Here is a 115,343-nt window from a genome sequence, read left to right on the forward strand (position 1 = left end):
CGAGAAATAGTACCCAGGCCTTCTATCCGGCGGCGGAAAATTGGATTGTTGGTAATTAAACGTTCGTACTCGTCAATTTTGGGAACGAAATAATCGCAGAAATCGTGGCACTTATCTACCCAACCGTAGGGCAAATCTGCGGCGACTCCGCCTATGCGGAAATAGTTATTATTCACCATGCGATAACCTGTAGCAGCTTCCCACAAGTCAAGAATTGGTTCGCGATCGCGCATAGTATAGAAAAAAGGAGTTTGCGCCCCCACGTCCGCCAAAAACGGCCCCAACCACAACAAATGGTTAGCAATCCGGTTCAACTCCAGCATGATTACCCGAATGTAACTCGCCCGTTTGGGGACAGCAATATTCGCCAACTTTTCCGGCGCATTTACTGTCACCGCTTCGTTAAACATCCCCTCGGCATAGTCCCAGCGGCTCACGTAGGGCACGTACATCACGTTGGTGCGATTTTCGGCGATTTTTTCCATCCCGCGGTGCAGATAGCCCAAAACCGGCTCGCAGTCAACTACGTCTTCCCCGTCTAGGGTGACGATTAGCCGGAGTACCCCGTGCATGGATGGGTGGTGCGGCCCCATGTTGAGCACCATCGGTTCGGTTCTCGTCTCAATTCTTGACATAATTAAATGAATTAATGATTACTAGCTATTGTTGATTTTTGTTTGGCTTTTATGATTATGAAGGATATCGAGCTCTCTGAGAAGGAGACCCTTGGATCAGATGTCAGTATTGACACCTATCACGTTCCTGTCTTGGGTCAAGAATTAATTGCGGGTTTGGCTGTGCGTCCAGGCGGCCACTATTTGGACGCGACGCTTGGGGGCGGCGGACACACGAGTTTGATTTTAGCGGCGGCGGCCGATGTTACAGTGGTGGCGATCGACCGCGATGAACAAGCCATCCGTTTTTGCCAAGCCCGATTTGCCAACTCGCCCGTTGAGTTTTGGCACGGCAACTTTGCTGAATATCAGTCCTCAGAGGCCGAATTTGATGGTATCATAGCAGACTTGGGCGTCAGCTCTGCTCAGTTCGATACACCGGAACGAGGATTTAGTTTTCGCCACCCAGCTCAACTAGATATGCGTATGAACCAGCAGCAATCTTTGACAGCAGAAGAGATTATCAATCACTGGGAAGAAGTTAAACTAGCAGATATTATTTACCAGTACGGCGAGGAGCGACTGTCGCGGCGCATCGCAAGGCGGATTGTGCAAGGGCGTCCTTTTCAAACTACAACAGAACTTGCAGGGGCGATCGCCTCCAGCTTCCCCCCCAAGCAGCGCAACGGCAGAATCCATCCGGCCACCCGCACTTTCCAAGCTTTAAGGATAGCCGTCAACTCGGAACTATCATCTTTAGAAACTTTCCTCAACCAAGCCCCACGGTGGTTAAAACCCGGTGGGAGAATCGGAATCATTACATTTCACAGCCTGGAAGACCGACCGGTCAAGCACCAACTCAGAGGAACACCCAGTTTGCAGGTACTGACAAAAAAGCCGATCGGGCCGCAATCCGAAGAAGTCGCTAGAAATCCCCGCTCTCGTTCTGCTAAGCTCAGACTAGCAGAAAGAATAACTTGATTCGGCAGTAGTAATATGCTTGCTGCAAAAAGTTCAGAGATTAGGGAGACTTGCATGCAGCAATCAAGTACGATTCGGCAAAGATGTAGGGAATAGCGCCAACAACCCACCACTAACCCTTCGGGTACCGTGGGGCTTGAAATACAGCCGGTGTTGACCAGACTTAGGTAGCAATACCTGCCTTAGTAGTAAGTGTTAAAATTCACACCGAGGACAGTGCCCAGCTAGTTAAGAACTCTGCAATCAGAGCATTAATTAGCCGTTTTGAATGCTGGTGTGTTTAGAAAAGTACCGACTGCTAACCAGGTCATTGCTCGTATCACAGCGTGAAAGCTGACTCGGGAATTTTCCCTATTGAAGCGGCCTACCGAGGCGGGTTACAGTATCGAAAGCCTCTCATCTGTTGTGCGAACCGATGGTGCGAAAGGAATGCTCACCTTGAGGTAAAACGGGTTTCTTTAACTCAACTTGACGTAACTGATATGTTGCATATATCCAGCCCCCCTTTTCCTCCCGCCACCTTGCTGATTACAGCTATGGTGGGGGTTTTCAAGGGGGAAGAAAGATGAGTCGGGGAGATGGAAGCAAGCTGAAACTGATGGTAGTCGATGACGAACCCGACAACTTGGATTTATTGTACCGGACCTTTCGACGCGACTTTCAGGTTTACAAAGCAGATAGCGCCCTCAGCGCTCTGGAAGTTCTAGACGAACAGGGTGAGATGGCGGTGATTATATCTGACCAGCGGATGCCAGAAATGAATGGCACCGAGTTTTTGGGGAAAACAGTCGAGCGATTTCCCGATACGATTCGGATTCTGCTAACGGGATACACCGATGTTGAAGATTTGGTTGAGGCCATCAACTCAGGTCAAGTTTTCAAATACATCACCAAACCGTGGAATCCAGAAGAACTCAAATTGGTGATCAATCAAGCCTCAGACACTTACAAATACTACAAGCAGCGCAGCGTTGCATTGCGCCGCGCTTTACGCAAGGAATCTCTGTTCAATGAGGTAATGAGCGTGATTCGCGGGTCGCTAGATTACTCTAGTATGGTACAAACTATTGTTCAAACCGTAGGTCAAACTTTTGAGGCCAACTATTGTATGCTGCGGCCGGTAGAGACCGATCGACTATTGCCGAGTACCTTCCCTTACCAATCCCAAACCTCTGAAGCCAGTAGCTTTTCTTTTGATGAAAATTTGCTGGTTCAAGCCGTAGCCACCCGCCAAACTCAAGTGAACCCAAACAGTGGGGGGGATGGTAACTCGGTTGAGATTGCTGTGCCCCTGACTTACCAGCAAGAATTGCTGGCGGTACTGGCTTTGTGCCAGATTGGCGGCGCTAACCCTTGGTCGGCAGAAGATATAGAGTTAATAGAAGGTGTAGCAGCTCAAGCTGCTCTGGCCCTGTCTCAAGCTAAGCTCTACCAGCGCACTCTGGATTTAGCCAAGCAGATGCAAAACGAGTTGGAAGTGGCTCGCCAAATCCAAACAAACTTGTTGCGCCAAAGTTGGCCGGATTTTGAAACTGTCAGGGTGCAAGCTTGCTGCTATCCCGCGCGGGAAGTTGGCGGCGACTTTTTTGAAGTCTACGTCCACTCTCAGGGGGATATTTGGATAGCGGTGGGAGATGTTTCGGGTAAGGGAGTTCCGGCTGCTCTATTTATGGCCAGCGCGATTTCGGTGATGCGGCGGGAACTTTCCCAAGAAGTTTCTCCAGAACCCGATCAAGTTATGCAGAACATGAATAGCACTATGTCTGACGACCTGATCGGCAACAACCATTTTATTACAATGGTTGTAGCTCGTTACACTCCGTCAACGGGACACCTCGCGTTTGCTAATGCCGGTCACATTTACCCCATCGTTTGGTCTCACTCGGAGGTGAAAGCTCAAGCCGCTAGCGGTAAAACGCCAGTCGAGCCGAATTTCCTGAAAGCTCGTGGCATTCCCTTGGGGATACTGCCAGTTTGGAGGGGCAAAGCGGGTGCGATCGAATTAAAGTCAGGAGATGTATTTCTGCTGACGAGTGACGGGATTACTGAAGCTAGCGTGACTACTGAAGCGGTCGCAGGGGGTGTACCAACCCGTTCTATGCTACAACAAGAAGGGCTTTGGCAACTTTTGATTCAGGAACCTGGTTCTTTCAACTTGGACAATTTGTTGGCTCACATCCGAGCTGACAATCCCGTTCAGGAAGACGACCAAACCATACTCTCTCTGGAGGTTCTTTGAATCTGTCAGCGACTCCCGACGCATCGTCGGGGGTGAGAGCCGAAAAAACTTAAGCTCTGCTTGTTGACGGCTCATAGAGTAGTCCTGCAAAGGACGGCGTTATCGTCAACAGTAAAAAACCACAGTAAAAAACCTAGCCGGCGATGGCGCAGCTAGTTTCCTGAATCGCTTTCCTGGGGGATTAAATACCTGTAAAGGGTTAAGGTAGAAGGCATTCGTCAGAAAAAACCAACGCTTAAAAGCAAAGGATTGAAACACAGATTTTTTATACCTCCCTGCTTGCAGTCTCGGTATAATTATCAATAGTTAATGGGCTTTATACCCATAACTAAAGTTTTCAACGATACTCTTAACTTCTGCCTTCTACCGAATGACGAATGCCTGATTTTTAAACAGAAAAGGCTAGTATCCCCCGAGTAGCGACAAGTATTGAGGCCGAATCAATTCGGCGCGTCGTGTTTCATACCTGGTGTGAAGACACAGGGTTTTCAAACTTACGGGATTTTTTTATGAATACTGAGCTTCATGTGCCAAGCGACTTGCGGTTTTTAACAATTGTTGAAAATTGGTTGCTGAGCAGTTTGGAAGTAGAGCTAGGAGAGCACGTCGATTGGCCGCGTCAGTCGAATCGTTTGCGCTTGGTGTTAGCAGAAGCCTATTCTAACGTGATCCGCCATGCTCACAAAGATCAACCCAATTTGCCCGTGTTAATTCGCTTGAATTTAAAAAATAGGGATATTGGTTTAGAAATTTGGGATTACGGTAAAGGTTACGAAATGGATACTTACAATCCCCCGAGGCCGGAAGCTAAACAGGAAAGCGGCTACGGCTGGCTGATTATGAGCAGACTTATGGATCGGGTGGACTACACTTTGCAAATAGACGGTCGCAACTGTCTAAAGTTGGAAGCGAGTTTGCCGGAAAAATCTTAATTAGTCGTTAGTCATTAGTCATAAGTGATTAGTGATTGACAATGCACTTTTTGACTCGTTTTGGCTGTCTGTCGCACGGTGCGGTGACAGCCAGTTTTTCGTGCAGTATCGTCCCTCTCTAAGAGACTGTAAGATTGTAGGGGTACAGTCCCGATCGCACAAATAGCCAAGAAACCGATTTTTTATACCGTTAGCGGCACTTCACCAGAGATTTGGATAAAAAACCCGGTTTCTGCCTCATTCTTGCTATAAAAAGGCACTCAACCTGTCCATTGAATGACTTTAGCCATTACGTGCGATCGACAGGTCAAACCAAAATAGACAATTTAAATGTGAAACACATTATCAAACAGCTTATTTCTTATGTGACCGCAGATTTAGCAATTCTTGGGGAGAAGCTAACAGTTTGACCGTGACAGAAAGGATTTTTTCGTCAGAATTGAGCAAGAACAGCCATCCGACATTAACACCAAATGCGGAAGTTTGCACCCGGCCGCTGACCTGAAGTTCCACATTGCCATCTTCTAAAATTTGGCTGACACCTTTCTGGGGTTCTAGCTGCATTCCTCGCGCTTCGGTTTTTAGATAAGTAGCGATCGAGATGCTGCCGATAATTGGCTCTTCAAACGGCGCGTGCAGAACCCCGTCATCAGCAAACAAATTAGCCGTCGCGTCAAAATCGCCCGCGTTTAAAGTTTCAAAATATCCCACTACCGTTGGGTTTGTGATGCCTGCAATTTTTATAGAGTTAGTTATAATAGGTGGAGTTGTTGCGGTCATAAAAGAAGTGATTTAAGATGAATGAGTATACTGTAATCATTCTCTTTGTCGCAGCAAATCCCTCAAAAGATATAAGTAGGGGTAGGAAAATAATTCTCCGAAAAAAGGAGGAACCGGAGAGGGTCGATCGCAGCTTTCAGAGCGATCGACCAAAATCAATACTACTTTCAAAAAATACAAGTGTAGCCAAGCTGCAAACCCTGATACCATCAGTCATTTTCCATCCTTAAATTCTTGAATCTAAAATTTAAAATCTAAAATCTAAAATGCTATAAACCCAGACACCTAATGGCATCTGGGTTTCTGGGCAAGCCTGTTTGACTGACCGAACCAGAATATTCTATTTGCGCATCAAATTGAGCAATTCCTTAGGAGATGCCAACAAGTCGATCGCCACAAAGAAAATTTGACCTTGGGGATCGAGCAAAAACCGCCACGCAATGTTCATTCCCACATTCGATCCGAACCAGGGAGTTTCGACTTTGCCCGTGACTTTCACTTGGCGGTAGCCATCTTCGGCAGGTTCAGATACGCCTTGCTGTGGCATCATTTTCAGTCCGATGCACTCTTCCCGCATATAGTTGAGGATAGCTTCGCGACCAACGATCGGCTTTTGGAAAGGCGGTTGCAGGGCACCTTCTTCAGCAAATAAACCGACGGCTGGGGTGAAGTCGAAGGCGTTCATGTAGTCGATGTAGCTGAGCACAGTCTGCTCGGTGATACCTTCAATCTGTGTTTTCACCCGCTCTTCTGGAGCGGTGGGAGTGCTGCGGGGGGCTGAGCGTTTGCCGTACTCTTGGTTAAAAGCAGGGTCGTAGCCCATGTTAACTACGGTATTCCGAAGTACGGTAATTTGCTGACCTGGATCTAGTTTCTTGATGGTTTCAAGGACTTGGGTGGCTTCGGGAGACATTTGATAGCCAGCGGGGATCGGAGCGACAAGGCCCTGTTTCATCAACTGTCCCAACTCGTACCAGAAACCGAGTTTGGTATTGACGCGCAAAGAAGTGTAAATCCGACCTATGGTGGTGTCGGCGTTGCTGGCGAGGTCAAACATGGTTTTGCTTTGAGCAGCCGGCGACATTTGCTTGATTTCGGTCAGTATGCCTTCGACAAGCGCCATGCTGGCTACTCCCGGTGCTGCTGCGGTGATGGAAACGCCCATTTCGGTGTAGGCATACCAGAGCAGTGCGAGTTGGTCTTCAACGCTGAGTTTGTAGAACGCTTCCGTGGTAGCCGGAACAACGCTAGCAATCTCGGTGTTCGAGAAAATAGATTGAGCTGATTGAATACTAACTGCCATGTGTATGCTGTGGGATTTGTGGTTTTAGTGAGGTACTTGAGTTAGGAAACGTCAAGCTCCCTTGATTAAAATTATGTAACGTTTTGTTAATTTTTGCAAATATAAATTACATATGACTGAGTTACAAAACTATAATCAATGGTTTGGTAAATTGCGATCGCCGTCACTAGACTGTGCCCCGAATTAGTTTATCTAGGAAACCGATCATTAAAATCGCTTTGCATATCATATAAAATCAAAATAGTCAATACAAAAGGTAAATATTTGCCTGGTGTCAAATGAAAGCGCCAATTAACAGCATTTTGGTTAAGCAAAAAGCCCTTGAGTTGGGATTTCACAAAGTCGGGATAGCCTCAAAAGACGCGGATTTCGATCTAGAAAAACAACGATTGCAGGCTTGGCTGGATAAGGGTTATCAGGCGGATATGGCCTGGATGGCAAACCCGAAACGGCAGGATATTCAATTGGTGATGCCAGAGGTGCAGTCATTAATATGTGTCGCCATCAACTACTACACGCCCCACCAACGCCCCGAAAATCCCCTGTGGGAGGGGGGGGACGATGCAGCGGTCGAATATGCTAAAATCTCTCGCTACGGTTGGGGGCGGGATTACCACAAAATTTTGCACAAAAAACTGAAAATTTTGGCAAATTGGCTGCGATCGCAAGGCGAGGGAATTGAAGCGCGGTATTATGCTGATACCGGGCCAGTTCAGGATAAAATGTGGGCGCAGCGTGCCGGGATTGGTTGGATTGCTAAAAATGGTAATGTAATTTCGCGCGAATACGGTTCTTGGGTGTTTTTGGGCGAAATCTTGACTAATTTGGAGTTAGCGTCGGATGAGTCTCATACGGAACATTGCGGTACTTGTACTCGCTGCATTAAGGCGTGTCCGACGGGAGCAATTACTGAGCCTTTTGTGGTGAATGCCGATCGATGTATAGCTTATCACACGATCGAGAATCGAGCCGAAAAATTGCCCGACGAAATTGCATCTAATTTACAAGGTTGGGTAGCAGGTTGCGACATTTGTCAGGATGTTTGTCCTTGGAATCAGCGATTTGCGAAACCAACTGATGTGGCAGAGTTTGAGCCTTATCCTGAAAATATAGCACCGACACTTGCAGAATTAGCCGACATTTCCGACGAGGAATGGAACCGCAGATTTACCGCTTCGGCGCTGCGGCGTATTAAACCCGAAATGCTGCGGCGAAATGCTAAAGCCAATCAAATTAACGATTAAAAGTTGAGATGTTCGCGCTCAGGGTGCTGAGGTGGCACCTTACCCTATAGATAATAACCCTAGGGTATGTACGGAGCGCCAAGAGCCAATACATTATGTAGTAAGTCCATCGATTGCGCGATTTTAGATTAAAGAATTGAAGCATTGACCCCACGGATAAATTCGGGGGGCAGGTTTCATAGGATACAGGTTTTTTATTTCTGGACGGATGAATCCGGGGGCTTGTATCCTGGATGCTTTCGGTCATTCCCCATCTAAAATCTAAAATCTAAAATCTAAAATTGTATGATCCCCCGTTCCTTATTTGCTATTGTCCAATGACCAAAGTAATTATTTTTGATTTTGACGGTACTTTAGCAGATACAATCGATATTCTTCTGAGCATCACCAACCGTTTGTCAGTAGAATTAGGCTTTAAGTCTGCGACCAAAGAGCAAATCGCTCAACTGAGCAATTTAACTTCTTGGCAACTCCTTCAGTATTCTGGCATTTCTATCTTCAAATTCCCGCTGTTGATTAGAAGGTTGAAAGCAGAGTTACGCAGCGAAATTCCCAATATTCAATTATTTCCGGGAATTAAAGAAGTTTTACTCGATTTAAAAAAAGTGGGATTTCAACTCGGCATTATCACCTCTAATTCCAGAGAAAACGTCTTGGCATCGCTGGCAAAAAACGGTTTGCAAGACACTTTCACGTTTATTTACTCTGGTTCAACTTTTGGCAAACATAAAGTTATTAATAGATGGCTAAAAAGAGAGAATATAAATGCTAAAGAAGTCGTTTATGTGGGAGATGAGATTCGAGATATAGACGCTGCTAGAAAAACGGGAATTAAGATAATGGCTGTAGGTTGGGGTTTTAATTCTCAGGAGGCTTTGGCTGCACACAATCCCGATTTTTTGATTAAACGCCCCCAGGAATTGATAGAGATTATGAGTAATTTGCGGGAACTGTAAACTGACCTTGCAAAAAGTAAGACTCGTCGGTTGAAATCTATTCTAAACAAACTCTCGTTCCACCAGAGAGGGACTAAAGAATAAAAGGGGTATTAAAGCCTGATTTGTGATCGACCATATTCCCTAGTATCATCTCTGCGAGTAAATTATGTTAATCTCCTTCGCCCCGTTTCAGTGCTGCTAAAACTGCTTGCTGGCTAACTGCTTGGTAGATTTTGCTAAAATGCTGCTTGAGAACGTCTGATGCGGGGGAGGATTTGCTAGCGGTTCCTTTTCCGTCGGTTGCGAGGGGAATTGGCCCTAAGATATCTAATACTGTTTCGCTGCTGGGCGGCGGTACAATCACGACTAAAGATGATTCTAGCTGGTGATTGTATTCCCAAAAGCGATCGACCGTTGGCAATTTAGCATTCGCAGTGGGGGCATTTTCGCCGGAGTTGAGTTGGGAATTTTCCTCTCCTTGCGTACCTCGTCTTTGACGGAGTGCTGTCAAGATTTGCTCTTTGGTTCTCCCCCGCAATTGAAAGAGTACAAAGGGGTCTTCGCTGAAGCGATCGCCCAATAAGTAGTATACTGCACTGATGTGTTTGCAAGGGTTTTGCGGGTCAGGACAGCTACAGCGCGATCGAATATCAGATAAACTTAACGGAAATAGCGTTTTGCCCGCGGCTGCAAATACATCTTCAATATTGTGCGGCATTTCTCCTGCTAGTAATTTAGCTGAAAAAACAGCTCTTTGCGACATATTTTCAATCACATAATCCCAATCTTCATCAGTCAATGTATCGAGTCCTAAAGAAACTTGATATGGTTTGGGATCGGTTCCTTGAACTATGGCAATTACTTCTTGATTGGGAAATTTAATGCTGAGAACTTTACCTTCCCGCGCGTACTGCCAGCCACGTTCTAAGCGCTTTTTGAAGCGGTAAGTATTGATTAAATCTAACCACTGTTGTGTCCACCATTCTCTATCAATCATAAGCCCAAGGAAGAAGGAAGTTCACCAACGGATTCTGTAACGGATGTAACGGATGTAAGTCCGAAGTCCCAAGGTTTGTAGTGAGGACTTTAGTCCTCTGATTTTTGAGGACTGAAGTCCTTACTACAAGTCGAAGAAAATTAAGCACATTATTCTTCTTCGTTTTCTATGATAGCATTGCGATCGAGGATTAGTAAATTCCGAAGTTGGTCTGTATCTAACTCGGTGAGCCAGTTTTCGCCGGCGCTGACAACTTGTTCGGCTAGAGCTTTCTTACTTTCGATCATATCGTGTATTTTCTCCTCTAACGTGCCCGTGCAGACAAATTTGTGAACTTGCACATTCCGGGTTTGACCGATGCGAAATACGCGGTCAGTTGCTTGATTTTCAACTGCGGGATTCCACCATCTGTCATAGTGAAAAACGTGGGTTGCTCTGGTTAAGTTCAAACCTGTGCCGCCTGCTTTTAAAGATAAAATCATAATCGGCGGGCCTTGGGGGTCGTGCTGGAAGCGATCGATCATTTCTTCCCGCTGCTGCTGCTTAACTCCGCCGTACAAGAACAAAACTTCTCGCCCTAAATGCTGTTCTAGATGCGGTTTCAGGAGTTTTCCCCATTCGGCAAATTGAGTAAAAATTAAAGCCCGATCGCCCTCAGCGACAACCTCTTCTAACATTTCCACCAACCGCTGCAATTTCCCCGATTCCTGACTCTTAATCTCCAATTCTTTCGGCTTAGCTTCTGCTTTCACAAGAGCCGGATGGTTGCAAAGTTGCTTGAGTTTTACCAGCAAAGCCAGAATCATTCCCCGGCGCTGAATACCTTCGGCTGACTCTAATTCCGCTATTGACTCTTCGACTATTTTCTGATATAATACCGCCTGTTGAGTCGCGAGCCCACAAAATATAGTCATCTCCTGTTTTTCGGGCAAATCTTGGATGATTTCTTTATCTGTTTTCAGGCGGCGGAGGATGAAAGGCCGAACGAGCGATCGCAAAGTCTGCAATGATTCCCTGTCTCCGTATTTCTCGATCGGAATTGCAAATCGGCGCTGAAAGAAATTGCGCGGTCCCAAATATCCCGGATTCAGAAATTCTAAAATAGACCACAATTCTTGCAGCCTATTTTCCACGGGAGTGCCCGTCAGCGCAATTTTAAAAGATGCCTCGATTTGTCGCACCGATTGCGACTGCTTCGCCTCGGAATTTTTAATATTTTGGGCTTCATCTAAAACCAATCCTTGCCATTTAGTGCTTTGAATTTCCTTGGCATCGCGGAACACTAGCGAGTAACTGGTAATTATTAAATGCTTTCCCTTAATGGCCGCCGCCAAAGCTTTGCCTTTAGCGCGTTTGTCTCCGTGGTGAACTAACACTTTCAGCGTCGGGCCAAATTTCTTGACTTCGCGCTCCCAATTGCCCAGTACCGATGTCGGACAAACCAGTAATGTTGGTGATTCTAGGGCATCTTGTTCTTGTAAATGCACGAGGAAAGCAATTAGCTCGATGGTCTTCCCCAATCCCATATCGTCCGCGAGACAAGCACCCAAACCCCAGCGTTCTAAGAATGCTAACCAGCCGACTCCTAGCGCTTGATATGGTCGCAATTCTCCTCGGAAACTAGCCGGAGTTGCGATCGCATTTACCGCTTGATTATCGCTCAAAGTATTCAACAATTCCTGAAGTTGACCCGTGGCCTCAAAATTCACCACAGGCAATTTCTCTATCATCTGAGAATCGCCCGAAGCCAAACGCAAAGCATCTTCCAAAGAAAGAGTCATTTGCTCTTTGCGACTAGCAAAAAAAGTTTGAGCCGCTTTCACATCCGGCGCGCGCAACTCCACCCACTCGCCGTTAATTTCCACCAAAGGCGAATTCAACGCAATCAATCTGTCAAACTCTGCTTTAGAAATGCGCTGTCCGCCGATCGTCAATTCCCACTTAAAATTTAGCAGACTTTGCAATCCCACTCCACCCTTAGCAGGATTTAATTTCGGAGTTTCGGCTAAAATACTCAAACCCAAACGACTCGCCCAACCATCAGTCTTTGTCAAACTAGGGGGCAAAACTACGCCCAATCCGCTATCAGTAAACCGCCAAGCCACAGACTTGATAAAATTGTAAGCATCTAACGGTTTTAAAAGACAAGATTGAGGCCGCTGTGCTTGCAAACTCGGTTCAATTAACGGATAAAGTTTCGAGGCTAAACCCAAGCCGCTGAGCAAAGTTTCTTGAGGCAATTCTATTGTCCGCCCCGCATAAGCCAAACGCTCAACTGAGTTGTTCCAAACAGTTGTCGCATCTACCAAAAATTCGTTTTCATCTGCTGCTTGCAAGCAATAATTTAAATTCCAGTTGGCTTTACCAGGAGACGGCGGTATGAGTTGAAAGCAAGTGCGAAATTGACTTTGTTGAGATAATTGGTTTTGCAGCGGTGCAGTCCAAGCACTCAGCTTGGTTGCCAAGTTTTCCAATGCTGTTGTTTCTACTTGAACTATCCCAGATTCCTGCTGCAAAGCTTGCAGCCAGTCGCGCACAGGAGAAACTGCTTTGATGTCTAAAGTAGAGCTACCAGCCGATCGCACTTGACTATCTACAATACTGCTCAAAAAGCCTAACACCAATTCCTGGGCCCCCGTCGGCAAATCCACCGCTAAAGGCAATTGACTGGATTCTTCTTCCTTTTCCCCTCTTCCTTCTTCCTTCTTCCTTCTTCCGACTTCCATCGGACTGACATCCGTTACATCCGTTACATCCGTTACAAAATCCGTTGCCGAACTTCCTTCTTCCGACTTCCATCGGACTTCTTCCTTCGATTGATATGTTCGGCAAGCCGTCGGCATTTGCTTGACGAAAGTAGCGAGACGGAGTTGATCTGTAGAACTATCTAACAACGGTTGCCATTTAGCAATAGCGGAACCGTCCGACTGTTTCTCCAATCCAGGCAAAAATTTGCATCTTGCCAACAAATCCAAACTCCACCTAGCAACATGAGACCAAAAACGCAAATCTGAGCCGATAAAAGAGTCTGGTTCTGTGCTATTAAGCGGCAGTGATTGCAAGAAAACAAAAGCTGCTTGAGGGTTGAGAAAATAACCCTCGACTTGCCAGGGATAAAGGTAAATTTCCTCGGTAGGGACAGATTCGTCAAGTGCTGCGGCTGAATGCTGCGGCATCAGGGTTGCGTTCGATTCTGAGATTTGGGTGGGAAGTGCGATCGCCCGAACTTGCCTTTGAAGTGAAGAGTTTTGGGCGGGAACTTCTGCTGCGTTTTGAGTTTTGGTCGATCGCCTAGTTTTTAGCCTTTTTTCCGGTGGAGTTGCTGCGGTTTCCGGTAATTGCCAATCCAGTTTTCCCGACTGCTGCAAGGAAGTTAGGAACCTCTTCAATTCAGCTTCGGTCATTGCCAATGGATGGCGAACATTTATCGATTCAATGATGTCGATGGTTCCTATTTTTCGCCAAGTTTCTCCCCAAATAAATAAGCCACTTTTTTCGACATCAAGCAGCCAAGTGCCGTGTAAAATTGCCATTTTATTGAACCCTTATAATTTTATAATTTGCCAAATTTACTACAGAAATAGTGTTTTTTTGTAAAAAATATTTTTTTAACTAACCACCGAATTACTCATGAGTCAGTCAACAGTCAACAGTCAACAGACAACAGACAACAGACAAATGAAAATTGATCCTACCATCTATTTCAGGTATTGGGCGATCGATCACCCAATACCAAAAACCATTAAAGAGTATAAATGCTTACAGTCGAGCGGCCAGCAGTCGATCGACACCGAATTATCCCCGTCTTTTGGCGTCGGACTCTCAAACATCCTGTGGTAATGTTACGATCCCGACAGAGAAAGAATGTGGTAGATAAGGAAGCAGTGCTACATGGTAGAGATAGACAAGTCAATATCCTTCGATGGACGGGATATTAGACTGAAGATTGGTTTACTAGCGCCTCAAGCAGGCGGTGCAGTTTTGATTCAGTCGGGTGACACGGCGGTTTTAGTGACAGCGACTCGATCGCAGGGGAGAGAGGGAATTGATTTCCTGCCCCTGTTGGTGGATTACGAAGAGAGACTCTACGCTGGCGGTAAAATTCCCGGTGGATTTTTGCGCCGGGAAGGGCGTCCCCCCGAAAAAGTGACTCTCACGGGTCGTTTGATCGATCGACCGCTGCGTCCCCTATTTCCAAGCTGGCTGCGAGATGACATCCAAGTTGTAGCCACAACGGTTTCGATGGACGAACAAGTGCCACCAGACGTTTTGGCGGTGACGGGGGCTTCGGTGGCGATACTGCTGGCGAAAATGCCGTTTTACGGGCCGATGGCGGCGGTGCGAGTCGGTTTGGTAGGGGACGATTTCATCATCAACCCCACCTACAGCGAAATCAGAGAAGGCGAGTTGGATCTCGTGGTAGCTGGTTCTCCTGACGGAGTAATCATGGTAGAAGCCGGCGCCAACCAGTTGCCCGAACAGGATATCATCGAGGCGATCGACTTCGGCTACGAAGCAGCCTGTGACTTGATTCAAGCCCAGCGCGAAATTATGGCGGAATTGGGCATCGATTTGGTGGTAGAAGAACGGCCATCGCAAGATTCGGCCCTGGAAACCTTCATTCGCGAGCACGCCGAAGCCCCAATCCGCATCATTTTGTCTAAATTTGAACAAGACAAAAACCAGCGGAATGCAGCTTTGGACGAAGTTAAGGCAAATGCAGTCGAATCTGTGATCGCCGAACTCTCGGAAGACGATCCGGTAAAACTAGCCGCCAGCGCCAACAGCAAGACGATCGGCAACGTTTTCAAAGACGTTACCAAAAAAATGATGCGTAAGCAAATCCTCGAAGATGGCGTCCGTGTAGACGGCCGCAAGCTAGACGAGGTGCGACAAGTTTCTTGTCGCGTAGGGGTGCTGCCCTCGCGAGTACACGGCAGTGGGTTGTTTAATCGGGGGTTGACTCAAGTCTTGTCTGCTGCTACCCTGGGAACCCCAGGCGACGCCCAAGACTTAGGAGACGACTTGCACCCGCAGCAAGACAAACGCTACCTCCACCACTACAATTTCCCGCCGTTTTCTGTGGGAGAAACCAAGCCGATGCGATCGCCCGGACGCCGAGAAATCGGTCACGGAGCCCTGGCAGAACGCGCTTTGCTGCCGGTTTTGCCATCCAAAGAAGATTTCCCCTACGTGATTCGCGTAGTTTCAGAAGTCCTTTCTTCCGACGGTTCCACCTCAATGGGTTCAGTTTGCGCCTCAACGCTAGCATTAATGGATGCAGGCGTTCCCCTTTCCCAACCCGTCAGCGGCGCGGCAATGGGCTTAATTAAAGAAGGCGATGAAGTCCGAATTTTGACTGACATTCAGGCAATTGAAGACTTTTTAGGCGACATGGACTTCAAAGTAGCTGGTACCGACACCGGCATTACCGCTTTGCAGATGGACATGAAAATCAAAGGTTTGCCCTTAGATGTGATTGCCAATGCCATCCGCCAAGCCAAACCGGCCAGACTGCAAATTTTAGAAAGAATGCTGGCAACCATCGACACTCCCCGCAAGGAAATGTCGCCGTTTGCACCGCGTTTGCTAACCCTGAAAATCGATCCGGAATTTATCGGTTTGGTAATTGGGCCAGGTGGCAAAACGATCAAAGCCATCACCGAAGAAACCGGTGTCAAAATTGACATCGAAGACGACGGAACCGTGACAATTGCTGGCAACGACAGCGAAAAAGCTCAGCGGGCTTACAACATTGTCCAAGGCATGACGCGCAAGTTGAATGCAGGAGACGTGTATGTCGGCCGCGTAACTCGAATTATTCCGATCGGCGCTTTTGTGGAAATTTTGCCAGGAAAAGAAGGAATGATTCATATTTCCCAGTTAGCGGACTACCGCGTCGGGAAAGTGGAAGATGAGTTAGCTGTCAACGATGAAGTGATTGTCAAAGTGCGAGAGATTGACAATAAAGGTCGAATTAATTTGACCCGCTTGAACATTCATCCCGACGAAGCGGTAGCCGCCCGCGAAGCGTTGAATAAATAGTTGAGAGTTGGTAATTGGTAATTACTTGTAGAGTAATTGCTAATTGCTAATTGGTAATTAGTAATTGCTAATTGCTAATTGAGATTAAATCTGATTGTTTCAGATTGATTTGGGAGTAGAGTGCGCGACAGCGACAGATCGACAAAAGTGCGATCGGCTGTGGAAGTTAATACAGTCGCGCACTTTACCCTCGGCGGTTGAAACCGCAACTACACAATCGATCGCAACTCTGATTCAAGAGTGACAATCTTGGATGTCCCCGTTATAGCCGCAGGATATCTTCTATGACAGGGGCAGTTCTATTTGAAACAGAGAACCTTTCCCAACCTCGCTACTTACCGTTAGGTGTCCGCCGTGAGCTTCCACAATTTGCTGGGCGATCGCCAATCCTAATCCAGAGCCACCTTTCTTCCGTGTTCGTACCTCATCAACTCGGTAAAATCGATCAAAAATGTGTGGCAAATCTGCCTCTGGAATGCCGATTCCCCTATCTTCTATTTGAATTAAAATGCGATGAGATTGAGTCAATAACCGCAGCCACACTTTTCCTTCAGGTAAGGTATATTTGCAGGCATTGGTGAGTAGATTAGTGATAGCTTGTTTTAATAAATCAGAATTCCCTTTGATGATAACTCTCTCTTCTGGCAGTTCTAAATGTAGGCTTAAATGCTGGGCAACACCCTGTATTGATGAAGTGGCGATCGTATCTTTCAACAGGTCATTCAAGTGAATCGATTGAAGCGAGTTTGGGTCTAACTGTCCTGCCTGTCGTGCTAAAAACAAGAGATCAGTCACCAACCGATTCATCGACTTAGCCGTTTCAGCAATCTTTTCCAATCGAGAGTGCTTAGGCTGGCCGGCATCGACTGGGCTGAGTAAGCCAACTTGGGCATTGCTGAGTATAGTAGCAAGCGGTGCCCTTAGTTCGTGGGAAGCATCAGACGTAAATCGTTGCATTTGGGCATAGGCGTTTTGAATGGGTTGCATTGCCAATCCGCCTAAAAACCAACCTACTAGACTAATCGTGCCCAGGGTCAAGGGCACTGTTACCACCATCACAATCAGTAACTCTCTCAGTGTTTTCTGAGCATCCGTCAACGGGATGGCAATCTGGAGGTAGCCAATCGTGCGTCCGTTGTGGTCAACCGGAAGCGTTAATTGTCGCAGCCACTCGGGGGGAGACTCAATGGTTTGAAACGCCGCGATCACCTGAATCTGATCCGAGGGCTGCCTCCCATAAAACTGTTGCAGTTGTCCAGTCGCTGCATACCAGCGAGCGTAAACCACTTCACTGTCAGAGGGGGGAGAATAATTCCCCAGAATCGGAACCTTACTCAGATCGATTTGCTCTTTTCCCTGCCGCCAACCATAGTCAATATTGGCAGCCATGACTCTTGCTTTTTTGTAGAGTATTCGATCGCTCTCTTCTAAGCTGTTAACCGCTCGCTGGTAGTAAATGATGCCTGCAAAAATGATGAGAATAGTCCCCATCGACAGCGTAAACCAGTGGGCAAGATTGCGGCGGCTACGATTAAACATCTGGATTCAAGCGATATCCCATACCATATACGGTTTCTAGCCAACTGACAGCACCTATCATCTGCAATCGCTGCCGCAGACGACGCACTAGGACAGTAATCGCATTACTCTCCGGTTCGCTGCCCCACTGCCACAAGGCTTGTTCAATTTGGCTACGGGAGAGTACCTGACGAGGATGGCGCATCAGATACTCTAGAAATAGAAATTCCCGAGTCGATAAATGCAGACTTTGCTCCCCCCGTTCAATAGTCAGCGTTGATAGATGTAGAGTCAGATCTTCAACCTGTAAAGTATCCCCTTTCCAAAGTGGCGATCGTCGCCCCAATGCCCGCACCCGTGCCAGCAGTTCAAACACATCGGCAGGTTTGATGAGATAATCATCTGCTCCAGCGTCTAAACCGCTAATTTTGTCAACAATCGCATCTTTGGCTGTCAACATCAACACTGGGGCCGTTTTTCCCAGACGGCGGTATTGCTGGCATAAGCTTAAGCCACTGACCTCCGGTAATAACCAATCCAGGATCAACAGATCGTAGTCCCGCTTCGATAAAATCCACTGGGCTGTCGCCCCATCTTCTACACCATCCACAATATGTCCTGCCTCAGAGAGAGCAGCTTGAAGTGGCTCCAGTTGATCTACATCGTCTTCTACCAGGAGAATTCGCATCCGTCTAACCATTGTTCGGCAAATTGTATGTATGGTAGAGGAGAAATTTAGGAAAATCCTCCATCACAGGTAAGATTTATGCCAATCTGTTGCTAACTAAAATGTTGGTAGTTTCTCCAGATTATTTCGAGCAATCTAAATCTAAAATCCAACATTTCAATGGCTTTACCTCGCTTTTTACCACTTCTACACCGCGCTGCCTGGGAATTCTGGGTACCCCTGCCTTTAGTAGCAGCCTTATTCTGGACTACAGGTAACTTCATCGCGACCCAAATTCTCAGCCGTCCTTTTAACTCTGTGCACAAACTCCAGGCAGATAGACAGTTAAATCGGAGATTACCAGTAACAATCTTGAGCATAAATGCAGAAATCGATCGCAGCCTGGGTGTTACCACTATTTTTGTCAACACCAGTGACTCAACTTTAAAGAAGCTGGAATACGAGTTTCCAGTAACCCAAACCAGTCAGGTCGAAGCAGCGATCGCCCAAGAATTAGCAATGCCGATTGAAAATGTCCGCAAATTGATCAGCTACCGGATGAAGCACTAAGCGGATGATCGAAAAATTGCTGCACCATTCGCGAGTGGGAAATAGATCGAGTGCCGCCGATCATAAGCATGGATTTAGTGCCTTTGATGAGAAGGACTAGAAATTGTGTCTTCTCTAAGATCAATAGGCTCAATTCGAGTTTGAAGCCAGGCAAAGAGAACAGCAACTCCCAACAAAATGAGCGTTGTGCCTGCTACCAGTTGCAACATGATACTGTAACGCATAGCCCCCCATTAAGCTAAATCAAAGTGTTCCATGTGAACGTTCGTGACGGGAACATTTAGTTCAAATAACGCCCGCTCAACTGCATCCATCATCACCGGAGCCGCACAGACAAAGTAATGCCGACTGCCCCGATGAAGAGGAATGTATTTTTCTAATAATGCTTGGTCAACATAACCTGTGTCACCTGCCCAATCGTCATGAACTTTTCGCAACACATAGACGATCGATAGATCTAATTTTTCCTTTAAAGCATCTAGCTCTTCTTGATAGGTCAGGTCGTCCCAGGAGGAAGCCGCGTAGATGAGCAAAAAGGGGCGATCGTCCTTTCGTTCCGCCGCTGTCAACAGGATGCTGAAGATGGGTGTAATCCCCACTCCACCCGCAATCAGCACAAAGCCAGCGCTGTCCCAATAGCGCTCGGTCGTAAATACCCCATAGGGCCCATCCAAATACGCTCTCGTTCCCGGTTGAACATCTTTGATGCCTTTGGTGAAATCTCCGATCGCTTTGATACCAAACTCGATGCGATCGGCGCGATCGGCACTAGACGACATCGAAAACGGATGTTCTCGCATACTCAACGGGGTAATATTCAGCGTCAACCAGGCAAATTGACCGGGTTCAAAGGTAAAGCCTTCATGTCCCAGCGGACGCAATGCCAGCGTCCAGACATCACCCCGTTGTGGCAGCACTTCCTCTACCACATAGGGCTTTTTAGTCATCAACCAGGGTTTGACCAACCGCACATAAATGATTAGCCAGAGCGAGACGAGAATAATGCCTCCCCATAGCACAGCTTTCCAGAACAAGCTTAAATAATTGCCAACAGCGAGGGCATGTGCAAAGCCGAACCCCACTGCCACCACTGCCAGAATGGTGTGAGAGGCTCGCCAGGGTTCGTAGGGAATCTTTAGTGGTTTGCGCCAGATAGTTGTCACCACCATTGCCAGAAATGCCAGTGTACCCAAGACAGCCATCCGCGCCCGCCAGGGCGCCTGGGGAAAGTTGAGTAGTTGCAGGGTTTCCGGTTGAGCAATAAATAAGATAACTGGATGTACCAGCACCATGAAAAATGCCACCAGTGAGGTATAGCGATGAAACTGCAGCAGGATATCAATCCCGTAAGAGGTTTCGATCCGATTGACGCGGGCCGTCAGGATAAATTGCAACGCCATCATCGCCAACCCAATAAAGCCCAGTGCTACCGAAAACTCAGTCCAGAATCCACGTCCAGAGGGAGCCGGATGCAGTAACAGCACCAACAGAGGAAATAGAGTTAGTGACAAATACCCTACAATCCAGAGAACAGCAACAGCGCTCGGGCTATGCATCAACAACCTTTTCATAACAAACTCCTAGACTTTTCTGGATAGTTTTTTAGAAGTAACTTGGATTGATCGTAGTCCTGCTTTTAAAAATTCTGGAGACTCAATTCGAGTAGCATCAGAAATAGTGAGAAACGTTTTCAAACCAAAATCAAAACCTGCAATTTTACCTGACTTAGTTTCGATGTAGGTTCTGCCACATCATGCACTACAACAGCTAAAAACACTTCTCCCAGCGGAGTCCGTTTAACGGTAACAGTTTTAACTCTGCTTATAATTTCTTGACTTTTCCAGAACTGATAGATGCGCTTACCGATTTTGATGCGGTTAGCTCCTAATAACTTGTATCCAGCTTGTTTGAGGGTGAAAGATTGGTATTTCTTGACCTTTTTAAAAGATGGGGGTCTAACTCCTTTGCTGTGTATGGAAAGCTGTTAAAAAGGCTGGTTGCCCACGCGAAACCAATGGTAACCGTAGCCTTTGAGATGAATTTTATGAGCTGAATCCACGATCGCCTCATCGGGCCGATCTTCAAACAAATCAATCAAATATTTGTTGGCATCTTCTTTCAGTGTCAATGTTGCTGTACAGGCAGCTTCTGCCAGATTATGTACGGCAATAACCACCCTGCCCTGCCATTCACACCGATGGGCAAATACACTGGGGTGATTTGCCTCCAAGATTTGCCATGCGCCCCAACCAAACTCTGGGCATTCCTTCCGCACGCGGATGGCGCGTTCCATCCAGTTGAGCAACGAGTCAGGGTTTCGACGTTGAACCTTGACATTCAAATGCTCGTAGCTGTATTCGCCTTCGGAAATAACAGGAAGGAGGAGTCGATCGGCCGCGGCCGTCGAAAATCCACCATTGGGCGCACTCGACCATTGCATTGGTGTCCGAGCCGGATCGCGCTCGTTCAATGATAAGTCATCACCCATACCCAATTCTTCGCCATAGTTAATCACTGGCGTGCCTGGTAGGGTTAGCAGCAAACTATAGGTTAGTCGCAGTCGCTGAAGATCGCCGTTGACCATAGGAGCAAATCGACGACGGATACCGCGATCGAAAATCCACATTCGATCGCGATCGGGCGCAAATGCCCCTGCAATTTCGTCTTGCTGAACATTGGAGAGTTGATCGAGCGACAGTTCATCATGATTGCGAATAAAGTTTGCCCATTGCCCAATGGGGGGGACATCTGGCAATTCTTTAAATGCTTCAATTAGTGGAGTTGCTGTTTCCTGTGCCAGGGCAAGCATTAAATGTTGATTTCCCCAAAAGTTAAACAGCATTTGCATCCGGTTGCCATCCCCAAAATACCTGGATAGTGCTTCGGGAGGTTCATTGGCTTCTGCCAGCAAAATCGCATCTCCCCGTCGCCAGGAAAGAAAATTCCGCAGTTCATCAATGTAGATGTAAGGATCATCGACTTGCTCAAACAGGTTATCAGCCTGTCTCAGTTCAATGAGATAGGGAGCAGCATCAATCCGAAACCCAGATACGCCCAACATCAACCAAAAGCCCATGATTTTTTGAATCTCTATCCTGACTTCAGGATTAGTAATATTCAAGTCAGCCTGATGGTCATAGAACCGATGGGCATAATAGGCTTCTGCTTCTGGTTGATATGCCCACGTCGCTTTCTGAAAACCAGGGAAGATAATACCTTCTAGCAAATCCTCCGGTTTCTCTTTCGACCACAAGTAGTAGTTCCAGTATTTGGAAGTTTTATCTCTACAAGCTGCTTGAAACCAGGGGTGCTGATCAGATGTATGGTTGACAACCAAATCAACAATAACCCGAATTCCTCGTTCTTCTGCCCTATGGGTGAATGCAACAAAATCTCCCAATGTTCCTAAACGAGGATCGATGCTGTAGTAATCCATCACATCGTACCCATTATCTTTATTGGGAGATGGATAGAAAGGCATGAGCCAGATGCAGGTAACGCCCAACCCAGACAGATAATCAACGCGCTCAGTCAAGCCTGCAAAGTCACCAATGCCATCACCATTGGCATCCATGAAGGTTTTGACATCGATGCAATAGATGATGGCATTTTTGTACCAGAGATCCAGCATTAGAATTACCCATTCAACTCATAAAAGAACAGGTAAAGCAATCGATCGAGCGATCGTGATTCTCTACCTGTTTTCAATTTGAAGCCCAAAAGTGATCAGAAGGTGACAGGTTCAAAAACAGACTCAGCGAGTAATCCGAAGAATCTTGTCCTGTTCTGGTGGGCAACTGCCGCGACCATCACAATTACTGGTGGTCACATACAATTCCCCATCGGGGCCCATAATCGCTTCTCTGAGCCGTCCCTGCTGCCCCTGCAAATAAACTTCATGCTGCTGCACCTGACCCGATCGAGGATCAATGACGATTCGCTGCAATTGCTCTGCCCGCAGTCCTGCAACTATGAGGTTGCCTTTCCATTCAGGAATCGCATTGCCTGTGTAGATGGTGGCTCCTCCGGGGGGTAATGCCTGCTGCCACACGATCGCAGGAGTTACCAATCCTTGCTGTGATTCACAGCGGTAGATAGTGGGCCAGCCCAAATTATCACCTGCCTTGGCAACACTGACTTTATCGTGTCCCGATCGCCCTAACTCGCCACTGGGGCCATGATCGCTGACCCACAGAGTCGATACATTCACCCAATCAAACCCCTGAGTATTGCGAATCCCCAGGATATAAACTGGATTTCCTGGGAAGGGATTATCAGCGGGCACCTGGCCATCAGGGGTGACGCGCAAAATCTTGCCTGCAAGACTTTTGACATTCTGAGAAAGGTTTGGATCTCTGGCGTCTCCGGTGCCAATATAAAGCATCCCATCGGGACCAAACCGAATCCGTCCGCCGTTGTGGAATTGAGCAACCGGAATATTGTCAACAATGGTGCGATCGCGGGTTGCACTCACCCCATCCTGGGACAACTGCCAGCGTTCCACACGATTCACTGGAGTGCCATTTTGGTTGGCAGTGAAATACACATAAAAGAATCGCTTATTGGCAAAATCGGGATGAGCGGCAATGCCCAGTAATCCACCTTCACCGCGATCGCTAACATTGATGGTGGCGATCGCTTGGGGGCGCAGCTTGCCATTTTGCACTAGCCGCACCCGTCCCGATCGTTCAGAAACAAGCAGATCGCGGTTTGGTAAGAAGGCAATCCCCCAGGGAACATCCAGCCCTGTCACCACTTCCTCCACCCGTACACTCACCTGCCCCTGCGGACCAAACCCGTTTTCTACCAATTTGCAACTGGCTGGCTGGGCAGTTTGATTAGTTTGTGCCTGTTGCGCTTCACTACTGATTTGGACAGAAGCCGGTGTTTCGCGCACCTGCGTCTGGGGAGAACTGCAGCCAACTAGACCCATGATGCTGAACATTAGTCCACTTTTAAGAATGTTTGTTCGTTTCATGCCTTTTTACCTACTAATTACTTTTGAGCTATGCTCCAATTGCCATCAGTTTTTTTTGTGAATCAAAGAAAAGAGCTAACACCGCTTATCCACTTGTTCAAATCACTTTTTCTTGTAGACACGATCGATCGTCGTTTAATCACTTTTAAGCCGAAAATTTGCCGACAATACCAAGCCCCGATCTAGCAATCCAGTGGTTCTAACCATTCACAATAGTCCGGACTGTTTTCATATGGCCCAATGGCTTATTCTGTAGGACTTTGAGCCACTGTGGATAATTAAATCAATGTCAGCTCCACCCCGCTCGTTGCATTTAATTGGACTTTATTTATGATCCTTGCGCTGTAAAGATTGTAGTCTCGTTCCAAAAACTGTCCGGAGTATTGACCATTCAACAACATGATTGCTATTGTGCAAGATCGTGTAGAGCCGATCATCTTACAAAAGGCTGAGTGCAGTTTCTGGATTATCTGTGCGGTTGTCTGATTGGCGATCGAAGCGCTCATCTATTGATTTCAGGAGTGACGCGGATTTGGTAGATACTACCTCAACTGCAAGCAATGGTTCGTTCTGGTTTGATTATCCTGCAAACAATCGAAGCATGGGAGCCTGTTCTGAGTAATTAATTGGAAAAATGTGGGGATTGTCACCTTTGAGTCACATTTGCTGTTGACGCTAAGAGTAGACCTTGATTGTCAACCCTCTCCTAAATAGATTTTTAAGGATGAACAGTTCACGTTTCCAGCAACTCTTTTTAATTTCTGGTATCGTAGGAATTTTAATTCTTCTGAGTGGGCGTTGGATTTTTGGGCAAAACGGAAATTGCTTTACGCCTGGGTGTCGTTAAAAATTCTACTCGTTGAGAAGCTAAAACTGTGGATAGATTAGAGAACACTGCACTGGTAGAACGTAACGAATCCCTAACAGGGACTCCAAAACCCTCTATTACTTTAATTGATGCGATCGCCTTGATTGTCGGGCTAGTAATCGGCGCAGGCATTTTTGAAACCCCTGCTCTGGTCGCTGCTAATACCGGAACGGTTGGTGGTGTCATAGGAGTATGGCTGATAGGCGGTGTGGTGTCATTGCTGGGGGCACTTTGCTACGCGGAATTGGCAACGACATATCCCCATGTCGGCGGCAACTACTACTACCTGAAACGGGCATTTGGGCAACCGATCGCAGTTTTATTTGCCTGGGCACGCATGACCGTGATTCAGACTGGATCGATCGCGCTGCTGGCATTTGTGTTTGGCGACTATGCCTCTCAGCTATTTCGACTAGGTGGCTACTCGCCTGCAATTTACGCAGCACTCGCGATCGCCCTGCTCACAATGCTGAACATCATTGGACTGCGCCAGAGTAAAGGCCTCCAGAACTGGCTAGCGGTGATACTCGTTTTAGGCTTACTGCTGGTCATCGTAGTTGGTCTGGCCTCCTCCCCTCCTGCCGTCGGGCCCCTTTCCTCGAATGCCTCCCCTACCTCTTCCTGGGGCTTAGCGCTGGTCTTCGTGCTGCTGTCCTATGGTGGTTGGAATGAAGCTGCTTACATTTCTGCCGAAATTCACAACCCACAGCGCAATATTGTGCGATCGTTCCTCTGGAGCATTGGCATCATTACAGGACTTTATGTGCTGATTAATCTGGCATATCTGCGGGGATTGGGTATCGCAGGCATGGCAGACTCTCAAGCCGTTGCATCAGATTTACTGCGGCGAGTGCTGGGTGAACCGGGAGCCGCGTTTGTGAGTTTAGTGGTTGTGACCGCCACGCTGGGGTCGATCAACGCCAGCATCTTTACGGGGGCACGCAGCAGCTTTGCTCTGGGGCAGGATAGGTCTGCGTTTCGCTGGTTGGGACGCTGGCACCCGCATCCGAGTTCGCCGACAACCGCTTATTTATTGCAAGGTGCGATCGCGCTGACGCTGATTGGCCTGGGAACCTTCACCCGCAAAGGATTTGAAACAATGGTGGACTACACTGCCCCCATCTTCTGGTTTTTCTTTTTGATCAGCACCCTGTCGTTAATTGTTTTACGCATTCGAGAACCCGATCGACTCCGCCCGTTTAGCGTACCGCTTTACCCGATCATTCCCATAGTGTTCTGCGCCATTTGTGGCTATTTGCTCTATTCCAGCCTGGTTTATACAGGCATCGGCGCGATCGCAGGGGTCATCGTTGTTCTACTGGGTATTCCCTTTGCCCGTCATACTACATAGCAACTTTTTTTGGAGATTTACGATCATGCAACTCAAAACCATTAGGCAATCACTCTTTGTTGGCGTTAGCATTCTCAGTTTTGCTGCGATCGGCTGTACCGAACAACGTAACTTTGAGACAGTGGCTCCAACTCCGGCTGCCACATCCCCAACTAATTCTGTTTCTGATCTGGCTCAAGCGACTCCTAGCCCCACAACAGAAGCTCCCACCCGCCAACCCGATGTCGTTTACGTTCCAACCCCTGTACCGGTTGTGAATGAAATGCTGCGGCTGGCAAACGTGCAAGCCAATGACGTGGTTTACGACCTAGGTAGTGGCGACGGTAGGATTGTGATTGCAGCCGCTCAAAAGGTTGGCGCGCGGGGCATTGGTATTGACATCAACCCAGAACGCATTCGAGAAGCTAACGAGAACGCCAAAAAGGCTGGCGTGACCGATCGTGTCGAGTTTCGTCAGCAAGATTTATTCCAAACAGACTTCAGTGAGGCAACAGTTGTCACGCTTTACTTACTGCCAGAACTCAACGTAAAACTGCGCCCCAAATTACTCAGTGAATTAAAACCAGGTACGCGCATTGTGTCCCATGAATTCGATATGGGCGAGTGGAAACCTGAGCAGGTAGTAAAAGTGGACGGCAGAACAGTCTACTACTGGGTTGTACCTGAAACTCCTCCTGCTAATTTGAAGTAGTGAGACTATTGCAGCTTGATGAGTCATATCAATTCCGGTTGCAGCGTCCGTGATTGTTGACTGTTGACTGTTGACTGTAGAAGGAGGGGTGGAAAAACTGAATGGTTGAGTGTTAACTGTTGACTCGATTTTATTATTTTGATGCAACCGGAAACGATATCATTAATGGTAGACGATCTTGCATCAAACCAAATCTTCATCAGAACCTGCTCTTCACTACCTCAGCAGGCTGAAGCTTGCCCAAAAAACCGCGATCCTGCAAATGTTTGGATGTTTTATGCGGAACTTACCCCGCACGTGGGGTAAGTTCCGCATAAAACATGAAAAATAAACTCTTGCTCTTTTCAGATAAAAGGCGACTTAATCAAAGAGAAATAATTAAGTCAGTCAACGAGCAGTTAAAGAGTGTTTTCTGTGTCAAATGCAATAGACAAGACAATCGGAAAATCGCTATTTTTATGGTGAATCTAGTCTCCCATCTAATTGCGTAAACATACCAGCCTCAAAAGTCATCTCTCTATGATATTTACCCTCCTCTTTCCACTTTTAGTTAGTTGGGATAGAAGATATTGTCCGGTCGATGCTCGCAAATTCAGATATTGCCCAGTTAGTTTTTGGCGCGAGCCCTCGCTTGTTTCGAGCGAAGATATTGGTGAACTGGGCTGACTTGTACACCCAATTCCGACAGTGATATTGCAGTCAGTCGAGGCAATCTTGTCAGACTCTACATACCTTGCACGTCGCTCAATTGTCCGGCCAGGTCAGCACTCTAACTCACGTTAAATAACCGCAATACAGTCAATTTCAACTAACACATCTTTCGGCAAACGCGAAACCTCCACACAAGCGCGCGCAGGTGCAGTTTCGGCATCAAAATATTTCGCATAAACCGCATTCACAGCGGCAAAATCATTCATATCTTTGAGGAAAACCGTAGTTTTTACCACATCCAACCAAGTAGCGCCGGCTTCTGTCAGAATCGCTTCGAGATTTGCCATGACTTGTTCGGTTTGTTTTGCCACATCGTCGGTGTAGACAATATCGTTTAGTCTAATGTCGATCGCAATTTGACCAGCTACAAACAGCATAGTGCCCGTAGCGGCGATCGCTTGATTGTAAGGGCCCACGGGTGCGGGTGCTTTGTCAGTACGAATAATTTTGCGTGTCATAGATGTCACTTTTTGGGATTCTTGTTGACTGGTTTCTTGGCTGGAGATTTCTTGATCGGAGGTTTCTGGCTGGTAAATCTCTCCATCTGGCATTATCGCACCAGTGAAGTCTGCTTTTTTAATATTCCAACCATAGGTTTGAGCATCAGTCAAGTCTGCTTTCTTAAGGTTGGCTCCCTCCAAACTTGCTAGCATCAAAGTTGCTTGTTTAAGACTAGATTTTTCTAGATTTGCCCCTGCCAGACAGGATTTTTTCAAATTTGTCCCTGTGAGGTCTGCTGCACTAATATCCGCCTCAGTCAGATTCACGCCTGATAAGTTAAGTGCAGAGAGATTGACACCTCGAAGTTGGGCTTGCTGGAGATTGGCATCTTCGAGACTAGCATTACCTAAGTTCACTTGACTCAATTGTGCTCCTGTCAAATTTGCCCTCGTGAAATTTGAGCCGCTCAGATTTGCTCTCTTTAAATTTACTTCCTTCAAGGAGGCTGTAGTTAACCATACAGAGATTAATTGGGCATCACTCAGGTTTGCATTGTCCAGCTTAGTATTTCTCAAATTGGCACTGGTGAGGTCTGCCCTACTCAAGTCAGCACTGGTGAGGTCTGCAAAACAGAAGTTGGCACTATTACCTGTCACCCCGATTAAGTTTGTTCCTACCAGGGATGCTCTACTGAAGTTTGCTCCATAGAGGCTTGCTTTGTTCAGAGTTGCCTCATTCAACTCAGCTCCCGTCAAATTTGCACCGCGTAGGTCTATTCCACTCAAGTCTGCACCTTTGAGATCTATCCCGCTTAACTGTGCTTTTGTAAAGTTCCGTTCGCCTTTAGCGTATTTTTCTAAAAGTTCTTCAGCATCCATAAATCACCGATCGCCCTTCCGCTACACCCCACATTCCCAGCCTACCACCAAAACCGAAAGCGCGATATAAAAAATCTGCGTCAATCCATTTTCATCTGCGGTCAATCAACTCCCTTTTTCAACCGCAGATAAACACAAATAAACGCAGATAAATTATACTAAATTCGTCCTTCCTCGGAATCATCGATCTCTCTGTTCTCTTTCTCTGCGTTCTCTGTGTCCTCTGCGGTTTAATAATTCCAATTTCATCTGCGGTTAAGAAATTACCATTTTTCAACCGCAGATAAACGCCGATTTATACATTAAACACCAACCGGAGCACCAACAACCTCACCCTTCAACATCCGAGAAGCAGCATCAAGCAATTGCTCCTCCAAATAAGGCTTAGTGAAATAACCTTTCGCGCCCAAACTGTAAGCCATTTGGCGGTGTCTGTCAGCACCGCGAGAAGTTAGCATCGCGATCGGCAATTCACACAAAACGGCATCCTTCTGCATCCGAGAAAGTAGTTCCAAACCGTCCATTCTCGGCATTTCAATATCGCAGAAAACGATATCGCAAGGCAGACCAGATTTCATCTTTTCCCAAGCTTCCTTACCGTCGCGAGCTTCTTCCACACGATAGCCAGACTTCTCGAAAGTAATCGACAAGAGCGATCGCACCGTAATCGAATCATCCACGATCAGCACAGTCGGCTCAGTCTTCTCGATTTCCGCCTCCTTAGTGGCTCTCTCGATCTCATCCCAAAGCGTACCGCCAGCTTCCTTCCGCAGCCTTCCGGTAGCCAAATCGATCAGCTCCAGAACGTCCGCAATCGCTACGATCCGACCGTCCCCGAGCACCGTGGCCCCAGCAATCCCGATCGGCTTCGGCACCGGCCCCTCCAACGGCTTGATCACAATTTCCTGTTCCGTCGAAACCTGATCCACCTGCACCGCCAAGAAATTGCCCGCAGACCGCAGCACGATCACCGAAATCATGTCATCGTCAGTATTAAACCCGTAAACACTGCCCCGGCCCAAATGGCGGTTGTAAGCCAGCAAATCCCGCAGCGGCCGGAAGGGCAAGCTTTGACCCCGCCACTCAATGCAAGGCAAACCGTCCGCCCCCGTCGTCACCTGATCGCGAGGCACATCGATCATATCCTCGACCCCATCCATCGGGAAAGCAATCCGAGCTCGATCGCTAATGCAAGTCAGAGCCTTAGAAATGCTCAACACCAGAGGTAAACGGATGGTAAACACAGTCCCCTTGCCGATGGTTGAATCGATCGACACAGTACCGCGAATCTCCTGCAAGGAAGTCTGCACCACATTCATACCGACTCCCCGGCCGGCATACTCCGTGGCCTGTTCCTGAGTGCTGAAACCCGGCATAAACAGCAAATCGTAAACTTCCGAGCGAGACATCCTCTGAGCCTGAGCCGCCGTCAGCAAACCCTGCTTAATCGCCTTCGCCTTCACCCTTTGCGGGTCAATTCCCGCCCCGTCGTCAGAAACCGAAACCACCGTTTGATTCCCTTGGTGGAAAGCACGAATCGTAATCCGGCCGACAGCAGGCTTCCCAGCCGCCAGACGCACTTCGGGCGCTTCGATCCCGTGAGTAATCGCATTGTTCACCAAATGAGTCATCGGGTCATACAGTTGATCCACAATCATCTTGTCGATCAAAATATCCTTACCCTCAACCTGCAACTGAGCCTGCTTCCCGCACTTAATTGCAATTTCCCGCACCGCCCGGAACAGCCTGTCCGTCGTCTCCGCAAACGGCTTCATCCGGGCGCGAGTCAAACCTTCTTGCAGTTGAGTCGTAACTTGCCGCAGTTGGCGAGTCACCTGATCGGCCTCATCCACCAAAAATTCAATGTCCGCCGCCGACTCTCGCACCCGCACGATCAGCTCAATAATCTCCTGAGCCAAACTGTGGAAAGGAGTAAACCTGTCCATTTCCTCCGGTCTCCAGGCACTTTCCCGGGTGTGGGCCGAATCCTCAGAGCGCCAGGCCGATCGATGTCCCTGGCGGTTGGCCAGCAAAGCAATCTCCAAAAGACTCCGCTCGTAGAAATCCTGAGTCCGCTGGCTCACATCGCTCAGCAGCGTTACCTGGTGCAGCAAATTGTCCAAAAACTGCCGCATCCGTTCTTGGTCTTGTTCCAAACTGTTGCGGTTTACCACCAGTTCCCCCATCAAATTGCTGAGGTTATCCAGTTGCTTGATCGGCACCCGCATCGTTTGGTCGCCGAACCCGCCCGCGCGCATATTGCGCCTGGGTCTGTTGATCGCCGACGGCCCGATATTGCCTTCCCCTTGGCGGCCGCCTTCCTTTGGATCTTCCAGCAGTTTTTCCAAATCGCCAAATTCGTCGTCGCTCTCCTCGGCAGCAGTGCGCGAAGCTTTACTGGCAGTTGTTGCCGGTAGCCCGTGAATTTCCGGCATAGTTGCGCTCTCGCTGAGGAGCTCTTCGAGATCCGAGAAAACTTCTGTATTTACCGGACTCTGATTTGTGCTCGCAGAAGCTGCTATGACAGCTCCAGCACCCCCTGCAATTAAGAGTGCTTCTAAATCGTCAAAATTGCCTTCGTCGTCCTCAGCGCCTGATTCGCCATCGGCAAAAAAGTCGGCCAGCGACCCCTCTTCCAACTCCGAGGAATCGGCCTGGGCCGACTCGTCCTCAGCGTCCCAAAAGCCCGTCGTCAGTTCCGAAGTCACCAGAACCTCAGCATCGATCGAGTCCCACAAATCATTAAAACCCTCCAACTCTTCGCTGTTGAGAGTAGCCCCGGTTTCCATCACCGAGAGCAAGTCAGCATCGCCCTCAAACATACCACCATCGAGAGATTCTGTCGGCAGCGCGTCTAAATCCGCACTCGAAAAATCTGTTTCCAGGGCATCAAACAAATCATCCTCGCCCTCAGACTCTCCAGCGGCATTTGTTTCGGATCGATCAAACAAATCCGCACCCACCTCGTCGAACAAACCATCGGGAGGCTGGGCCGACAATTCTTCCTCATCATGAGCCACGCCCTCATCTCCCGCCGCTACAGCATCGGGCTGCGGCACCATGCCTTCGGCAAACATATCCTCCAAAAAGTCGAAAACTGCGCCCTCATCAGACTCGACACTTGAAATTTCCGACTCAGGACGATCATCGGACACAGCCCCAAGTTCAACCTCTGCCGAATTTGTCCAGCCTTGGTCGGAAACAGCCGCACCATTGTTCTCGAACAAACTCCCCAAGTCGCCCTCATCAACTCCCACATCGGCACTCAGCAATTCTGAATCCCCATCATTCAGCCAACCCCCACGGGCTTGCCCCGAAGCTTGCCCCTCATACTCAGTACCCGTAGGTACAGAACCGAACAGCTCAGCCAAATCAGCTGCTTCTCGGGAAGTAGCCACTCCTTGGCGATCCCGCACAGTTTGTTCATCCTCAGAAATCGAACCCGAGGTCATATCCCCAAACAGCGCATCTAAATCCGTATCGTCCACTTCCAGGTTGAGCGATTGCACAGACTCGTCTTCCAGGCCGAAAGCATCTTCTAGCCAGTTTTCATCCGCAGAGATATCTAAATCAGAATTTGATGTCATGTTAAGAACGTTGCCCATTTCCTCTTTTTGTGCGATGCCTGCAGCTTGATCTCGATCGCCCCCGTTCTCCCCACCTTCGTCTTCTGAAGAAAGGAAATTAGAAGTAATCCCCAACAGCTCGCTCACATCCGAGTCCTCGCCAAGCTCAGAGAGCAACTCGAAATCATCTATTTCCGGCAGAGCGAGCGCTTCGGCATCCGCTGAATCATTATTGCCCCCACCTGCTGCCGGCTTCTTAGATTCTGCCTCGAAAGCCTCAGGCTTGAGGGAATACTCAGAAGAGACTGCCGGCACATCCGCTGCCTCTGATAAGCCTAAATCGCCGAACAAGTTATCGAAATCAGTATCGTCCGTACCAACAGCAGAAGTTTGGGCAGCCACTTCGTCCAAAAGCGTACCAAGAGCATCTTCGTCAGCTTGTCCCCTAGCTTTGGCCACCGTGCCCTCTCGCCGCTCCAAACCGCCCCTACCGTTACCCGTTTTTTTAAGCTGTTTGCGAGTTAACCGCTGGCTCAAACCCCTATTTTCCTGACTGGCGGCTACTGCCGAACCGTCTGCCTCCTCTCCAAACAGCAAATCCTCCCCAAACAAACTTGTCAGGTCGTCAATCGGAGGCGCCGTGTTCGTTTCCGAACTTTCGGCATCGTATTCGTCAAACAACAAATCAGTAAAATCGCCGGAATTGTCATCATCGTCTGACCCCAGCATTCCCGCCGCCGATATCCCAGAAGACTGTGCATAGTCGAGGTCTTCTTCTTCTTCCCAAGCGCCGTCGAGATCCGGGGACTCGCCGTCAAACAAGTCAGCTAAAGTGTTGAGTTCTGCAGCGCCCACTTCCGGGCCGGTGCGGGTCGAGCCTCTAAAAGCACCCGTCTCCATATCCGATTCTGCGAAGGCGGAATCGTCGAATTGCGCCGAGCGAATGCCACTGTCCTCGTTGCTCTCGCCACTGTCTAGTTGGTCGAACAGCTCGTCTATACTCAGCCCAGAAATAGTCGGCAGCAACTTGTTCAATCCATCCCCGGAATCGCCGGAACCCACGAGATCCCAGGCTGCATCCTCAACAGAAACCACATTTGTCCCGGATGTACTCGGTTGAGCGAAGGCCAGCAAATCTTCAAAATCCGTTTCGGGAACCAGAACAGTCGGCTGCAGCGCCAGAAGTTTTGCGCTTGGTGCGATCGACGATTCTAGACCAGAAATTACCAGTTCTTGCGCTTGTTTGATGTCTCTTATGATTATTGGGGCTAAGGTACGGTAGGTATTTTCTGGGTTGGTGATCGCCTTGGATACAGTTTGGATCAATTCTATCCAGCAGGGCAGTTCAAATTCTTCTCCCGCCCTGAGCAAGTTCCGACAAATATTCTTGAGTTGTCGCCTGCTTTCTGGCCCCTCGGGCTGTTTGAACTCTTGCAAGAGTTCCCGCATCCTCGCCGGCACGTCCGAGTCAAATACTAGCTGCAGCGCGCTGTCTTCTGTTGCTCTGGCATCAGGTGCGTAAACTGACCGCGAATCCGGAAAACTCCTTGATGAGGCAAACGCCCCGACTCCCATCCCCGCCATAACTGGTTCGGGTATTGGCATCGCGTAGCTCTCGTCTGCATGGTGTTCTCCGTGTCCAACGAGTCCCCCCAAGTGCCCGTTAAGTTCTTCAATTACTGGTTCTAATTCTCGAACCATCTGTTCTCCCAATTCCTCTGTCAGTCCAAAAGGCCCCGACAGTTGCTCTAACAGCCCTTGCAATGTGTCAAATATTCGCAGGAAAAGGGACTCTAGCTGTTGGTCTACTTTAACGCTGCACTCTTTTAAAACTTTAAAACTATCTTCTAGTCGGTGAGCTGTTTGCTGAATGCTGGTCAGCCCCAACATTGCTGCTCCTCCTTTGACAGAGTGAGCGGCCCTAAATACTTCGTTTACCAGTTCTGGGTCTTCGATCGTGGTTTGCAGATTCAGCAAGCCTTGTTCGATCGTATTGAGGTGGTCTTTTGCCTCCTCAATAAAGTAGCCCATTATCCTCTGTTGTTGCTCCGGCAGCATAGTTTTATTCCTGATTTTAAGCGTTATTGTATTGGGTCTATGTTAGTAGTTCTAGAGAAGCTCTTTGTAGATCTCGCCCCTTGCCAAGAGAATAATCTGACTGCGAGATATCGCAAATATCCTGGCTATTTTTGTTTTCGATATACCCTCACTTAAAAGATAGCGAATCTCCCGCACTTGTTCGGGTTTGAGTTTGCGGTGGACAGATATCTTGCCGGGAACGAAAGGAAAGCGGTTTTTTTCTATAGCATCGCGGGAGTTATCGCCGGGGGTTCCTTCCCACAAATGGTCGGGATTGATACAACCGCGATCGTCGCAACTGTGACACGCAAAATAACCGGGTTTGACAGGCCGTCCCAGTTTGTGTTCCAGTACAAGTCTGTGAGCGTAGAAACTTTTTGTTTGGCCATTAATTTTAGTACCCTTAATGGCGTAACCATCACTTCTTTTAGCCAACGTACAAATCATGCAGCCGTTCGGCTGTATTTCAGCGCGAATGCCTGGAATTACTTCTATGCCTAGCACTTGTTTTTGAGGTTTCGCCGCAGATGTATTTCCGACATCTTTAATTCGTCCTTTCTTAAACCTATCTTGAGAATTTTCAAGTCTAGAACCTTCCCACAAATGGTTAGGATTAATGCAGTTACGGACATCGCAAGTATGGCAAGCAAAGTATTCCGGTATAATCGGACGACCTAAAATATTTTCTAATACTAAACGGTGGACTGTCAGCGTTTTCCATTCACCGTTAATCCGAAGTCTTTTGTTGGCATAGCCCCTGCTGTTTTTTGAGAGAGTACAGATAATACAGCCCGTCGGCTGAATCTCACCAAATATGCCAGGAATTACTTCTACTATGTTATCGTCCATCTGTGCAACTCCTACTTTGTTTAGGTGTTGAATTGGCAGCCCCGCAGCGGTTTCAAGACTGCGAGGTTGCTTTTTGTATGCCATTATTGCCACACTAACGTGCTTGTAAATCAGCCCGCAAAAAAAGCATTAGACAATTGATTATTGTCTTTCTGCTGTTTCTACTCGGAATCTTTCCACCGATGTCAAAAGGTCACGAGCAACGCCCACCAAGTTTTGCAAAGCACCGGAAACTCGCTGCGCTTCTTGGGATGTTTCCTGAGCAGTTAATTCGACAGCTTGCATCACCGAGGCCACCGCGCGAGCTGTTTCGTTTTGCTCTACAGTGTCGGCAGTAATCGATCGCACCAGCACGTCAATTCGATTAGTAACTTGAATGATATCTTCAAGCGATCGCTTCGCCTGTTCTGCCAATCTTGTCCCCTCAATAACCTGCTGCGTCCCTTCTTCCATCGCCGTCATTACCGCGCCGGTTTCGCTTTGAATTTGCATCACGATCTGTTCGATTTCTTTCAAAGACTTAGCCGATCGGTCTGCCAATTGTCGCACCTCGTCTGCCACGATCGCAAAACCCCTGCCCGCTTCCCCAGCTCTCGCCGCCTCAATACTGGCGTTGAGGGCCAACAAATTCGTCCGGGAGGCGATAGTAGCAATAAGAGCCACAATCTTAGAAATTTCTTGAGAAGCTTCCGCCAACCTCTTGACTTTTCTCGTGGTTTCTGCTACCGTTTCTCGAATTTCCAAAATCCCGGCCACCGTGCGCTCCACAGCCTCGCCCCCTTTCAGAGCCGTTGCCGCGGCGCCCCTTGCCACTTCTTCCGCCTCTCTAGCGCTCTCTGCGACCCGCTGAATCGCATCGGTGAGGACTTGCACCGAATTCAGCGTTGCCGCCAGTTCCTCAGCTTGCCGCAGCGCGTCGGAAGACAAATCGCCTGCAAACTTAGCACTATCCGTAGCGCCTTTGCTGACCTCCCGAGCCGCCTGCTTCACCTGATGGACGATTTCGCGCAGATTTTGAATTGTCAAGTTAAACGAGTCAGCAACAGCACCCAAAACGTCTGCGGTCACTTCCGCAGTCACCGTCAAGTCACCCCGGGCCGCTCCTTCCACGTCGTCTAGCAAGCGAATCACTTGGCGCTGCAAGTCTTCTTTTGCCTGTTCCTGCTCGTCAGACTTGCGCCTGGTATCGCTAATCGTGGTCTGGATAACCTTCGCCATGTGGTTGAATTTAGCAGCCATTTTGCCAAATTCATCTTCCGAGTAAACCGTAGCGCGAGCGTCCAAAGCTCCTTGAGATACGGCATCGAACTGAGCTTGCAAATTGTCCGACGACTTGCGTACCTGCTTGGCGATCAACTGACCGATGCCCCAAGAAGTTAAAAAGCTGGTAAAGCCTGCTGCTGCGGTCATTACCCAGCCTGTTTGGCGCAGGTAAACGATCGCCTCCGGTTTGTCTTGCCGCAGAGCTTGATAGGAGGCAATGTTGGTGACGAAAGCCACAGCTACCAGAGAAACCAGTCCCGCCCCGATTGCCGTGTACAACTGTTTTGTAAACAAAGGGGCATTTTCCAAGAAAGCCAGTCCCCCCTGTTCTACTGTTACCGAAGTATCGAGCGCTTCTGTTTCTGTGGGAGAAAAACTCGGCACTGACGCATCAGCCGGGCCGTTTATGCTAAATATCTCGTCATCCCGAATTGCTGAGCCATCGCTGTTGTCAAAGTCCAGGCTGCTGCCGGTCGTTCCCATCATGCCGCTGGTCGAGTTGCCGAAATTCGTGTTACCTCTAGTCAAGATCGAACTGGTGGCATCTTCTGAGATATCAAAGTCCGGCAAATTGCCCAAATCGTCAAATTCGTCAAATTCATCTAAAAAGTCGCTGTGTTCTTGAGCGTTCCCAGTTTTTGACGACCAGGCACTGCTGTTCTTGTCGGACGACCCGAAAGCTGTCGCTTGTTCGTTTTCGTCGAAAGAGAAAGAATCGCTAAAAGCGTCGTCTTCAAAAGCATCTAACTCGAAGTTGTCTGTAGAGCCAAATGCCGGGGGTTCCGACTCGCTGTAACCGTTGCTGTTAGCCGAAGCGTGATCGACTGAATTAAATTGTCCCCGGCTCGACCTTTGACTTTGAGAGTTGGGGACAGCACCTCCCATCAACAGCGTTTCGTCTTCCGCCAGCGAATAGTTTGACGAGTAGTCCGACCTGTTATTGGGCTGTTTGTTTTGAGGTTGAGAAGACCCGAAACCCGACGAGGGCATCGCCTCGGCAAAAGGGTCTTCCTCTTCGGCCCCAGGTGCGTTATGACCGTAATTTTGGCCACTCTGGGGCGGGGATTGGTAGTCGTAGTCGGAGTTCTCGTCGAATTCGTCTGGCAAATCGAGCGCCGCAAAAGGTTCGCCAAAATTGTCCGAGGGCCCGATGGGGGAGTCTAGTTGGTTCGAGTCGAAGGAATTCCCGATTTCTGGGGAGGCAAAACTTTGACCGTTGAGCATCTGAGTGGGAGCTTCTGAAAACGAATCTCCTGAGTAAGGTGCGCTTTTCCCAGACACTTTGCTACTAGACATGTCAGCAGCATCAAACCCTCCATCATCTAAGGCAAAAGGGTCTCCAAAGTCCGAGTCGGCAAACTCGTCTATGTCTAGCGAGTCGGAGGTCTCAGCATAAGCTGCCATTCCGCCGCTGTCGCCACCAAAGGGGTTAGAATGTGAGGCTAAATCTGGGACTAAGCCTGCGCCCTCATCGTCTTCTGATTCCCACCCCAAGCCACTCATGCCCAAGTCTGCCAAGTCCTCGTTTTCCATTTCGTCTGGGGATTGACTTGTATAGGAAAGGGATGGTGAATTTCCTTGGAAAAGTCCCAAATCCGGGTCTTCTAACCCTTCATCGAGGGATAAGTCTGGATAGAATTCTAATTCAGTTTCAGCAGACAAAGCCTCGAAATTTTCCGTGTGCAGTTCTCCAGATAAAAATTGGTCTGTGTAGGTAATTCCGCTGTGAGCGTGTTCCACCAAACTCTGGTCGTCACTCAGGCCTAGCACAACCGTGTACTGTTCCCGCGCCACCTCATACTGTTGCAGTCCGTAGCAGTAAATGTGTCCGCACAGCAGGCGAGCGCTGGGGTCTTCGGGAAAATCTTCTACTAATTGATAAACTAGGGCTGCGGCTTCCGAATAATTGCCATCCATGTAGGCCGCTTCTGCCCGTTGGTAGTCCTGCTGAAAGTTGGTACTTGTTGTCATTTGCCGCCCTCTTTGGATTTTAGATTTTAGATTTGAGATTTTTGATTTTTATCTTGAATAGAATGTTTAGATGCGCGCCTCAAGTCGTGTGACTGTTGATGGTTAGACCCCAATCGAAAATCGCAAATCGCAAATCTAAAATCGATTTCACGCTGCCCACCGCGCCGAGCGCAGAATTTTCACTTGATCTAGCAGTCGGAGCACTTTCTGAGCTGGTGCACCTAACATCCATTCTCCCCTCAGAAATGGAATCATGCCGTCTGGTGCATTGTTCTGAGAGTGCAGTTGCTCTACGTCGAGCCAGTCCATCCCCACAATTCGATCGACTGCCAGCCCCAAAATCGTGTCCTGGTCTTCCACAGCCACGATCGGGATTTCGGGTCTATCTGTATTCAGAGGTGTTTGGTCTCCCAGAAATTGGCCGAGGTCTGCCACCCAAATCACTCGTCCTCTCATATTTAGCGTACCTAAAAGCAAAGAGGAAACGTTGGGGATCGGTGTCATGCGGTCTGGGGACGGGGATAGTACCTCTCTAATCCCTGTCGCCGGCAGTGCGAACTCGTTCCCCGAAGGAACGTAGAACCGCAGGTGCAGCTCGCCTTCGGGAGTTTCTAGTTCTTGGAATTCCGGAGCCGGATCTACGCCTAGTCCTGGTAATATAAAGTCTGGGCTACCGCTAATCATAATTCTGACACCTGCATTTCTAGCAAATTGTTGAGGTTTCCCGCCAAGAAGAACCCGATCGAAACTTCGATGGTCGAAACTTGACACAGCCAAGCTTGACACAGCCAAGGGGTGAATGGCGCGACTGCCACAGGTCCTTGGCAATAAATTCTCTCCGTCAATAATTGACTGCCATCAATAAATTCGCGCGACCAATGCTGACAAAGTAGCTCAAATCGACTACGAACAATTAATTTGAAACCCCTAAAGCTTCACTTTGTACTGCTTTGTAAAACTTACCTAAAATTATCTAAAGCCATCTTTAGAGCATCCGAGTTTACTTCCTACGCTATTGGGTAGTCGGCTATCCCAAGATCAGTAGGCTATCCCCCTCCAGCCGAGGGTTCCCAGTTCAAAATATTAAGGCTGGCATTCCAATCACGATCGATAGATATGCCACAAGCAGGACAATCATAAGTCCGAAAACCCAATGGCATATCTTTTTTACTGCCACAATTAGAGCAAGTTTTAGAACTAGGAAACCATTGGTCTACCAGCACTAAATTCGCTCCATACATCAGGCATTTGTAATCGAGTTGACGCTTGAACTCGTAAAAGCCCAGGTCGGATATCGCCCCCGCCAGCTTGTGATTTGCCATCATGCCTTTTATATTCAAGTCTTCTATTTTGATGAGCTTGAAAGTCTTGGCTAAGTAAGTTGTTAACTTGTGCAGGAAATCTTTACGAATACAAGCTATTTGCGCGTGAAGTCGCCTGATTTGGTTGTAAGTTTTACGCTGGTTATTGGAACCTTTTACCTGTCTCGAAGCTTGACGTTGTAAAGTGGCAAGTTTGGTTTTCGCTTGCTTCAACGGTTTTGGTGCGTCAAAAACTTGCTGGTTTGACAGCATGGCAAAAGATTTAATACCTACATCGATTCCTACAGAGCTTTTGGGCTGTTGAACTGGTAAACGTTCTGCATCAACACAGAATGAAACAAACCAGAGACTTCCTTCTTTTGAGATAGTAAAAGTTTGAGACACGTAACCGCATTCTAGGGCTTCGTGAAGCCGAAACGTTCCCAAGGAAGGAATCTTAATTGTGTTGCCAGCACTTAGAAGAACTTTCCCATTGGATGAATCTACCCTAAAAGATTGACCATCCCGGCGGCTGGCGAATTTGGGATGACCTGCTTTCCCGGCACGATATCGACTAAACGCATCTTTCAAGTCAATTAATGCGTTTTGGTAGACTCGGCTAGACAACTGGTTCATCCAAGCAAATTCAGGCTGTTTCTTGACGTGGTTAGTGAGAACTTTTTTAACTTCGTTGATCACCTTCGAGTCCGAAAGCTTGCCCTCACTATACATTTGAGTCCGCAAGCTTAACCCGAAATTGAAGACGAGCCGCCTCCATCCTGCGTGTTTTGCCATCAAGGTCGCTTCGTTGTTATTCAATTTTAGCGCTCGTTTGACGGCAAACATAGTTAAGCTTACCTAGAGTTGCGGGTTTGCTCAATTATAGACAAATTTAGAAAACTATTTGGCAATTTAGTCTAACTCTGTGCATCAGTTTTTCGGAGCGCTGCAAGTGGAGAACAAGTATATTATATTTGCACTTTGAGCGTGTTAGACCCACTTGGGTCTAGAAATTGAACAGAGTTTTACCGACGCCCTTATGCCAGCGCGCGGATTAATACATTCTAGTTTATGGTGCGATCGCCAATAGTGTCCGTGAGCTTTCTGTTTGTGGTGGTCGAGACTTGATCTTACCGCAGGTACAAGAAAGCTCCGATCATGCCATCGGTGCGAAATTTATTTTTCTTTTAATTGGTCTTCTAGCGATCAGTCTAATAATCTTTCCGAGAGATTGACCCGAGGGTAGCCCGGGCCCACATATTTTTCTACCAGCATCAATAACTCGCTTTCACCAAAAGGTTTGGTGTAAAAGTCTGTAGCTCCTGCCATGCGGGCTTTAACGCGATCGATAAAGCCGTCGATACCCGTTAGCATAACGATCGGCGTCTGCCGGAAAGCGCTAGAACTACGCAGCATAGCGCAAATTTCGTAGCCGTCGAGTTCCGGCATGGCGATGTCACACAGAATTAAATCGGGTTTGAGTTGAAACACCAAACTCAATGCTTGGAGGGGATTGCCGATCGTAGTAGCTTCGTAACCGTGTTCATTTAAAATTGACTCGACTGTTTTGCGAATAATATTGTCGTCGTCGATACAGACAACTCTCGGAACCTTGGTTTCTGGGGACGACCATTCTTTTTTGTTGTTTGCCGGGGCAACAGAGGGTTCATAAAATACTTGCACCAATCCCTGCTGTACAAAGGGGTAAATCGCCTTAGCGACAGTCAGCACGTCTCGGTTGAGGTACCGCGACATTTGGCGGATCGAAGTGTGCCCGTCAGCCCAGCGTCTGAGAGTATTAAAGGTATTGACAGGCAGCGCTACTCGCAGCTCGGAGGGGTCTGAAATCACCGGGCATTGGTTGGGCGACTGAATGTGAGGGTGAAACTGCTTCCACTGCTGCACCTGTTTGACAATCTTGGCCAGCAGCGAGCTAATTTCTAAGCTGGTCAGTTGAGGAGCCAAAGCTGGGCCCATTTCAAAAGTGAAGGAACCCTGGTGGAGACTAAGTAAGTCAAATAGGGTTTCGTGGATCATGCTCTGGATGATGTTGCGCCCTTGAGCTGGGGTGAGGATGTGGTTTTCTAGCAGGGCCCATAGGTAGCCGTATTCTGGGGCATTGGTAGATGCCATATAGGGAACTTGGATTTTGTCGAGGGCGGTATCTGCTTTGTAGCGGCGCAGGTAGTCCCGCAAGCGAAACAAACTGCCCGCACTCTGGGTAGCGTAAATAATCTGACCGTTGAAGCAGAAGACATACCAGGATTGTCCTGCAAGGGAGCGCGGGGTAGGTTGAGTACCCGTGCTGCTGCCGGTGGAGGTGTAGGCCTCTACGAACAGTTCTCCGGTTCGCTGACCTAACTCAATCAATTGCAGGATGCTGCGGATGTCTATTTCACTCAAATTTCCCTGCATGCAGCTAAAGTGTCCTCCTTAAAACCGTTGGCGTCTGAGCTCGGAAAGACTGTGTGCTGGCGAAAAGATTGACTTCAGTTTCCGTCAATAATCTACGCGCTGATGCCGAGCTCACAATTGGGAATTGACGAAAGGTCGATACTTGCTGCGGCTCCTCGGCCGCGCTACAGTCCACAAGCTGAAACCGCGAAACTCGCGGCATTCTCTAAGTCTAGAGTTTCACCTTGTATTCCCACGGCGTTGCCTAAACTCGTAGAATCCACTTCGCACGATTGCACGGGTTTTTCGAGTGTGCAACGCTGGCATTCCCGACTGGTTGAAGTCTTCGATAGCCAAAGTTTTGAAGTTTTTGGCTGAGTAGGCCGTCAGTTTATCCAACACATCTTGGCGTAGGTCAACTTCAAAATACCGAGGATTCTCTGGTTTTACCGCTGCTACCAGCAGCAAGTGCCGATCAAGCCCCCATGGGAACTTGAGGCTAGTCTGTTGGGTTGGATGAGTTGCGATCGAGGTTTTTTTGGGTTTGCCACAGCCCTAAAATCAGGTGCAGTCAAAATGAACCTTTTTGGGCAATTGTCAGGAAAACCCTCAGTGCCGATCGACCTTTTTGCTCGCCCGCGGCGAGCATCATAGGCTCGCGTCATTACCTTATTCTAAGGCAGCGCGGTTCAAATCCCTAGTCCGCTGGAGCAAGGCGCCGATTTGGGGGCAGCAACGGCTTTTATGACGATCGACCCATAACTAAAGCGTTGTAAAATCAATACAAACTTTTGGATCGAAACGCCACAGGCAAGTCCTGGGCTAACGACATGGGGATTTAGACCTGGGGATCAGTAGGTAGGGACTTTTAAGTCTCGTGAAACGATTGTGTTGCTAAAACCAGAGTGGTATAATTGGCAGAGAGCGATTCGCCAGAGTAAGAATAACTTTCACCCCATTGAAATATCCTAGACGGCGAGCAACCCCGGCAACGCACTAATCCGATTAATTCGGAATAGTTAAAGGGCAAATAATTGCAGCATAGGTCACGTTCAACCTTAAAAATATGAAGGACTCATCAAGTATGCGCTCCCGGATAAGTCAAGTTCTTTGAGTGTGTAGAGGGATATTTGAATGTCCCATTGTCGTCTTGAAGGTGCGCCAGAATCCCCCGGCTTTAGAGGTGGGGAGGTTCAAGGACTAACCTTTTTCAGCTTTGGGCTATAGCAGTCTCCGCAATTTTGCTAGTTTTTAATCAAGCGGCATTGGTACTGCTCTCTCATTCCTCCAGACAACTGGCGGCGGCCGTACTTTCTGGAAGTTCTCCCGTGAGGACGTGCTATGCGTGAGTGCTGAAGAAAAGTTAGAAAAAAATGCTATCCCCCGATTGGGCAAACGATACCAAAAAGTAAGACTTAAGTGGCAAAAAGTTATCCTTACTTGCCTATACTTGTTTACTTTAGGTAAGTTGACTAAAGATCACACGCAGTGTTATGTTTAGTCAAGAACCTTTGGCTTAAGGGGGATAGCCTACTTATCTTGGGATTAGCCGTCTACCCAACAGCGTAGGAAGTAAACACCACTTATCTTTTAGGCCTTTAAGTAACTTAAAGTAAGTTGGGATAGGTTTTACGAAGCAGAGGACTATTAGTGTGCTGTATCTAGCGGAAGTACAAAAACAGAGAAGCGGCTTTGGTCTCGGTGGCGGTAAGGCTGAACTGAAACTGCTAGCTTGTCAGCGGGGCGAACATAACTGGAGCGCCGTACCAGGCGATGACGCGATCCCAGTTGAGGAAGCTAATAAGTTTAACGACGGCACGCTGGTGCTAGTTGAGTTGAGCGCTAGCAAGCAAGTGCAGCGGATTCAGGAGGCGGCCCGCCAGTTGGTGAGCATTCTGCAAAATTTCTCGCGATTGCAGGACAAGTTTAAGGATAAGGAAGAGGAAATTGAACAGTGGAAGGCTTCTCTGACGTTTTCGAGTCAGGAACTCAATCGCCGGGAAATGGAAATGCAAGCCCGCGAAGAGCAGTTGGCTCAAATGGAAGAGGAGTTGGAGCGGCTAGAGGCTCAGCGCTCGGAAATTGAAAATACTCGAGATGAAGCTAACCGACTTCGAGAAGAAGTTGATCGCAGTCGCGTGGAAATTGAGACGGCCTGGGAACAGTTGCGGGGCGAGCAGCAACGGGTGGCCCAGCAGCAGTCTGAGGTTCCGCAGGGAGCGGTAGTTGATGAGCAGCAGACTCAGAGGATTCAGGAGTTGATGCAGAAGCTGGGAGGGGCAATTGCTTCTGCCCAAGGGGTGCGGGAACAACTGAATCAGTCTTTTGGTGCCGTGGGCGCTCAACAGGCAATTCTGGATCAGCACTGGCAGCAGTTGGAGCAAAAACAAAGCATAGCTCAACAGCAACAAGAAGAGGTCGATCGACAAAATCAGAGCCTCCAAAACCGCTGGCAAGAGTGGTACCAATCTCAAGAAGCTTTGGCGCAAGCTCGGGCGGAGCTTAAAGGGCAGCAAAGTAGCCTTAGCGCTAAGCAGGAGCAGGCTCAGTCGGTGTCTTTGCAGGTGCGGGCTGTGGAGGATCTTTACCAGCAACTTTCCAGGCTCGCATCTGCTTCGGGTGCTGCCGGTACGCAGCAGAAAGTAGATGTGTCATCTCTGGAGAAGATGCCCGTTGAGGAATTGCAGGGGCTGGTGCAACACCTGCAACAGGATTTGGAGAAGGTGTTCCGGTTTGTTAACGATCAAGAGGAGGAGTTGACTCTGCAACGGGAGACAATCGAGGAGCTGCAAGGGAAAATTCAAGCTGCTAGCGAGTATGATCGCATGGCTTTGGAAAACGAAATGGCAGATGAACTTGAAAGTTATCAGATGTTAAACGAAACTCTGGTGGGACAGCGCCTCCGGTTGCAGGAACGGGAAGATGTTTTAAAGCAGCATCAGGCGGTGCTGTGGCGGCGGCTGGGTACTGGTAATGCTCCCAAACAAGAGCGAGGAGATATTGATTTGGGGCCGATTGTCGCACAGCTCAATACTCAGCGGCAGCAGCAAAGCCAAGAATTGCAAAGACTGGAAAACGAAATTCCGCAGGTGCGGGAAGCCATATCCCAAATTGAGGCCAATGTCAACCGCCAAAATGGGGAAAGTGAGGCGAAACGCTACGAACTCAAGCAGTTAGAGCAGAATTTGTTCAACCAGAGAGGTGCAGTGGCGCAACTCTGGGGCAGGGTGAATGTTTATCAAGAAATGTTGCAGCCGGTGCAGGACAATTTGAATGCGCTACGCCAAAAGCTCGAAGCGGTGGCGGGGGAACTCGATCGGGTACAGGAGACGGGAGACGAGCAAGATCGGGTAGTTTCTGATCTACGGCAAGTCCTTTCGGGTTTGATAACAGCTTAAAATTTAATATCTAAAATTATCGAAGGGTGTTCGACTCGACCGATCGCTCCTCCAGGAAATGGATCGGTTTGCGATCGGTTGGGCGCTACGATTAAGCTGGTTAGTTTTTCTACGCTTTCAAAACTGGGCGCCGAGGGCAATATTTGTTGCAGTAGTTGCCGCATTGCCCGTCGCTGCAAGGCCAGGGGTGCTTCCCGCAAAATCGGGCGATTTAACTTGACGGGAAGTTGAAAATTCACCTGTGGGCTGTCTGCAATTGGAGACATTGCTCGCTGTAACAAGTCGCTGGCTGCAAGTTCGAGATATTCTACGTCCGCACGGAGGAGTTCGGCTGTTTGAGCTAGCGCTTGTTGGGCTTTTGGGTTGAAATGAGTTTCCAAATAAGGCAATAATTCCGCTCGAATGCGGTTGCGACTATATTGCAAGTCTTGATTTGTGGAATCTTCCCAAATTGGTAGTTTTTCCTCTTGACAAAATTGACCTGTTTGCGATCGAGTTATTTCGAGCAAGGGACGAACTAAATAGATTTTAGATTTTAGATTTTGGATTTTCGATTGGGAATTTTCATCCTGATTTTCCAATCTAAAATCGGCAGATATTTGGGAGTTGGGATTTTCGCCGGAATTCCCCAATCTAAAATCTAAAATCGGCAATCGAAAATCGAGCAGGGGCCGCGTCCAGGTGAGGGCAGAAAGTCCGTCGGCGCCACTGCCGCGAATCAGGTTGTAGAGGAGTGTTTCGGCGCGATCGCTGGCTGTGTGGCCTGTAACAATGTAGGGGTAGTTGTGGGCGATCGCAATTTCGGTTAATGCTTGATAGCGCCACTCTCTGGCGGCTGCTTCTGTTTTGGGGATGTCCGAGGCTGTTTCCAAATAGTAGGATATTCCCCAGTTTCTAGCTAATTGTTCTACATGATTGGCCGAGGCTTCCGAGTCAGAACGCCAACGGTGATCGCAGTGAACAATCGCTAGGTTCCACCCCCATTTTGGCTGCAAATCTAGCAGTAATTTAATTAAACACAGAGAATCTTGTCCACCGGAAACTGCTACTAGCAATCGCTGATTTGATGGCAATATTTGTCGGTACAGCAGCGTCCTGTGCACTTGAGCGTGCAGGTGCGTCCAATTGGAAGATTCAGCCATGAGAGCAGTTTTTCAGTAAGCAAAAATCAGGAAGTTAGAAAACGAGCCGTGTCCGGGATTTAACCGATGGATTTTGAGCAAAGAAGGGGGATCATCCCCCTCTCCCAATCTCTCAGTCTTTGCCTTCCTAGCTCCACATTCCTATACTTTGGGGGTCACGGTCTGGATACCTAGAAATAGGAAAATGATTATTTATTTCTGTTGAGTCACATTGATTTAATGGCTCATCTATATCGGTTTGATTTGAGCTATCTACGGCGTAGTTTTGCACGGTATCTGATCTTTCTGCTGCGGCAGGAAGGGCTTTTTGTTCTTTGATTTCAGGTTCGAGGGGAATAAACTCCAGACGCATTCTAAGTTTTCCTTTAGTCCAGTCTTTGCCAGCACTTAATAACTCGCAATCCAGACCCTCTGAAAATAATTTTTCGTCTACCAATTTTGACTGCATAATTGCCATAAATTCGCTGACTTTGAATGTACATTGATACATCAAAGCACTGGTAGGGGCAGACACAACATCGTCTTCTTGGGGAAATATTGGCGATTCGTCCATATTAATTGTCCTTATTTTAATGAATGAAGGAAGTTCGGCAACGGATTTTGTAACGGATGTAACGGATGTAACGGATGTGAGGAAGGGCGAAGTTATAAGAAGGAAGAAGGCCCTTCGACTTCGCGAGCGGGTAAAAAAAGGGAAGAAGGAAGAGGGAGTTAATTATTAGAAACTCGCTGGTTGAGTAAGGTGGGAATTGCCCACCCTACAACCGGAGATGATATTAATCCCGATTCTTTGACTTATCCTGTTCTTATTTGGCTGATTGGTGTATCGGGAATTAGAAAAACCAACCGTAGGAATGTAAACCTTTGCCTAACAGATTAACGCCTAGATAGCAAATCCAAACTACCACAAAACCTGTGGCTGCTAAAATTGCTGGGCGTCTTCCCTGCCAGCCGCGAGTGATGCGGGCGTGTAGGTAGGCAGCAAATACCAACCAAGTAATTAGCGCCCAAGTTTCTTTCGGGTCCCAACTCCAGTAAGATCCCCAAGCTTCGTTAGCCCAAACCGCACCGGCAATAATACCAACTGTCAGTAAGGGGAATCCTAAACCGATGATGCGATAGCTAATGTTATCAAGAGTTTCTGCTAGATTCAAGCGCTGGGGCGAGAGAAGTTCTGCGGTTTGATTTGGGGCGGTTGATGGGGTTTGAACGGTTGCTAATTCGAGCACTGCGGTGGTGCCCAAACCGTTATTGTTGGAGTTGAAAGAAGGTTCGCTGAAAGCTAATGCGCTGTCGGCGCTGGTTTCTGCAATTTGAGGTTCGGGGTTTTGAGGGCGTTGGAGGCGGTAGTTGCCGTTGCGGTTGCTGTTGGTGCCGAAGGAACTACCGGTGAGTTCGATTTTTTGGCCGCGGGTAACGATTAAAAAGGCGATCGCCAGTAGCGCTCCTACCATTAAAGTTGAGTAACTGAGCATCATGACGCTAACGTGCATCATCAGCCAGTTTGATTTGAGGGCGGGTACTAGGGGCTCTGCTGATTGCATGGTGGCGGGCAGAGTCAGGGCTGCAAAGGCGGATATTGCCATTGCTACGGGGGATGTGGCTACTCCTACTAAGCGGGAACGGCTCATGTTTTCCGCGACTAGGTGGATGGCGGTGATTCCCCAAACTAGAAAAAATAGGGATTCGTAGAGATTGCTTAAGGGGAAGTAGCCGGCTTCTATCCATCGAGAACCGAGTAAAGCGGCGATGGATAGGTTGGCGACGGCCATTCCTGCGGTTCCTAGGGCTGATAGGTAGGGAATGCCGGGGAATGCTGCGCCAACCCAGTAAATGAGCATTGTGGAGAACAAAACGGCAAAGGAGATGTTGTCCAGCCAGTTCTGGAGTACGACCAGATCCATAAAAATTACTCCGGTAGTGTTTTTACTTATTTTTGCTAACTAGATTGATCGTACTGGGGTTGGGCCGTTTTGGGTTTGGGATTTTGAATTTTTGTGGCAATTATGAGTTTTTGGCGGTTGTTGAGGTACGGGCGGGCGATCGCGCGGACGCATCAAACAAGCTACTATTGACCCACCAGACGAGTGTCTCCCCGTCAAGTCACACTTGTTGATTCTGGCTGAGGGCTTGAGGTTGGACGAGTTCCAAGTGAGGAAACACGGAATGCTGATGGGCGAAATTCGATCGCCGATTAACAAAATTAGGACTTACGCAGAGGGGGCCAGAAACCTGGTTTTTTTAGGAAAATCCTTCGTTCGTACTCGAAGATTAAGTAAAAAACCCCGTTTCTTGGTCGGGAGTGCGTCTAGGACTGAAAATATAGGATGTTTTTTGATCTGGGGCTATCTGGAATCCTTTAGAATTGATTGAGCTGATTACCCATTTGCTGTTTTTGCAACCAGCAAAAAAACGGAAGCCCCCGACAATCATTGTGGATACTCCCCAAATTTTAGACTAAAGCTCAACCTCCCAGATTTATCAAGGCGAGTCAAATCTAAAATCTAAAATCTAAAATCTAAAATCTAAAATCGACTGACGCTTCGAGCATTTGCATAGGTTAGAGGAGATGTTGGGTTAATGCGTCGAGATTCAATATTTTACAAGTTATTTCAAGAAGCTCCGACGCTGCTGTTTGAGCTATTGGAAGAGTCACCATCGAATGCGGAACAGTATCGATTTGACTCCGTTGCTGTGAAGGAACCGAAGTTTGAAATTGATGGGGTGTTTTTGCCGCCGGATGCTGAGCCGGGAGTTGTATATTTCTGTGAGGTGCAGTTTCAGCGGGATGAATTGCTTTATGAGCGATTGTTTGGTGAGTCGTTTTTGTATTTTTATCGCAACCGTCAGCGATTTACAGATTGGGAAGCGGTGGTAATTTATCCGAGTCGATCGACTGAACAATCAGAAACGCATCCGTATAGATCGCTCTTGAACTGCAATCAGGTGCATCGCGTATATTTGGATGAGTTGGGGGATATTGAACAGTTGCCGCTGGGGGTGGCGCTGATGGCTTTGACGACGATCGACGAAGCGAGTACGCCGGAAGTGGCGCGATTGTTGCTGGCGCGATCGCAGCGGGAGGAATCTGAGGCAGCGAGTCGCGCCATAATAGAGATGCTGACGACGATACTGGTTTACAAGTTTACAAATTTGAACCGAAGGGAGGCAGAGGCGATGTTAGGGATTACGCTTGAGGAAACTCGGTTTTATCGGGAAGCTAAGGAAGAAGGCATCGAACAAGGCATTGAACAAGGCATTGTGCAAGGGATTGTGCAAGGTCGCGAACAAGAAGGAAGAGCCTTGATTTTACGTCAGTTAAATCGCCGTCTGTTAAATCGGCGAGTTGGAACATTACCGGAATCTATCACCACCAAAATTGCTGATTTGTCGATCGAGCAAATTGAAACTCTAGCAGAGGAATTGTTAGATTTTCAGTCGATCGAGGATTTAGAGGTTTGGCTGGAGAATTTGCCGCAGGGAGATTGATACGAGGTTAGGAATTGCACTTGAGGGGGCGATCGCGCCATTTACGCCCACAAACACGTCAAACGTACCCCCCCTCTACTTCCTGGGTTTTAGGGGTCTTTTGGTGCATCCGCCGCTGCTGAGAGGATGTTAAGCGTGCGATCGGGGATGATTCCGGCGATTTAGAAGCTGATTGAAGATGGGGAAGATGTTTTGGGCGATCGGACTTTTCTAATCTTCGTCAACTACTTTTTTTGAAACGTTCAGAAACAGCAAGTAGTTTTGGTCCTTCAGCTTCTACCGTTGAAGAATTCTCTCTAAAAAAAGCTTTTTTGCCCACAAATGAAATAGCTTTTTGAGAGGGAATATTAATGATGATCACAGAGAATCCCTTGTAGAATATAGTATCAATTTTCATCAGAACCTGAGTCTTTAATGTGTCAGTCAAAGCAGATTTTTTGATTGCATTAATTAATATCCCAACATGATCCTCTAGTGTTTTACCTAAAACCTTAGCTTCTCTATCAATTCCTACAACATATCTATCATTGATTTCAATAGGATTAATTGCATCTAAAATTTTAATTTTTTCGGCATCTTCCTTTTTGTCAGCTACTCCAATGAAAATATATCCATCAGTGTCGGGATCGGAGTTGGCAATTCCGCAAATTGTCTCAACAAGTCTCTGGGGTAAACCATCATTTAGTTTTCTACTTGTTGGTGACAGATCAAGGAAACCTTGCTTGCACTCATACTTGGCAGTTTCTATACGAGAACGAAGTAAGGAATTTTTGAAATTTTGTATCAACTCTGCACCGTATCCCGAAGTTGATGAATCTTGCTTTGCGAAGTAGTCTTGTATCAATCCCTTGGTTTGATTAATATTATTTCTACGATCTTGTATCTTTGCATAGCGATGGCTTAAATCTAACTTATTTTGAAGATTTTTGAGTGCCTCCATAATCCCTTGAGGATTAGCAGGTAGAAGCTCTGATTCAATTACTAATTCAAAAAAAGCCATGAAAATTGTATAAAATGCCTGGGGAATTGGATTACTACTGCCTGAGTTTACGATATTTACCTAGCACTTGTTACCCTGGCTATATGTTTCAATACTTTCTGCCAGAAGAGAGAAAGTTTTTACAATATTTTCTTCTAGTCTATTTGAGCCATAAATGGCAAGAGCATTCTCTATTGACTGGAAGTAACTACTCTCTTCATCATACAGATTATCTAGCCTCTCTCTGCTTCTTGGGAGGGGCTCATTAAGTAATATCGATGCTGAAATATCTGCGATCATATCTTCATCGTTACTGTCACGCAGTTGAGATATTGTAAGAATTCCTTGCTTGCACCACAAAGTGTCTTCTGCTTGAATCCCATACCCTTGATTATTTGGTTTGGAATCAATACTAACCTGCGGCATATCAAATAGGCGAAGCGTTTTGGGACTATCATCCCCGCGCAACTTCATAGCAATTGTACGAACCACTTCTGCAAATGGTGTGGTTACACCTGCTTGTCGTTTCTCTTGATTACTTAAATGTTTGCCACCGGAATTTATTCTACCAAAAACCTCTGTTATGTCGCTTTCATCCATTGCGCTATAGATAGTTACTGCAAGCTGATAATCTAAAATGTCCGCACATTCTGTTCTAGATAAAGTATCAAAATTTTCTACAGTATCAAATACTTGCTCATCAGCTAATTGTTTAGCATAGGAGAACTCGTTAAGATCGAAATACCTCTTGTTAAATGAAAATAAATTTTCAATAAAACCACAAATAGCATTAAGTCGCTGCATACCATCTATGATTTCATACTTGCCACTTCCATGAATTAAAGGACGTTCAGCTAATAGAATTAAAGGAATTGGGTATCCCTTTAAAATGCTTCCCATCAGGTTTTCTTTTTCGTCAATCGACCAAATTAATTTTCTTTGATACTTTCTGTTAACCAATAAGTTACCTGACCGATAAAGCCGGTAAGCCTCAGTGACTGTCATGCCGCGTGGAACAATGCTCATACTCCCGCTCCCGATAAGTCAAGATTTTTATAATAATATAATACTGTCGCTCGAAAATTATGCGACAGTTATAGCGCAAAATTTGCTAACAGTCGATCGCCCGCAAAGTCAAACAATCGATCGACTAAAACAAACCCTATTACCAAGGATTACCAATCATTCTAAAAGCAGACCAATAATAAGGATGAGAGAAATTCTGACTCGTCGTGTTTGCCAATTCCGGGGGTAACGGCAGATTGCCAACAGAAGTATGCAGCATCCCTCCTTCAGTTCGCACTTCTCCCCGCAACATCGCTAATTGCGCTTGCCGCAGTGCTTCTGCTTTAATCGGAGCAGTTTTTAACTGCCCGTAAAACTCCGCCATCAATCCTAAACTGCCCTCGTCGCTGACATACCAAAGAGTCGCCATAGCCGATTTAACCCCGGCTTGCACGGCTAGCCCGCCAAAGCCCAACTCGGCTTCTCGATCGCCCACAGCAGTCCTGCAAGCACTCAAAACTAACATTTCCACTTGCGGACTGTGCCAATTCATTTGCCGCAACTGATCCAAACGCAATTTAGTATCCCACAACTGAATAAAGGATTGGCTGGGGTCTCCCGATCGAAATTCGGCGTGGGTAGCCAAGTGAATCATCCCAAAAGGCTGCTGCTGCCGCTGCGATTTCAAATTAGCCAGGGTGAAAGCTTCGTTCAAGAAAGACTTACCCGGCCACTGCTGCGGGGTGATTGTCGATACTTCTATTTCCACCGCAGGTAAAGGACTCATCTCTGGAAATTGCGACGCCCCCATTGCCAGAACTTGGGTATTTTTGAAATTGGCGGGGCTGGTATCCGTCAAACTCAGACTTGGCATCGATCCAACACTGTAACGCTGTACCAGAAAGCCTTTGCCGTCGTGCAGCGCACCCATCGGTATCGATCGCAACCCCATATCTGAGATAAAAGATAAATTCTCAATGCCTTTGGCTTGCAACTCTGCTTCGAGCGGCGCTACCATCCACTGGTAGAGTTGCTGAGCCAAGGGCAAATAACTTTTAGTATTGCGCTTTACCGGATTAGTCAGTTCATCGCGAAATTTCCGAACAGTTGCCATTACCTCGGCGCGAGAGGTTCCAGGGATGCGCTGGCGAACGGGCACACCTTCGGGGGTGATCACCATCATTTCCAGTTCGTCAGAGGCTTGAATTTGCTGTTCTACGCGCAAGATGGACGAACTGCTGTAAGGCCGATCGACTGTAGAACCCCTGGGTACAAAGTTGATATAAATGAGAGCTGGTTTGATCCCTGTGGCTTGTTGGACACCGCGAAGGGTATTTTGGGCATCTTCTAAGGTGGCGATCGCAGTTGTTGATGGCAAATTTAGGTAATCGACAAACTCACTGGTAAATCTCTCCTCGACGGGAAAAATAACGGCGCTGAGGTTAGCTGGCAACTGGGAAGCCTCAAGATTCGGAGACGCTGGAGGTGAAATGCGCTGTTGCAAGGAATTAGATATCTGGTTTTGCTGTTGCAAGCTGGGGGAAAATAAACGATTTGTGCTCGGCGGCTGGTTGGCTGCGAGATCCGGTGTCGGTATCGGTGCGAGATTTATGGGCGCAGCAGCAGGCGCAACCACTGGATTTTGAGTAAATGTTGGTGCGATCGGTGGCAAATTATTTGATACTGGTGCTGGATTTTGAGTAAATGTCGGTGCGATCGGCGGCAAATTATTTGATACTGGTGCTGGATTTTGAGTAAATGTCGGTGCGATCGGCGGCAAATTATTTGATATCGGCGCTGGTGCGGGCGCTGGTGCGGGCGCTGGCGCTGGCGCTGGTGCGGGTGCTGGTGCTGGTGCTGGTGCTGGTGCGGGCGCTGGTGCGGGTGCGGGCGCTGGTGCGGGTGCTGGGGCTGGTGCTGGTGCTGGTGCGGGCGCGGGTGCGGGTGCGGGTGCGGGTGCGGGTGCGGGCGCGGGTGCGGGTGCGGGCGCTGGTGCGGGTGCGGGCGCGGGTGCGGGTGCAGGTGCGGGTGCAGGTGCCGGCGTTAGTGTTTGTAAAGGTGCGGGTGCGGGTGCGGGTGCGGGCGCTGGTGCCGGTGTCGGCGCTGGTGCCGGTGTCGGCGCTGGTGTCGGCGGGGGTACAGGTGCAAATATAGGTGCTGGTGCTGGTGCTGGTGCTGGTGCGGGTGTGGGTGCTGGTGCTGGTGCGGGTGCTGGTGCGGGCGGTGGTACAGGTGCAAATATAGGTGCGGGCGCTGGTGTCGCTGCTGGTGTCGCTGCTGGTGTCGCTGCTGGTGTCGCTGCTGGTGTCGCTGCTGGTGTTGGTGCTGGTGTTGGTGCTGGTGTCGGCGCTGGTGCTGGCGCTGGCGCTGGTGCTGGTGTTGGTGCTGGTGTTGGTGCTGGTGTTGGTGCTGGTGTTGGTGCTGGTGTTGGTGCTGGTGTTGGTGCTGGTGTTGGCGCTGGTGTTGGTGCTGGTGTTGGCGCTGGTGTCGGTGCTGGTGTTGGTGCTGGTGTTGGTGCTGGCGATACTGAAGAAGCCGTAATGTTAATTTGGGTCGGCTGTACTATCTGAGGGCTGGGGCTGAAATAACCTCCCTGTGTAATAACATTTTCCTTCTTTGGACCCCCAGTGGCAATGCTGCCAGCAGTACCGTTGACTCTGTTATAGTCTGGCCCGACGCTGAAAAGAGTGTTCGAGGCTTCTCCGCCGTGGCGAATGGTGATATCTCCACCATTAGCGCTACCAGTCGTGGATGCGGAAATGCTGCAAGCTTGCGACAAGCAGTGGTTATCGTTTGTGAAAGTGCCTGTAGCTCGGAAATTACCGCCGGCTGTAATGTCAATATCCCCTCCGCCTGTTCGGCCTTCGGTGTTGATACGGGTTACTTCGATGTCGTTGCGGGCGTTGAGGGTGACTTCGCCACCTTGTTTTTCTTCTGAGTTGGCGTCTATGAACCCTGTTTGGATGGTGCTTGAGGGTGCTGCAATACTAACGTCTCCGGCGTTGCTGTTTTTGTCGATCGATCTTGCGTTGATATTGCCTGTTTCTACTTTTCCTGTACGGCTGGTGACGGTGATGTTGCCGCCCGCAGTGGTGTCGGAGTGGGAGTCGATATCGACAGTGCGAATGTCGCCCCTAGCTTCTAGGGCGATCGCACCGCCTTGGGAACTTGTCAGGTTTCCGCTGACTGCAATGCTGTTAGCGGCTTGAATGGCGATCGCCTGAGCGTTTGCATTTTTTACTGCAACGTCCCCCGCAGCTACGGCTCGGTTAGACGCCGTGAGTACCACTTCACCGCTGGCATTGACGCTGATGCCTGTAGCGTTTGTTTCACCAATGCCTGTGAGCAGTTCGGGCAAGGCGATCGGCAATGCCGAAGCTGTTACCGTTGTTCCAATGCTGCTCGTCGCTGAGGGCGGCTCGATTTCCAAACTCAGCAAATTGCCTCGCTGGCTTACGCGCACTAAATTTGTCCCGGAGACTGATGCTACGGTAATTTGACCGCCTGGGGCCGAAACGCTGCCGGTGCTGACAACGGTGCCGCCCACCAAGGTTAAGTTCTGCCCTGACTTAACGGCTAAGTCTGCCGTGCTGATAATTGCCCCTGCTTGATCGGCTCCAAAAGCAAAGGAATTGGGCGCGCCTGTCAGAGATGTGTATGTGCTACTACCGTTGGCGTTAAACGAGTTTGAACCAAATCCAATAGCGGTGGCGGTGGTTGCTGTGAAAGAAGCCGGCACGTTTAAGCTGGCACTGTTGCCAAATATGATGCCGGATGGATTCATCAGAAACAAGTTAGAATTGCCGCCGGTTACTTGAATTAAGCCGTTAATAATCGAGGGGTTGCCGCCGCCTATGCCCGCTAAAATGTTGCGAATGTTGGGGTTTGATATAAAGTTGGCAATCTGATTTTGCGACAAGCCGAATTCTGTAAAACTGTGGAAAAGATTTGCTCCATCGCTCGATAATTGTCCGCCTTGAATATCGAAGCGACTTGGCTGCCCAGGAGTTCCGTTTTGCGCTGCGGGAGTGACGGTAGTGCCCGTTCCGTCCGTCGCTGGAACAATTGTTTGACCTTCGGCTTTTGCTTGCAAAAAGTAAATATTTATTAAGACTATTTGCAGAGCAAGTGTCAGTTTGCTTATTCTGGCTTTTGAGAGGAATTTAGACTTTATTTGAATATTTTTGGCGGTTTTCATGGGTTTTTAATGGGTAAAATATATAAAACAAAAATTAGGTAAAGAAACCGGATTTATAGAAAAAACTTGGTTGACGGCTGTGTCACTAAATATCTGCACATCTGTGCTGTGTCTGGTCAATTTGCGTAGAAGATTGGAAATCTACCCCTCATTTTGCGAGGGGGTATTTGTGAGCTATTCTGTCAGTCTTATTACTAAGTAAGGTTTGCCTGGTAAATGTTCACGTTCCCTGGTTAGGAAAGCGATACGCTTAGCTATAAACCTGTCGACTCGTTCGTTAATCGCCTTCGACAGTGCAGAATGCAGGCGTTTACATCACGGTGTCATGACCAGATGAACGTCGTCAGTTAACACGCTTAAGTGCAGGTTCCGACGTTGTACAGGTGCTGACTAGGGATGCCAAGCTCTCCATAGGTTTTTCGGAACGGTTGAAGACGCTATATTTATGAAGCACCCCGGTTTCTGACTGCAAGTGCATTCAGGAGTCAATGAGTATAATTTGCCTCGGCCTGGGCAATTTTTTTAGCGTATCTTCTCCACAATCTAAATATAACTCTAAATGCCTAGGAACTGTATCTTCCGCATGACATATAAAAAAAAAACTGCCTTCTTAGAGGCACTCCGATGCCGAGCAACCGAGTTTTTTAACTATTATTGAGAGTATGAACTAATTATGGGGGAGGAAAAAGCCGGTTCTGCGTCCAAAACTGACGGGAAAAGAGGCCAAGAGCATTTTTGGTAAACAAAATATTTTAATGGCAGGCAATTAAAATTCTGACAGTAATAAGTAAGTCAAATTGTTAGGGTGTTCAGAAACCCGGCTTTTAAAATAAACCGGGTTTTTGGGTTTCTTTGTGTGAGGTTTTGTGAAGTAAAACTACTTAAATCCGGCTCTATTGCCCTCTTGTATTCCAGTCCACTATTGCTGATTTCGATCGGCTGCTTTTCGGTTTTAATCGATCGCCCTGTTGGTATTTAAGGGGCTGTGCAGGCGGATTTGTGGAAGGATTTAAGAGTTAATTGGGTGAAGTTTGGACAGTGGGCGAGGGACTGGGTGAAGCAGGGCGCGGTGAAGCAGGGCTCGGTGAAGCAAGACTGCGTGAAGGATTTGCAGAAGGAGTGGATTGGGTGGATTTTTTGAGACCGACAAAAGCGTCATAACGGGTGGTACGATCGCCAATGACGGCCGCTGTAACGCCGATCGACCGCGTGGCGTCTATCCACATTTTTTGGTTGGGAGGAAACTCCGGCAAAGCTAGGTTTTTCGGATTAAACGCACTCTCGGTGTCGATGAAGAAATTGCCGTTGTGGGGTTGAAGTTGCGATCGTACAGTTTTTTGGAACAGTTCGCTGCTTAAAAGCGGACTTTTCGGTGCCGGAACGATCGCATCAACCACGGGAGCTCCTACTGTGATAAACGCTACATCGTTCATCCAACCGCGAGTTACCGTAATCCCTCCAAACGGCGATGTCCATTTAATCGCCGGTTTGCCGCCGACTTGAATTTCCTCCACTCTAAACCCTTTAGTTTTCATCGTTTCATCAAGCTGTTTCAGGGATTTGTTGGCGGCGCCCTGGTTGTTTGTTTCCACCATAAATACAAATCCGGCAGCAAATTTGTCTCTGGGATTCTGGGCGGGCGCTGGTATTAATGATAGAGAAAATTCTCCCGCCATCCAGTTCATGAAGTCTTTATCTAAATCCATGCCGGTAGTGGATTTTAAACCTGTGCGTAAAACTTGGGGATTAATCGGGGAAATCGGGTTTGCCTCGGCTCCCAATACGTAGTCTTGCCACAAACGCTGCAAGTTGCCGCCGGATACCATCATTATTGTATTGTTTGGCAGGCGGTTAACCATTTTTAGAGCATTATTTTCTACTGCTATCCTTCTGGTAGAATCTGGTTTTAGCCAAGAGACTGATTTGAAGGCAATTCCTTCTACATCCAGCGTCGCTGTTGTGGCAAATCCTTGATTTTGTTGCAGTTTTTCGAGGCTTTCTGGCGAAATTTCGCGGGTTGAGTTGGCGGCGGCATAGGCGGTGGCAACGGGCATATTGACGTAGATTTGACCGAAGGCGCCCGGACTTTTTATTTTGTCTATGGCGTCTGCATAGCCAGGGGTTTTTGCTAGGGAAGGTTCGCCTTTGTAGGTGTCGATTATTCTGTCTGTAGCGCTAGGATCTGTGGTGACTGCTAGATAGTTGGTGCCCAATACCGCGACGGAGAAATTGCGATCGGGTACGCCTTGAGTTTCTGTGACTTGGACGCCTTTGTAATTACGCTCAACTATTTTTCCTTGGCTGAGAGGTCTGGGTTTTGCTAATAATTCTTTGGCTTTGAGCGGGTTGGCAATTGGCAGGATAATTGCCACTGACTGTTGAATTGGCGGAGATGGGGGGGCATTGGGTGCGGGCGCGGGGGCTGGTATAGCTATTTTGTTGCGGAGAAAAGCCACCATTGCCGTGTTACCCACCCAGGGTTGAATGTCTTGCTGGTAGGCGTAGCCGTTGCTGGTGAGGAGGCGATCGCGCATTTCCGTTAAAAACCTCTCAAACGAAGCTTTTGACTCCGGCGTGCCAAACTCTCGCAGTCTATCCCACTGGGATTCATCGGTGCTGATGGATAGGGCCATCATCGTATCTTGCGGGACAACGGTTGCCCCCGCCGGCAAATCTTTGGCGGGCCCACGGGAGATGACGAGGTAGTAGGTGACAAAGCCTAAACCGATCAGAAGTGTGGCGGCTCCGATGGTAAACAGCAGGGAAGATTTATCTTTCTTAAACATTATTCGTAAGGTTCGGGTGCTCGCAACATGATAGATTATTTTCTTGGCTAATGTAGCAGATACATTAGCAGATACATTTAATCGGGCAAATCTAGGAAAGTTGACTGTTGACTGTTGACTGTTGACTGTTGACTGTGTGCCGAAAAACAAATGATGGTTGACTGTTGACTGTTGACTGTGTGCCGAAAAACAGAAAATTGTGCTTATATTTGCTGGCAGATTGAAGGAGACTTTACCTGAACGATCCTACCGGATTTGATATAAGCCCGTGGAACGAAACCCCACACAAAAAATGTAGCAAGACTTTTGTGAAATCGTATTAACTGAATCAGTTTCTTGCCTTAAAGTCTTTAAAGATAGTTTGAAACGAGTACATCAGCCGATGGACATCGTTTGTGGCTCTAGGAAAAATGTTGAGCTCCCATTTTTTGCGAGCGGTAGTTAGCAGTTTTGCTACGGGTTGGGAGTAACTGTTAGAAATGAAATAGCTGCCACCTTCGTAGCGAATATCTGACGCTAATCCGATAAAAGCACCCGCCATTTCTAGTTTTAGTTCCGAGGTGCTGTGTTCCGACTTTACTGCTAAAATTACCTGCGAATGTCGGGGTTCGCGGTTGAGCAAGCGACAGATAGTCGCTTCTTTTTGGTACAAAATTAAAACGTTGCAGTTGTGCAAAACTCCGGCTCTACCTTGGACTTTTACTCCTAGGTGAACTTCCAGGGCTGGTTTGTCGGGAAATTCCACAACAGCATGAGTGTATGGATGTGCAGTTCCGTGGATTTTTCCCGCCGTTTTTCTAAATGTTAAATATTTCGGTGTTTCGTCGTCTAAAACATTGTTGTAATAAATAGTACCGCCTTCATTAGCCACTGCTTTTAGCAGAATAGTGAATAGGTAAGTGTCAAAAATTCTGGCTTGTTCTGCCGCTGTGTTAAATTCGGGATCGATCGAGCTTTTTAATTTGCTTTTAATGTCGGAATTGATGGCGTAGTTGCTGGGCCCGGAGGGCAGTTTCTCGAGCAAGTGCTTGAGGCCGATCGCCTGTTTGTGGCGGGGGGCTGTGACGCTGGAAGTAAACTCGATTGTTTTGGCAGTTTCGCCACCTGAATTGGCAAAGGTAATTTTTGTGCCGAGGGGAGAGGTTTCTGATTCTACTTTCAAGAAATAAGCAATTTCGTCTTCCATTTCGGAAGTGTTAACCGTCGCTTGTTCGACAGCATCAATTAACAGCAAAAGTTGTTCTTTTGCGGTATAATCTTCTATCTTCAGCAGAGGTGTTTTTCTTTTGAGCGATCGCTCTTCAATTACTTTGCCTATCTCTACAGTATCCGCTACTTGTTGAACTACCCAACCCAAATTAAACTCATCCAGAATTGCCGCCAGTTCTTGATAGAGTTTGGCGTACTCGATCTCGTCCATAATTGTTTCTGCACTGCACACTATTTTGATTATACAAGCAGATTTGATTTTTTGGTCAATGGCTGTTGAGCAACTACGCAGATTGCCTGTAATGGCGGATTGGTGGAGTGTTCGAGTGTCCCCGTGGGGAAAATCTTTGTCTTGGCTGAACATCTATCCGTCACATCCGTTAAATCCCGTACATTGCTCGTTGCCGAACTTGCTGCTGCTTGAGAGAGACAATTGGGAGTAAGCTATTCTACGACATTTGTAGCGATCGAACTATGGCAACTATCAACGACAACTACCTCAAACTCAAAGCCGGCTACCTGTTTCCCGAAATTGGGCGCAGGGTGAAAGCCTATGCAGAAGCCAATCCCGAAGCGCCCATCATTCGCCTGGGGATTGGCGACGTGACTGAACCGCTACCGGCTGCTTGTCGGGAGGCGATGGTGGCGGCGGTGGAAGAAATGGGTTCGCGGGATACCTTTAAAGGATACGGCCCGGAACAAGGTTATGAGTGGCTGCGGGAGAAAATTGCCGAGCACGATTTCAAGTCGCGAGGATGCGATGTTGATGCTTCGGAAATCTTTATTTCTGATGGTTCTAAGTGCGATTGCGGCAATATTCTCGATATCTTTGGCAACAATAACACGATCGCAGTTACAGATCCAGTTTATCCGGTGTATGTAGACACTAACGTGATGGCTGGGCACACGGGAGATGCGAACGAAAATGGCGAATACGGCGGCTTAGTTTACCTGCCAATTACAGCGGAAAACAATTTTACTGCCCAAATTCCCACTGACAAAAAAGTCGATTTAATTTACTTGTGTTTCCCGAATAACCCGACGGGGGCAACTGCAACCAAGGAACACTTGCAAGCTTGGGTAAATTATGCTAAAGCTAACGGTTCGATTATTTTCTTCGATGCGGCCTACGAAGCGTATATTACCGATCCGAGTTTGCCGCATTCTATCTACGAAATTGAAGGGGCGCGTGATTGTGCGATCGAATTTCGTTCTTTTTCCAAAAATGCTGGTTTTACGGGTACTCGCTGTGCGCTAACAGTTGTACCGAAGACTTTGACTGGAAAAGCAGCAGATGGTTCCGATGTCGAAATTTGGAAGTTGTGGAACCGCCGCCAATCTACTAAGTTTAACGGAGTTTCTTACATCGTGCAACGCGGTGCTGAGGCGGTTTATTCTGAGGCTGGCAAAGCACAGATTCAGGCTTTAGTCAATTTTTACATGGAAAATGCTGCGATTATTCGCGAGAAATTGACAGCGGCGGGAATCGAGGTTTTTGGTGGCAAAAATGCGCCTTATGTGTGGGTAAAAACGCCTCACGGTTTGTCGAGTTGGGATTTCTTTCAGAAGTTGCTGGAAACTTGCAATGTGGTGGGAACTCCGGGTTCTGGTTTTGGTGCGGCGGGTGAGGGTTATTTCCGCATTTCGGCGTTTAATAGTCGGGAGAATGTGGAAGAAGCGATGAGACGGATTGTGGAGAAGTTTAAGGTGTAAAAGCGCGAGAGATAAGTCTCTTTGGGGCGGGCAAGATGCCCACCCCACAAGAAATTGATATGTTGTGGAACAGGCATCTTGCCTGTTCAAGTGGGCGGGCAAGATGCCCACCCCACAAGAAATTGATATGTTGTGGAACAGGCATCTTGCCTGTTCATGAAAATAGTAAAAGATGTGAGTTATAATCTAAAATAATTGTGGCTCAGCCTTTCAATAAAAAATGCAAGCTAACACCAGGAGTTTATTATGCACTTGCTACGAGTTCAAGTTCCTGATTTTCGCGGTTTAAAGGACATTGACATCACTTTTGAAAAGGATTTTGTTCCTAATATTTTTCCGCTGGGTAGTCAAAATGGTGGCGGTAAAAGTACGCTGTTGCAGTTGATTTTTGTATTGCTGCACTGTTCTGTGGATGACGATAAAAAACTATTTTTACAAAACTTTATTCAAGGATTTAAAGTGGGTGAGGGAGAAGATAAAAAAAATTTAGCAATTATTGATATTTGGAATGGAGAAAAAATAGTTCAAATTATTTTCTTTGTGTGCAAAGATTCTTTTCTAAAAAAGTCCGACTCTTTAAATGTTAAAATCAAAAATACAGAAGATATCACTTTTTATCCTGTAACACAATTTAAAGTAATGGAAAAGCAAATTTCAGATTTAGAATCAGTAAATAACAGTTTAACACTCAGTAGTGATAGATTAGATCAAATCAAAAACATTGAAGACAATCAACAAAGGTTTGCCACGGCTCAAAGAGAATTTAGGTTTATTCAACAATTGGTATCAAATTCAAGAGTTTCAGCATTAATATCTGTTGTAAACTCAACAAAAAATGTTTCTATTAAAGAAATTCAAACTTTTCAAGACGAAATAAAACACAGACTAGAAGAAGTTGAAAGTAACCTAAAGAATTTGAAAACCACCTATGGAAGCTATGAGGAAGTTTGGGAAAAAATCGTTGAATATTTAACAGAAAAAAATATGACATATATATGTAACTATTCAAGTGAAAAAATCTCAAATGATCAGCAAAATGAAGCTTTACTCTGTCATTTAAATAATATAGATAGGAAAGAAACCAACGATTTTTTAAACATACTTTCAGATAAAATATTTTTAGCAGCTCCCTCCACACAAGTTTTTCTATTTCTCGATAGATATACTAGAGAACTATTATTTAAAAGTCACAGTCAAACAAATGAGCATTATTTCGATAAAATTCACAAAGCAAAATCTCAACTAAAAGGATTTTTTACTTATGACTTTATGGTTGTAGATTTACTCATTGAAGCCTTTAAAGCTGCTCGAGATAAAGATTTTAAAGAAGCTATAGAAACAGGTAAATATGGTAACAGCTATCAAACCTTAGTAAATGAATTAAGATTTTTATTAAGCTGTAAAACAATAAATATTGACAAAGACCTTTCGGCAGTAACTTTAAAATTAGAGAAAAATGGTGAAACTATAGAACTATATCCAGGAGATTTAAGTCACGGCGAGCTCAAAAGACTCAGCATTTATATATGGATCAAGTCTCGCAACATAGAAGATGCTATTGTTTTGATGGATGAAGTTGAAATTGCTTTTCATCCAGATTGGCAATATCAAATTATATCAGACCTCCAAGAGTGGGGGCCCAGCAATCAATATATTTTGGCAACTCACTCCTACGCATTGTGTGAAGCTTTGACACCAGCTCACGTTAAAGAAATCGAGCCAAAACTGCTCAAACAACAATCTAATATTACAAATGAGTCTTAATCCAGAACAGCTAAAACAACATTGTGAGGCAATTCTTCAATCTCCCAGAATTAACAACAGAATTGTGGTGCTATGCGAAGGCCCTATTTCCGATATCGAGGGTAGGCGATCGCCTCAAGCTTATAAAAAAATGGAGGAAATGCCGGATGCCAACTTTTATAAGGCTTGCGTTCCGAGATGGTGGAGAGAAAAGCTGCCACAATTTTTCAACTGTGGCGATCGCGCAAGTGTAATAAATACTTATTTCAAGCTTTTAACATTACACGAACAGGATACCACTAATTCACATTTAGATCCCGCTCGACTTTTTGCAATGATAGATTTGGACTTGCACCTGCAAAAGATTGATGATTACCCTTTTCCCGATACAGAAGCAATTTTTTGCGATCTTTACGAAAAATCGGAGGTGCGATCGCAAAATGCAGCACTACACCGGATATGGATTACAGGTTTGATTCATAAAGAAGCATATTTTATCACACCTGAGCTTCAATCAATATTTGATGATTATCCTAATTATCCCATGTATCAGGATAATCCTGTTCAACTGAATAGTATTTATATGGATATGGCTGATAAAATTAGTAGCGATCCAGACTTGAAGAATAACCTTAACATACAGAGAGCGCTCGATCGCATAAATCATTGTTTAAATTGTACAGATTTAGATAAATTACAAGATTCATGGAAAACTGAGTTTAAAAATACGTCTGATGAAACACGGAAGCATCAGTTAATTAGGGCTTTGCTCACAATTAAAAAAGTTAAGAATGAGAAACAACCTGAGCATGATTATTGGGAAAAAATTAAGCCACCCGTTGACTGGAGTGGGAATGAGAAAGTATTTAGAGAGCAACTCTCGTTAGAAATTGGGAGATTTTACTCAAAGCAAAGTAGCGATGTTAAGTCTCATATTCCTTTTTTTTTCAAAACAGTGTATGATTTCGTTTATTTAAATAAAACGCCTCAATTATAATATTCCGTTTTCTATCCATCAGCATCGCTAGGAAAACCAAATTGGTCTGGTAATTCAGCAGAGGTAATTTGCAGAATCTCTAGCAACTTCTTGTATTGAACAGGCGTTAGCTTCGGTACAGATCGCCCAGCTTCCCAGTTGCTTACCGTCGCTTCCGTAACGCCAAGTGCTTCTGCTAGCTGCTTTTGAGTCATAAACCGCTGAACTCTCAGTCGCATGAGGGGCGATCGATCGGCTCTTTCTGAGGTTTCCATAGGCTATTTGTTAAGTTATATTAATTTATTTTGGGATTTACCTAAAACGATTGACATTTACCCTAAATTAATTTAGGTTTAATCTAATACAGATTAGACAGCACCAGCTAAGCCACTTGTGCTGTAGGGGAATTGCTGTCTTTTTTTCAACTTGTTATTGTACGCGGTTTTACCGTTACAAAGCATCAAACCTATCCAAAATTATTGGTCAAAGCTATGTTGCAAGATTCATCATCGAACCAAACATCGCCGAATGTTTTAACCAACCAAACCTTTGAGGCCGATCGCGAAGCAGTCCGTCACGTCATCATCGGTTCGCCGCTGGGGGTACGCCGAACTATCCACCAACTGCACGCATTGCGCTACGAGGAAGCTGTTCGTTGGACTCATCCGATCGCCATTCCCGACAATCGCATCATTATTACACCCGATCAGGGAGAAATCATGAGTCTTTTAGTCAAATTAATCCGGCTGCAATGAAGTCATAAATGTGCGATCGCTCTTTCTAGAATCGAGTCAAAAGTGCGATCGCGAATCTCTTCTCGTTGCCCGTGCTAAACTCAACAGATATATCCAAAAACTCTTGTGGGGTAGGCATCCTGCCTGCCCTTGGCACAAACTTAACAACTAGCTCGTAATTCAGCTTATGATTGTTATCACTCCCGTCCTCAAACCTGTTAGCCAAATAACGCTTTCTCCCGGTAGTGTCGTAACTATTCCCAATATAAGTTGGCTGGAATTTGAGTCGATTTTGCAGGAATTAGGAGAAAAGCGAAGAACTAGAATTGCCTACAGCAATAGTACCTTAGAAATCATGGTTCCCTTACCCGAACACGAAAGGCCGAAAGATTTAATTTCCGATGTTGTAAAAATTTTACTCAAGTCAGCGGGCAGAAGATATGAACCCTTTGGTTCTACTACTTTCAAACGGGAAGGCGCAGCAGGAGTTGAACCTGATGCTTGCTTTTATATTCTAAATTATCAGCGGATGATTGGCCGCCGCCGACTTTTACCGGACGATCCGCCGCCCGATTTGGCAATTGAGACGGATGTTACTTCTAAAACTAAGATCGATGCCTATAAAATTATTGGGGTTCCAGAAGTATGGGTTTATGACGGCGGCCGACTTCGCATTTATTTGCTGCAAGATGGAGAGTATGTAGAATCGGATATTAGTCCGAATTTTCCAGAAATCGCGATCGCCCAACTGATTCCGGCTACAGTGGAACGTGCTTGGCAGGTTGGAAATTTGCAAGCGCTAGAAGAATTGGAAAGTGCGAGCGGCTAAACTCCTAGGATGCGTTACGCGCTTCGCATCCGACAAGCTTTACCAACTGAGAGGTTTCAATTAGCCATCTCGTACCATCCAAACCAGCATTCCCAAAATTTCGTCCACCGGAGGCAAGGCATAGTCATTAAGATCGATCGATACAATTTTTTCCTCTAGTTTGAGAAATCGCCACTGCGTGCCGTTACTGACACTGCCATAAATAACTGAAATTGGTTTCCCCTTCGCTTCATTAAACTTCTGCATTGCCACCATTTCTGCAACGCACTGTCCAATTCCTGTCTTCAAATCAGCTTTTTCAGCCTCAACAACCGCCACAGCGGGTGCTTCAATCTCCAACATTTCTGGAGAACGACTAATCAAATAATCACAAATCCCGTTTAGTCCAGTTTCATAATCAACCGTAAAGTCTTCCCCCGAAAACAAGCTAATATTCTGCTGCAAAATCTTCCTGAGTTCCAGCAGTACCGGAGTAATAATCATTTCCGAGCGAGCTTTTTCGCTACCTGTCGCCACAGCTACGGGTAAACTATTCGCCAAAAAATCTGTCAGGGTTGCACTTGGAGCGATCGGAGTTATTTGCGGTAGAAATCGCGGGCCTTCTACAGTTGTTAATCCAAAGGCTTGTTTAACTTTGATAATTGAGGTGAACTCGCTGTAAGACATCGCTCAATTTATCCTACTACTTATTACTGCCAAATTGTCAACCCCTAAAGGTCGATAAATTGTATCTCTTTGCTGATAATCCCGCCCCAAAGAACGAATCGCATTTTGCAAATCTTCGACAGATTGACAACTGCCGCCAACCGCACCGGCCATTGTTGTAATGTGCTCTTCCATCAATGTACCGCCGATGTCGTTGCAACCCCATTTCAGCGCTTCTGTAGCTCCATCTAAACCTAATTTTACCCAACTCGGTTGGTGATTGGAAATCAAATTTCCCAAGAAGATTCTCGATACTGCGGTGAGTAACAATGTATCTGCTAAAATTGGTTGGTCGCGGCCGACTCGACTCCGCAAAGGTGCTGGTGCTTCCTTTCCGACAAATGGTAGTAAAATAAATTCTGTAATGCGTGCCCGATAGTTTTGGTCGATCGCAGTTTGTTGGAGCGATCGCACTTTTTCTAAATGCAAAACCTGCTGTTCGGCTGTCTCAATATGCCCGCAAAGCATCGTACTCGTTGTCGGCAAACCCAGACTGTGAGCAGTTCCCACAATTTCCAGCCAAGTTGCCGAATTTAGTTTTTCCGGGCAAATCACCCGTCGCACAGAATCGTCGAGAACTTCCGCCGCGGTTCCCGGCATCGAACCGACTCCGGCATCCCGCAAAGCCGAAATTACATAGCTGAAACTAAGATTATCTTCTCTGGCAATAAATTCTATTTCTTGCGGCGAAAAAGCGTGCAAGTGCAACTGAGGAAACTTATCCTTAATAGTTTTCACCAATTGCAGATAATAAGGTAAAAATGCGCCGTTCAGCTTAGCTTGAAGATTTAAGCCGCCCTGCATACAAATTTCCGTTGCACCCCGCTGCACTGCATCAGTTGCCTTTTCCTGAATTTGAGCTGCATCTAACCAAAAAGCGCCCTCATCTCCTTCGTCGCGACGGAATGCACAAAAACTGCAATGCTGCTCGCAAATGTTAGTAAAGTTAATATTCCGATTGATAACGTAGGTGACAGTATCCCCTGATTGTCGGCGGCGGAGCAAGTCAGCGGTTTTTTGAAGAGAAGCTCGTGCGTCTGGCTCTGTTTGCTGCAAAAGTACCACTGCCTCTGCAGAAGAGATGTTATAACCTTGTAAAGCTCGATCGAGAATTGCATCCACAGTTTTCTTTTTAACTCAGCTACAGAATTACTGACTAGAATTAAGGCGTTTTTATATTTTAACTAATCAATTATGGAGGAACGATATTTTACAATCTCAAGTGCTACCAAACTATTCTTGACTTTCTGAACACTGAAATTATGGGCAGCTACCAACCAAATCAGGTCTTGCCAGTGCCGTCGGGGCCTTTGCAAATTCCTGCTATACAGACTTTCGGTTCAACTTTTTTACACGCAGGCACATCGCCAATTTATTTTTCCCTGGTAATTCCCACCTACAACGAGTGCAGGAATATCCAGAATATTGTGGAAAAATTGAGCCAATTGCTCGATGGTATCCTTGCCGGCAACTACGAATTAATTGTAGTCGATGACGACAGCCCCGATCGCACCTGGGAAGTCGCCCTGTCCCTGACACCGGAATATCCGCAATTGCGGGTGATGCGCCGGCAAGAGGAGCGGGGACTTTCCACAGCGGTAATTCGCGGGTGGCAGGTGGCTCGGGGCGAGGTTTTGGGCGTCATTGATGCCGACTTGCAGCATCCGCCGGAGACGCTATTGCAGCTTTTAGCAGAAATTCAGCGGGGAGCAGATTTGGCCGCTGCGAGCCGCCACGTTGGCGAGGGCGGGGTGAGCGACTGGAGCGTTGTCAGGCGATTTTTATCGCGGGGCGCTCAAACCCTGGGGTTGGTGATCCTGCCGGGAGTGGTGGGCCGAGTTTCCGATCCGATGAGTGGCTATTTTATGGTGCGCCGCAGTTGCATAGCCGGCAAAACCATGAATCCTGCTGGTTACAAAATATTGATTGAAGTGCTCGGCAGGGGGGACATCCGCTGGATTGGAGAAGTTGGTTACGTGTTTCAGGAGCGACAAGAAGGGGAGAGCAAAGTTACCTGGAAACAGTATATTGAGTATTTGCGACATTTGCTTCGGTTGCGGTTTGCCCGCTGGCCGATGGGCCGATTCCTGCGGTTTGGCGTGGTTGGTTTCAGCGGGGTGTTTGTGGATATGGGAGTTTTTTACCTGCTGCGGACTGTCCTCGGTTTGGGGCTGACTCGCAGTGCAATCTTTTCTGCTGAAGTGGCAATTATCAATAATTTTTTGTGGAACGATTTGTGGACTTTTGGTGATATTTCTAAGCGGCAGCCTGGAAAGCGCCAGCGCTTGAAACGGCTGTTGAAATTTAATGTGATTTGTTTGATGGGCTTGATTATGAATGTGCTGCTGGTGAATGTGCTGTTTAATGTTTTTAAGGTAAACGAATATTTGGCTAAGTTGATTGCGATCGCTACTGTGACGCTGTGGAATTTCTGGATCAATATGAAGCTGAGTTGGCGGGTGACGGACGTGAAGTAGGTAATGGGGAATTGTTGACTGTTGACTGTTGACGGCGTTGAGTGATGACAAATGACAAATGACAACTGACTGCTGACTGAATTAATGATTAATAACAAACAACTGTTGTTGCTATTTCTGTGGACGGCGATCGCCTTTATTTTGCGCTTTGCCAATTTGAACTCGAAACCGCTGTGGACAGACGAGTTTTCGACTCTAGTGTTTAGTTTGGGCAACAGTTTTCGCGGTGTGCCGCTCGATCGCGCGATCGAGCTTTCTACATTATTACAACCCCTACAATTGCGCCCCGAGGCTGACACCGCCGACGTGTTCCGCAATTTGCTGCTAGAAAGCAACCATCCACCAATGTATTTTATGCTCGCCCACTGGTGGATGCGACTGTTTGGGGTTTCTGAGGATAGTTTAGTTTGGATAGGGCGAGCTCTTCCTGCATTATTGGGCGTGATTTCAGTTCCAGCTATTTACTTTTTGGGCAAATTTGCTTTTAGTTCGCGTTTAGTCGGTCAATGTGCAGCCGCGATGATGGCAGTTTCTCCCTACGGCATTTATCTCGCTCAAGAAGCTCGCCATTACACTTTAGGAATTTTATTAGTTATTGCCTCTCTTTTTTGCCTCGCCTTAGCTGCAAAAAAGCTGCAACAGGGCGCTCCCCTGCCTATTTGGACGGTACTGCTTTGGGTAGTTTTTAACTGTTTAGGGATTGCGGTTCACTACTTTTTTGCACTGACTTTGTGTGCGGAAGCAATAGCATTAATTGCTGTAATCTGGCAGCAGTTTAATGGGAAGTTGCCAATTTCAAACAGTCAGCAGCCTAATATTTGGCAATTTCAAATCCTGGGGCGACTTTTAGCAGTAGCGCTCGGCACTTTAGCTGGCGGTTTAGTTTGGCTGCCGATATTTTTGTCAAATAAATACGGCAGCGAACTAACTAATTGGATAGTCAGTGGCGATCGCACATTTTTAAATTGGATCAATCCGATTTTTCAAGCTTTAGCTGGATGGATCACTGTCATGTCTCTGTTGCCGGTGGAATCGCCCAATTTGGCAGTAGTAGTTGCATCGGCGATCGTAATGACAATATTTTTTATATTGGTGCTTCCCATCCTGTTTAGCGCTCTTAAAAAGTCCTTAACAACGCCCGATAGTCGTTTAGGTACTGTTATTTTCGGCGGATTTGTACTAGGAGCAATTTTCCTATTTTTCAGCTTTGCATATATTCTAGGGATTGACCTAACTCGCGGCGCACGATACAATTTTGTCTACTTTCCGGGGGTGATATTATTGTTAGGAGCAACCTTGGCGGTTATTTTTAACACACCTACAGCAAAAAGTCAATGGTTTAATTTACCTGCTGTGGAAATTGCTGGCAAAAAAGCAGTTCTGCTAATTTTAGTAATGGGTTTTGCAAGCGGTGTGACCGTAAATTCCAATCTCGGCTATCGCAAATATTACAAACCAGACCTTTTAATTCCGATAATGCGCGAAGTATCGAAAGTTCCCGTTTTAATTGCTACTACTCAAAAGACTCATGTAGAAATAGGAGAGTTGATGGGGATAGGGTGGGAATGGGAAAGAAGTTCGGCAACGGATTTTGTAGCGGATGTAACGGATGTAACGGATGTTAGGAAGAAAGAAGAAGTTAAAGCCTTTGATTCTCCGCTGTTTCTTTTGGCTAATCAGAGAAGGGATGCGCCGGAAATAGCGGCAGGGACACTTGACAAAACACTCAGTCAATTAGAACGTCCGCTTGATCTGTGGTTGGTTAATTTTCGCGCACCTGTCAATCTAGAAGGACAAAAATGTCAGGTTGAATCGCGCGATTTGCCTGCGGTGGATGGGTATGAATATCAAGTTTATCATTGTTCCTGATTTGGCGATCGCCCGCAACTGCGATCCGATCGACTAGGGATATCTATCGATAAATTTATGACTCCGAGGCATGACAATATTCGCACAGACCTTTTGCTCTCTGACGAACTTGATTTTGGATATTTTCAGGGATTTGACGGCGAGGTGACATTTCTACAGAGTAGGCTGAATCTGGCCCAAGAAAAGATTGCGGACAGTCCGATTGACAAAACTGAGGTAATCGTCGATTTCTTCGTAAAGATTGAGTTCTTGTTCTTCGTCAGGGTTTAGGGGCAAAGTTTGTTGTTTGTCCAACAGTTCTTGGATGCGATTTTTGACAGCAGTGGAGGCTTTAAAAATGGGTATGCCTTCCACTAATTCAATGCGGACAGCTCCTTCTATAGGTAGAGTATCGCGCAGGTTTTCCAGTTTGGGCAGGATGAGCATAGTTGTGGATTTTATGGGTTTCCCTCTTGATTATATCTACGTTTTTTTCAATCTTGCCTGACACTATCGGGCACGCCCACCGCCGAAATACCCGATATTGCCTTTAAGTTTTGACACCGAATCAACTCATTAAAATCCAAACTGCGCCCTTCAATTTGCGCCACAGCCTCGATCGCCCCAAGCAAATGTCCGGCCGCTTCCCCTTCGTTGTAACCACGCCTTCCCGCTACTCTAATCGCCCCTTCATCAGCATCTAACTCTACTTGGGAACTGCGGTTATCGCGCCAAATTCGAGTCATGGCGAGTCCCGTCAAACCGCCCGCGATCGCAGTGCCGATCGCATCTCCCTGCAACAATTCTACAACAGTCCCGACAATTCCCGCCAGAGCCGCACCTTGATAAATATCCGGTTTAAACCACTTAACATTGCCCAGAAAACTTACATTCCGCAATAGCAGTAAATCCCGCTGCGGCTTAGATAGCAGCCTCCACAAATCAAAATTAATATAAATCGGGCGGGCGCTATTCCAAGGCAAAGGAAAATCGCAGTCAATTACCGTTGATTGTTGTGGCTTATTAATAATTTTACACATCATGCGGCCGGAAGCTGGCATAACATCTAACAGGCGGCGAATTTCGGGTTCGGGGTTCATAATCTTTTGGGGATTTGGTTATTGATTATTGGTTATTGATTATTGGTAATTAGACCTATTGCATATTTTTTTTGATTAATATGTCAACCGCAGATTTAAGGCAGATAAACGCCGATAATTTCCAGATAGTTTGGGAATGCTTGCAATTTGAGTCTAATCTGTAGGGACACGGCATTGCCGTGTCCTTTTCGCGTAGGTCATTTAAGGGTTTTTCTTGGAGGCGGAAGAAGGAGATTCTTGAGCTCTCGGAGCCGCTTTTTCGGTATTGGGCGAAGGCTTCGGACTGCCAATTGCTGGGGCAACTGACGGCTTTGAATTCGCGGTTGGGGATGCCAGTGGTTTCGCAGAATCAGGGGCTGTTAACGGGACCGCAGGGGCTGTCTTAGCGCCTAAAATGCTGGCGTCTCCGGTGTCAAAGGTGCCGGCGATGCAAGCGATCATCATTGTAGCTAAGGTGCCGACAAATAATGCTTTCCAACCGAGTTCGGAAATGTCTTTGCGGCGGGATGGAATTAGGGCGATCGTACCGCCGACAAATATGCCGACAGATGCGAGGTGGGCGAAGCCGGAAAGCGCGTAACTGACAATTAAAACTGTACGATCGCTCACCAGTTTTTTGGCCGATGCTTCTGCTAAACTTTGATAAGGCGGAATTGCTGTTTCTAATAGTCGGCGACCGATAATTACTGAGGCTTCCCAAGAATCTTCAAAGGGAACTCCTGTTAATAGCGTCAGGGGATAAAATAAGACTCCCATAATGTTGGCTAAGGTGACAACTTTGAAAAAGCCACCAATTGGGCCGGGCAAAATTGCGAGCCAGCCAAAGAATTGATTAATTAAGGAAACTAAGCCCAATATTAAAATCAAAACAGCGGCAATAGCTACCGCCATTTTTACACCATCCAATGCGCCAATTATCGCTGCATCCAAAGGGCTGACTCGTTCGATGGGTTCTCCCCCAACTGTCTCTTGTTTAGGAATCTCGCCGTCCACTTCGTCAATTTCTTCGCCCACAAACTCGCGGCCTTTAGGCTTCCGTTCTTCCTTGGGAATGCCGCCCATTGTCAGGGGCACTCCCGTTTCCGGTACTAAGATTTTGGAGAGGACAAAGCAAGCGGGAATGGCGATAATTGAAGCTGAAACTAAATGCCCTAAAATATTTGGAAAAACAGGCTTGAGAAAACTAACGTAAATTGCTAAAGTTGAAGAAGCGGCCGTCCCAAAACAGCAAGAGAGGATTGCACAAATTTCCGAACGAGTCATTTTCGGCAAATAAGGCTTGACGACAATTGCAGCTTCAATTCCTACGAAAATATTAGCAGCGCCACTAAGTGCTTCCGCGCCACTCAACCGCATTGTCATATAAAAGATTTTGGCAAAAACTTCGGTGATAATTTGAATCACGCCGATGTTGTATAGCAAGGCCATGAGGCCAGAAAAAAAGATGACTGTCGGTAAAGCTCGAAAGGCAAAAATATATCCTAAATTAACTGCCGGCTCTTTACCAGGTATTGGTACAACATTAGTCCCGAAGACAAATCTCGCTCCAGCATCAGCAGCGGTGAATACTCCATCCAGTAAGCCAGTAAACCACTCTAGGGCGATGCGAGTTGGGGGGAACAGGAATACTAAAAATCCCAAGACTAATTGCAGCCCAATACCCCAGATGATGACGCGCCAGGGAATATACTTGGACTGTCGGTTTTCTGAAAAAATCCAGGCGATCGCACATAAGCCAAAAATGCCCAGAAACGAGATAAGATTGTAGATAGACATGAGCCTAGTCCTTGAAATAGTTGAGAATGCCGATCGACGGTTTGCACCACATCAGTTATACTATTCATCTGACGGCAAATACTAAAAAAAATAACGGGCAGATGAATTACGCACTCAACAGCGTACTTATGTCATTGCTTAGGTCATTCCGAACTCTGCGGATCTTTAGCAACCCTTGATTTGCCGTAATTACCAGCAGTTTAGATAGAAACTCTAACACATGGAAGCTTTTGCTCCACATCCTCCTGAATGGACTGCGACGGCGGTTCACGCTAATGAGTTTTGCTGCCCCAAGTGCGGCGCTAGCTGTACGGATGCCGCTGAGGTCTGGATTAATCGCCGATCGCCAGTATACACCGAGTTCAACCGCCGCAAGTGGCAAGAATTTTACCGCTGCCAGTGTAGCGGCGTGTGGTGGGCCTGGAGTAACGATAGGCCTCCTTCTGAACTTGTGCGTCGCGATGAGAACTCGGATGATGACTCGGCTGATGATTTTTAGAAAGGTGACAGAATTTTCGATTTTCGATTTTATTTAAAATTAGGGTAAGTTGTAGATGGCGCACCCTAAACTCAGAGAGGTTATCGCTCGTTCTTAACTAATTGAACACGTCAAGTATTCCCTTGACTACGCCTTCCATTACTTTTTCAATTAAGCTCAATTCATTTTCGCCGATCGACTCATTCAACAGCATTGACTGAATTCTCTGTCTGTCATTGCGAGTCAGTTCGCCTGACGAAAATATCTGCTCAACTATTTGTTCCGTTAGAAATGGGAAAGTTGGAGTTTGCATGATTGGCCTCTAAAAGCATCAATATTTTGTTTTTAACTTCATTAGAGCAGCCAGTTATTTTGGGGGTTTTTGCCGTCCCACCCAATCATTGCTGCAATCATAAGGCTTTGAGGGCATTTTGTCAAGACACCTGCGACAGATAAATATAAAATCTGCATTAAATTTCCAATATTCTGGCAACGGGTGGTTTTGAAGTGCGATCGACCCCCGGCAGTGCCGGTGTTCGATCGACCTTTTTAAGTTTATTGGCACTGGGGCGGAACATTACAGCTCAAAAAAAATCAAAACTACAATAGATTTGAATTGGTAATCGGGAATTGGCTTTTCTGAATTCCCTCATCCTTCCGGCTAATGACTAATGACTAATGACTAATGACTAATGGCTTCCTCCAATGACCTATTTTCGTTCTGCTCTAATTTTGACATTAGGTTTTTGGCTGCTACCGCTAGCAGTGCGATCACAACCTGTAGTTCCTGCTACTGACGGCACGAATACTGTTGTTAAGTCCGAGCAAAACCGCACAGACATTAGTGGCGGACAACTGTCGGGAAATGGCGCCAATCTGTTTCACAGCTTCAGCCAATTTAATCTCAGCGAAGGTCAAATAGCTAATTTTCTAACTAATCCAAATATTCAAAATATTTTAGGGCGGATTTCCGGCGACAATGTTTCTATAATTAACGGTCTGATTTCTGTAACCGGTGGCAACTCGAATTTATTCTTAATGAATCCGGCGGGAATTGTCTTCGGTCAAAATGCTAGATTAAACGTGCCGGGGTCGTTTTTCGCGACAACGGCTACAGGTATTGGTTTCGGCGACCGCTCGTTTAATTCGAGCGGAATTAATGATTACAAAGCTTTACTGGGAAATCCTAATCAATTTAATTTTAATAACTTACAAATTGGTACAATTGTCAATGCGGGAAACTTGGCAGTGGGCAGCGGGCAAAGTTTAACTTTGCTCGGTGGCACAGTTATTAATACAGGACAATTATCCGCTCCCAACGGTCAAATTACTGTAGCTGCTGTTCCGGGACAAAATGCAGTCCGCATCAGTCAAATAGGCAATTTATTGAGTTTAGAAATTACTCCGTCTTTGCAGTCAGAAACATCTGCGATCGCCCCACAAGCTTTGCCTCAGTTGCTGACGGGCCCCGGCGTAGCGTCAGCCACAGGTTTAACGACTAACGAACAAGGTCAATTGGTACTCACTGGCGGCCAAACAGTGCCGACAGTTGCAGGAAGTGCGATCGTCTCCGGTTCGGTAAATGTATTTGGTCCTTCTGGGAATGCTGGCGGCACAGTCAATATTTTAGGGGAAAAAGTTGGACTGTTCGGCGCAAATATCAATGCTTCCGGGACAGATGGCGGAGGTACTGTGCGCGTCGGAGGCGGTTTCCGGGGGATGGAAACGGTGCCAAACGCACTGGTAACTTATGTTAGTCCTGATTCTACGATCGCAGCAAACGCGATCGACCGTGGCAATGGCGGCACTGCGGTAATTTGGTCAGACAATATAACTCGCTTCTTCGGCAATATTAGTGCTCGCGGGGGTACTGCCGCAGGTAACGGCGGAAGAGTAGAAGTTTCGGGCAAAAATGCTTTAACTTTCCAAGGAGAGGTCGATACCCGCGCGACTAACGGTGCGATCGGCAATTTGTTGCTAGATCCGGCAAATATTACGATCGTCAGCGGTAACGGCGACAGCAGCGCACCATCAACTGGCGGGGAACTCCAATCGACACCAGAACCCAATGAAACATCGATCTCAGAAGTGCAGTTGGAACAGATGGCGGCCGGCAGCAACGTGATTCTAGAAACCCCCGGCTACATCACCCTCCAAGACTTGTCCGATAACAAACTTTCCCTGCAAGCGAGAACGGGAGACACCGTAACATTTAGATCCGGCGGAGTGTTTGTTGTCAATGACTCCAAGGACGCAATCGAGACTCAAGGTGGCAACATCAACATTTTCGCCAGCAGCATCTCTCTGGGCGGACTCAATGCTAACGGCGGTAATATCGCTCTCACTGCTAACGGCATTGACTTCAGAGGCGGCAGCAATTCCGTCAGCAGTGCGGGGGGAACAATTCGCTTGCAACCCAACGATAGCCGAGCGATTCGGATCGGTGGCACCGGCGATATTTTGGGCATTTTGGACTTGACGGCAACGGATCTCGGCGCTTTGGCGGGGGGTTTCAGTTCGATCGCGATCGGGCGCGAAAACGGTAGCAGCTCGTCGATCGCGATCGTCGCACCCATTACCTTCAACAGCCCGCTGACACTTCAAGGCAGGTCGATCGTGATCGACAATCCCCTGAATACAAGCGGCAGCGCTGGCTTGACTCTCGACGCGCCCCAAACTGATCTCAAGGCCAACATTGCGACATCCGGCGGCGATCTCACTTTTACAGGAAACGCATCCCTCAATGCTGACGTGGCTTTGAGCACAGAAGCTAGGGGCAACATTCTGTTCTCCGGTAGCCTAGACGGATCTCGTGCCCTGAGACTAGACGCTGGGCGAGTGCTGTTCGGCGCTACAGTCGGTCAAGCTGCACCGCTGGCGAGTTTGACTGTAAACGCCGGCAGTACCCAGGTTTCGGGCAATATTGCGACATCTGGCGACATGACTTTCAACAGTGCCGTCACAGTCGATCGCAGTACCGCCCTAGCCACCACTACCGGCAATATCGCTTTTGCCAATACCCTCGACAGCACGCTGGGCAGAGCAAATAATTTGACGCTGCGCGCTGGCGGCAACATTACTTTTGACGGCCTAGTCGGTCAAACTCAGAGGTTGGGCCGGCTCTCGGCTGACGCTACTAGCGTGACGGCTGCTTCCACAATTACAGCACGCACTTTGAGCGTTAACGCGCGAGATTCTGTTACCTTCGGGGGGGAGAGCACGGCCGCTTTGGGAGCCGATATCAAGGCAGCAAATGTCCTCTTAGAGGGTAATTTAAGGACGGGTGGCGGCAACGTGAACCTGCAAGGAAGCCGCGAGGTTCGGACTGGCAATATTACCTCGAACGGCGGGAGGATTCGGGTTGAGGGAAATACTGTTGCTGCGGGTGTGATCGACTCGTCATCGGCAACGGGAACAGGAGGCGCGATCTCTCTCCAAACCAATGCTGGGCCTTTAACTGCGGGAGCTTTGAACGCTTCGGGGGCGATCGGCGGAAATATTGTTGTCACCTCTTCATCGGGCATTTCGGCTCTAGATATCAACTCCAGCAGCACTTCAAACGGCAACGGCGGAGGCGTTTCCTTGAGCGCGACTGATAACATTCAGTTGGGCTTTATCAATGCTCAAGGTGGCCCTGGTGGCACTGGGGGCAGCGTTGATGTGACAACCCTCGGTTTGTTTCGATCGAACAGTGTTTTCAACGATATATCGGGCAATTCTTCGAGTATTTCTACTGCCGGAGGTGCGGGGGCGGGGGCAGTCGCAATTGGCCACGGAGGCGGTATTGATCGACCGTTTGTAGTTGGCGGCGCGATCGATAATGGAACCCAGGGAAGCATTAATGCTGGCGGGGGAAACGCCATTTTGCCCACTTTTTCTTTTGGACAAACTTACACCCAAGGAAGTTTACCAAATCAGATTTCCCTAGTTACGCCGGGCCCGCCCTCTACTCCTGCACCAATTCCTGCACCAATTCCCGCACCAATTCCCGCACCAATTCCCGCACCAATTCCCACACCAATTCCCGCACCGCCTCTAGTTTCCGTAAATCCTGAGCCTCCCCCGTCACTTCCTGCGTCTTTGCAAGTAGAATTGCGATCGCCAAACCGAGAGAAAATTTCCCCAAATCGCCAGGAGATTTTGGTTCCTTCTCGCAGATTCGATTCGGCCGGATCGGGAGTTTTAGAGTTTGAGCAAACCTTTACTCGCGAGTACGAAAAATATCTAGACTTGCCCGCAAGAACGCCGATTAGTAATATGTCGGTAATTTACGAAACTCTTCGCAAAAACGAAAAAAATACCGGGATAAAATCGGCCATTATTTATATGAATTGGGTCAGCGGCTTGGCTGCCACCACTGCCAAAGAAAATGGTTCAGTGCTGGTGGCAAGTCAGGATTTATCTAATCTATCGCCTGTGAGAAAAAACCGCACCTCCGGGCCTCCTCGCGTCTTAGAAGATAAGTTAGCCCAGAGGTTGCCGCCGGATGGCAAAGAAGTTTCCGATGTTCCTAACGGGGAGCATTTAGAATTAGTGTTAGTAACAGCTAATGCTGAACCGAGGCGCGTTTTAATTCCAGCGACAACCCGCTGGCAGGTGTTGCAATTGGCTGACGCCCTGCAAAGCGAAATCACTAATCCCCGCAAAAGAAGCAGCATTAGTTATTTGGATACGGCGCAAAAACTTTATCGGTGGTTAATTGCGCCAGTTGCTGCCGATTTGACAGCTTTAAATATTGATAATTTAATTGTAATTCCGGCAGCCGGTTTGCGGAGTGTGCCGTTTGCGGCCCTTCACGACGGCAAAGGCTTTTTAGTTGAAAAATATAGCATTAGCGTGATGCCGAGTCTGAGTTTAACGGATATCGGCTACGACAATATTGCGGATGATGAAGTTTTGGCAATGGGGGCGTCGGTATTTGAAGATAAAGCACCATTGCCGGCGGTACCGGTGGAGTTAGAGTCGATCGCGCCGCCCGATCGCGGAAAATCATTTTTAAATCAAGATTTTACTCTCGCCAATTTGCAAGCTCAGCGGGCAAATCGGCCTTTTGGTATCATTCACTTAGCAACTCACAGCGAATTCCAGCCCGGGGAACCGAAAAATTCTTACATTCAGTTGTGGGATACTAAATTGCGTATCGATCAAATGCGGCAGTTGCGGTGGAATGAACCACCGGTGAATCTGTTAGTTTTAAGCGCGTGCAGTACCGCTTTGGGCGATGCAGAGGCGGAGTTAGGGTTTGCGGGTTTGGCGGTAGCTAGCGGTGCTAAATCGGCTTTGGCGAGTTTGTGGGAAGTCAGCGATGAGGGGACTTTGGGGCTGATGACTGAGTTTTATCGCCAGTTGCGGGCCCCCAGACGCGGTGGCAATTTGATGATCAAAGCGGAGGCTTTGCGGCGCGCGCAATTGGAGATGCTGCAGGGGCGTGTGCGGATTCAAGACGGGATGCTGCGAGTCGAAGGGCTTTCTATGAGTCTAATTTTGCCTCCGGAAATTGCGGCGCGGGGCGATCGAGTGCTTTTGCATCCTTATTATTGGGCCGCCTTTACAATGATTGGCAATCCTTGGTAATGGGAATGTTGAATAAAGAAGGAAAAAGAGGCGTTGCTGAATCAAGGTATCAATAGTGCAGGAACTGGAATATCCTGACATTTTAGGTAATGTATAGCAATCCTAAATCATTTGTGAATTTCTTACTCCATCCCCTCTTGATAAGGGGAGGGTTGGGGTGGGGTAAAAAATTTACGACTCCTGCAAGGATTGCTATATGGAGTGATTTGCACTCGCTTTCATTACATGGTAATTCCCCATATTTATACTCGAATTATGCAGCGCCCAAATCTCCTAGGAAGCTCAGGGGCGATCGCACTTCACTCTGTTTTGCTTGCTTTTGCAGGAAACTCTAGAGCGATCGGACTGCTGAGGCGAATGTTTAGCCGTCTTATTTTTAAGAAATGTTAACAAAAAATAACTTTTCCTTTAAACCTTAAGCTTTTCTTAAAATTTCGGGTATAGTTATGTATTAGAAGATACATCTACTTAATACATTGACACTTTCTAAAAAAAAATTGAGTATTAATACTGAGAAGAGGCTGTAAGAATGATTAACTTAGCTGGCTACGAGATTACCAACCAAATTCACGAAAGTAACAATTCTTTAGTTTACCGAGGACTGAGAAAGCAAGACAACCAACCGATAATTCTCAAATTTCTCAAACAAGATTATCCGATGCCAGCTTCGTTAGTCAGATACAAGCAGGAATACGAAATTACACGCAATCTTAACCTAGAAAGTGTACCGCAAACCTACAGCTTAGAAAGATACCAGAACAGTTTGGCTATCATTTTCGAGGATTGTGGTGGAGAATCATTAAAGCTCTTGTTGGCTTCTCACCAACTTAAATTAGAAGAATTTTTCTTAACAGCTATTAAAATAACCAGGGCTTTAGGTGAAATTCATCAACATAAAATTATTCATAAAGATATCAATCCCAGCAATATTATCATTAACTCAACCACAGGGCGAGTTCAAATTATAGATTTTGGCATCTCTACTGTTTTAAAGCGCGAAAATCCTACCCTAAAAAATCCTAATGTTTTAGAAGGCACTCTTAGTTATATATCGCCGGAACAAACAGGCAGAATGAACCGCTCGATCGACTATCGCACTGATTTTTACTCATTAGGAGTCACTTTTTACGAACTCCTAACAGGGCAATTGCCATGGGATTACAGCGATGCAATGGAATTAATCCACTGTCACATTGCTAAACAAGCAGTACCGCCCCATCAAATCAATCGAGAAATTCCTAAAGTTGTTTCTGATATTGTGATGAAGCTATTAGCGAAAACCGCTGAAGCCAGATATCAAAGCCCTTGGGGAATTATCGCTGACTTAGAAGAATGCCTAGAACAATTAAAAACTACGGGAGGAATTGCAGATTTTGCGATCGCCCAAAAAGATATTACAGATAAGTTTCAAATCCCTCAAAAACTCTACGGCAGAGAAACAGAAGTTGAAACCTTATTAGCAGCCTTTGAGCGAGTCAGCAGGGGCAGCACCGAAATGATGCTAGTATCCGGTTACTCTGGCATTGGTAAATCCGCCTTAGTACAAGAAGTTTATAAACCAATTACTAAAGCGAGAGGTTATTTTATTGCCGGAAAATTCGACCAATTTCAAAGAAATATCCCTTATGCGGCTGTTGTCAAAGCCTTTCAATCATTAGTCAAGCAACTCTTAAGTGAAAGCGAAAAGCAACTCAATACCTGGAAAGAAAAACTTTTAGCAGCTATTGGCGCTAATAGTCAAATCATTATAGATGTCATTCCTGAAGTAGAATTAATCATTGGCCAACAGCCTACAGTACAAGAATTAAGCGCTACAGAAGCACAAAACCGATTTAATTTAGTATTTCAAAAATTCATCCGCGTGTTTTGTTCATTTGACTATCCCTTAGTCATCTTTCTCGACGATTTACAATGGGCTGATTCCGCCACATTGAAATTGCTACAAGTAATGATAGCAGATGAGCAAACCAATTATCTATTTCTAATTGGTGCTTATCGAGACAACGAAGTTAACCCATCTCATCCTTTAATAATGACTTTGGATGAGCTGCAAAATCAAGGTGCAAGAATCGAGCGAATTACTTTAACTCCCTTACACCTTCACCAGATAGGCAACTTAATTGCTGATACCGTGCGTAAAGACACAGAATCAGCCCTCCCCCTAGCAGAGTTAGTTATCAATAAAACTCAAGGTAATCCTTTTTTTGTCAATCAGTTTCTCAAAACTCTCTATCAAGAAAACCTGCTAAAATTCAATTTCCTCAAAAGAAACTGGGATTGGAACATTTCAGAAATTGAATCAGTAGGTATTACTGATAACGTCATTGAATTGATGCTTGGCAAATTGAAAAAACTGCCCGTATCAACTCAGCAAGTTTTGCGTTTGGCTGCTTGCGTGGGTAATAGTTTTGACTTACACACTCTCTCAATTATTAATGAGAAATCTTGGGGAGCCACGTTTCAAGAACTATTGCCAGCCATTCAAGAGGGATTGATTCTAACTACTTCTGAGTTAGGTGCTACCGAATCCGAAATAATTAATTCAGACCTGGTAATTACTACTTATAAATTTTTGCATGACCGCGTGCAGCAGTCAGGTTACGCTTTGATTGACTCAAAACTGCAAACCGCAATTCACCTACAAATTGGTCGCCTATTACTAGCGAATATTTCTCCTGAGCGACGAGCCGAAAGAATTTTTGAAATTGCCGATCATTTAAATTCGGGTCGGAATTTAATCATTGATGATAACGAGAAAACTGAACTAGCTATTTTAAATTTAACAGCCGCTCGCAAAGCCAAAGATGCAACGGCTTATGCTGCTGCCAGAGACTACTTAAAAATCGGTCGAGAAATTTTACCGGGCGATATTTGGCAAGAATCCTACGAACTAGCTTTTACCTTTCATAAGGAGCTGGCAGAAGCAGAATATTTAAACGGGAATTTTGAAGCATCAGAAGCTTTAATAGAACTGGCCTTTGCCCGGGCAAAATCTGACATAGAAAAAGCCGAAGTTTACAACATTTTGATCGTGCAGTATACTCTGCTGACTAAATATGAATTAGCAGTTCAATCTGGATTAAAAGCCCTTCAATTGCTGGGAATAGACTTGGCTGAAGATAATTTAAGCGAGGCGGTGAATGGTGAACTGGCGGCAGCTAAAGCCAACTTGGCAAACCAAGAAATTGCTTCATTAATTAATGCAGAAAAGATGAAATATCCGGCTCAACAAATTGCCATGAAATTATTGGGCAACATGGGGCCACTAACGTTCTTTTCATCTCAAGAACTGTGGAAGTTGACTGTGATCAAAGGGATTAACCTTTCTCTTAAGTACGGTTTTGTGGCGGGAGGATCTTACTGCTATTCGTGTTATGGAATTATCCTGAATTCAATTTTAGGGGATTACCAATCGGCTTATGAGTTTGGCAGACTCGCTCTGAATCTCAGCGAAAATTCAAATAACTTGTCTCAAAACTGCCAAGATAGTGTGATTTTTGCCAATTACTTAAACTGCTGGGTGAGACAGCTCAAAACTACTGCTGAAATTAATAATGAAGGGTATAAAGTTGGCTTGCAATCTGGTAACTTGCAATGGACAGGTTATAACCGGATGTTTCAAACTATTACCTATTTCTTCCAAGGCATGAATTTGAATAATCTCTTGGAAGATATTGGCAAGTCGCTCCATTTTTGCGAGCAAACTAAAAATTTGTGGGCAATTGATATAATTCTGGCTAATAAATTAGCAATTTTAAATTTGATGGGCGAAGAGGATGAAATTAGCGAAAGACAGCATTTAGAAAATTTCCACAATCGTAAAAGTATGGCGGCTCTGTGCGAGTTTTATGTTTTAAAAGCGCAGACTTTCTATCTTTACGGACTGTATAGTGAGGCGCTAGAATCATCGGATCGCGCGGCAGAACTGATCGATTATTTGATGGGTCACATTTCTAGTGCTCACCATAATTTTTACCGTTGTCTGATTTTAACGGCTCTGTATTCAGAAGTTTCTGAATCGGAGCAAAAAGATTATTGGCAGCAATTAGAAGCTAATCAGAAACAAATCAAAATTTGGGCGGACAACTGCTCGGAAAGTTTCGCACATAAATTCTGGCTAGTGGCGGCTGAAATGGCGAGAATTTCAGGTCGAGATTTGGAGGCGATGGATTTGTACGATCGCGCGATAGCCGAGGCTAGAGAGCATGATTTTATTCAGAATGAAGCGCTGGCGGCGGAACTGGCTGCTAAGTTCTGGTTGGCGAAAGACAAAGAAGAATTTGCCCAAATCTACTTGACTAAAGCCCACTATGGCTACCAATACTGGGGTGCTAAACGTAAAGTGGAGAGTTTGGAGGAAAAATATCCCCAATTAATAGCGAGAACTTCAGGGAAGACAACCACTCAAACTAAAGTTAATCGAACTACGACGGCGACTACTAGCAACAATTTGGCAGATACGTTAGATTTAACTACTGTGATGAAAGCTTCCCAAGCGATTTCGGGTGAAATAGTTTTGAGTCGGCTGCTGGAAAGATTGATGAAAATTGCGATCGAAAATGCGGGGGCCCAAAAAGGTTTTTTGATTTTAGAAAAAGCGGGAAACTGGGCGATTGAGGCGGAAGGTTCGGTGAAGGAGGATGAAGTTAGTGTGCTGCGATCGCTTCCTCTCAATCCAACAGCAGCTTCTGGCGACACTCCTTTGCTGGCAAGTGCGATCGCCAATTATGTGATTCGCACTCAGGAAAATGTGGTGTTAAATAATGCTGCTCAAGAAGGACAATTTACCCGCGATCCTTATATTGCAGCCACTCAACCGAAATCTATTCTTTGCACTCCTCTGCTGCACCAAGGTAAGTTGACAGGCCTTCTTTATTTGGAAAATAACCTGACTGAAGGGGCTTTTACTACCGATCGGCTTGAGCTGTTAAAACTGTTATCTGCCCAAATTGCTATTTCTATTGAGAATGCTCAACTTTACAAAAATTTACAGGAGTTTAATCAAAACTTAGAGCAATTAGTGAGCGATCGTACTCAACAATTATCCAACACCCTAGAGGCTTTAAAAGCCACCCAAACTCAGCTCGTCGAATCGGAAAAAATGGCATCTCTGGGAGGATTAGTTGCTGGTGTTGCCCATGAAATTAATACTCCGATCGGAGTGGGCGTCACTGTTGCTTCAGCTTTGGCAGAAAATACCACAGAATTTGCATCTATTTATAAAAGTGGCAAAATGAAGCGCTCAGATTTAGAAGAGTTTGTCGATATTGCTAGTCAAAGCAGTAAGGCGCTTCTAATTAACCTAGATCGGGCGGCAGCATTGATTCAAAGCTTTAAGCAAGTAGCAGTCGATCGCTCTAGCGAAGAACGACGTACTTTCCAGATCAGACCTTATCTTGATGAAATTTTATTACAATTAAAACCCAAGTTGAAAAATAGCCAACATTCGCTTAAAATTAAGGGAGATAGCAAGATCGCCATAGATTCTTATCCAGGAGCGTTATCCCAAGTTGTGACGAACTTGCTGATCAATTCTCTGATTCATGCCTACGAACCAGGGATTTCTGGGGAAATAATCTTTGCTTGGGAGCAAGAAGGTAATCGGCTAAGGTTTGAATACGCCGATGAAGGTAAAGGAATTCCTCCAGAAAACTTAAGTAAAATTTTTGAGCCATTCTTTACCACTAAGCGTGGTCAAGGTGGCAGTGGGTTAGGGTTACATATTGTGTACAATTTAGTCACCCAAAAACTCAAAGGTGAAATTGAATGTCTAAGTGAGGTGGGAAGAGGAACAAAGTTTATTATTAAATTACCCATGCAAATTGATTCACAAATGTAGAGTTCCAATTCCGATTTCTGGGCAAATATAACTAAGTAAGTCCACCTCATTAAAAGTAAAATAAGCATGAGTGAAAATGTTGCTGTGTAACTCTTCTTCCTTCTGCCTTTTTCTTAACAGGTTTTCTAACTTCAAACCTAAACATTAGTAAAAAATAAAGGTGTACAGCAATGAAAAGTGATGTTGACGATTTGTTAACTAAACCATCTCCAGAAACAGTATTCTTTGCCGAAGTAATCGACTCGGATGACGAGATATTGTTTGCCGATGAAACCACAGAAGAAAAACTGAGTGAAAGCTGGAAAATTTTAGTTGTAGATGATGAGTCTCAAGTTCACACCGCTACCGAAATTTCACTAAGGAAGTTTGTCTTTGAAAACAAATCTTTAACCTTCATTAAGGCTTACTCGGCTCGTGAAGCTAAACAGCTAATCCAAGAAAATCCTGATGTTGCCATTATCTTACTTGATGTAATTATGGAAACAGATGATGCTGGCTTAAACTTTGTTAAATATGTCCGCGAAGTCTTAGGCAACCAGTTAGTGCGAATTATTTTACGCACGGGTCAACCCGGACAAGTACCTGAAAAAAGCATTATTATCAATTACGATATTAATGACTATAAAACTAAAACTGAATTAACGACATCAAAGCTATACACTACGATGCTAACAGCTTTGAGAAGTTTTTCTCTAAGTCATAAATTACAGTCTGAAATAGAGCGGCGCGAACAAGTAGAGAAAGCACTCCGTATCAGTCAAGAAAAAGAGTACCAAAAATCTCTTGCTTTAGAACATTTTGTCAAAGAACTGCAAGAAACACAACTACAGTTAGTTCAAAGTGAAAAAATGTCTAGTCTCGGTCAATTAGTTGCCGGTGTTGCTCATGAAATCAACAATCCGGTTAACTTTATTTACGGTAATCTCTCCCACGCCAACGACTATATTAAAGAACTCATTAATATGTTGAATCTTTACCAAAGGTATTACCCGCAACCAGAAGCAGAAATTGTCCATGAAATAGAAGATGCAGAGTTACCATTTATCATAGATGATTTACCAAAATTGCTTTCTTCCATGCAGTTAGGGATCGAACGCATTCGCAATATTGTTCACTCTCTACGCAATTTTTCGCGGTTGGATGAAACTGAAATTAAATCAGTAGATATCCACGAAGGCATTAATAGCACTTTGATGATCTTACAGCACCGACTAAAGGCTAAGTCTGATCGACCTGCTATTAATGTGATAAAAGACTATGGTGCATTGCCACTTGTGAACTGTTATGCGGGTCAGCTCAATCAGGTGTTTATGAACCTTTTAGCGAATGCTATAGATGCTTTAGAAGAGCGGCTAAGTAGAGAAGATGGTGCAGGTTGTCACCCCCAGATTTTGATTCGGACTGAAGTTGTACCCGGCAATTCGCATGACAACATTAGCTCGGCTTCCCACATCCTGGTAACAATTGCTGATAATGGTGTGGGCATGACAGAAACAGTTCGTGCTAAACTTTTTACTCCCTTTTTTACTACTAAACCCATAGGAAAAGGTACAGGCATGGGATTGTCCATCAGCCGAAAAATTCTGATAGAAAAACACTGCGGTCAATTGGAGTGTATTTCTACGCCAGAGCAGGGAACGCAGTTTATTATTGATCTGCCGACTATCTGTAGAGCCACTAATATCGCCGTAGCTAATGCCTAGAAAACTTATCTGGCTGAATTGATCATATACCGGGTTTCAGTTGCATGAGAATAGGGTAATTGCTAATTCCTCATTAATCGGAATTCTGACAGAAATTTTTCCCGCATCAAGTCCCCCCTTTTCTGGGGTGGGGACTTGATGCAATACGGTTCAGTTAGTGCTAAAACCTTTGAACCACTTTGGATTATTCTTAATCAAGGGAAGTGCTATTTTATGTGACAGATTGCTGGAAAGTTGACCGAAGTTTTAGTGCTGATATCAATTCCGGTTGCACCGGAATTATTGTTGACTGTTGACTGTTGACTGTTGACCGAAAGCATCCAGGATACAAGCCGCCGGATTCATCCGTCCAGAAATAAAAAACCTGTATCCGATGAAACTTGCCCCCCGAATTTATCCGTGGGGTCAATGCTTCAATTCTTTAATCTAAAATCTAAAATCGCGCAATCGATTGACTGTTGACGGGCGGGTCGAAAAACTGAATGGTTGAGTGTTAACTGTTGACTCGATTTTATTATTCCGATGCAACCGGAAACGATATGATTCAGGTAAAATTATTAGCAAAAACTATAGGAAAAGACTTGACGGAAAAAATACAATATGAAGACATTATTTTCCTCACTTGAATAAAAAAATATTGGCTACTCTAAATCTGAACAAAGGCTCAGACACTCCGTTGGATCGATTATTAATTCACCCTTCCCAAATTTGCCGATATTCCAATTCCATATCAAAATCAAAGAAATTATTTTGGTTTTATGCGATCGCCGGCGTTGCTTAGTGATACCCTAATTCAGCAACGCCTTTTTTTATAGTAATATCATCAAGGCAATCAACGCTTTTCGCTTTGCCGTAAATGCCGCCCGATTTCTTGATGACATATGTGCCAAAAATACAGTGATAAATTCAGAAGAGCTAATAATTTAGTGCCGTCTTCTAACATCGCGTGTACTCCTAGACTTTGAGACTCAAAAATATCCTCAAACCGTGAGATAGCAAACAAGAGGAATGCTACGACTAATGGCAGGTAAGGAGTGGTTTTGATGTATAGCCAAAACTTAACTCCGTAAAGGAAAACCGCCGTACCATAACACAAATAAATAAATTTGAGAGATATGCCCAACCGAGAAAGAATCAAAGTCATCCGAAACCTGTCATCCAGGAAAAAGACTCCCAGTAGTAATGCACTAAAAAATAAGAATATCCCCGATCGACTCCGCGGCTCTTTTTGGCGCAACACTCCGAAAGTAAAGGCACAAATTGCTACTGGGATGCACCAGAGGACTTCGGAAACTCCGGTGAGAATGCCTTCGTAAGGGAACCAGAAATTAAAAGGATCGCTAAACAGGCGTTCAACTCCGTCTCCCTGGTTGTTGAGTTTTGCGTATACGCTCAGCCCGCCCAAAATCAGAACAGTCAGAATGTTAAAAGCAGCTAAAAACCGTACACGAAAAAAGTGTTTTTTGAAAATTTCTAAAGAATGTGAAAACTTGGGAATTTTATCGAATAAATGCAGATGCTTCATAAAAAATGTCTCTAATCAATACGGATCGTTACTTATTCACGGGTAGCCAAACCACAAATGTAGTGCCACGCTCCGCTGGATATAATAAATTAGTTTCTGCAGAGGGCAGCCATTCAGGATTGACTGGGGAAAATACTTCTATTTCTCCTTGCATTTGGCGAACTAAATCGCGGGCGATCGCCAAACCCAATCCTGTGCCGGGAATTGCGGTCTGCGCTTTTTCTCCCCGGTAGTGCCGCTCAAATAAATGCTCTAAATCCTGGGGGGGAACGCCGGAACCTGTGTCGCTGACTGCAACTGCTATGGCAGGCAATTGGCTGTATCCTGCCCGATCGCCATCCGCTGCTTTGTACCTTACTTTAATATAAATTTGGCGACCGACAGGGGTATATTTCAAAGCATTGTCAATTAAATTGCTCAAAACCTCGCGCAAAGCTCGATCGTTCGCTGAGACTGGCGGCAAATCCGCCTCTAGGTCAGCTACCAATTTCAGATGCCTTTCAGAGGCGATCGCCTCGGCGGAAGTTAACAGCGGTTTTAAGACTTCTGCCACAAAACAGGATTCCTGCAAATGGGCCGCAGGTGACAGCGACAGAGGAGAATGCCGGATTGATTCCACATTGGACATTGCTTTTTCTGAAGTGCCCGATGGCAGTTTTAGATGTGCTTCGCCGGTGTCAACAGTTCGATCGAACTGGCCGAGCAACTCTTGCAGCCGATCGCTCTCTCGGACAATACTAAAAGCCACATTGCGGTTTTTGTCTTCCGGTACCAGCCGCCGCGCTAACAACTTGCCAAAAGTTCGCAACGCTGTCAGCGGACTTTTGAACTGGTGGAGCAAATTGTGCATCGTGTCGTAAACCTGAGCCTGGATTTGCCGAGTTGCGCCCAATTCCTGGTGCATCCACTGCGATCGCTGGTCTAAAATGCAGGCTAGGGCTAAGGTGCGAGCAATTTGTTGTATCTGAGCCTCCTCTGGCTCGTTCCAAGGCCTGTCTTGCCGACCGCTGACTAGAAGTCCCATTACAGCTCCCTCGTGTATCAGAGGCGTCACAATTTGCCTCCGCTGCTGCCACACATTCTCCGGGCCTTGGCACTGATGGGAACTGCGCTCATTACCCGGAAGCGGTTCGGGTGCGATCGCCTCTACGGTTGATTCTTCCACAGAAAGAACCCGCGGCGCCAGCAGTCGCGGCACCGGTTTGACTGTCGAGCTTTCGGGAGATTGCAACCTCAACCCCTGATTTTCTTCCGATTCGGCTGAGGTTTCTGGGTAAACCGCGATCGGCACCAACTTTGCTTCGCTGCCTTCTACCAACTCTTGTGTCAGGTATACCGCGCTGAATTTCGCTCCCAAACTGACGGCGATGGCCACCTGCGAGTGGCAAAGCTTGACAAATTCTGAACTGGCTGGCATTAACATGAGCGCCACATTAAGATATCTAACGGAATTCTAAGTAAATTACAAATGATCTGCCACCGATTACTGATGAGAGACTTCTAGATTTTAGGTTTCTTCCCTTTGATAGAAGGCAGCTATGTTGAAGGCATGGGGTTTTCATGAACCCAAATTGCCCCGCATCGCCGTCCGCGCAGCTTCCACCGATCCCCAAGCTTGGCTTTTGGCGGAACTTGCGGCCAACCATACCACAACAGCTACACTTTTGTCGATCGGCACGAATGTGAAGATTATGTCGATATATTAAAAACAGTTGATTTTTTGAGCTAGAACGGATATACTGGCCTCGGATTTGGTAGCTATCATTACAACCTGTCTGCTCATACTGTCTGCTCACAGAGGAGGTAAAGAAATTGGCCAGGAGACGCAAACGCAAGAGTCGCCGCCGACAAGAAGGACGCAGAATTTTAGAGTGTGTGCCTCAATATAGCATCGAGAGCGGCGAAGATAAACCCGTAACAGCGGCTCGCAAGTTCATCCATGCAGAAGGCATTGCTCCCCCAGCATTGCTGTTAGTCAAGCGTAACGAGCATACCACTGACAGATACTTCTGGGCTGAAAAAGGTTTATTTGGAGCCCAATACGTAGAAGAGAACCATTTCTTGTTTCCCAGCTTAAAGGTGATGTTGGAAGCTACCACAGAAAAAATTCCTGTGGTGTCAGCGGCCCGCGCATAGCTCAAAATGTTTAGCTCAAAACATTGACAGCAATGTTTTTCTAAGTCTTTTAACAAAAGCGCGAGAGTTCTCATTGTCTGGAGAGTGCCAACTGAATTTTCTGCGAAAAGTCCTTAGGAATTAGGGTATAAGGAGCCATCGCAACAGGCTTGATCGCAGCCCAAGGGCGATCGCCACAATTGGCACTTTCACGATAATGGTTTTTTTTTGACTGTTTTGTCGATCAATTTGTTGATCGAACAAGTGGATCAAAAAAACAGCCAACGAGAGAGCTGCTCTTTAGTCATCGGTTTGTGTGCTCGAAGTCTAACTACGGCATCTAGCATATCAAAAAACGTTCCGCGTCAAACTTTTAATCGATCGGTTTCAAATCTAAAGCTTTTTGCATGGCTGCTAGTTCATCGCGGTGAGCTCGGACAGTAACAAAGCTCTTGGTTTGGCTTCCCGACTCAGCAACTGATTCGAGTTTGAGCGAGACTTGCTCAGAGCGTCCAGCTTTTTTCCAGTAAAATACCCCCGCCAGCGGGGACAGCAGTACCAAAGCTAGGAAAATTTGACCCTGCTGAGGAACTAGCATTCCCAAAACCAGCCCCAAGCACAGAGCGCCGCCTGCACTTAGCATGGTTAAAAAAATAGCCAAAAACCAACTCGGTCGCACAAAACCCTCAAAGGTGACTTTATAGTTGGGGGCATCGACGGCTGCAACTCGGTAAGCCCTAGAAGCAAAATACTCTTGTAGCTGGGTTAACAGTGACTCTTGGGCGCTCTCGGAAGCAAGCTTGACTTGTTCGATTCGATCTTTGACTGAGGCTTTGATGAAGAAAAACAAGCCAACAGCCAGCAGCAGCGTTAGCACAAATGTTGAAGGAAGAACAGCAGTATTCATCGGTAGAAGTTTGTGTAATTGAAATTATCTACTATTACTTTACAGAACTTTACATACGAAAGCGATCAAGGACTTACGCAGACACTTTTTTACCAAAATTCGCAGAAAGCTTTGTAGCAAGGCGTTTTTCTCCCCATCACCAAATTCTCATATCTCCCCATCGTCGCTAATTCTCAAGTGACCATGCGTAAGTCCTGACGTAGTGTAGATGCTTTAATCGCTATGCGGCGATCGAGCAAAGCGAAGGCAATCGGGCAAATCGCTTTGCAAGTAGCGCCAGCATCTCCAGGGTTTAGGCATCCGATTCCAACTCGGCTAACCTGTGTGACCAGTTTCTAAGGCGCGGGAGCGACGCTCTGAAGCGCCGTTTCCCTGACCAATGTAATCGTGCCAGAGACGAGCGAGGTCTTGAGCTTGGTGCCGCCACTCAGCGAGGATTTGATACATCCGGCGGGGGCGGCCTCGTCCTTCTACTTTTTTCCAGTAACCAGTGATTACGCCTTCATCTTCGAGGAATTTCAGAGCGCTGTAGAGAACGGTATCAGAAAGTCGGTAGATGGGGAATTCCCTCTCTAGTTGGCCAATCAGTTCTGTACCGTAGGAATCTCCCCGCAATAACACGGAGAGAATGTAACACACAGCTAATTCCTTGTTTAGATAAACAGGAGGGGGGTCTTGAAAAAATTGATAGATATGTTCAAACTTCATCTGTCTTGTCCGCTGGAAACTCTCGTGGTACCGTCAGGTTAACGGGAGAGGAAAGCGGGGCGGGGTGTGCCGCTTCCTAATGATTAAGTGGGACACTGGGGAAACAGAGGTGCAGTATTTCCCCAGTGAATGTTGATAGCCCCAAACGCTTGTCCTGCACTTCGGTAATGTTTGCCTGCGCCTTGGTTGAGCAGCGCTGACGTAACGCCGCTTACTAACTTCCTCTTCCAATCTATCGCAGCGACTATTGTCAAGTGTGCGATCGCAGGCATAAAGTTGGCAGTTACTTCCGGAGTTGGTGTTTTAACTAAAAATTAAAAATTCGCAACCTCCCGGAGCCCTTTGTCGGCCTCGTCTCTGCGCTCTAGCTTGTCTGATTTACTGTTGATGTTTGCGTCCTAGCTTGCCTTTAAACCAAACTCAGGCCTAACATGGCGCGCAATGTAAAAGTTAGAAAGACAAAAGTCGCTACAATCGAACTAATCAGGGCGATCGCAGTTGCCGGTCGATCGAGCAGGGGTTTGAGTCGCTCGAACAGGAAAAAGAAAATTCCCAGACATATCGTAATCAAAAAGCGGGGGTAGCGAGAGACGTTATTAATAAAATCTTGCATGAGCTTGGTGGGGTAAAGTGTCACAGTTCGATCTTTGACTGGTAACACTTGTGAGCGAGTTAGACAATTTTGGCACAGCCGGAGCTAAATCTGCCAATCGGGCGATCGGGCATTTTTGCCGGCGAGGCTGACATATATAATTCTAACGAAAACTTTTTGCCGATGGCTTCGGCACTGTCTGTTTAATGCCACGCGACCTCCGGTAAGAACTTCAGAAGTATTTCTATTGAGTTCTAGTTGTGATAAATATTATAGGGCCGTTATTTCTAGATAAATGTCTGCTTCCGCACCTTCTTTCGTCTTGCCACGTCCCTTTCTGAAATGGGCCGGAGGCAAAACTAGGTTGATTGGACAATATCAACCTTATTTTCCTGAAAAGTTCACAACTTACTACGAGCCTTTTTTGGGTGGCGGAGCCGTATTTTTTTACTTGGCACAACAACACCCTGCTTTGCAAGCTGTTTTAACAGATATTAATCCTGAGTTGATTAATGCTTATCGCTGTGTCAGGGATAAAGTTGAGGAGCTAATTCTACTTTTAGAAGAGCATCAGTTAGAACATACCAAGGACAATAAAGATTATTATTACTGGGTGCGATCGCGCTCCTACAAAACAGATATAGAAAAAGCAGCACGCCTGATTTACCTAAATAAAACTTGTTACAACGGCCTCTACAGAGAAAACTCAAAAGGTGAATTTAACGTTCCGATAGGTCGATACAAAAATCCTAACATTTGTCAAGCCGATTTATTGCGATCGGTCTCATCTTTACTCGCGCCAGCTCAAATTGAAGTCAGAAAATTCGATGAAATTTTGGATTTTGCTACCAGCAGCGAAGACTTTGTTTATTTTGACCCGCCTTATTATCCAATCAGTGCCACCAGTAACTTCACGACTTACAGCCGGGATAATTTCAAAGAATCGGAACAGCTTAAATTGAGAGATATTTTTGCAGAACTTGCAGAACGGGGCGTGAAAGTTTTGCTGTCTAATTCTAACTGCGATTTCATCGAAAAAATATACACCGATAATCAAGTTTTTCAAAGAGGTCGTATCCCCCAACTCATTGAAATATCAGCATCTAGGGGAATTAATTCTAATAGTGGCAAGCGCGGAAAAGTCAAGGAATTATTAATATGTTCATTTTAAATGAGACTTATTAAGCAAAATCTATACCTAAGAATATTGTGTAGGGGTAATCCGTGGTTCCCCGGCAGGTGGCAAAGTAAAGTTGCGTAATTCCTGTTAGAGATATTTGTTAGCCCAGGTAATGAAACCTTCGAGCTTGTGAACTGCCAACAGATTTTGATTGTCAGGAATTTGTTTTTTAAACCAGTCGATCGAACCTTGCCTCATACCGTCACCGCCCACTATAACAATAGTTGGAACCCCATAACAATTTTTAATATTTAAATTGAGGTAAGGATACTTCTCGTCTACTGAACCTTTGTCTTCTTGCCACTTGCACTCAACAATTAGACCCAAAGGAAACAAACCGGAATTAACAATGTAAAAATCGACATTTATTTCAGTTTCATAAATGCTAGACCCGATATAAACCTGTTTAGCATATCGCTTGGGATTTTCAGTAGAGATTAAGAGCCAATCTCGCTTGCGCTTTTTCGGCAACTGGGGACATATTTCGAGATATCCGTGACCTCTCAACGTACCTTCTACAGTTGTTTCTAAAACAAAACCAGTTTTATTGGCTCTACAACCCCTATTCATTTTGTTGGCTCCTGAATATAATCTAAATTAAGCCGATCGCACTTGAATCACCCCTCGGTCAAAAACCCGTTTGTCAGTACCGATAGAACTGACAAACATCCGGTCTTCATAGACATCAAACGTCGCAAAACTCAGGCGGCTAGCAGAATACTCCGTCCACTCAGAACGCCCCACCGGACGAGTGCCCCCGCCGGCACCGCAAATTAAATAAGTCGTACCGTTAATCGAGCGAGTGCGTTCGTAACTGTGCTCGTGTCCGTTAATATAAAGCTGCACGCCGTACTTTTGAAACAAAGGCGTCAAAGTCTTAATAAAAGATTGACTCACTCCGTAGACGCCAGAGGAATAAATCGGGTGGTGACCGAACACAACTTTCCAAGGTGCAATGCTCTGACTCAACTCTTTTTCCAGCCAAACAAGCTGATTTTTCCAATCCGCATTGTGATTGGTATCTAAAGCAAAAAACTGTACCGGATCGCGCCGAAAAGTATAGTAGCGACCTTGCATATTAAAACCCGCATATTTAACTTGCGGATCGCCGTTAGCAGTGCGGATGTCGTGATTTCCCAGACAAGCATAAAATTTTACACCTTGCTGTAATAATGGCTGATAAGGCCGCTCGAAAACAGCATTAATTTTTTCAATTTCGCCGTTATTGTAGATATTGTCCCCGGCGAGAACAGCAACATTAAAAGGGTTTTCGCGGTGATATTGCGCCATCGCCTCAGCCACAGCATACTGACCTTCTGCGCCGGTACCGGTGTCGGCTACCGAAATAAAGCGTAAAATAGGCGGTGAGGCCGGCAAAGGGACGATCGCCCTTTCTGCCTCAACGTTAGAAGGCACAGCAGCATTGGTGTCTCTACCGGAGGAAGTCCGAAGCTGAATCATTTTCGAGACTCCGGCAAAACCTAAGCTGCTGAGACTGGCTAAAATTAGAAAGTGACGACGTTTGATGCTCATTTTGATTCGGTTACAACTAATTAAATGATAAATTAAGGTTGAGATGGCTCAATTAAAATTTATCTCGTTTACATATATTTGCAACGCCCCAAGGCAGAGAAAATGTCAGAAGAACAACTAAACCAGTCAACTCCAGAAGCCTCTCAATCTCCGACACCGGAGGTTGATTCGGCTGCAAAGTCTGCCCCCACTGGCAGCAAAACTCAAAATGCCAGCAGCGCGGTTCCCAAAAATCAGAGAATCAAAGCTTTGATTGCATCGATTGGGAATTTGGGAAAAAAAGGCAAAAAATTACCAGCCGAACCGCCGTTGCAGGCCCAAAAGCCGATCGCGCCCACCGCTGCTGACTCAGCAACAGTAACTCCTCCCGCTGTTGCTGCGGAAGTTAACAGCGTACCCCCACCAAAAGTTGCTGTAAAATTTGATAAAAAGCCTGTATCCCAACGCACGGAAGGGAGTTTTTTAGAGAAAGTAGGTGTACTTTGGCAAAGTATTGTGCGGCTAGTGCGATCGTTACTGCCACCATCTACGAACCAGAAGCTGTCCGATCCACTTTTAAACGCCGCCATAGCAGCAATTCTGATCGTTGTAGTCGGTTTAACTTTCAACAGTTTCTCAGCAAAACCGCCGGAGAAAGTAGCAAAAGTGCCTTTGCCAGCAGCGCAGCAGTCGCCGGCAACGTTTGGTGATTTTATGGCGTCGGGAACGCCACAATCGCCAGAGGCGATCGTACCGTCTGAGCCAATCTCTGCTAAATTCAAAAGCAAGTTGCCCGATTTAGTGGCTCCAGAAAAACCGCAACCAGTAGAAATTATCCCACCGCCGCCGCTGACGCCGGAACAGTCTCTGATTGCTGCGATTCAAACTCAAGTTACTGACATTAAGAATCGACTGGGCGGCGGTTTAGTGGAGTCTGTTCAAGCTAATTTTTCCAGCAGCATTTTGACTGTGAAAGTCGCTGAAGATTGGTACAAACTCAGCGAAATCGAGCAAAATCAACTAGCAACTAAAATGTGGAAGGAGGCTAATTTACTCGATTTTAGTAAGTTAGAAATTGCGAATATGGAAGGGAAGTTAATAGCTAGAAGTCCCGTTGTTGGTTCGGAAATGATTATTTTAGATAGAGGGATTAATTAGAATTTAAATAGTCTGTATCTGTCAAACGTCAGACCAGCGTTACAGTCCTGGACGCAGAACATAATTATGTAGGGTGTTCCCTGCGTAACTTATGGCTGTTGATTTTTTTGAGGAAGAGCGAACTTTTCCAAACTCGGACAGAATGCTCCCATTAAATTAATAACTTTGAGGAAAATTGAAAAATGACAATTTTAACTCAAGTCGAACAAGTAGAAATTGAATATCCCAGCAGCGACGGAGAGCCGATGGCTGAAAGCGACATCACGCGGGATTACATGACTTACAGCGTAGAAGCTGTCAAGCTTTACTTTCAAGAACGTTCTGATGTTTATGTGTCAGCCAATTCTTTCATATATTATGAAGAAGGGAACACCCAGGCAGTTGTGGCCCCGGATGTTTATGTGGTGTTTGGAGTTGCCAACCGCAAAAGGGATAATTATAAAGTTTGGGAAGAAGGGGGAATTACTCCCGATTTTGTCCTAGAAATTACTTCGGAAACAACTCAGACGAAAGACCAAGAAACTAAACCAGAAATTTATCGGGATTTGGGAGTTAGGGAATATCTTCAGTACGATCCGTCGGGAGATTACCTAAATCCGATTTTACAGGGAGTACGTCTAATAAACAATCAGTACGAGCCGATTGCAGCCAACAATATCGCTTTCGATACGCTGTGGTTGTTCAGTGAAGTGCTGGGACTGGAATTGCATATAATTTCAGGAGAATTGAGGTTTAGAGTTCCTCAAACGGGTGAGTTTTTGAAGACTCACAAGGAAGAAAACCTGGGACGACTGGCAGCGGAGTCAGCTTTGCGATCGCTCTTAACTCAACTTTTAAATTCTGGGATGAGTCGGGAACAGGTAGCGCAAATGATGAATTTATCGACCGTGGAAGTGAGACGATTGGTAGGGGAAAACTTTTGATCGATCGCACTTTTCCCAGATATCCAGGATAGTGCGATCGAAGTATTGGACAAAATGTCACCAGTCAACAGTCAACAATGAAGTCATGACTAGAGAGGCTTATTAGTAGGTTTAAAACCCTGCTTTTGGAAATAAGTTCGGAATACCTCTTGAGCAATTGGTGCCGCCGATACAGAACCAAATCCGCCGCCTTCAACTATAACTGCGATCGCAACTTCCGGTTTGTCAGCAGGAGCAAAACCCACAAACATAGAATTGTCAGGATGACCGGGCATTTCCACCGTCCCAGTCTTACCAGCACTTAAAGGAATAGTACCATCATTCATGCGTTTGCCAGTACCTTTTTTCACCACGTCAATCAATCCCTGGCGAACAACATTCAAAGTTGCAGGCTTAATACCTGTGGGAACTTTTTTGGTAATAGGAGTGTTGGTTTGAGAAGCCAATAAATGCGGCTGAACTCGATAACCGCCATTAGCAACAGTTGACACCATCACAGCCAATTCTAGGGGAGTACAAAGTACCAAACCTTGACCGATCGCCATTGTTACTGTATCGCCCACATACCAATCTTCCCCATACATTTTCTGTTTCTCTGCTGGTACGGGAACTTGACCGTGATTGGCGGATTCCAACCCCAAAAGATCTAAATTAATAGTACCGCCAATGCCCATCGCTTTAGCCGCTTTAGCCATTTGTTCTGGGCCGGCAGCCATACCTACTTGATAGAAAAACGTATTGCTGCTGTAGGCTAAAGCATCGCGGAAACCGATAACGCCGTAACCGCCGCTGTGTTCGTTAAAAGAAATTCCGCCGATCGTAATTGAAGAAGAAGTGCCCAAAGTCGAGTCAGGAGAAAACTTGCCTGACTCCATCCCCGCTATAGCAGTGACAATTTTAAAAGTGCTACCGACTGGATAACCTTGAACGGCTCGATTTAAAAACGGTTTTTCTGGCCCTTGCAGTCGATCCCATTCTGTTTGAGTCACCTTGCGGGTGAAAATATTGGGGTCAAATGTCGGCCAACTAGCCATTGTTAAAAGAGCTCCGGTTTTTACGTCGATCGCCACAACTGCGCCCAGGCGATCGCCCAAAGCTTTTTCCGCAGTTTTCTGCATATCTAAATCTAAAGTTAGCTGCACCGGTTTGCCGGGAATAGGGTCTTTTACACCTAAATCTTGGATTTCCTCGCCCTTAGCATTCACCTCGATTAAACGGTTTCCCCAAACGCCCTCTAAAGTTGAATTGGCTAATTTTTCAACTCCCATTTGACCCACGAGCATCCCCATCGGATATGCAGGATTAGCTTTTAATTGCTCTAAACTAGCTTCGCCGACGTATCCCAAAAGGTGAGCTGCTAATTGCTGGTGGGGATTATCTCGGCTCGATTCTACGCGAATTTCAACTCCCCGCAAAGTATTAGCTTGTTCTCCCAAAGCGACGAAAGTACCGACATCGATATCTTTACTAATTCGCACTGGCAGGGCTGATCTGTAGCCAGCTCCATCGATTTTTTTGATAATTTCGGCTGCCGGAAGTTTGACGATCGGACCCAGTGTAGCGGCGATCTCTTGCCACTCCTGGGCCGATCGCTCTTTTGGCCACACATAGACCGATCGAGATACGCGGTTGGCAGCAAAAATTTTGCCGTTGCGGTCTAAAATTTGACCCCGATTCGCTGGGACTGAAACAGGGCGAATGCGGTTATTTTCCGCCCGTTGTCGGTTGTAGGCTCCCTGTATCAGTTGCAGTTCGGCTAGACGAAATATTGGTAGCGCCATCAAGGTAGTGACGAGCAGCATAAAAATCATAACTTGGAGCGATCGGCTGCGTTGCCGTGAAGCATTGTCCAAGCCATTTTTGTCGAATCGGATTTTAGAGTTAAAAGAAAAATCGCCAGCCATATTAATTAATCTGCTCTTTTTATTCAACTAACAGGTTCATACGGGCCCCATCCGGATGATTGGGCAGATGATTACAGGGATTATAACTTCTAACTCTTTAGTAACAGACATAAATTCTGTCGATTGGCAGACGAATCAGCCGGATTGTTTAATTAAGGTATATAAGATATATGTTAAATATCAGGTTTTTCTGACAATTCAACTGTTAAGGAGGTAGGGGCGCTGTGGAACCGATCGATTTTTTGATTGCTTGGCTGGTGACGGGCAGCAGCTTGCTGCTAATTTCTCAACTCCCGATCGGCGTAGAAATTGACAGCACACCGAAAGCAGTAATTTCCGCTGCGGTTTTGGGAATGTTGAATGTTTTAATTTTGCCAATTCTGAAAGCAGTTTTTTTCGTACCGAACCTACTGACGCTGGGATTGCTTTCGGGCCTGTTTGCTTTTGTAATGAACGTGATTATTTTTGCCTCGGCTGCGAAGTTAGTTGAAGGATTTAGTTTGCGGATGGGTCTTTGGAGCGCGGTACTGGGGGCGATCGCCTTGGCTGTAGTTAGCAGCTTTATCAACGGCGCACTGATTTAGCAACTTCCCCTGATAAAGGGCGATTGAAATCGCCCGATATTTCCCACCCTTAGCTGTCGCGTTTCCTGTGCCTACAAGCGATTGAAATCGCCGAATATTTCTTCTCCCTTCTTCCTTCAATCCGTTACATCCGTTACATCCGTTAAAAAATCCGTTGCCGAACTTCCTTCAATCCGTTACATCCGTTAAATCCGTTAAACAATCCGTGGCCAAACTTCCTTCAATCCGTTACATCCGTTAAAAAATCCGTTGCCGAACTTCCTTCAATCCGTTACATCCATTAAATCCGTTAAACAATCCGTGACCGAACTTCCTTCTTACTTCCCAATCACCGACTTATAGGCTGTCACCTTAATATCAATCCCAGTAATATCTGTCCCCACAACAACAGCCGCCGCTCCTAAATCCAAGGCTTTTTTAGCCATTTCCGGCCCCGATATCCCGCCTTCACAGATAACGGGAACCTTAAGCTTTTCTACCATTTCCGCAAGCAAATCAAATCCTGGCGGCGAGAATTTCTCCGTCTGGGTTGTATAGCCAAAAAGAGTAGTTGCTACAGTATCTGCACCAGCTTCGGCTGCCGCGATCGCAGATTCTATTGTATCTACATCCGCCATCACTAATTTGCCCAATTCACTGTGAATGCGCCCGATTAATGTCTTTAAGTCTTCGCCGCCAGCAGGACGGTTTCTCAGAGTAGCATCAACGGCGATAATATCGGCTCCCGAAGTGGCGATCGCCCGCGCGTCTTCAAACCGAGGAGTAATGTAAATCTCGCATCCCGGCAATTGCTGCTTCCAAATCCCAATTATGGGAGCGGATATCTGTTTTCGCACCGCTGCAATGTGAGGCGGAGTGTCAATCCGCACGCCCGATGCACCTCGATTGATGGCGGTTCGAGCCATTGCCGCAATTACGATCGGATCGTGCAGCGGCGAATCAGCAGGTGCTTGACAAGAAACAATTAATCCTGTAGGGATTTGACAATTAATCATGGGGAATTGGTAATTAATAATTGGTAATTGGGGGATTGGGAATTGGCAATTGGGAATTGGCAATTGGCGATTTTTTTGCTTTGTTATTACCCATTACCAATCCCGGCCATTAAAGAAATAATTTTGTCCAGCAATTGCTCAGGGTGAATCGGTTTAGCCAAACAATCGTTAGCTCCAGCCGTCACGGAAGATATCTCATCGGCGGGAATCTCCTTAGCGCTTAAAGCCAGAATTTTTATATTTTCAGTCGCGGGTTTTTGACGCAGTTGGTGAATTATTTCGCAGCCATTCATACCGGGCAAACGCATATCGACAATCACAGCATTCGGCTGCAAAAGTTCAATTTGTCCCACCGCCGCCGAACCTTCAATCATCCACACCACTTGCAGTCCTGCGACTGTCAGGATATCGCAAATCAGCATGGCAGTTTCTTCATCTTCTTCGACGAGCACGAGGCTGCCCCGCAAAGAGGAAGAATGCAGCGGTAAAGATGAATTCGATTTTTCATATGTGAATTTTGTGGATTCATCTTTGCTTTTAGTTTGGATGGGTATAAAAACGGTAAAAGTAGAGCCGACATCAACTGTAGAGTTGACTTCGATCGCGCCGCCGTGAAGCTCTACTAACTGTTTAGTTAAAGCTAATCCCAGACCGGTGCCACCGTATTCGCGGCGGTAGGGGGAATCCAACTGCTGGAATTTTTGAAACAAAAGCGATCGCTGATTTTCGGGAATTCCAATCCCAGTATCTTTGATTTGAAAAACAGCGGTACTGCCAGCAGGTGCAGTACCGGGCTGCCGCACTGCCGGCGTTCGATTTTTATCTTCTGTCACCCAAACTCGCAGGATGACTCGCCCGCCTTTGGGAGTAAACTTAATAGCATTTCCTAAAAGATTGAAGAGAATTTGTCTCAAGCGGCGCGGGTCAGCGATGAAGCGATCGCACTCTTGTTTGATCCGCTGTTCTTGCACCAGTTCCACGCCTTTAGCCGTAGCTTTTTCTTTAAGGGCGTGCAGGCTCTGAGAAGCTAATTTAGAAAGTGAAAATTCACTAATTTTTAATACTGCTTTTCCCGCTTCTACTTGCGATAAATCTAAAATATCGTTAATTAATTCTAATAAGTGGTCGCCGCTGTCTCGGATAGTTTGCAGGTACTGCCGCTGCTTTTGCACTGGCACTTCTTTACTGCCAACTTTGCCGTAAGACCACCGCAGCAGCGTGTCGGAAATGCCGATGACGCAAGTGAGAGGAGTCCGCAATTCGTGGCTCATAGCTGCCAAAAATTCGCTCTTGGCGAGGCTGGCAGACTGGGCGGCAACCAGTGCATCGCGCAGTTCTCGCGTGCGCTCTATTACGCGCTGTTCTGAGGTGCGCTTTTGCTGCTGGACTTGTGCATAAAGTTCGGCTTGGTAAATGGCGATCGCCAAATGTTCTGCTATGTGTCGCAAAAATGTTTTTTTGCTTTCTTCCCACTCCCGAAAAGTACACTGGTGGGCAATTAGCAGTCCCCACAACTCGTCTTGAACTACGATCGGCACTAGCAACTTCGCCCGCACCTTCGCCCGTCGCATCAAGTCTAAAAAACAGGGCTGCGAAGAGTAAGTTATTTCCACATCCGCCACGCCCAAAGCCAAACCTTTGCGATATTTCTCTCTGTCAATTACTCCATTGGTAAAACACTGCGCGCCTTCACTAAAATTCAGTACAGACGAGATAGTATCGTTAGCTAAAGCTTCGTAGGTGACACGACCTAAATACAAGTAAGAACCGGAATTGTCTTTGATTTTGCCCGACCCCGAAACCGCCGCAGGTATTTCTTTAGCTAACTCGCCATTATGCGATACTGGCACTTTTTCAAATTGATAAATTAACAGGCGATCGACCTCCAAAAACTCTCGCACTCGCTCGACTGCTTTTGACAAAATTACAGGCAATTCCAAACTCTGGCGGATTTGAGTTGTCACTTGATTCAAAAGTCGCTCTTGTTCGAGCTGCTGCTGCAAAGCATCTTCCACTGGCTGACAAAATGAAATGCAGGGACTGGCAATTTGTAATTGATTGACGGCTTCAGCAATCTGGATCTGTAGCGTTTCTGGAGCTATCACTTTGGGCGCGGAATTGGGTTCTATTTCTGTTTGGTTGTGTAGGGGCGGGTGACAGTTTTTTGTGGCATCTGAAGCGAGAATATCCAGCAAATTTAGGGTGAATTCGCTTTGAACAACTGCCGAGTTTGGCTGTATATTTTTAATTGCTTGTTTGAGGGCGCGAATGTCAATTTTCCACGAGGGTGCGGGCGTTATTTTTGCGAGTTTGTCTGCGAGGGGAGACAGGAAATTGGCGATCGCCCCGGGATCGAAAGTCAACTGTACATTCAATTGCGAATGGAGATTTTTTTCGCTGTGCTTGTGTCCGTTTGCTGCGAACTCATCTAATAGATTGCCCCGCAGCAGCGCACTAAAATGCTCTGATACCACTGCTGCAAACCTTTCCGACGAATTTTCCAGATTTTGACAATCAGCGATCGCCTCGTCGGTCAGCCAAATCGCCCCTGGGATTTCAGCCATTTGCTGTAACAAATGGTAAGCAGCCTCAAAGGTTGCTAGCGGCAAAGTCCGATTTAAGGTTTTTGGTTTCAATCTAAATATTTTCCCGGTTGACAGTTAAAGAACAAAATTTGAATGCCCCTGTTGTGAGGACGGAACCTGGGGCACAACAGACGCGGCCGATCCAACAAGTTGAGATGACAGTAGTCAGAAAGTAGGTAATAGAAGGCCCCAGGGTCAGAGAGCTAATTTCTCCCTATAGTTGTCCTCTTTCTTCTGGGCTAGTGACCCCCGCTTCAGCGCTTTACGAGCGCGAAAGCAGTAGGAGGAAACGGGGGGAAGGGATACGGCTATATAATCGATCGCTTCTGGTCGTGTTTGTGAACCGGGTTGTTGATCGAAACTCAGCAATTCCACTCCCATTGCTGGGGTGAAGTTAGCACGCGCCTTTGTTTTCTGAGCTGATTCGGCTAATGGCACGTCCTTAACCCAAATAAAAATGTTTAACCCTTAACGACAGAACAGGGGACTAGCTACGCATCCGCTTGGTGTCATTACTCACAAAACCTAGACATCAAAGGTCTCCGGCTGGTCAACTGAAAATGAAGTTTTAGGCCCCAAGCCCAGTCACTTCCGTGCTGGGTCGTTGACTACTTTCAACAATCTTATTCCAGTATAATATTAATATATAATTTGTTAACTTGTACTTAACACTATCCGGGTAAATGAGCAATCCAACTCAACTCACCCCCGATTTCACGATCGGACATCTGCCGTGTCACGACTTCCAAGTGAGCGCTGCAACTCCAGGACAGGTAGTGGCTGAAAGATTTGAGCAAGAACCCCACCTGCCGGGAGTCATTATTACTCATGAATCACAGGTATTGGGCATGATTTCTCGCGTCAAATTTCGAGAGCAAATGAGTTTTCCCGATCGCGTAGAGCTTTACGGGTCACACCCGATTCGAGCCTTGTTAGATTTTATTAGAATTCCGCCTTTGCTGCTTTCGGAAAACTGGAAAGTTGACGATGCCGTGCAAGCGTCTTTCAACAGGCACAAAGACTTGATTTATGAACCGATTATTGTGGTGATGGAAAACCAGAGCCACCGCCTTTTGGATGTTCATACTTTGGTGATTGCCCAGTCTAAACTTTTATCTCAAGCTAACAAACTTATCCAAAAATATCGAATAGAAAGACATAACTATTTGGCACTACTTCAACAAGAACAGGCTAAGGTTCACGAATGTAATGAGCTTTTGAAAATCCAACAACGTCAAACAGAAAAGTTGCATACCAATCCCAGTTCCCAGCAAGTGGCACTGGTCAAACAAGCTGAAGAGATTGCTCAAATGAATCAGCGATTTGTGAGGATTGCGAAACTGATTTCCTCGGAAGGTCGCCAAGCATTTCAAGCTACTTTTCAAGGAGCTAACTCTATTTGCAACAATACAGATAAAATTTTGGGCGTTGGCAAAGCAATAGCTAATGATTTAGAAACGGTTAACCGCACTTCCCGAACCATCCGGGAGGCGATCGAACAAGTCAGGCATTTAGCAGTACAGGTGGCTGTAGTTACCAATCAAATGGGAAGTCAGCCCAGCGGTCTGAGCAAAGTGAGTCTAGAAATTGGCAGACTGGCAAGTAAAACGTTTGAATTGGGGACTCAAATGGAGCAAATTGCCAGTCGGTTTAAACTTCGAGTTCACGAACTCACGGAGGCAGCAAGAGCGGGTGCTAATGTGGCTAAATCCGTGACTATCAAGATCGATCGCGCAGAAATGGCTTTGTTAGAGTTGGAAGAATTAATAGCGGAAAAAAATTTTAATTCATTGACCGCTATCCAAGAACCTTTGGGAGTCATAAAAAGTGTTACCGCTGATTCTTTAGTTAAAGAGATAGAACACGCCGAAGTCGCGGTTTTCGAGTTGGAAAACTTAGTTAAACAGCAAGATTCCTCGCAATATTTGATTCAAAAAATTCAGCAGGCGCTGAAGTCCAAAAAGCCATAAAATTCCAGCCAGGATCTAATGAAATATTACGAGAGGACAACAAATAAAATCACAATAATAATTGACCTTTATACTATTTCAAGAATAATATTTGTTATACTGAAGGTGGGGAATTTTTAAATTCAGTTGTAAAAAGGCTATTTAATTAGCCCCAAAAACCGATAAAAAGTTCCAAGAAGAGTTGGAAGGACAGGTGATGTTTATGAAAATCCTGCTGGTAGAAGATGACACAGTTACAGTCAGTTTACTAACTCAAGCGCTGAACTCTCACAATTACAATGTGAATGCGGCAGCCGACGGTGAAACAGCGTTGCAGTTGGTGCAGGCATACGATTACGACCTGATTGTCTTGGATGTGCTGATTCCTAAACTAGACGGCATTAGTTTGTGTCGAAAATTGCGATCGTCCGGCTGCCAAATGCCGATTTTACTGCTGACAGCGCTAGATAGCAGCAACGATCGAGTCCAAGGTTTAGAGGCGGGTGCAGACGATTATGTGGTCAAACCCTTTAATCTCGAAGAATTAATCGCTCGAATTCGGGCTTTGCTGCGCCGGGGTAAGGCAACTTTGTCGAGTACAAATTTGACATGGGAAAAACTGCAAGTCAACCCGGATACTACGGAAGTAACTTATGCCGAAAAAGTGCTGCACTTGACTCCCAAAGAGTACAATTTGCTAGAACTTTTCCTGAGAAATCCTCGGCGCATTTTCAGTCGCAGCGCCATCCTCGATCGCATTTGGTCGGCCGGCGAATTTCCTCAAGAAGAAGCCGTTACCGCTCACATCAAGGGGCTGCGGCAGAAGCTGAAAGCAACCGGGATGACTGTAGATTTAGTGGAAACCGTGTACGGATTGGGCTATCGGCTCAAAAGTCTGCCGGAGGAGATTGAGAGCCAACAGGTTGGGCAGGAAAGGGCAGAAATTGCTAAAACTCAAGAGACTTTATCTACTGAATCCAGCGGGTCGAGCCAGGAATTAAACAAAGACGACCGCCGCCTTAAAGTCCTGACTGTGGTTGCTGAAATTCGGGAAAATTTAAAAGCTAATTTTATAGAAAAGGTGGCGATCTTCGATCGCGCGATCGCTCAACTGAAAAACGGAGCCTTGGAGGGCGAACTGCGCCAAGAAGCCCAGTCTCAAGCTCACAAATTAGTCGGTTCTTTGGGAACGTTAGGGCTGCCGAAAGGTTCGGAAGTTGCGCGCCAGATGGAACATTTGTTCAAGGCTGAAAACATCTTGAAACCGGAGACGGCTCAGCAGATTGAGGGATTTCTGCATAAGCTCAAACAAATATTCGATCGCCCGTCGCCCGAACCAGAAGGCGATTTGGTTCCTGCGGTTTCCCAAAAGCGCCGAATGCTGATTGTTGATGAAGATACTTTTGGGAGCGATCAACTGAAAACAGTAGCATCGGCTTCCGACTTCCAGATAGAAGTTGCCAACTCTCCGCAAGCGGCAAGAAATGCGATTTCTCAACAGCCTCCCGACGCGATTTTGCTGGATTTAACATTTTCCAGATCTCAGGAAAACGGACTTTCTCTCTTAGCCGAACTCCGCAGTGAAAAGCCCGAAATTCCGGTGATGGTTTTTAGCGGGCACAATCAATTGAGCGATCGAATAGAAGTTGCTCGTTTGGGAGCTTCGGGCTTTTTACACAAATCTATGCCCCCAGCAGATATACTCAAAGCAGTCGCCCAACTACTCGACCAGACTGGTCCGGCTGAAGCTAAAGTTATGGTGGTAGACGATGACGTGCATCTATTGGCTGCACTGGAAGTGATTCTCAAACCTTGGGGATTTCAAGTAACAACATTGGACGATCCAGAAAAGTTCTGGGAGGTACTCGAAACAACTTGTCCGGATTTGCTAATTTTAGATGTCGAGATGCCCGGTTACAGCGGTATCGAGCTGTGTTTGGCAGTTCGCAACGATTTGCGCTGGAGCAAGCTCCCCGTGCTATTTTTGACAGCTCATTCCGAATCGGAAATAGTGCGCCAAATGTTTGTCGCAGGTGCTGACGACTACGTGAACAAGCCGATCGTGAAACCGGAATTAATTGCTCGCCTCCTCAATCGTTTGGAGCGGACTCAACTCAGAAACAGACTGGCTCAGGCACAGCGCTAATCCCATTTTAGATTTAAAAAATTAAAGAATTAAAGAATTGAAGAACTGGGAATGAATGATGAGATATGGGTTTCGATCACGTACCTACAGTTGTATTCTTTTTTTTTAATGAGATAACTAGGAGCAAATATGCAGTGCGTGTCCGAAACAAATCAGGAAGCCTTAGCCAAGACTTGGGATTGTTAGATTGTGTGATTTCGACGCGGTGCTGTTGATTGATGCTTGCCCGCCGATCAAGAACACAGACTAATTTAGAGAAGTATTAATCAGATGAAAGCAATGGTATTGCCCTCAGACACAGACAATCTCAATGGCAGCAACGGCGAACTAATTTACGCCCCGGCTGCGATCCAACCTCATGGCATCCTTTTAGTGCTGAAATCTCCTGATTTGAAAATTTTGCAAGTTAGTAACAATATTTTTGAGGATCTCGGCATTTATCCCGAAGAACTTTTGGGCAAATTTTTACAGGAATTTGTCGAAACTGAGGAAATTGAGGCTATAGAAAAAGCTTTATTTGAAAACTGCCATCAATCTAACGGTATCAGATTATCATTCAAGAGTCAAAACCGCCAGTCTTTTTTTCAGGGGACGCTGCATCAATCTAGTTCAGCATTAATTCTTGAACTCGAGTCGGCTTTTTCCCCAAAACCTAGCGATTCTTTCAATTTTTATCATTTAGTCCAAGAGCCGATCGACAAAATCCACAGAACACCAAACCTGCAACTGCTGTATCAGACAGCAGTTGAAGAAGTGCGGAGGATGATCGGTTTCGATCGAGCGATCGTCTATCAATTTGATGCCACAGGTGCGGGGGAAGTTGTCGCCGAAGACAAAGTAGAAAGTTTGGCTCCTTTATTGGGACTGCACTATCCGGCGGGCGATATTCCCCCCCAGGCAAGAAACCTGTTCAACATGAATTCAATTCGGTTTATTCCCGATATTAACTGTCAGCCTGTAGAACTAATTCCTCACTGCAATCCGCTGACCGGTCGCCCCTTGAATCTGGGCTTCTCTTTGTTGAGAGCAGTTTCCCCTTGCCATGTTCAATATCTCAAGAACATGAACATTGGTGCTAGCATGACCCTGACATTAATCAAAGATAAAAAACTCTGGGGATTGATTGCCTGTCACCACCCAACACGAAAGTATGTCAGCTACGAAACAAGAAAGGCTTGCGAACTGCTAGCCAAGTTTGTGAATCTAGAACTCAGCTACAAACAAGATAGCGAAAATTGGGAATATGCAATTTATTTAAAAGAAAATTGCCATAAATTTGTCACCAAAATTTCTCAATCACCCTGGTTTGTAGAAGGTATACTTAAATCCGGAGATGAATTGCTGACCTTAGTGGGCGCTACCGGTGGAGTTGTGTGTGCCAATGAAAATTTAACAACCATCGGCAAAACCCCGGAATTGGGAGAAATCGAAAGCTTAATTGCTTGGATAAAAACTCAAAAAAATAATGATATTTTTCATACAGATTCTCTTTCAAAACTGTATCCGCCATCCGAGAAGTTTAAAGAAGTTGCTAGCGGTTTGCTGGTACTTGCCATGTCCGAAATGCAAAATTATTACATTTTGTGGTTCCGTCCAGAAACAATTCAAACTGTCAACTGGGCCGGTCAACCAGAGGGGGAAATTGAAGTTAAACCGGATGGTAGCCGGCCGTTGTCTCCTCGCAATTCCTTTGACTTGTGGCAAGAAACTGTGAGGTTAAAATCTTTGCCTTGGCAGCGGTGCGAAATCGAAATAGCCCGAGAACTTCGAGTTGCTATTACTAGCATGGAGTTGCGGAAAACGAATCAGCAGCTTAGCTTAGCTTTGTCGGCTACCAAAATCGGATTTTGGGACTGGGACATACAGAAAAATCGCATTGTTTGGTCGAGGGAACACGAAGAGTTGTTTGGGTTGGCCCCGGGAACTTTTGCCGGAACCAATCAAAGTTTTGCAGCTTGCATTCACCCAGAAGATTTAAAAGGTGTGGAGAATGCTAGGAATCAGGCCCTCGCCCAGCGAACAGATTACTGTCACGAAAACCGCGTGGTTTGGCCCGACGGCAGCATTCACTGGATTGAGGGAAAAGGTAAGTTTTTTTACAACGAAGCAGGCGATGCAGTGCGGATGGTGGGGACAGTTACAGAAATTACCGATCGTAAAGCTAGAGAATTAGAGTTGCGCCTGTTGGAATCAGCAGTCACCACCACTAACGACGCCGTGTTAATTACCGAAGCTGAACCGATTGAGGAACCGGGGCCGCGAATTATTTATGTCAACCCAGCTTTCACGCGGATGACGGGCTATACGCTAGAAGAAGTTGTGGGCAAAACGCCACGCATCTTGCAAGGAGCAAAAACAGACCGCGCCAGTCTCCATCGAATTCGGACAGCTTTGAAAACCTGGCAGCCGCTGCGGGTTGACTCGATCAATTACCGCAAAGACGGGACGGAATTTTGGGTAGAAATGAGCATTGTGCCCATAGCGGACAAAAATGGTGAGTTTACCCACTGGGTATCAGTGCACCGGGATATTAGCGATCGCAAACTTGCTGAAGCCGCCCTCCAACAGCTCAACGAACAGTTAGAAATGCGAGTTTTGCAGCGAACCCGAGAACTAGAAAGCTCTCAAGCAGAACTCCGGGAAAGCGAAGCTTTATTTCGCTCTCTGAGCGAAAGTTCGCCCGTCGGCATTTTCAAAATCGATACTGAGGGGAAATGTACCTATACAAATCCTCGCTGTCAAGCAATTGGCGGCTTCGCACCGGCAGCAGCTTTAGGAAACCGCTGGATGCGGTTTGTTCACCGCGAAGACATTAAACTACTTCTGTCTAAGTGGTCCCAATCGCAATCGCTAGATGGGGAATTTTCCTGCGAATTCCGCAACATCCAGCGAGACGGAACCATCCGGTTTTGTCGGCTTAAAACAGCTCCGATTTTTTCCGACAAAGCTCAACTAATTGGTCACGTCGGCACAGTCACAGATATCACAGAAAGTCTGGCAATTGAAAAAATGAAAAATGAGTTTATTTCGATTGTCAGTCACGAACTGCGAACGCCGCTTGCCTCCATTCGCGGTTCTTTAGGTTTGTTGGCGGCTGGGGTACTGAAAAGTAAACCAGAAACTGCCAAACAGATGTTAGAAATTGCTTCGAGCGATACCGAACGGTTAGTGCGTTTGGTCAACGATATTCTAGACTTAGAACGGCTCGATTCGAGCCAAGTTATCCTCGTCAAGCAGTGGTGCGATGCCCAGGTTTTGATGCGGAAGTCGGCAGAAGCTGTACTTTCTTTGGCTGCGGAAAATAACATTTATTTGTCGATTTTGCCCGAAAAAGCCCAAATTTGGGCCGATCCCGACAGAATCGTTCAACTGCTGGTAAATTTGTTGAGCAATGCGATTAAATTCTCGGCTCCAGGGAGTACAGTAACTCTCAGGGTGGAAAATTTGGGCGATTCCCTACGGGATAGCTACGCTTCACGGGTTTTATTTGAAGTCAAGGATCGAGGGCGGGGGATTCCTGGAGATAAACTAGAAACTATCTTTGGACGGTTTCAACAGGTCGATGCTTCTGACTCCCGCCAAAAAGGAGGTACGGGTTTGGGTTTGGCTATCTGTCGCAGCATAGTACAGCAGCACGGCGGCAGAATTTGGGTCGAAAGTGTTGTCTCACAAGGCTGCAGTTTCTATTTCACAGTACCTGCACCGTTGGAAGGCGAGGGGGGAAAAAGTTTGGAGGTTTGAGATTGCTTTGATAAGATATCGCGAAAGCTCAAGTTCCTGGCAACCCACGCGGGTAGGATGATTTTGGGAGGCTGATAGGTCGATTTTTCTGTTCAGGGTTTAATTAGGTGAGCGGCAAAATCTATCAACCGCGCCCGACGATTAGGACGTTTTGAAGTGCTGAAACTCTTAATTTTATTGCTTCTTCCTTTTGCTATATCTTTCAAGAAACCCGGTTGATAAGGCAGCGTGCGTAAGTCCTTTTTCGGTTTACCATGATTAATTTAAAATTTGAGTTTTAATTATGTCAGCAAAGCGCATTCTGGTCATTGATGATGAAAAAAACCTCTGCAGCGTGATTCAGGCTTGTCTGGAACATTTAGGCGGCTGGATTGTACTAAGCGCGCCCGACGGCAGCCAAGGATTGCTTTTAGCTGAAACTCAACTCCCTGACGCTATTCTGCTAGATGTGATGATGCCGGATATGGACGGACTTACTCTGTTTGGTTTGCTGCAAAACAATGCGGCTACTCGGGGGATTCCAGTGATTTTCCTGACGGCTAAGGTGCAGGCGATGGATTTGAGCGAATTTGCTGATTTGGGGGTAGCGGGGGTGATTGCAAAGCCTTTCGATCCCTTGAGTTTGGCACAGCAAGTGGCGGAAATTGTGGGTTGGGAACCGTTGCTTTAAACTGGGGTAAAATGCGATCGCAGATAGCATATCAAACTCGGCAGTTGAAACCGCTACTAGACAAACAAAGTCGGCCCAGCCCGACGGCAGAATCAAGAGGGCATTCAAGCCGGATGACGATCAAAAATCCGCTTTCTCGTTCCTCTGATTCTTGCGAAAATCACGCAATTATGTTAATAAACCGGGTTTATGCGTCGAGGAAAGTTCTAGTTTTTCCGGGTATTTTCATTATTTCCTCATTTTTTTGATTTAGCTTTGAGATGGATCGGTGATTGGTTAATTTAAACTCTGATTCCCTAGAAGTTATAGAGATGATCTCAGGGAGTCGGGGTTTTTTGTTACCCGCAAAGGCGATCGGCTATCACCGTATTTACAGGCAGAATAACTCCTCCAGAAGTTACGCACACTTGCCTCAAGAAGGGTTTTTTTAAACCCGGAATCACAGATGCAGCCAAGTTTTTTGCTAAAAAACTTCCTTTCAGCCTGCTAATCCAAGATTTACGCATAGTTCCCTGAGAAACCGGGTTTTTTAACCCAGGATCACAGATGCAGCCAACTTCTTTGCTAAAAAACCAGGTTTTTGCCTAACTTTTGTAATCTCTGCTTCGGCAAAAGTATATTTATCAAAAAAAATGATGATCTTCATAATTTCCTCATATTTTTTAGATAAAGTTTACTCCAAGCTCTGGATCTGAAGGTCGATCGCACTCTCAGCACCATTCCGATGCCAAAGAGCGAACCTGTTGTCAGGAGAGTTCGGGAAAGTGACGGTACTTTCGATTAACTGGTGCTACAGAACAACCAACCTAAATAAGTCAGGGGTTAGGTAGTGCATACACAAAAACCGGTTTTTTAAACTGGGAAAAACTGGGTTTATGCACCAGACATCTAAGTGTTGGCAGGATAACTCAATTCTAAAAAATTTAATAACTGAAGATGTGATTCGCGCTCTCGAATAACACACCAAAAATAAGTCGGTCGTTTTGTCAAGAGCCAAACTCGCAATTGCCACTCACAGGCAAAGCCAAGTCTCAGTAAGTTTTTGAAAGAGTGTGGAGATTTTGTAAATGTCTGATCAGCTATCTTATAAAGGTAACAACCAGATTCTGTGCTATTACGCAAATGTTACCAACCTAGTTCAGGTGGTTCGGATTGGGAACATTCCTAATTGGTACTTTGAAAGAGTGATGTTTCCGGGACAGCGACTGATGTTTGAAGCTGCTACCGAAGCAGTCTTAGAAATTCACACTGGTGCGGTGGCAACTGCTATTTTATCGGACAAGATTCCCTGCTACGTGCTGCGGGTTATAGAAGAGGTGAGTTCCGAGTTCGAGCTGGTGATTACCGAAGAACGATTGGCGGTATTAGCCGGTTAAAATTCATGAGAAATCAGACGAGATCGAGAACGGCCACAAAAATATTAGTTAACGAGTGTTTGGGGACGGGGAAAATGCAGAAAAATCTTGTCAATATTACCTTAGCTGTAGTCACAGAGGAAGTAGAAATTATCTTGGAGTCTTATCCGAAGCACCCTTACCAACAAGCTTTTTCGCCTTCGGGATTGCGACAGGATTTAATTGCTTACGTGCTCAGCCGAGTTCCTAATAGATATACTGCGATCGACTCCGGCGAGTCTGTGTCAAACCAAACAGTTCAGGTTCGCTGTTCTTCTGAGCAGTTGCTGCACATAGAAAATTTGATTCATACTGGCATTCGCGACGTGCTGCACAGCTATCAGAAGATAGATTACCCCCTGCCTGAAGAAGTTAAATTCGGTTCGAGGGTTGCTAGTGGGTTTTGATAGTTTTTTGTAAATGAGGGAGACGCCGAGATTCTCGGCACTCTCGGTTGGGCGAGGTGGAATTGTGTACTGACTTGATCGATCAACACTTTTGGTAATCGCCGCAGCCGTCGCACGGGCCATTGGGATTGACAGCACAGCGCAGAATTTCCGATCGAGCATTAAAGCGACAGCTAGCATCTCCGATAACCCAGATGCCGCTTACAAAAGTTCTTTCCGTCGGCGGTGTGGCTGACTGCACGTACAGGGCAATTTTTTGCAGTCGGTAGCGGCCGGATTTGAGTTGATAGCGGTGGTGGCGTTCCAAAACAGCGTAGGTTTGTCCCTCTAAATCTAGATAGTTCCCCGGTTGTGGCGTCCAATCCAGCCGAATGCTACCTAAATATTGGCGGGGGTGAGAGAGAATCACCTCTACGGGTAAAGTATTTTGTTCCATCTGGCGGTGCGTTCGCGAACTGAACTAAAGGGGCAAATAGTT

84 protein-coding genes (1 of these 84 only partly in view) are annotated in these 115,343 nt (G+C 46.4%); 37 read left to right on the forward strand and 47 right to left on the reverse strand.

Annotation, left to right across the window (positions count from 1 at the left end):
- Positions 1-635: the 5' portion of an NAD(P)H-quinone oxidoreductase subunit H gene (locus tag QUA70_RS02360; protein ID WP_333030262.1), read on the reverse strand. 550 nt of this gene lie to the left of the window's left edge; the window shows 635 of its 1,185 coding nt (coding positions 1-635); the start codon lies at positions 633-635; the stop codon falls past the left edge of the window.
- A 57-nt stretch (positions 636-692) separates the two neighbouring features.
- On the opposite strand from QUA70_RS02360, the gene rsmH reads away from it, so the two are divergent.
- The 3 genes from rsmH to QUA70_RS02375 all read left to right on the forward strand — a co-directional run bounded on the left by rsmH (position 693) and on the right by QUA70_RS02375 (position 4,766).
- On the forward strand, positions 693-1,595 hold the full coding sequence (gene rsmH, locus QUA70_RS02365) for a 16S rRNA (cytosine(1402)-N(4))-methyltransferase RsmH (RefSeq protein WP_333344458.1): 903 nt from the start codon (positions 693-695) through the stop codon (positions 1,593-1,595).
- Positions 1,596-2,160: 565 nt separating this feature from the next.
- On the forward strand, positions 2,161-3,834 hold the full coding sequence (locus QUA70_RS02370; protein WP_333333326.1) for a SpoIIE family protein phosphatase: 1,674 nt from the start codon (positions 2,161-2,163) through the stop codon (positions 3,832-3,834).
- A 509-nt stretch (positions 3,835-4,343) separates the two neighbouring features.
- Positions 4,344-4,766, forward strand: a complete 423-nt coding sequence (locus tag QUA70_RS02375; RefSeq protein WP_006633914.1) for an ATP-binding protein — start codon at positions 4,344-4,346, stop codon at positions 4,764-4,766.
- 354 nt (positions 4,767-5,120) lie between these two features.
- Here the strand turns inward: QUA70_RS02375 and QUA70_RS02380 are convergent, their stop codons facing one another.
- The 3 genes from QUA70_RS02380 to QUA70_RS02390 form a co-directional block, all read right to left on the reverse strand.
- Positions 5,121-5,546: a nuclear transport factor 2 family protein gene (locus tag QUA70_RS02380; RefSeq protein WP_333333324.1), complete on the reverse strand. Its 426-nt coding sequence runs from the start codon at positions 5,544-5,546 to the stop codon at positions 5,121-5,123.
- Positions 5,547-5,582: 36 nt separating this feature from the next.
- Positions 5,583-5,756 carry a hypothetical protein gene (locus tag QUA70_RS02385; protein ID WP_333333322.1) on the reverse strand — a complete coding sequence of 58 codons (174 nt, stop codon included), beginning with the start codon at positions 5,754-5,756 and terminating at the stop codon, positions 5,583-5,585.
- Positions 5,757-5,886: 130 nt separating this feature from the next.
- On the reverse strand, positions 5,887-6,849 hold the full coding sequence (locus QUA70_RS02390; protein WP_333333320.1) for an orange carotenoid protein N-terminal domain-containing protein: 963 nt from the start codon (positions 6,847-6,849) through the stop codon (positions 5,887-5,889).
- A gap of 278 nt (positions 6,850-7,127) precedes the next feature.
- Here QUA70_RS02390 and queG point away from each other — a divergent pair, with 278 nt between their 5' ends.
- Both queG and QUA70_RS02400 read left to right on the forward strand, forming a co-directional pair.
- A complete protein-coding gene (gene queG / locus QUA70_RS02395; RefSeq protein ID WP_333333318.1) occupies positions 7,128-8,093 on the forward strand; it encodes a tRNA epoxyqueuosine(34) reductase QueG in 966 nt (321 codons plus the stop codon).
- Positions 8,094-8,410: 317 nt separating this feature from the next.
- Positions 8,411-9,049 carry an HAD-IA family hydrolase gene (locus QUA70_RS02400; RefSeq protein WP_333333316.1) on the forward strand — a complete coding sequence of 213 codons (639 nt, stop codon included), beginning with the start codon at positions 8,411-8,413 and terminating at the stop codon, positions 9,047-9,049.
- A gap of 151 nt (positions 9,050-9,200) precedes the next feature.
- On the opposite strand, the gene QUA70_RS02405 is transcribed toward QUA70_RS02400, so the two are convergent.
- Positions 9,201-10,028: an SWIM zinc finger family protein gene (locus QUA70_RS02405; protein ID WP_333344456.1), complete on the reverse strand. Its 828-nt coding sequence runs from the start codon at positions 10,026-10,028 to the stop codon at positions 9,201-9,203.
- A gap of 149 nt (positions 10,029-10,177) precedes the next feature.
- Complete coding sequence (locus QUA70_RS02410; RefSeq protein ID WP_333344454.1) at positions 10,178-13,561, reverse strand: DEAD/DEAH box helicase; 3,384 nt, start codon at positions 13,559-13,561, stop codon at positions 10,178-10,180.
- A 97-nt stretch (positions 13,562-13,658) separates the two neighbouring features.
- Here QUA70_RS02410 and QUA70_RS02415 point away from each other — a divergent pair, with 97 nt between their 5' ends.
- From QUA70_RS02415 to QUA70_RS02425, 3 genes are all read left to right on the forward strand, one after another.
- The gene (locus QUA70_RS02415; RefSeq protein WP_333344452.1) at positions 13,659-13,868 is read left to right on the forward strand and encodes a hypothetical protein; all 210 of its coding nucleotides are present in this window, start codon (positions 13,659-13,661) and stop codon (positions 13,866-13,868) included.
- Between the two features lie 51 nt (positions 13,869-13,919).
- Positions 13,920-16,073: a polyribonucleotide nucleotidyltransferase gene (locus QUA70_RS02420; RefSeq protein WP_333333309.1), complete on the forward strand. Its 2,154-nt coding sequence runs from the start codon at positions 13,920-13,922 to the stop codon at positions 16,071-16,073.
- Between the two features lie 94 nt (positions 16,074-16,167).
- A complete protein-coding gene (locus QUA70_RS02425; protein ID WP_333333307.1) occupies positions 16,168-16,317 on the forward strand; it encodes a hypothetical protein in 150 nt (49 codons plus the stop codon).
- Between the two features lie 38 nt (positions 16,318-16,355).
- Here the strand turns inward: QUA70_RS02425 and QUA70_RS02430 are convergent, their stop codons facing one another.
- Together QUA70_RS02430 and rppA are read right to left on the reverse strand one after the other, a co-directional pair.
- Positions 16,356-17,612, reverse strand: coding sequence for a HAMP domain-containing sensor histidine kinase (locus QUA70_RS02430; protein WP_333333305.1), 1,257 nt, complete (start codon positions 17,610-17,612; stop codon positions 16,356-16,358).
- On the reverse strand, positions 17,605-18,279 hold the full coding sequence (gene rppA, locus QUA70_RS02435; RefSeq protein WP_333333371.1) for a two-component system response regulator RppA: 675 nt from the start codon (positions 18,277-18,279) through the stop codon (positions 17,605-17,607). The genes QUA70_RS02430 and rppA overlap by 8 nt, the downstream gene beginning before the upstream one ends.
- A gap of 159 nt (positions 18,280-18,438) precedes the next feature.
- Between rppA and QUA70_RS02440 the strand changes: the two genes are divergently transcribed.
- Entirely contained in the window at positions 18,439-18,828 is a 390-nt protein-coding gene (locus QUA70_RS02440) for a hypothetical protein (RefSeq protein ID WP_333333303.1), read from the forward strand.
- Positions 18,829-19,061: 233 nt separating this feature from the next.
- On the opposite strand, the gene QUA70_RS02445 is transcribed toward QUA70_RS02440, so the two are convergent.
- The 3 genes from QUA70_RS02445 to QUA70_RS02455 form a co-directional block, all read right to left on the reverse strand.
- Positions 19,062-20,384, reverse strand: a complete 1,323-nt coding sequence (locus tag QUA70_RS02445; protein WP_333333301.1) for a ferric reductase-like transmembrane domain-containing protein — start codon at positions 20,382-20,384, stop codon at positions 19,062-19,064.
- 428 nt (positions 20,385-20,812) lie between these two features.
- Positions 20,813-22,459 carry an alpha-amylase family protein gene (locus tag QUA70_RS02450; RefSeq protein WP_333333299.1) on the reverse strand — a complete coding sequence of 549 codons (1,647 nt, stop codon included), beginning with the start codon at positions 22,457-22,459 and terminating at the stop codon, positions 20,813-20,815.
- Between the two features lie 123 nt (positions 22,460-22,582).
- Positions 22,583-23,806: a PQQ-dependent sugar dehydrogenase gene (locus QUA70_RS02455; protein ID WP_333333297.1), complete on the reverse strand. Its 1,224-nt coding sequence runs from the start codon at positions 23,804-23,806 to the stop codon at positions 22,583-22,585.
- Between the two features lie 875 nt (positions 23,807-24,681).
- Here QUA70_RS02455 and QUA70_RS02460 point away from each other — a divergent pair.
- On the forward strand, positions 24,682-26,025 hold the full coding sequence (locus QUA70_RS02460) for an amino acid permease (protein WP_333344450.1): 1,344 nt from the start codon (positions 24,682-24,684) through the stop codon (positions 26,023-26,025).
- A 25-nt stretch (positions 26,026-26,050) separates the two neighbouring features.
- Positions 26,051-26,716, forward strand: a complete 666-nt coding sequence (locus tag QUA70_RS02465) for a class I SAM-dependent methyltransferase (protein ID WP_333344448.1) — start codon at positions 26,051-26,053, stop codon at positions 26,714-26,716.
- 779 nt (positions 26,717-27,495) lie between these two features.
- Here the strand turns inward: QUA70_RS02465 and QUA70_RS02470 are convergent.
- The 8 genes from QUA70_RS02470 to QUA70_RS02505 form a co-directional block, all read right to left on the reverse strand.
- Positions 27,496-28,746 (reverse strand): Rid family detoxifying hydrolase, encoded by a 1,251-nt coding sequence (locus QUA70_RS02470; RefSeq protein WP_333344446.1) that lies wholly within the window; start codon positions 28,744-28,746, stop codon positions 27,496-27,498.
- A gap of 302 nt (positions 28,747-29,048) precedes the next feature.
- Positions 29,049-34,370 (reverse strand): response regulator, encoded by a 5,322-nt coding sequence (locus QUA70_RS02475; RefSeq protein ID WP_333344444.1) that lies wholly within the window; start codon positions 34,368-34,370, stop codon positions 29,049-29,051.
- 51 nt (positions 34,371-34,421) lie between these two features.
- Positions 34,422-35,240, reverse strand: coding sequence for an HNH endonuclease (locus QUA70_RS02480; protein WP_333410293.1), 819 nt, complete (start codon positions 35,238-35,240; stop codon positions 34,422-34,424).
- A gap of 141 nt (positions 35,241-35,381) precedes the next feature.
- A complete protein-coding gene (locus QUA70_RS02485; protein ID WP_333344440.1) occupies positions 35,382-38,474 on the reverse strand; it encodes a methyl-accepting chemotaxis protein in 3,093 nt (1,030 codons plus the stop codon).
- Between the two features lie 147 nt (positions 38,475-38,621).
- A complete protein-coding gene (locus tag QUA70_RS02490; protein WP_039887356.1) occupies positions 38,622-39,155 on the reverse strand; it encodes a chemotaxis protein CheW in 534 nt (177 codons plus the stop codon).
- Positions 39,155-39,289, reverse strand: coding sequence for a hypothetical protein (locus QUA70_RS02495; protein WP_333344437.1), 135 nt, complete (start codon positions 39,287-39,289; stop codon positions 39,155-39,157). Before QUA70_RS02495 ends, QUA70_RS02490 begins: the two co-directional genes overlap by 1 nt.
- A 231-nt stretch (positions 39,290-39,520) precedes the next feature.
- Positions 39,521-40,621, reverse strand: a complete 1,101-nt coding sequence (locus tag QUA70_RS02500; protein ID WP_333330434.1) for an RNA-guided endonuclease TnpB family protein — start codon at positions 40,619-40,621, stop codon at positions 39,521-39,523.
- A gap of 360 nt (positions 40,622-40,981) precedes the next feature.
- Positions 40,982-42,190, reverse strand: coding sequence for a response regulator (locus tag QUA70_RS02505; RefSeq protein WP_333344436.1), 1,209 nt, complete (start codon positions 42,188-42,190; stop codon positions 40,982-40,984).
- A 102-nt stretch (positions 42,191-42,292) separates the two neighbouring features.
- On the opposite strand from QUA70_RS02505, the gene QUA70_RS02510 reads away from it, so the two are divergent.
- Positions 42,293-42,547 carry a hypothetical protein gene (locus QUA70_RS02510; protein ID WP_333410294.1) on the forward strand — a complete coding sequence of 85 codons (255 nt, stop codon included), beginning with the start codon at positions 42,293-42,295 and terminating at the stop codon, positions 42,545-42,547.
- A gap of 1,274 nt (positions 42,548-43,821) precedes the next feature.
- Positions 43,822-45,567: a pilus motility taxis protein HmpF gene (gene hmpF, locus QUA70_RS02515; RefSeq protein ID WP_333330442.1), complete on the forward strand. Its 1,746-nt coding sequence runs from the start codon at positions 43,822-43,824 to the stop codon at positions 45,565-45,567.
- On the opposite strand, the gene tilS is transcribed toward hmpF, so the two are convergent.
- From tilS to ccsB, 3 genes are all read right to left on the reverse strand, one after another.
- Complete coding sequence (gene tilS, locus QUA70_RS02520) at positions 45,564-46,709, reverse strand: tRNA lysidine(34) synthetase TilS (protein WP_333330445.1); 1,146 nt, start codon at positions 46,707-46,709, stop codon at positions 45,564-45,566. The two genes, hmpF and tilS, sit on opposite strands and share 4 nt — an antisense overlap.
- A gap of 127 nt (positions 46,710-46,836) precedes the next feature.
- Positions 46,837-47,262 (reverse strand): KGK domain-containing protein, encoded by a 426-nt coding sequence (locus QUA70_RS02525; RefSeq protein WP_333330448.1) that lies wholly within the window; start codon positions 47,260-47,262, stop codon positions 46,837-46,839.
- 280 nt (positions 47,263-47,542) lie between these two features.
- On the reverse strand, positions 47,543-48,613 hold the full coding sequence (ccsB, locus tag QUA70_RS02530; RefSeq protein WP_333344435.1) for a c-type cytochrome biogenesis protein CcsB: 1,071 nt from the start codon (positions 48,611-48,613) through the stop codon (positions 47,543-47,545).
- 676 nt (positions 48,614-49,289) lie between these two features.
- Between ccsB and QUA70_RS02535 the strand changes: the two genes are divergently transcribed.
- Complete coding sequence (locus QUA70_RS02535) at positions 49,290-50,198, forward strand: Rpn family recombination-promoting nuclease/putative transposase (protein WP_333344433.1); 909 nt, start codon at positions 49,290-49,292, stop codon at positions 50,196-50,198.
- A gap of 220 nt (positions 50,199-50,418) precedes the next feature.
- On the opposite strand, the gene QUA70_RS02540 is transcribed toward QUA70_RS02535, so the two are convergent.
- From QUA70_RS02540 to QUA70_RS02560, 5 genes are all read right to left on the reverse strand, one after another.
- Positions 50,419-51,198 carry an ATP-binding protein gene (locus QUA70_RS02540; protein WP_333344431.1) on the reverse strand — a complete coding sequence of 260 codons (780 nt, stop codon included), beginning with the start codon at positions 51,196-51,198 and terminating at the stop codon, positions 50,419-50,421.
- 60 nt (positions 51,199-51,258) lie between these two features.
- A complete protein-coding gene (locus QUA70_RS02545; protein WP_333344429.1) occupies positions 51,259-52,203 on the reverse strand; it encodes a DUF262 domain-containing protein in 945 nt (314 codons plus the stop codon).
- Positions 52,204-52,342: 139 nt separating this feature from the next.
- Positions 52,343-56,380: a CHAT domain-containing protein gene (locus tag QUA70_RS02550; protein WP_333410296.1), complete on the reverse strand. Its 4,038-nt coding sequence runs from the start codon at positions 56,378-56,380 to the stop codon at positions 52,343-52,345.
- A 1,016-nt stretch (positions 56,381-57,396) separates the two neighbouring features.
- Positions 57,397-59,166, reverse strand: coding sequence for a DUF3352 domain-containing protein (locus QUA70_RS02555; protein ID WP_333330477.1), 1,770 nt, complete (start codon positions 59,164-59,166; stop codon positions 57,397-57,399).
- Between the two features lie 328 nt (positions 59,167-59,494).
- On the reverse strand, positions 59,495-60,739 hold the full coding sequence (locus QUA70_RS02560) for a hypothetical protein (protein WP_333344423.1): 1,245 nt from the start codon (positions 60,737-60,739) through the stop codon (positions 59,495-59,497).
- Positions 60,740-60,849: 110 nt separating this feature from the next.
- Between QUA70_RS02560 and QUA70_RS02565 the strand changes: the two genes are divergently transcribed.
- From QUA70_RS02565 to QUA70_RS02575, 3 genes are all read left to right on the forward strand, one after another.
- A complete protein-coding gene (locus QUA70_RS02565; protein WP_333344421.1) occupies positions 60,850-62,088 on the forward strand; it encodes an LL-diaminopimelate aminotransferase in 1,239 nt (412 codons plus the stop codon).
- A gap of 246 nt (positions 62,089-62,334) precedes the next feature.
- Positions 62,335-63,852: an AAA family ATPase gene (locus QUA70_RS02570; RefSeq protein ID WP_333184296.1), complete on the forward strand. Its 1,518-nt coding sequence runs from the start codon at positions 62,335-62,337 to the stop codon at positions 63,850-63,852.
- Positions 63,842-64,828, forward strand: coding sequence for a hypothetical protein (locus QUA70_RS02575; protein WP_333344419.1), 987 nt, complete (start codon positions 63,842-63,844; stop codon positions 64,826-64,828). The genes QUA70_RS02570 and QUA70_RS02575 overlap by 11 nt, the downstream gene beginning before the upstream one ends.
- Positions 64,829-64,839: 11 nt before the next feature.
- Here QUA70_RS02575 and QUA70_RS02580 read toward each other — a convergent pair whose 3' ends face one another.
- On the reverse strand, positions 64,840-65,082 hold the full coding sequence (locus tag QUA70_RS02580; protein ID WP_190745066.1) for a helix-turn-helix domain-containing protein: 243 nt from the start codon (positions 65,080-65,082) through the stop codon (positions 64,840-64,842).
- Positions 65,083-65,298: 216 nt separating this feature from the next.
- On the opposite strand from QUA70_RS02580, the gene QUA70_RS02585 reads away from it, so the two are divergent.
- Positions 65,299-65,562, forward strand: a complete 264-nt coding sequence (locus QUA70_RS02585; protein WP_190731698.1) for a hypothetical protein — start codon at positions 65,299-65,301, stop codon at positions 65,560-65,562.
- 166 nt (positions 65,563-65,728) lie between these two features.
- Positions 65,729-66,370: a Uma2 family endonuclease gene (locus QUA70_RS02590; protein ID WP_333344417.1), complete on the forward strand. Its 642-nt coding sequence runs from the start codon at positions 65,729-65,731 to the stop codon at positions 66,368-66,370.
- A 60-nt stretch (positions 66,371-66,430) separates the two neighbouring features.
- On the opposite strand, the gene QUA70_RS02595 is transcribed toward QUA70_RS02590, so the two are convergent.
- Together QUA70_RS02595 and cofH are read right to left on the reverse strand one after the other, a co-directional pair.
- Positions 66,431-67,036 carry a hypothetical protein gene (locus QUA70_RS02595; protein ID WP_333344416.1) on the reverse strand — a complete coding sequence of 202 codons (606 nt, stop codon included), beginning with the start codon at positions 67,034-67,036 and terminating at the stop codon, positions 66,431-66,433.
- A gap of 3 nt (positions 67,037-67,039) precedes the next feature.
- Entirely contained in the window at positions 67,040-68,197 is a 1,158-nt protein-coding gene (cofH, locus tag QUA70_RS02600) for a 7,8-didemethyl-8-hydroxy-5-deazariboflavin synthase subunit CofH (protein WP_333344414.1), read from the reverse strand.
- Positions 68,198-68,337: 140 nt separating this feature from the next.
- Here cofH and QUA70_RS02605 point away from each other — a divergent pair, with 140 nt between their 5' ends.
- Both QUA70_RS02605 and QUA70_RS02610 read left to right on the forward strand, forming a co-directional pair.
- Positions 68,338-69,552 (forward strand): glycosyltransferase, encoded by a 1,215-nt coding sequence (locus tag QUA70_RS02605; RefSeq protein WP_333344413.1) that lies wholly within the window; start codon positions 68,338-68,340, stop codon positions 69,550-69,552.
- An 84-nt stretch (positions 69,553-69,636) separates the two neighbouring features.
- A complete protein-coding gene (locus QUA70_RS02610; protein WP_333344411.1) occupies positions 69,637-71,421 on the forward strand; it encodes a glycosyltransferase family 39 protein in 1,785 nt (594 codons plus the stop codon).
- Between the two features lie 153 nt (positions 71,422-71,574).
- On the opposite strand, the gene QUA70_RS02615 is transcribed toward QUA70_RS02610, so the two are convergent.
- The 3 genes from QUA70_RS02615 to QUA70_RS02625 all read right to left on the reverse strand — a co-directional run bounded on the left by QUA70_RS02615 (position 71,575) and on the right by QUA70_RS02625 (position 74,276).
- A complete protein-coding gene (locus tag QUA70_RS02615) occupies positions 71,575-71,847 on the reverse strand; it encodes a hypothetical protein (protein WP_333330511.1) in 273 nt (90 codons plus the stop codon).
- Positions 71,848-71,894: 47 nt separating this feature from the next.
- Positions 71,895-72,500: a DUF3318 domain-containing protein gene (locus QUA70_RS02620; protein WP_333344410.1), complete on the reverse strand. Its 606-nt coding sequence runs from the start codon at positions 72,498-72,500 to the stop codon at positions 71,895-71,897.
- 201 nt (positions 72,501-72,701) lie between these two features.
- A complete protein-coding gene (locus QUA70_RS02625; RefSeq protein ID WP_333344408.1) occupies positions 72,702-74,276 on the reverse strand; it encodes a nucleoside transporter C-terminal domain-containing protein in 1,575 nt (524 codons plus the stop codon).
- 220 nt (positions 74,277-74,496) lie between these two features.
- Here QUA70_RS02625 and QUA70_RS02630 point away from each other — a divergent pair, with 220 nt between their 5' ends.
- Positions 74,497-74,775 carry a hypothetical protein gene (locus QUA70_RS02630; protein ID WP_333330520.1) on the forward strand — a complete coding sequence of 93 codons (279 nt, stop codon included), beginning with the start codon at positions 74,497-74,499 and terminating at the stop codon, positions 74,773-74,775.
- 97 nt (positions 74,776-74,872) lie between these two features.
- On the opposite strand, the gene QUA70_RS02635 is transcribed toward QUA70_RS02630, so the two are convergent.
- Positions 74,873-75,067, reverse strand: coding sequence for a hypothetical protein (locus QUA70_RS02635; protein WP_333344406.1), 195 nt, complete (start codon positions 75,065-75,067; stop codon positions 74,873-74,875).
- A 392-nt stretch (positions 75,068-75,459) separates the two neighbouring features.
- On the opposite strand from QUA70_RS02635, the gene QUA70_RS02640 reads away from it, so the two are divergent.
- The 3 genes from QUA70_RS02640 to QUA70_RS02650 all read left to right on the forward strand — a co-directional run bounded on the left by QUA70_RS02640 (position 75,460) and on the right by QUA70_RS02650 (position 87,870).
- Positions 75,460-80,328 (forward strand): CHAT domain-containing protein, encoded by a 4,869-nt coding sequence (locus tag QUA70_RS02640; RefSeq protein WP_333344404.1) that lies wholly within the window; start codon positions 75,460-75,462, stop codon positions 80,326-80,328.
- A gap of 529 nt (positions 80,329-80,857) precedes the next feature.
- Positions 80,858-86,167, forward strand: coding sequence for an ATP-binding sensor histidine kinase (locus QUA70_RS02645; protein WP_333344402.1), 5,310 nt, complete (start codon positions 80,858-80,860; stop codon positions 86,165-86,167).
- A 170-nt stretch (positions 86,168-86,337) separates the two neighbouring features.
- On the forward strand, positions 86,338-87,870 hold the full coding sequence (locus tag QUA70_RS02650; protein ID WP_333330529.1) for an ATP-binding protein: 1,533 nt from the start codon (positions 86,338-86,340) through the stop codon (positions 87,868-87,870).
- A gap of 832 nt (positions 87,871-88,702) precedes the next feature.
- Here the strand turns inward: QUA70_RS02650 and QUA70_RS02655 are convergent.
- On the reverse strand, positions 88,703-89,395 hold the full coding sequence (locus QUA70_RS02655) for a hypothetical protein (protein WP_333330532.1): 693 nt from the start codon (positions 89,393-89,395) through the stop codon (positions 88,703-88,705).
- Positions 89,396-89,423: 28 nt separating this feature from the next.
- Positions 89,424-90,812 (reverse strand): ATP-binding protein, encoded by a 1,389-nt coding sequence (locus QUA70_RS02660; protein ID WP_333330535.1) that lies wholly within the window; start codon positions 90,810-90,812, stop codon positions 89,424-89,426.
- A gap of 121 nt (positions 90,813-90,933) precedes the next feature.
- Between QUA70_RS02660 and QUA70_RS02665 the strand changes: the two genes are divergently transcribed.
- Both QUA70_RS02665 and QUA70_RS02670 read left to right on the forward strand, forming a co-directional pair.
- A complete protein-coding gene (locus tag QUA70_RS02665; RefSeq protein ID WP_333344400.1) occupies positions 90,934-91,101 on the forward strand; it encodes a hypothetical protein in 168 nt (55 codons plus the stop codon).
- 106 nt (positions 91,102-91,207) lie between these two features.
- Positions 91,208-91,531, forward strand: a complete 324-nt coding sequence (locus QUA70_RS02670; RefSeq protein WP_333066452.1) for a DUF3155 domain-containing protein — start codon at positions 91,208-91,210, stop codon at positions 91,529-91,531.
- A gap of 352 nt (positions 91,532-91,883) precedes the next feature.
- On the opposite strand, the gene QUA70_RS02675 is transcribed toward QUA70_RS02670, so the two are convergent.
- From QUA70_RS02675 to QUA70_RS02690, 4 genes are all read right to left on the reverse strand, one after another.
- Complete coding sequence (locus QUA70_RS02675; RefSeq protein WP_333330541.1) at positions 91,884-92,417, reverse strand: cofactor assembly of complex C subunit B; 534 nt, start codon at positions 92,415-92,417, stop codon at positions 91,884-91,886.
- A gap of 315 nt (positions 92,418-92,732) precedes the next feature.
- On the reverse strand, positions 92,733-93,125 hold the full coding sequence (locus QUA70_RS02680; protein ID WP_333249507.1) for a PadR family transcriptional regulator: 393 nt from the start codon (positions 93,123-93,125) through the stop codon (positions 92,733-92,735).
- A gap of 83 nt (positions 93,126-93,208) precedes the next feature.
- Positions 93,209-93,397 (reverse strand): hypothetical protein, encoded by a 189-nt coding sequence (locus QUA70_RS02685; protein ID WP_333330544.1) that lies wholly within the window; start codon positions 93,395-93,397, stop codon positions 93,209-93,211.
- Between the two features lie 137 nt (positions 93,398-93,534).
- Entirely contained in the window at positions 93,535-93,738 is a 204-nt protein-coding gene (locus QUA70_RS02690; protein ID WP_333330546.1) for a DUF751 family protein, read from the reverse strand.
- A 274-nt stretch (positions 93,739-94,012) separates the two neighbouring features.
- Here QUA70_RS02690 and QUA70_RS02695 point away from each other — a divergent pair, with 274 nt between their 5' ends.
- Positions 94,013-94,888: a DNA adenine methylase gene (locus QUA70_RS02695; protein WP_333344398.1), complete on the forward strand. Its 876-nt coding sequence runs from the start codon at positions 94,013-94,015 to the stop codon at positions 94,886-94,888.
- 96 nt (positions 94,889-94,984) lie between these two features.
- On the opposite strand, the gene QUA70_RS02700 is transcribed toward QUA70_RS02695, so the two are convergent.
- A complete protein-coding gene (locus QUA70_RS02700) occupies positions 94,985-95,467 on the reverse strand; it encodes a PD-(D/E)XK nuclease superfamily protein (RefSeq protein WP_333344396.1) in 483 nt (160 codons plus the stop codon).
- A 27-nt stretch (positions 95,468-95,494) separates the two neighbouring features.
- Positions 95,495-96,430, reverse strand: coding sequence for a metallophosphoesterase (locus QUA70_RS02705; protein ID WP_333330556.1), 936 nt, complete (start codon positions 96,428-96,430; stop codon positions 95,495-95,497).
- 102 nt (positions 96,431-96,532) lie between these two features.
- On the opposite strand from QUA70_RS02705, the gene QUA70_RS02710 reads away from it, so the two are divergent.
- Positions 96,533-97,567 (forward strand): hypothetical protein, encoded by a 1,035-nt coding sequence (locus QUA70_RS02710; protein WP_333344394.1) that lies wholly within the window; start codon positions 96,533-96,535, stop codon positions 97,565-97,567.
- A 182-nt stretch (positions 97,568-97,749) separates the two neighbouring features.
- A complete protein-coding gene (locus QUA70_RS02715) occupies positions 97,750-98,490 on the forward strand; it encodes a Uma2 family endonuclease (protein ID WP_333344392.1) in 741 nt (246 codons plus the stop codon).
- A gap of 89 nt (positions 98,491-98,579) precedes the next feature.
- On the opposite strand, the gene mrdA is transcribed toward QUA70_RS02715, so the two are convergent.
- Positions 98,580-100,394 carry a penicillin-binding protein 2 gene (gene mrdA, locus QUA70_RS02720; RefSeq protein WP_333344390.1) on the reverse strand — a complete coding sequence of 605 codons (1,815 nt, stop codon included), beginning with the start codon at positions 100,392-100,394 and terminating at the stop codon, positions 98,580-98,582.
- 224 nt (positions 100,395-100,618) lie between these two features.
- Between mrdA and QUA70_RS02725 the strand changes: the two genes are divergently transcribed.
- Positions 100,619-100,978, forward strand: coding sequence for a phage holin family protein (locus QUA70_RS02725; protein ID WP_333330568.1), 360 nt, complete (start codon positions 100,619-100,621; stop codon positions 100,976-100,978).
- A 317-nt stretch (positions 100,979-101,295) separates the two neighbouring features.
- Here the strand turns inward: QUA70_RS02725 and QUA70_RS02730 are convergent, their stop codons facing one another.
- Together QUA70_RS02730 and QUA70_RS02735 are read right to left on the reverse strand one after the other, a co-directional pair.
- Entirely contained in the window at positions 101,296-101,973 is a 678-nt protein-coding gene (locus QUA70_RS02730) for an N-acetylmannosamine-6-phosphate 2-epimerase (RefSeq protein ID WP_333344389.1), read from the reverse strand.
- 86 nt (positions 101,974-102,059) lie between these two features.
- Positions 102,060-104,609 (reverse strand): ATP-binding protein, encoded by a 2,550-nt coding sequence (locus tag QUA70_RS02735; RefSeq protein WP_333344387.1) that lies wholly within the window; start codon positions 104,607-104,609, stop codon positions 102,060-102,062.
- Between the two features lie 632 nt (positions 104,610-105,241).
- On the opposite strand from QUA70_RS02735, the gene QUA70_RS02740 reads away from it, so the two are divergent.
- From QUA70_RS02740 to QUA70_RS02755, 4 genes are all read left to right on the forward strand, one after another.
- Positions 105,242-106,528, forward strand: a complete 1,287-nt coding sequence (locus QUA70_RS02740; RefSeq protein ID WP_333344385.1) for a chemotaxis protein — start codon at positions 105,242-105,244, stop codon at positions 106,526-106,528.
- Positions 106,529-106,730: 202 nt separating this feature from the next.
- Positions 106,731-108,653 carry a response regulator gene (locus QUA70_RS02745; RefSeq protein WP_333344383.1) on the forward strand — a complete coding sequence of 641 codons (1,923 nt, stop codon included), beginning with the start codon at positions 106,731-106,733 and terminating at the stop codon, positions 108,651-108,653.
- Between the two features lie 270 nt (positions 108,654-108,923).
- On the forward strand, positions 108,924-112,394 hold the full coding sequence (locus QUA70_RS02750) for a PAS domain S-box protein (RefSeq protein ID WP_333344381.1): 3,471 nt from the start codon (positions 108,924-108,926) through the stop codon (positions 112,392-112,394).
- A gap of 283 nt (positions 112,395-112,677) precedes the next feature.
- The gene (locus QUA70_RS02755) at positions 112,678-113,064 is read left to right on the forward strand and encodes a response regulator (protein WP_333330587.1); all 387 of its coding nucleotides are present in this window, start codon (positions 112,678-112,680) and stop codon (positions 113,062-113,064) included.
- 338 nt (positions 113,065-113,402) lie between these two features.
- On the opposite strand, the gene QUA70_RS02760 is transcribed toward QUA70_RS02755, so the two are convergent.
- Positions 113,403-113,570 (reverse strand): hypothetical protein, encoded by a 168-nt coding sequence (locus QUA70_RS02760; protein WP_333330590.1) that lies wholly within the window; start codon positions 113,568-113,570, stop codon positions 113,403-113,405.
- 561 nt (positions 113,571-114,131) lie between these two features.
- On the opposite strand from QUA70_RS02760, the gene QUA70_RS02765 reads away from it, so the two are divergent.
- Both QUA70_RS02765 and QUA70_RS02770 read left to right on the forward strand, forming a co-directional pair.
- On the forward strand, positions 114,132-114,440 hold the full coding sequence (locus QUA70_RS02765; RefSeq protein WP_333330593.1) for a DUF1830 domain-containing protein: 309 nt from the start codon (positions 114,132-114,134) through the stop codon (positions 114,438-114,440).
- Positions 114,441-114,445: 5 nt separating this feature from the next.
- The gene (locus QUA70_RS02770) at positions 114,446-114,865 is read left to right on the forward strand and encodes a late competence development ComFB family protein (RefSeq protein ID WP_333410299.1); all 420 of its coding nucleotides are present in this window, start codon (positions 114,446-114,448) and stop codon (positions 114,863-114,865) included.
- A gap of 82 nt (positions 114,866-114,947) precedes the next feature.
- Here the strand turns inward: QUA70_RS02770 and QUA70_RS02775 are convergent, their stop codons facing one another.
- Positions 114,948-115,301 (reverse strand): DUF6464 family protein, encoded by a 354-nt coding sequence (locus QUA70_RS02775; protein WP_333334313.1) that lies wholly within the window; start codon positions 115,299-115,301, stop codon positions 114,948-114,950.
- Between the last annotated feature and the right edge of the window lie 42 nt (positions 115,302-115,343).

Source organism: Microcoleus sp. LAD1_D5 (assembly GCF_036702115.1).
GTDB lineage: Bacteria > Cyanobacteriota > Cyanobacteriia > Cyanobacteriales > Microcoleaceae > Microcoleus.

Bases quoted from the DNA above. Each gene is read 5' to 3' on its own strand.
- rsmH (WP_333344458.1), top strand. From the start codon at position 693: ATGAAGGATATCGAGCTCTCTGAGAAGGAGACCCTTGGATCAGATGTC.
- QUA70_RS02370 (WP_333333326.1), top strand. From the start codon at position 2,161: ATGAGTCGGGGAGATGGAAGCAAGCTGAAACTGATGGTAGTCGATGAC.
- QUA70_RS02375 (WP_006633914.1), top strand. From the start codon at position 4,344: ATGAATACTGAGCTTCATGTGCCAAGCGACTTGCGGTTTTTAACAATT.
- QUA70_RS02380 (WP_333333324.1), bottom strand. From the start codon at position 5,546: ATGACCGCAACAACTCCACCTATTATAACTAACTCTATAAAAATTGCA.
- QUA70_RS02385 (WP_333333322.1), bottom strand. From the start codon at position 5,756: ATGGTATCAGGGTTTGCAGCTTGGCTACACTTGTATTTTTTGAAAGTA.
- QUA70_RS02390 (WP_333333320.1), bottom strand. From the start codon at position 6,849: ATGGCAGTTAGTATTCAATCAGCTCAATCTATTTTCTCGAACACCGAG.
- queG (WP_333333318.1), top strand. From the start codon at position 7,128: ATGAAAGCGCCAATTAACAGCATTTTGGTTAAGCAAAAAGCCCTTGAG.
- QUA70_RS02400 (WP_333333316.1), top strand. From the start codon at position 8,411: ATGACCAAAGTAATTATTTTTGATTTTGACGGTACTTTAGCAGATACA.
- QUA70_RS02405 (WP_333344456.1), bottom strand. From the start codon at position 10,028: ATGATTGATAGAGAATGGTGGACACAACAGTGGTTAGATTTAATCAAT.
- QUA70_RS02410 (WP_333344454.1), bottom strand. From the start codon at position 13,561: ATGGCAATTTTACACGGCACTTGGCTGCTTGATGTCGAAAAAAGTGGC.
- QUA70_RS02415 (WP_333344452.1), top strand. From the start codon at position 13,659: ATGAGTCAGTCAACAGTCAACAGTCAACAGACAACAGACAACAGACAA.
- QUA70_RS02420 (WP_333333309.1), top strand. From the start codon at position 13,920: ATGGTAGAGATAGACAAGTCAATATCCTTCGATGGACGGGATATTAGA.
- QUA70_RS02430 (WP_333333305.1), bottom strand. From the start codon at position 17,612: ATGTTTAATCGTAGCCGCCGCAATCTTGCCCACTGGTTTACGCTGTCG.
- rppA (WP_333333371.1), bottom strand. From the start codon at position 18,279: ATGCGAATTCTCCTGGTAGAAGACGATGTAGATCAACTGGAGCCACTT.
- QUA70_RS02440 (WP_333333303.1), top strand. From the start codon at position 18,439: ATGGCTTTACCTCGCTTTTTACCACTTCTACACCGCGCTGCCTGGGAA.
- QUA70_RS02445 (WP_333333301.1), bottom strand. From the start codon at position 20,384: ATGCATAGCCCGAGCGCTGTTGCTGTTCTCTGGATTGTAGGGTATTTG.
- QUA70_RS02450 (WP_333333299.1), bottom strand. From the start codon at position 22,459: ATGCTGGATCTCTGGTACAAAAATGCCATCATCTATTGCATCGATGTC.
- QUA70_RS02455 (WP_333333297.1), bottom strand. From the start codon at position 23,806: ATGAAACGAACAAACATTCTTAAAAGTGGACTAATGTTCAGCATCATG.
- QUA70_RS02465 (WP_333344448.1), top strand. From the start codon at position 26,051: ATGCAACTCAAAACCATTAGGCAATCACTCTTTGTTGGCGTTAGCATT.
- QUA70_RS02470 (WP_333344446.1), bottom strand. From the start codon at position 28,746: ATGGATGCTGAAGAACTTTTAGAAAAATACGCTAAAGGCGAACGGAAC.
- QUA70_RS02475 (WP_333344444.1), bottom strand. From the start codon at position 34,370: ATGCTGCCGGAGCAACAACAGAGGATAATGGGCTACTTTATTGAGGAG.
- QUA70_RS02480 (WP_333410293.1), bottom strand. From the start codon at position 35,240: ATGGACGATAACATAGTAGAAGTAATTCCTGGCATATTTGGTGAGATT.
- QUA70_RS02485 (WP_333344440.1), bottom strand. From the start codon at position 38,474: ATGACAACAAGTACCAACTTTCAGCAGGACTACCAACGGGCAGAAGCG.
- QUA70_RS02500 (WP_333330434.1), bottom strand. From the start codon at position 40,621: ATGTTTGCCGTCAAACGAGCGCTAAAATTGAATAACAACGAAGCGACC.
- QUA70_RS02505 (WP_333344436.1), bottom strand. From the start codon at position 42,190: ATGCAGGGAAATTTGAGTGAAATAGACATCCGCAGCATCCTGCAATTG.
- QUA70_RS02510 (WP_333410294.1), top strand. From the start codon at position 42,293: ATGCCGAGCTCACAATTGGGAATTGACGAAAGGTCGATACTTGCTGCG.
- tilS (WP_333330445.1), bottom strand. From the start codon at position 46,709: ATGGCTGAATCTTCCAATTGGACGCACCTGCACGCTCAAGTGCACAGG.
- QUA70_RS02525 (WP_333330448.1), bottom strand. From the start codon at position 47,262: ATGGACGAATCGCCAATATTTCCCCAAGAAGACGATGTTGTGTCTGCC.
- ccsB (WP_333344435.1), bottom strand. From the start codon at position 48,613: ATGGATCTGGTCGTACTCCAGAACTGGCTGGACAACATCTCCTTTGCC.
- QUA70_RS02535 (WP_333344433.1), top strand. From the start codon at position 49,290: ATGCGTCGAGATTCAATATTTTACAAGTTATTTCAAGAAGCTCCGACG.
- QUA70_RS02540 (WP_333344431.1), bottom strand. From the start codon at position 51,198: ATGGCTTTTTTTGAATTAGTAATTGAATCAGAGCTTCTACCTGCTAAT.
- QUA70_RS02545 (WP_333344429.1), bottom strand. From the start codon at position 52,203: ATGAGCATTGTTCCACGCGGCATGACAGTCACTGAGGCTTACCGGCTT.
- QUA70_RS02550 (WP_333410296.1), bottom strand. From the start codon at position 56,380: ATGAAAACCGCCAAAAATATTCAAATAAAGTCTAAATTCCTCTCAAAA.
- QUA70_RS02555 (WP_333330477.1), bottom strand. From the start codon at position 59,166: ATGTTTAAGAAAGATAAATCTTCCCTGCTGTTTACCATCGGAGCCGCC.
- QUA70_RS02560 (WP_333344423.1), bottom strand. From the start codon at position 60,739: ATGTTCAGCCAAGACAAAGATTTTCCCCACGGGGACACTCGAACACTC.
- QUA70_RS02565 (WP_333344421.1), top strand. From the start codon at position 60,850: ATGGCAACTATCAACGACAACTACCTCAAACTCAAAGCCGGCTACCTG.
- QUA70_RS02570 (WP_333184296.1), top strand. From the start codon at position 62,335: ATGCACTTGCTACGAGTTCAAGTTCCTGATTTTCGCGGTTTAAAGGAC.
- QUA70_RS02575 (WP_333344419.1), top strand. From the start codon at position 63,842: ATGAGTCTTAATCCAGAACAGCTAAAACAACATTGTGAGGCAATTCTT.
- QUA70_RS02580 (WP_190745066.1), bottom strand. From the start codon at position 65,082: ATGGAAACCTCAGAAAGAGCCGATCGATCGCCCCTCATGCGACTGAGA.
- QUA70_RS02585 (WP_190731698.1), top strand. From the start codon at position 65,299: ATGTTGCAAGATTCATCATCGAACCAAACATCGCCGAATGTTTTAACC.
- QUA70_RS02590 (WP_333344417.1), top strand. From the start codon at position 65,729: ATGATTGTTATCACTCCCGTCCTCAAACCTGTTAGCCAAATAACGCTT.
- QUA70_RS02595 (WP_333344416.1), bottom strand. From the start codon at position 67,036: ATGTCTTACAGCGAGTTCACCTCAATTATCAAAGTTAAACAAGCCTTT.
- QUA70_RS02605 (WP_333344413.1), top strand. From the start codon at position 68,338: ATGGGCAGCTACCAACCAAATCAGGTCTTGCCAGTGCCGTCGGGGCCT.
- QUA70_RS02610 (WP_333344411.1), top strand. From the start codon at position 69,637: ATGATTAATAACAAACAACTGTTGTTGCTATTTCTGTGGACGGCGATC.
- QUA70_RS02615 (WP_333330511.1), bottom strand. From the start codon at position 71,847: ATGCTCATCCTGCCCAAACTGGAAAACCTGCGCGATACTCTACCTATA.
- QUA70_RS02620 (WP_333344410.1), bottom strand. From the start codon at position 72,500: ATGAACCCCGAACCCGAAATTCGCCGCCTGTTAGATGTTATGCCAGCT.
- QUA70_RS02625 (WP_333344408.1), bottom strand. From the start codon at position 74,276: ATGTCTATCTACAATCTTATCTCGTTTCTGGGCATTTTTGGCTTATGT.
- QUA70_RS02630 (WP_333330520.1), top strand. From the start codon at position 74,497: ATGGAAGCTTTTGCTCCACATCCTCCTGAATGGACTGCGACGGCGGTT.
- QUA70_RS02635 (WP_333344406.1), bottom strand. From the start codon at position 75,067: ATGCAAACTCCAACTTTCCCATTTCTAACGGAACAAATAGTTGAGCAG.
- QUA70_RS02640 (WP_333344404.1), top strand. From the start codon at position 75,460: ATGACCTATTTTCGTTCTGCTCTAATTTTGACATTAGGTTTTTGGCTG.
- QUA70_RS02645 (WP_333344402.1), top strand. From the start codon at position 80,858: ATGATTAACTTAGCTGGCTACGAGATTACCAACCAAATTCACGAAAGT.
- QUA70_RS02650 (WP_333330529.1), top strand. From the start codon at position 86,338: ATGAAAAGTGATGTTGACGATTTGTTAACTAAACCATCTCCAGAAACA.
- QUA70_RS02655 (WP_333330532.1), bottom strand. From the start codon at position 89,395: ATGAAGCATCTGCATTTATTCGATAAAATTCCCAAGTTTTCACATTCT.
- QUA70_RS02660 (WP_333330535.1), bottom strand. From the start codon at position 90,812: ATGCCAGCCAGTTCAGAATTTGTCAAGCTTTGCCACTCGCAGGTGGCC.
- QUA70_RS02665 (WP_333344400.1), top strand. From the start codon at position 90,934: ATGTTGAAGGCATGGGGTTTTCATGAACCCAAATTGCCCCGCATCGCC.
- QUA70_RS02675 (WP_333330541.1), bottom strand. From the start codon at position 92,417: ATGAATACTGCTGTTCTTCCTTCAACATTTGTGCTAACGCTGCTGCTG.
- QUA70_RS02680 (WP_333249507.1), bottom strand. From the start codon at position 93,125: ATGAAGTTTGAACATATCTATCAATTTTTTCAAGACCCCCCTCCTGTT.
- QUA70_RS02685 (WP_333330544.1), bottom strand. From the start codon at position 93,397: ATGCCTGCGATCGCACACTTGACAATAGTCGCTGCGATAGATTGGAAG.
- QUA70_RS02690 (WP_333330546.1), bottom strand. From the start codon at position 93,738: ATGCAAGATTTTATTAATAACGTCTCTCGCTACCCCCGCTTTTTGATT.
- QUA70_RS02695 (WP_333344398.1), top strand. From the start codon at position 94,013: ATGTCTGCTTCCGCACCTTCTTTCGTCTTGCCACGTCCCTTTCTGAAA.
- QUA70_RS02700 (WP_333344396.1), bottom strand. From the start codon at position 95,467: ATGAATAGGGGTTGTAGAGCCAATAAAACTGGTTTTGTTTTAGAAACA.
- QUA70_RS02705 (WP_333330556.1), bottom strand. From the start codon at position 96,430: ATGAGCATCAAACGTCGTCACTTTCTAATTTTAGCCAGTCTCAGCAGC.
- QUA70_RS02710 (WP_333344394.1), top strand. From the start codon at position 96,533: ATGTCAGAAGAACAACTAAACCAGTCAACTCCAGAAGCCTCTCAATCT.
- QUA70_RS02715 (WP_333344392.1), top strand. From the start codon at position 97,750: ATGACAATTTTAACTCAAGTCGAACAAGTAGAAATTGAATATCCCAGC.
- mrdA (WP_333344390.1), bottom strand. From the start codon at position 100,394: ATGGCTGGCGATTTTTCTTTTAACTCTAAAATCCGATTCGACAAAAAT.
- QUA70_RS02730 (WP_333344389.1), bottom strand. From the start codon at position 101,973: ATGATTAATTGTCAAATCCCTACAGGATTAATTGTTTCTTGTCAAGCA.
- QUA70_RS02740 (WP_333344385.1), top strand. From the start codon at position 105,242: ATGAGCAATCCAACTCAACTCACCCCCGATTTCACGATCGGACATCTG.
- QUA70_RS02745 (WP_333344383.1), top strand. From the start codon at position 106,731: ATGAAAATCCTGCTGGTAGAAGATGACACAGTTACAGTCAGTTTACTA.
- QUA70_RS02750 (WP_333344381.1), top strand. From the start codon at position 108,924: ATGAAAGCAATGGTATTGCCCTCAGACACAGACAATCTCAATGGCAGC.
- QUA70_RS02755 (WP_333330587.1), top strand. From the start codon at position 112,678: ATGTCAGCAAAGCGCATTCTGGTCATTGATGATGAAAAAAACCTCTGC.
- QUA70_RS02760 (WP_333330590.1), bottom strand. From the start codon at position 113,570: ATGCGTAAATCTTGGATTAGCAGGCTGAAAGGAAGTTTTTTAGCAAAA.
- QUA70_RS02765 (WP_333330593.1), top strand. From the start codon at position 114,132: ATGTCTGATCAGCTATCTTATAAAGGTAACAACCAGATTCTGTGCTAT.
- QUA70_RS02770 (WP_333410299.1), top strand. From the start codon at position 114,446: ATGAGAAATCAGACGAGATCGAGAACGGCCACAAAAATATTAGTTAAC.
- QUA70_RS02775 (WP_333334313.1), bottom strand. From the start codon at position 115,301: ATGGAACAAAATACTTTACCCGTAGAGGTGATTCTCTCTCACCCCCGC.